This is a genomic window from Paenibacillus puldeungensis, assembly GCF_042678945.1.
Lineage (GTDB): Bacteria > Bacillota > Bacilli > Paenibacillales > Paenibacillaceae > Fontibacillus > Fontibacillus puldeungensis.
Map to the genome: position 1 here is coordinate 1 of NZ_JBHTLM010000017.1, position 110,663 is coordinate 110,663.

Genomic DNA, 110,663 nt, shown 5'->3' on the forward strand with positions numbered 1-110,663 from the left:
GCGCCGGAGCCCCGCGCCTGCCGCCTTCTCAGCGGCGCGGAGCTCCGGCGCCGATAAAGCCCGCCGCAGGCGCACCAGCAGCTCCGGCGCGGCGCGCAGCCAAGCCAACTTGGACGGCAGCGCAAACGTCCCCTCGAAAGAACCAATGGCAATCACTTTGCTGTTCTTAACCTCTTCGCTCCGGCATAATTGATACAACGATTTGTCAGGGGTCACCGAACCCACCGACACAGGCACAGATGCGGACTCCGCTTCCGCGTTATCCTCCTCCGATGCGCCAAACGACGTCGCTTCGGCGAAAAGCCACCCTCCTGTTGTCTCATCTTCTACCACAGTCAAGTGCAGCTCTGCGCAAACCTTCAGCAGTTCAATCCTCCGCTCCCGGCTCCATACCCTGCCGGACGGGTTAGAATACTGCGGTGTTACATACACCATGACCGGTCTGTATTGACCGCCAGACGATTTCCGCCGCAGATCATCAGGCAGCATGCCATCCATGTCGCATGCCACGGGAACAGCATGCACGCCGCGGTGCCTCATCAACTCAAGCGCCTCCGCGGAGGTAGGTGTCTCGACCAGCACCGCTCCGCCCTCCCCTACTAAACTCCGCAGCAGTAGATCAAGTGCCTGCTCAGTGCACTCCGTGAACATTAGGTTCTGCGAATCCGTCCCTGCCCCTTCTTTGCGCTCATAGATTGCAGCAAGCTGATTCAACAGAGCACCTTCGGCACTTTCTTCCACTTCTACGTCTCTGGATCCCCCATCTTCCGTAGCTGTATCGCTTTTCGAACTAAACACATCGACCCTCTTTTTCTTTTCCCGTTCCTTGCAAAGCTCAACACTAAATTCTCCGAATCCAGCTGCGGAATCTAACAAATCACCCACACAAATAGGCAGCCATCCACCCTTATCTCCATCCTCTGCCCAGTCTCGCATACCGATCAGCGAAAGGAGTTCCCCGGTATTCCAAGATGCTTCCAGCTCCCGGGCATAGGACAGAGGCAAGCGTCGTTTAAGCATTTCCATCCATAACTCCAATGCTCATCCCTCCGCTCTGTTCTCACATCCATAATTTGAATGCATTTACGGCGATTGTACATCAGGACAAATTTCCTATACAACAACAGGTTTGAAACAAGGATTGCCGAAATCCTCTCACGTAAATCTTCTTATTATATCTATCATTTTTGCCAACAAAATGCTGCCGTGATAGAATGAGTACTGCATAATAATTGACCCGAGGTGATTTCATGTCTTACTCTACGGAGCCTGTAAGCGCAACTAATCCGACGCGCAACAGGAAAAAGAAAGGGCCTTCCGTAGCCATGATACTGCTAACCTGGGTACTCCTAATCGGTATTGGCACTGTCTCCGCTCTCATTTACAGCAATCATTTAAAGAATTCGATGATGGACCAGCTGGATGCCAAATGGCAAAGCCAGACAGCAGTCATGAAAGCCGATTACTCCAAGCAGTTGACTGCACTTTCCAAAGAAGTCAAAGGGCTACAGAGCAAGGTCGATACTTTCAACGAGCTGCTCACATTTACGAAAGACAATACCAGCAAAAAAACGGACAATAGCAATAAATTGTATTCCCAGCTTAAAGAGGTTAAGCAGCAGCTAGCCACGCTGCAAAAGAAGATGGATTTGTTGAAATGATTACCACGATCAAGCGAATTAACCGTTTTTTCTTGCTGGCAACCGGTCCTATGCTGGGCCTTTTAATCGCCTTATCACTTAGTGGAACCAATATTGATTGGTCTAATGAGGCAAATGTCATCACACCAAAGGCTGATATTATCCAGACGACGGCAGCGGTATCAAAAGGGCTGGATCAAGCAAAAAGCAATGCCAAGACGACGATGACTTCCATTCGAAAAACGGCGGAGCTATACCATAAAACGACGACTACGATGAGCTCTATCGTCACAAAGTCCCAAACCGCTGCGGGACGGCCCGAGTATATTTACAATCGGAGAATTTCGTCCAAACTCGGAACCCCGTATGAATCGATTCATAGCGATCGAATTCGGATTGAATTGTATAAGCTTAATCCTGGGACTTACCACGGCTATGCGATGAAGGTGAAGCTGAAGGAACCAAACGCCATGAAAATGGCTTTAGGCAAAGATTCGGTAGGCGGTGCTGAGACGACCAAGCGGGTAGTAGATCGTTATGGCGCTGTGGCAGGCATCAACGCCGGCGGTTTTGCTGACTCCAGAGGCAAACGGTATCCTCTCAGTACCACCGTAGTTAACGGTAAATACGTAAACGGTTTTCAACCGTCTTTTAAAGATTTGTTTTTCGTAGGCATCAGTAAAACCGGAAAGCTGATCGGAGGACAGTTTGACCGCAAGGAGGATTTGGATAGACTGCAGCCTTTATACGGTGCTTCCTTTGTTCCTATCCTTCTTCATAACGGACAAAAAGCTCCCATCCCGCTGAAATGGCAGGTTTCTCCGCTCCGGGCGCCGCGTACGGTGATTGGCAACTACCGTGATGATCAACTGCTCATCCTTGTTGTGGACGGTCGTGATGAAAATGGAAGTTCCGGAGCAACACTGACGGAGCTCCAGAACAAATTGTTTGCGATGGGCGTTCAGAATGCCTACAATCTAGACGGCGGCGGTTCATCCTCACTCATTGTAGGCGATACAGTCGTAAATAATCCGTCCGATGGAGCTTTACGGCCAGTGCCCACGCACTTTTTGTTTTTTAAATAATTTACCGTTTTCCAATGTCTATGAAATATATCATATTTAGGATTTATTTTTAGCCTCTGGGCGGGTATAATAGGGGCAAGAGTTCAAGCGTGGAGGTGTCCGTTTTGTCCTTTTCGATGACGTTCTGGATTATCGCTCTCGTGCTGGCCATGTTCCTGTGCGGTATTTTAACCGCTGCATACAACGACGATAAAACGAAGGGCCTGTAAATAAATAAGCTTCCCTAAAGGGAAGCTTATTTATTTCTGTTTGCTTTATTTTTGAGCATTAGGACAGTTGATTCATTTCGATCAAGCATTGATTACAGATGGAACGCTCTTTGAAGTCACTTACGCCTTCCATAGAGCCACAGAATACGCATTTCGGACGATATCTTTCTAAAATGATATGGTCGCCCTGCACCAAAATTTCGACGGGGTCCCCCTCGTTCATTTGATATCTCTTGCGCAACGACTTAGGTAGAACGATTCTCCCGAGTTGGTCCACTTTTCGGACCACACCAGCTGGTTTCATAATGATTGTACACCTCTCCTGAAAATTAATAGTTATGTAAAAATAGAACCAAATACCTAATCTATTATAGTTCGCTATGATTTTCAGGATTCCTGCTAAATTTCTACTTTTTTAATTATTTTCGCCGGATTTCCTCCTACCACCGTACCACTAGGCACATCCTTCGTGACTACTGCCCCGGCGGCAATGACCGCATTATCTCCGATTGTAACTCCCGGAACTATGACCGCACGCCCTCCGACCCACACGTTGTTGCCAATTGTGACCGGTTTACCGAATTCTGCGCCCGAATTTCGGTCGTTGGGATGAAGTGGATGCGTCGCCGTATAAATGTGCACGCCCGGAGCCATAAAGCAGTGATCCCCGATATGCACCTCACATACGTCCAGGATCACGCAATCAAAATTGGCATAGAAATAATCGCCGACATAAATATTCGTCCCATAGTCGCACTTGAACGTTGGCTCTATATAAATATGCTCTCCGGAAGCCCCAAACAATTTCTTCAAAATCCGTTCCCTTTTTTCTTCTTCTCCTTCTTCGGTCTCATTGTACTCTCGGGTTAGCTTCCGAGCCCGAAGTCGTTCAGACACCAGAATCGGGTCAGCCGCATTATACCATTCCCCGCCAAGCATTTTCTCTTTTTCTGTTTTCGTATGCACCATTCTCTGCTCCTCTACCTTCTATTACTCCATCCCGGGAAAATCGAGCTGCCGCAGTGCCTCGTAAACGATAATGGCCGCTGAATTGGACAAATTCAAGGAGCGTACCTTATCGGTCATAGGCATCCGCATGATCGTCTCCGGATGCGCCGCTAAAATTTCCGGCGGAAGTCCTTTTGTTTCTTTACCGAAGACGAAGAAATCCCCGTCCTGGAACGTAAAGTCCGTATAACGATTTTTGGCTTTTGTTGTAGCGAAGAAAAACCGGCTTCCGGCGTATTTTTCCTCAACCTCTTGGAATGAGTCATGATATTCGATGTGAACGGCATACCAATAATCCAATCCAGCCCTCTTTAACGTCGCATCATCTGTACGAAAGCCCAGCGGCCGAACCAAATGCAAGTGAATGCCTGTTGCAGCGCATGTTCTAGCGATATTTCCCGTATTAGCCGGAATTTCCGGCTCCACCAGTACGATATGTAATGCCATGATGATCAACACCTTCATCCCATAAAATTAGCTTGTCCCTTCCGGACAGCACTTGCTTCATTATATCAAATCGTCTAATGCCAAAAAACCTCCATCACCACATACAATGCGATGATGAAGGCTGAAGTTTAATCTTTAACATCAGGTAACCGGAGCAAGCCCCTTTTTCCCGAGTCAGGCTAGGGTTGTCCTACGTTATTAGCCATGCGACTTCTGGAATTGATTCATAAAGTCAACAAGGGCTTTGATACTGCCGTAAGGAACAGCGTTGTAAATCGAAGCACGAAGGCCGCCAACGCTGCGATGCCCTTTCAGACCCACAAAGCCTTCTTTTTCCGATTCCTTCACGAACAATTTCTCGAGTTCTTCCGATGCCATGCGGAACGTTACGTTCATGATCGAGCGGTCCTCAGGATGGACGCACCCCCGGTAGAATCCGCCGCTGTTATCAATCGTTTGATACAGCAAGTCTGCTTTCTCCCGGTTTTTCTCCTCTATTCCTTCCAGGGATCCTTGCTCTTCGATCCATTTCAGGACTTCATTCATCATATATACGGAGAAGGAAGGCGGAGTGTTGTACAGTGAGTTGCTTTCGGCGTGCGTATCGTAACGGAACATCGTCGGCAAATGCTTCGGCGAATTCTTCAGAAGCTCCTCGCGAGCGATCACAACCGTTAGTCCGGACGGGCCCAAATTTTTCTGAGCGCCTGCGTAGACGAGCCCGAATTGATTCAGGTCAAACGGACGGCACAAAATATCGCTCGACATATCTGCAATGAGCGGAACGCTACCAGTATCCGGGAACTCACGGAACTGCGTTCCTTCGATCGTTTCGTTGGAAGTCAGATGCACATAAGCCGTATTTTCCGGAAGCTGCAAACGACTTACATCAGGAGTCGACATATATTTATCTTCTTCCGATGACGACGCGATAAACGTGTCTCCGATGAGCTTAGCTTCCTTAAGCGCCTTGTTTGCCCAGCTTCCCGACTTCACGTAACCGGCCGTTTTTCCTTCAGTCAACAGGTTCATCGGCAGCATCGCAAATTGCGTAGACGCTCCCCCTTGCAGGAACAGAACCTGGTAGCCGGATGGATTACCGAGCAGTTTCAGCAAACGGCTGGCTGTGTCATTATGAACACCCTCATAAACCGCACCGCGGTGTGACATCTCCATAATTGACATGCCTGTACCTTGAAAATCAACAAATTCTGCTTGCGCGCGTTCCAGCACTTCAAGCGGCAGCGCTGCTGGTCCAGCATTAAAGTTAAATGCTCTGTTACTCATGAATCCCCATCCTTCCCTTCCATTATATCTATGGTTCGAAGTAATATAAGGACTATCATAGCAACTATTCGGTGACCCAGCAAGCCGATATTTCGTAAAAATAACACAATTTACAGAATTGACACATTAACGCTTCATCTCATCAAAGACAAAGCCGCTATTCCGCGAAAAATTCATAAACTCGGGACCACGTTTTCGTTAAACCTGGCTCCACGTTTACTTCTATGAACATCTCCGGCGAGATAACATGACCTATTCCCCATACCGCTGCAGACGCAACGGAAAACTTACTCAGTTCTCGTATTCCTACCCCGCTGGGGCGATGAAGCAGCTCCCATAACCATGGATTTTCACTTCCGTCGAAACCCGGTAAACGGAAGTAAAAGGGCTGAGCCGGCTGACGTTTCCAGGTTACATCTGAGCCCGTAAACACTAGGTCTTCCACCGTCTCGGCCTCATCGCTCCATGGTTTAAACTGGAGAGGAAATTTCAATGTATAATCGGGGCCGACCGGATGATTATCAATACCAAGGAAATTATGGCAATATTCCTCAGTGCGAATCGGTTTTTGACCTATATTATGAAGGGTATACTCGATCTTCAGCCGACTATCCTCAATGGAAATCGTCTTGATGATCTTTGCCGCATAACCAAGACACTCCCGAGGCAAAGCGACAAATTCGATGGCTTTGTCCGTTACCTGACGCACCTCGACCTCAAATGGATCTATCTGATATTCCCGAAAAAATTGGTACTCCGCTTCGTCCGGACGGGTCAAAAGACCAATTCCCAGCTTCGGAAACAAGTCGCCCGTCTTTGCTTCATCGTACCCGACAGGTTTTGTAATGCCAAATTCGCTACACAGCCCCTGTCCCCCAGTTCCTTCCCCCGGAGTCAGGCTTTCCTCCACACAAAACGTATGATTGCCCCCAATTAGCTTAACACCGGTTATAAATCCGGCCCATTCAAAGCGGGAGCCCCGGTAGGGCTCCCCTATTTCTGCAATATCAATCACCAGTTGTTTATTTTTCAATTGATAAGCCATACACTATACTTCCCCTTCTATCCTCTACATGGCGAGCGTGATGTCAATCCGATGGACACCTTGTTTAGGCAGGGCTTCCAGAATCGAGCGGCTAATCAAGCATTCTTTGTCCTTGCTCGTCAAAGGCAACGGCTGTCCGTCTAACTGAACGGAAGCGACCCGGTATTGCCCATAGTCGGCATGCTGCGGATTGGAATATACGATCTTGAACATCCGATCGGCAAACAGCGTTTCCACTGAAGCCTCGCCCGCCTCGTTAAACTCAGATTTTACAAGCTTTGGCTCTAGCTGAAGATCGCCATAATAGCCCTTAACACCGTACACCTCCGTCAGCTGCGTAAGCAGCAGCCAGCTCGCCGAGCCGGTCAAATACGGATACATGCCCCGCCCCCGCTCATTGATGTATTCCGGTATGCCCGGATACATCCGGCTTCTCTCAAAATTCGTGGAAAGCCGGTATACCGAATCGAGAACTTGCTTTCCTTGGGCTACAAAGCCGCGTTTATACAGCGCGTTGGCGTACATCACCGTCATATGGCTGAACATGGCGCCGTTCTCTTTATGGCCAAAGGCAAATCCGAACGCCCGACCCAGGTTTTGTTGAATACCACCAAAACGGGAATTCAACCGATAGCCAATGTTCTCGTCCTTTAAATACCGATCGACAGCAGCCGTAATTTGGGCGACCTGCTCATGGGTAGCCACTCCGCCCATAATGCTGAACACCTGACCCGTCAGTGTCATGCGCACACCTTCTGGATAATCTCCTTCAACACGCTTCGCATCATTGTTGTAATATCCGTTATACCACGCATAGCCTTCTTTGTTCACGATCCATTCATTTCGGCGTAGATGCTCTATGCACCACTCCGCTTTCCTTCTTAAATCAGCGGCAACTTTCTCGATGTCGAGCTGCTGCTTCTTGCCACTAACCACAGGAATAATCGAATCATAATAACGATTTAATAGAGCGTGCTTATCTGAAATACTATCATAGTTCAACGGCTCCGATAAAGTATCGAGCAGCACGGCGATTTCTTCGGCAATCTCTACAGCGTCGCAGCCGCGACCTTCACGTAAATGCAGCAGCAGTTCGGACAGCTCCATCAGATTGCTTGCATAAAATGCGGTAAATGCAACACTTTCACCACGAGCCGGTGCCAGATCCAGCCCATCGTTCCAGTCCGCTCCTTCGAGCTTGATGTTTCCGTTCTCCCCTACATTAAAGAAAGGCACCACATTTTGCAGCAAAATATGCTCCAGAATTGTCCCCTGATACTCGCGGCCATCCTTCGTGAGCAGCCGGTTTCCTTGCTCCGGTGACCAGCTCAAATCGCGCTCGTGGCAGCGTTTGACGAAGCTGTCACGGAAATACACCTGTGGCTGCAGCACGAAGTCCAAATCGCCGCTTTGGTGAACATACAGCAGAGTGGTGAGCAGCGGCCAAGCCCCATGATCCATCCACACCCTAGGAATGTTGTTTCGATCGGCGACAAATTCCCCGGGCTTGTTGCCGATGATCGTGGCGTTACTGCCGTCCATCCGCACACCGGCATAATTGTTGAGCAGCAGATATCTTACCTCTGCCGGTTCCATCACCATAAGCGCCAAACAATCCTGCCACAGGTCGCGCCAGCCCCGGCCGCCACGCCCATAGTCGTGGTACGGCAGGAAAGAATTGCCGTACAAGCGGCGTAAAATCGGTTGAAGTGTTACCCATTTCATCCACAAATCCTGCTTCGTATCCGCAGAATGGAACGAAATGGTATCCAGCTTTTGGCGCCAGTAAGCCTGGTTTTGGTTTAATAGCTCCTCAAAGCGCTGAGCCGACAAATATGTGGTAGCATAACGTTCAGAGTCCAAGCGGTCGTCAGAAATAATCATGGCGACAACATAGGACGCCGATTCCCCTGGCTGCAATTCCGTACTAGCAAAACGTAGCGCTCCAACCGCTTCATATCCTTCCAAGGCCGCGCCTGATTTCTCTGAGATTGGCAGGTTTTTGGCGACCGCCTTCGGCCAGTCATACGCTCCCCCTTCCCCGATAAAATCCTCGGTGATTGGGAAAAAGCCGAGTGGCGCATGTCCTGCCGCATCAGCTCCAAGCACGCCGTAGGTGACTTTATTGACCCGATGGCCGCGCTCGTCGAACGATAACGCCGGTTGTACCTCAATTCCATAAGCGGATGTGAAGATCCGGTGGAGCAGCGATGTGACGTGCCGATGGTCCCTGAGATCGTCAGCCGACCGGCCATAGAGCGGAATAGCTGCAGTAGGCGTAAACTTAAGCGTCTTGGTCCCTGTATTCGTAAGCCGAACCTGCATCAGCTCGATTTTTTCGTCCGTTACGGGTACAAAGCTAATCGTTTCAGCCTTTAATCCAAGCTTCTCGTTCTCACGGGTTAATGAATGCCATAAAAAACCCGCATCGATGTATGTCCGCTCCTTGGAGTCTGAGAACAACTCCGCATTTTGTCTAGCCGAATTTCCTGTCACAGACCATGCGCCATACTCTTCAATATGGAGCCAGAAATTGCGAGCCGCTTTGGAGTTATGCAGGCTCTCCACCGAAATTGGCTCCAGCAAAAACGTGTTGTGTCCTGAAGTCAGTTCCCCGTGCAAGTTCGGAGAAATCGCCGACATCATTCCCGCTTCGTTGACCAAAGGAAAGTACAGGTAGCTGTTCAGCTCCGGCTGTTCCAGTCTGAACTCTCCCTCGTTTCCAATATATTTCCAGCCTTTGTCTTTCATATGGTTCTTCCTCTCACTCTAGTTTCACTTGGTTATGATTTCACAGCCCCTGCCAGTGCGCCGTCTACCAAATATTTCTGGATAAAGGTGTACAGTAAAATAAGCGGAGCCGCAACAATCGTAATCCCGCAAGCCAGCAGCGGCCAGTTGTTGCCGTATTGGCCCTTGAATTCCTTCAGACCGAACGTGATTGGGTAATTCGCTTTGCTTGGCAAATACATGATCGGACCGACGAAATCGTTCCAGATGCCGATAGCTGTTAGAATTACACCTGTCGCAATGACCGGCTTCATTAAAGGAAGAATCATTTGAAACAAATATCGGAAGTAACCGGAGCCGTCGATCCCGGCCGCTTCGTCCAGCTCACGGCTGATCGATTTGATGTATCCGACGAACATCATGAACACCACGCCCGTACCGCTCGTTTTCAGAATAATATAGCCCAGCTTCGTATCATAGCCGAAGAAATCGAGGCTCTCTTTAAACGAAAGCATCAACTTATACTGTGCGACCATCGGATTCGGAAGAAATTGAGAAAGCAGAAAGAACAGGTAGATGAACCCGCTCCATTTAACATAACCCCGAGCCACCGGAAAAGCCCCCAGTACCGATACGATGATCGTGAGCACAGTAGCCGCCACAGTGTAGATCACGCTGTTGACGAAATAATTAGCAAAATTGCCTTCAGTCCAGGCGGTTACATAGTTGCTCCACTGTACCTCTTTAACGAACCCGATCGGATTGAGCAAATACTCCGGATACGATTTCAATGAAACGTTAAGCACCAGAATCAATGGTACAACATAAAGAACAAGCAAGACGGCGATGACGACATAAGAAAGAACTAGAAAGGATTTGGAGTTCTTCATTTTAGTATTCCACCTCTCTCTTACGCGTCTGTTTCACAGCAACGACGACAAATACGAGAATGATCAGGAACTGTACAACGGATAGCGCCGAAGGAAGCCCCATCTCCAGGCTGCCGCGGAATGTCTCCTTGTACACGTCGTAAGCCATCGTTCTCGTATTGAAGCGTCCGTCCGTCGTAGCCAAAATAATGTCAAAGGTCGACATAGCGCCGATGATCGAAAGCAGCATGTTTACCGTAAACGACGGAGCAATCAGTGGAAAAGTAATGTGGCGGAAGGACTGCCATTTGTTCGTTCCATCGATATAGCCGGCTTCATACAGATCCTTAGGCACGGTTTGCAATCCAGCCAGGAAGATCAGCATGGAGTAACCCATGTACATCCAGATTTGCACGAAAATAATATAACCGAACGCATGCGTAAAGCTGGCGAAAAACATATCTTTATAACCGAACAGCCAGTTGTACAGCATGTTGACCGGACCACTCATCGGGTCAAACATCATTCCCCAGATTAACGCCACGACGGCTACGCCAAGTACGACCGGCAGGAAAAATACGGCGCGGTAGAAGTAGTCCCCACGCAGCCGCTGGTTAATCAATACAGCCACAAACAGGGCAACGCCGTTCTGCACGATCGTTACGACAAACATAAAAATCAATGTATTGATAATGGAGATCCATCGCTCTCCAGAGTTTCCGGAAAAGAACAGGTCATGATAATTGTCAAGGCCGACAAAATGAACCGGACTGCCGGGAATGTTCTTGACGTCTGTAAAAGAATAAATGACGGTTAACATGGATGGGCCAAAATAAAAAACTACGTACAGTACGAGAGGAATCATCAGGAGAAAATACGGTACGTAGCGGGAAATGCCTTTGCCAAAAGGATACATCTCTCTCACCTCACAGATCCAAATCAATAAATGATCGGGGTCTGATGCATTCAGACCCCGAGACAGTATGATCACTTATTTGAAGCATTCTAACGTTTAATACTCATTATTTAGGAGCAGCAGCTTCCCATTCTTTTTGTTGTACATCGGCCAGCTCTTTTGCAGTTTTAAATTGTCCGCCCGGAGCCAAGTATTCGGTGTGAACACCTTCTGCAGCGAGGTGTTCGCCGACATTATCACGGTTGATCATCATAATTTCATAAGCAAGCTCGAAATCGCCAAGGTATGGAGTCAGCTCTTTATCAATAAATTCGCTGTCTGTAGAGATGTTGTCCTGTGTAGGAATAAATCCGGCAGCTTTAACAAATTTCGTATAGTTCTCAGGCTGCGAGAAGAATTCCAGCCATTTGAGGCCGCCCTCTTTGTTCGGGCCTTTTTCGGCAACATACCAAGTCACATCGTATTTACCGACGAAGGAAGCATTTTTTGTCGCATCTTCCGTAGCCGGTACCGGGAAGTAACCGAATTTCAGATCTGGGTTTGCTGTTGCAATTGTCGGTGCATCCCATGAGCCGTCAGCCAGCATAGCCACTTTACCGGTAGCGAAAATTGCTGGTGCGGATGCATAATCGATACCCATAAATCCATCGATCATATATTTGTCTTGAAGAGTCTTCATCTTATCAAGTACTTCTACCGCTTCAGCATCGTTGTAAGCAGTTGTACCTTTCCATACGCCTTCGATCCATTTTTGTTGATCGCCGCCGCCCAAGATTTTTGCTTGGAGCGCAAACACCGGCAGCTTCAAAGGCCATACGTCTTTACCGGCAACACCGATCGGCGTAATGCCTTTCGCTTTCAAAGCGTCGCAAAGCTTGATGAATTCGGACCAGGTTTTCGGAACGGTAAGTCCGTTCTCTTCGAAGATTTGCTTATTGTAGAACAGGCCGGACATCGCCACTTTCCCGGTTGGGATCGCATATACCTTATCTTTGTAGGTACCCGCTTTAGCAATATCGTTCGCGTTCCAGTTCTTTACGAAGGCTTGATTGGACAAGTCGGCGATCAGACCGGAATCAATCCACTGCTGCCAATCCGGCACCTTCGCTCCCGGAGTCCAATCCTGTGGAGACAATCTCATACCTGACAAGTCCGCCATAACATCGACGTCATTTGCGGTAATTCTCGCTCTTTGCGCCTGTTTAAACTCGTCATCCGGACCGGTTGTCGTATATTCCACCTTATATTCCGGATATTTCTCTTCGAAAGCTTTGTTGATCTCTTCCATCGCTTTGTTGATATTGTCTTGCTTCCAATGGAGAATCTTGACCACTTTCTTGTCGCCACTAGATTTGGACCCAGAATTTCCTCCGTTTGCCGGAGCTGCGTTCCCGCCCGAATTGCCGCCATTGCCGCAAGCTGCCAGACCGAGCGTTAGTGCACCGGCCAGTACCAAGGCAGTAATTTTTTTGACAACCATGCTGTAACCCCCTAAATTTGGTAATGAAATGCGAACTCACGTTTCGATTCCCTCTGGCTGTAATGATGCCTCATGGAAAGGACCGTTCCCGAAAATTTTCGCTGTAATAATCCATCTTAAGCTGTCTATCGGGATATTTTACCGAAAGCGGTTTCGACAAACACATTATTACACCAATATTTTGGTTTGTAAAGACATTTTTTCTGAATCTTTTTTTGTCTTTTACGAGAATGTACTGTATCCGCTTAAGGAATAAAAGCCCTTTATTATCAAGCATTTTAAACATTATCTTATCTTGATGTTAGCGTTGACGAAGGTCCGAAAACCAAGTAGACTATTTACGAAATTATTTTCGTAAAACGTAAAAATTTTTGGTTTCTATTCTCCAAATTAGAGCTATAATAGGAGGAGGAATCGTTCGTTAATAAGGGGGCAATACCTTTGTCGATCAATATTAAAAAAATAGCGGAAATGGCCGGTGTATCGGTATCTACCGTTTCAAAGATCATTAATAACTACAGTGATATATCCGAGGAAACGAAAGCGAAAGTTCTCGAAATCATGAAGCAGACCGGCTATGTCCCCTCTAATTCAGCGAAAACGCTGGCTACGAAAAAATCGAATTTAATCGGAGTTATTTTCGCGGGGAAACTGAATGTGGATTTTACTCATCCTTTCTTTATTGAGGTGCTTAATGCCTTCAAGAAGCAGATGGGATTTTTAGGCTACGATTTACTCTTTTTCTCCAATGAAAAGTTCTACTCGGTTGATGGCGACTATCTGGCCCGTTGCCTGCACTATCAAGTAGACGGATGCATCATCGTTACCGGGCAAGAGGTTGAACCTTCGATCAGCGAGCTGGATCATAGCGAAATTCCCTGCATCGGTGTAGATATTCAGTTAACCGGCAAAAGCTCGGGGTATATCATGTCCGATAACTATAAAATGTCATACAAAGTGGTCGAGCACTTCTATTTACTGGGCTATCGTGAGCTTGGCTATATCGGTAGCACCCTTGAATCGGACATTTCGAATATGCGTGAGAATGGTTATAAGGATGCGATTGAAAGCTTTGGCCTTCCTGTTACAGATTCCTGGTTCGTCAATGGGGACAACTTCTTTGAATCGAGTGGTTACGAGGCGATGAACAAAATGATTGAGAACGGCAGATTGCCTCAGGCGATCTTCGCCGCCTCGGACCTGATCGCCATCGGCGCCATGCGTGCGCTCAAAGAGCACCAACTTCGCGTTCCTGAGGATATCGCCATCGTCGGCTGCGATGATATAGACGCATGTAAATATACGAGCCCGGCGCTGACTACGATCCGTCAGAACAAGGACAAGATCGGCAGACTCGCGGCCTCCTTGCTTTACGACTTGATTAATAACCAGTCGGAAACGAGCAATGTCGTCGTAGAACCCGAGCTGGTTGTCCGCGAATCTTGCGGCAGCAAGCTAAGACAAGCCGGAATTCCTGCAATGGAGCCTTAAACGGCTTAGAATTTGACTAGAAAAGCGTGAGCGTAGGACTCTTTTCCCTACCAGCTCGCGCTTTTGTTTAGAAACAATAATAAACTGATTTCCCCTCTAAAAAGTCCATACATAGAGTATCACAAATTTCTGCCGCATTCTTTTTAATCCAACTGTTTCTGTTAGAATCCCGAATAAAAAAAACGTAGCTGATAAAAATGTCCATAAAAATTAAGCCTTCAACGTACCGCAAATCATTAAGCGTAAATGCTCTTTTAGCCGAATAGCCGTTTAGAAATGCTCCTCTTAGATCGCTTGGGAGCATAGAAGATGCGCTGCCTACATCGAACAAATCATAACCATATCCAGATAAACTAAAATCGATGAGGCAAGGCCTACTTTCATGCATAATAATATTTCCTAATTGTAAGTCTGCATGGATAAGACCCCAAGAGTTTTCCTGCTTATCCAACTCCCTAAGCTGCCCCTTTACTAGTTCAAGAACTTCTTGAATCGTTTGATACTGTCCTCGACTGTACAAATTTAATTCCACACCGACTTGAAGTTCACTTATGGCAACATCAATTCGTTCCGCATCGTACATAGGCCTAATTAAATTTTGAATTGGCATGCGACGGCGTGATGTCTCGTGGAAAGTTGCCAATGTTTCTCCTATTGCGAAGGCTATTTCACTACCGTTTTCTTCCTTGAGGGTTAGCGTTGCCCCTTCGATCCACGATAATAACGTCGCAAAGTATGGAGTGTCACATTCATGAGTGTAGTATATGGTAACATACTCGCCACAACTATTCGCAATCGGTTTTTGGACACATAACGATTTATTGTTATTTAGCTCCCTCAGAAGAATCATTTCGGACTGAATGCCTTGTAAAGTATTCTGTACGCCCGCAAAGCCTTCGGAAGCTGGTGTATGGATACGCAGCAAATAACTTTTCTGATCTGTTCCGTCCGTGACTTTATAGGTGATATTCTCATTATGTCGAAGGAATTTGAGTTGGGGATCCGTCAAAAAATAGGATTTTATAACTTGCTTCGCTAATACAGCATGCTCCATACATACACCTCTCTCTCCTACTGAATGGCCTTAGAACATCAGGCCCTTCTTCTCTTAAAAACGATAATGACGTCTCTCGATTGCCCTTGAGATAGATTTGTATCGAAGCAGGAAACGAGCTCCCAGCCCTCAAAACCATATTGGTTCAATTCATGCTCAAATTGTTCGGCGTCTACTTTCCCCCCTAAAAATCCTCCGGTCTTGTATTTGATTGTTTTGTACTCCCATTGCTCCATTTTGTCTCTTCTCCTTAACTGGATTAGCTTTAATTGCTTAAGAAAAGTCTACTAAACCAAAGAAAGAAGAACAGTAACAAATATAATACAAAAAAAGCCGCCCTCGAGGCATGGTGCCTTCTGAGGACGGCTTCTTGACGTTAGCGCTAATATTACAGATCGTAATAAAGTCCGAATTCGTAAGGATGTACTCTAACCGCTACGGATCTCGCTTCAGCACGTTTCAGTTCAACGAAGTTGCTGATGAACGCTTGTGTGAATACGCCACCTTGAGTCAAGAACTCGGAATCGGCTTCCAGAGCGCTCAGAGCTTCTTCAAGCGAACCTGGAACGCTGCGGATTTGAGCTTTTTCAGCGGCGGACAATTCATAAATGTTTTTATCGAAAGGTCCGTATCCGAGTTTAACCGGGTCGATTTTGTTCTTGATTCCGTCAAGGCCAGCCATCAGCATTGCGGAGAAGGCCAGATAAGGGTTCGCTGTGGAGTCCGGAGTACGGAACTCGATCCGGCAGCCTTTAGGCGTTACAGCAGCGACTGGAATACGGACAGCTGCCGAGCGGTTACCTTTGGAGTAAACAAGGTTAACCGGTGCTTCAAAGCCTGGAACCAGACGTTTAAACGAGTTGGTGCTTGGATTCGTGAAAGCGATCAGAGCAGGTGCATGGTACAGAATACCGCCGATGTAATGCAGCGCTGTTTCGCTCAGGTTGGCATAAGCGCCTTTTTCATAGAACATCGGAGTATCGCCGTTAAAGATCGATTGGTGAACGTGCATCCCGCTACCATTATCACCGAACAACGGTTTTGGCATAAAGGTTGCCGTCTTTCCGAATTGAGCCGCCGTATTGTGAACAATATATTTGTACACCATCAGGTTATCGGCTGTTTTCAGCAGCGTATCAAAACGGAAGTTGATTTCCGCTTGACCAGAAGTTGCCACTTCGTGGTGGTGACGTTCTACGCGAATACCAGTTTCTTCAAGCAACCGGCACATTTCACTACGGATGTCTTGCTGTTTGTCCGTTGGTGCAACCGGAACATAACCGCCTTTAACCGGAACTTTATAACCCAGGTTTCCGCCTTCTTCAACACGGCCGGTGTTCCACATAGCTTCTTCGGAATCTACCGAGTAGAAGGTTTTGTTCATGCCGCTTTCAAACCGTACATCGTCAAAAATAAAGAACTCAGATTCTGGAGCAAAGAAAGCTGCCGTACCAATTCCGGTCTCTTTCAAATATTCTTCCGCACGTACTGCGATACTGCGTGGGTCACGCTCGTAACGCTCGCCGTCCGGCGTATAGATATCGCAAAATACATTCAACGTTGGATGAGCTGTAAACGGATCTACGAAAACTGCGCCTTCATCCGGCATCATAACCATGTCCGATTCCTCAATACCGCGGAAACCCGGAATTGACGATCCGTCGAAAGCTACGCCATTAACGAATGTATTCTCGTCCACTTCTTTCGCTGGAAGAGTAATATGGTGCGCCCGTCCCGACAAGTCAACAAATCGAAAATCCACCCATTCAATTTGTTTTTCTTTGATAGTTTTTAAAACGAACTCTGCTGACATACACTTTCCTCCCCAAATCACGAACATTAAATCTCGTTATTGCGAGTAACGTTCATCCTTTTGTTTTAGTCTGTCGTCATTATAGAGCCAGCAAGTTATCTCGTCAATACTTATGTCAGGTATTTTTATGTCTCATGTTAGGTATCGTGACACTGAGTACAAATTTATCGACAAAAAGTATAAGTAAACCGCCTATCGGTGTCTATAATCTAAAAAAAGCCCCTCCGCCACCATGACGAAGGAGCCAAAGGAATAAAGATATTTTCGAGTGGAAAAATTGCAACCAAATGTGATCAAAAATCGACTTTTACTTAAACTTGTACTGGCGCCTTTGGCGTATCAAAGCGTTTTCCCACAAGTGGAGCCAGCTTTTCCAAATCTTCCAGCAATGCTGCAAATTGATCAGGGAATAGCGATTGAACTCCATCGCCGGTCATCGAGTTGTCCGGGTCGGTATGCATCTCGATAATAAGTCCGTTGGCACCTGCTGCCACCGAAGCTTTCGCCATCGGCTCAACCAACTCGCGCCGTCCTGTACCGTGGCTCGGGTCGGAAATGACCGGCAGATGGCTGAGGCTTTGAAGAACTGGAATCGCCGCCAGGTCCAGCGTATTTCTCGTATAGGTTTCAAACGTGCGGATGCCGCGTTCGCATAACATAACATTCGGGTTGCCGCCGGCCAAGATGTATTCCGCTGCGTTGAGAAATTCGTCGTAAGTGGCGCTGAAGCCGCGTTTCAGCAGGACAGGCTTATTACATGTACCCAGCTTCCGCAGCAGGTCGAAGTTTTGCATATTACGTGTACCAACCTGCAGTATATCGGCATACTCGGCGCATACGTCAACGTATTCGGGAGTCATTACCTCAGTAATGGTTAACAGGCCATGCTTTTTCCCAGCCTCGGCCATCATAATGAGACCTTCTACACCGATCCCCTGGAAGCTGTATGGACCCGTACGCGGTTTGAACGCACCGCCACGGAGCACCTGACCTCCAGCTGCCTTAACCAATCTAGCGATATCGTCAATTTGCTGTGGCGATTCTACTGCACATGGGCCGCCCATTACTACCAGGTCACTGCCACCTATTTTTACATCGCCTATAGTAATTACTGTATCCTCAGGGTGAAAATCCCTGCTTGCCAGTTTATATGATTTTGAAATTTTAATGACATTTTCAACATCCTTCATTTGGCGAAGATGCTCAGCCAGTTTCGGTTCGATGGATCCGATCAAACCGATGACGGTACGATCTTTGCCGCGGGATACATGCGTCTGCAAGCCTTCCTTTTCGATCACTGCAATAATTTCCTGTACGCGCTCCTCAGGCGTATGGTTAGAAGTAATTACGATCATCTTCACTCATCCTCTCATCCTATAGGCCAACTATAATTAAATTCAGAATCAGCCATCCATTAAGTTAAATGCTATTTCACTTGAACGCTTGTTCGCTTTTAAGCTTTTATCCATTAAAGTAACTATATAGGATTACATCCTTTCCGTCAAGCCCAACCTTCAAGATTGCTTTCCTAGCAACCGCACGAAAAGGAAAGACACACAAAGGAAGGGCAAGTGAGTTAAAACAGTGAATCCTCTCTGCAATTGGAAGTCATCATACAAGCCCTTGAATATAAGAAAAACGCCTGACGGCGTCCTTTGAGTTAGCTTAGACTTCTACATTGGGGTGATGGGAGGGATGGGTATGGGGTTTCACCCGCTGTTAAAGTCGTGTTCTTAAGGAACGAATCATAGGGTCAGAACACGACTTTAAAGGCGGGCCGTAAACTTTCCACCCCATACCCATTCCCTCTTCTGTTCTATTCCTTGCTCCCTGCAGCTTTTTTCAAAATCTCACCGATCTATTAGGCGTCTATCAGGGGAGTTCGACCGCGGGCTAAGGGTAGTGTTTTACTCTTGGTCACATCCTTTTGCTTCTTGTCTCTCACCCTTCGACAGTAGATGTATTATATACAGCTATTTCCGCACAAACTGAAGCTTTTGGAATTTTAGTTGCATTTCGTACATCTAAAATGAGGCAATTTGCCTTGGCAGGTTCGTTTTGCCGATTTTAGCTGCACTTTCTGCATTTAAATGCTCAAAGGTTCCAAATAAGCGGCATTTAACTGCAGGAAATGCATTTAGTCGTAAGTCCGACGCCGATTTTCCACTCACATATTACTCTTTTGCTGATCGTCTACAAGGTTTGAAAGTGCGGTGCTTGTCCCCCGCTTCATCTTCATTCTGGCTAAACTATACGCTTTTTTCGTCCCACATACATAGCTAACAAAATTCTTTCCCCAGAAATTATAAATTCTATACTGTTAAGAAAACCGTCCGAAAATATCTTCGGACGGTCCTATATGGTGACCTGCCTCTAAATGTATTTAGTAAGGCCAAAATCGATTAACGACCAACAAACTCCTGAGCCCAGTAGCCGTTATAATAGCCGACGCCGATTAGATTGAAATTAGCACTAAGAATGTTAGCACGGTGCCCGGCGCTGTTCATCCAAGCGTTTACAACATCAGCAGGCGTTTTTTGACCCATGGCGATATTTTCGCCAGCGTAGCTGTACAATATACCATACGATTTCATCATATCAAATGGTGATCCCTGAGTTGGTGAATTGTGATCAAAATACTTATTTTGACTCATATCCTGCGCTTTTGCGAGAGCCATTTTGTTCAGCGCATAATCGCCGGTGAGTGGCTTCAGGCCTTGTTTTGCACGCTCCTGATTAACCAGAGTAATCACTTGGGTAGCAAACTGGGACTTATCTGCCGTTGTTCCGGTCGCTACTTGGTTTCCAGTTTGAACCGGTTGCTTCGCAGGCTGTTGTACCGGTTTTTGCTGCACCGGCTGCTGCTGTACTGGTTTTTGCTGCACCGGCTGTGGCGTATATACAGTATTCCAAGGGATGGAGTTGAAATATGTTGTCCAGTTAACCGTTTTATATGTTGTATTAGTTGTTTGATAAGTCATATATGATCCTGCAGAAGCCGAAGCCGGAAGGATCAAGCCTGCAGTCAGCAATGCGGTTAGCCCGCCAGTCACCAAGCGTTTCATATAAGGTTTTCTCATGTTGTCATCTCCTTAGCTGCTATTGTTAATCTTTGGTTACATTTTTGTAACCTTTACAATTAGGAGTATAACATGAAACTAGAGAAGAAGGATCCCCGCAAATGTTGGAAGAGCATACAAAAAACCGTCCTTTCTTGAGAGGATTTACCTCATCATAGAAGGGACGGCAATCGTCGCAACGCCTAATCACGTAGATTTACTTCGATATTATTCCTTATTGTCGCTTGCTAAAGCCTTCACAGGCGGTAGAAGCTTCTTCATGTTAACTGTCCGGTGAATTTCCCATGTAGCCGGATTTGCCGAATCATACTGCTCCAAATAATTGATGACTTCCTTCGTGATCGGGGTCGGTGTAGATGCGCCGGAGGTGACCGCCACTTTACTGATCCCCTGAAGCCATTCCTGCTTCAGCTCCGTCACGTCAGCGATCCGGTACGCCCTTACACCAGCGATCTCCTCGGCCACCTGGGCCAGCCGATTGGAATTGTTGCTGCGAGGATCACCGACCACGATGACCAGATCCGCCTGCCCTGCTTGCTCTGCAACCGCCTCCTGCCGCATCTGCGTTGCGAGGCAAATCTCATTGTGTACTTCTGCACCCGGATACTTTTCCAGCAGTTTTTTCATAATATGCTTGATGTCCCACTGACTCATCGTTGTCTGATTCGTGATCACGATTTTGTCTGCGGTCAAGTTCAGATCAGCGATTTCCTCTTCCTTCTCAATTAGATGAACGCGCCCTGGCGAGACACCGACGGCACCTTCCGGCTCCGGATGCCCCTTCTTTCCGATATAAATCACTTCATAGCCTTCTGCTACTTTCTCAGAAATCAGTGTATGGGTTTTCGTAACATCGGGACAAGTGGCATCAACGGTGGTGAGTCCTCTCTCCCGCGCCAGCTTACGAACCTCCGGCGACACTCCGTGCGCGGTAAAAATAACGGTCCCCCGGTCCACCTGATTTAAAATGTCCAGTCGGTTAGGCCCATCCAGTGTAATGATCCCTTCATCCTCAAAGGAATTCGTGACATGACTGTTATGGACAATCATGCCTAATATATAAATCGGCCGCGGCAAGTCGAGGTTTTTCGCTGCCTGTCTGGCCAGTACCATCGCATCTACAACGCCGTAGCAGTAGCCGCGCGGCGATATTTTAATGACTTCCATAGCTTCGATCCCTTCTTTCTTGTTTCCCAAATTTCCTGACGGAGGGAAGCTATTCTATTATATCTTATTCCGGAAAGGCGTTAAAGATGGCCGGGAGCCAGATGATAAAGGTCGTTCCTTCCCCAAGCTTTGTCATAACCTCTACAGATCCATCATGCTCATCAATGATCCACTTGGCGATCGATAAACCTAGTCCAGTGCCTTGAATGACTCCCCGAGAAGGATCCGCCCGGTAGAACCGTTCGAAGATATGCGGAACCTCGCCGCGGTCCATTCCGATCCCGGTATCGGCAATTCGAATCCCAATTTGCTTACCTGAGCGAATGGCGTCGATCGTCACGCTGCCCTCCTGGGTATACTTAAACGCATTTTCAATGAAGATGAACAGCATTTGCTGTAAATAATCTTTGCTCCCGTTAACACAGGTATCCTCCAACGCATCCAGATTCCCCTGAATCCACTCTGCCTTGCGGGGAAGAAATTGAGCACGGCGGATAACCTCCTCGACCACCGGCTGAAGTAAGATCGGCTCCTTCGTGACTGTTTGACCTGCATCAGCGCGAGCCAGCGACAGCATATCATTGACAAGACGGCTCATCCGCTCCGATTCGGCCGCGATGTCACTTACCGCCTCCAGCGAATAATCTCTTACCTCATCCTCTTCAAGCGTATCTCTCTTCTTGGCGTCCGGGCTCCACATTTTCTTTAAAAGATCCACGTTGCCGCGAATCGTTGTAAGCGGAGTTCTAAGCTCATGCGATGCATCGGATACAAAGCGGCGCTGTGCCGAATATGCTTCATCCAGCTCCTTGTAAAATCCCTCAGTCCTCTCCAGCATTCCGTTTACGGTCCCGATCAGGCGGCCGATCTCGTCATTGGGACCGTTGTAGTCGATACGCACGCTTAGATCATTCCCGGTCTGAATGCCGTTCGCTGCCTCAATTACCTTGCCGATCGGTGCCATCGATTTGCGGGCAAGGAACATTCCTAACGAGCTGGCAATAATGATAAGGAATACGGATCCAAACAGCAAAACGGTGCGCATTTGATGCATCAGCCGATTTTCGGCGTTGGTGTCTGCGGCCAGCTGCAGTAATCCGACAATCGTATTCTCATTAAGAACAAGAGCTCTTTCATACAAAATATAGGAATTTCCGTTTATTGTGATGTTTTGAAACTTGCCTTTTTTTCCGATGTCTTCAATGTCAGGCACGGGAAAAGCGATATTACGCTCGCGCAACCCGCTTGACCTACGGGCGATGCCGGTAACATAGTTGTTTAGCTGCCAGGATATTCGCGCATCCTCCAACCGCATTCTCTGTTCAGGCTCGAAATCCATGTTCCAGCCTTGTGAAAGTGTAACATTGGTGGTACTCAAAATTTGATCGGCTTGCTCGCTCAATTTTTTCTTTACTTCCTCAAACGTGTTATATCTGACTAGCCCAAAAATCGATACGCTAAAAAGAATGAGCATAATCGCCAACATGCCGGTATACCAAGCGGTCAGGCGTAACCGGATCGACATGTTAGGCGTCCCCTCTCAGAATGTAACCGGCGCCTCGGATCGTTTGAATGACACGCTTCCCACCGTGCTCCTCCGTTTTTTGTCTCAGCATGGCAATATAGACTTCCAACACATTGGACTCCCCGCTGTAGTCGTAACCCCATATTTTATCCATAATCAAATCGCGGGTCAGCAGGCGCTTAGGATTCTGCATGAACAGGTGCAGCAGTTCAAATTCCTTGGCCGTCAGCTCAAGCCGGTCCCCGGCGCGCACCACCTCACGCGACTCCAGATCCATCACAATATCCTCAAAGATCAGACGTTGGCCGCCTCCCTCTCCGGAGGTATCCTTGCGGCGAAGCAAAGCTCTCACCCGAGCTAGCAGTTCCTCCAATGCAAACGGTTTGACCAGGTAATCATCGGCACCGATATCTAGCCCCTTCACCCGGTTCTCAACCTCATCCTTGGCGGTCAACATCAGCACCGGCACGGTACTGCCCCCTTCACGCAAGCGCCGGCACACTTCAAAGCCGTCGATCTTCGGCATCATCACATCCAGAATAATCAAATCCGGATCAGCGCTCAGGATCATGGACAGCCCTTCCGCTCCATTATTCGCCGTATATACGTCATATCCCTCAAATGCCAGGCCGCGACGCAGCATGGATGTGATTTTCTCATCGTCATCAATGACTAATATTCCCGATCTCACCGGAACCTCTCCTTGTCGTATCGTGTATTTCTTCTCTTCTCATATTAGCAAATGTAGAACGCGGAGCGCATCTATACCAAAGAGGCGGCAGGCTAATCCCTGCCGCCTCTCCTCATTCGGCTCGACGATCCATATACGGTTATTCCAAATTGGTGAATTGATTTTTGTCGCCGATCGTGATGTCCAAATCAACGGATTTGCCATCACGAATCACATTGAAGGTAACTTTTGCGCCGACCTTTTGCTTTTGAATGTATTCAATGAGTTTTTCTTTCGTTGCATATTTCGTACCGTTTGCTCCTACGATAATGTCATATGGACGAAGGTCTGCAGTGTAAGCCGGCGACTTGAAGATGACATTAGTGACAACCGATCCTTCTTTTACATTGGTGCCCATTTGTTTAGCTACTTCATCCGTCATGGTCATCAGCGTAGCACCGATAAATGGAACTGGTTTTTGCGGAATTTTCTCATTATTCTTCAGTTTATCAAGCACTTCATTAATCGTGCTGGTCGGGATGGCAAACCCAATCCCTTGGGAATCCGAGCTGACGGCCACATTAATGCCGATGACTTCACCGTTCAGATTCAAGAGCGGACCACCGGAGTTACCAGGATTAATTGAAGCGTCAGTTTGCAGCAAGTGTTCATACTGCCGATCTTTTTCGCCGTTTTCACCAGCGATAGTGATACCGCGTTCCTTCGCGCTAAGCACACCAGCTGTTACCGTATGGTCAAACCCTTGAGGGTTACCGATAGCAACCATCCATTCGCCGACTTGTGCGGTATCAGAATTCCCTAGCGGGATCGAAGGAAAATTGTTTTTGCCTTCGATTTTCAGGACAGCCAGGTCGAGCTCATAGCTCTTGCCGAGTACTTTGGCCTCATACGGCTTCTCTGTGTCCTGTACGGTTACTTGCACAACATCTGCGTTGTGCACCACGTGTTCGTTCGTCAAAATGTAGCCGGTTTTATCGAAAATGAAGCCGGAACCGATGCCTGTCGGTACGAGCTGATTGGAGCCGGAAGAAGAACCGCCGTTATTGCCGCTATTACCTCCAGAGTTTCCGCTGAACGGATCGTTTCCAAAGAAGTAACGGTAAAACGGATCGCTGCTGTAAGGGTTCGAACTGTTTCCTTGCTTACTGGACTTCACCAAGGTTTCGATTTTTACGACTGCCGGACCGGCCTGCTGTACAACTCTCGTGACGTCTCCTTGATTAGTAATTGGATATAATGCGGTAGATGCTTTCGATGACGAATTAGAGTTTGTCGTTGTTGACGTTGTACCGGAAGTCGTTCCATTAGATGTCGAGGCCGATGTGGCCACTGCAGCTTGATCTGAAGAGAATAGATTCGCCCGGTCAGCAAAGACCATCGCACCGGTTAATATGAGCATTCCGGCCAAAGCACCGGCGATAGCGGAGCGGAAGGAAAACTTCTTCGGCGGTTTGCTGTATTGCCAGTTTGCCCCATTCTTTGGAGTAGAACTGCTATTTCCATCCCCATTCCAACCTCCTGATGCGCCAGCGGAAGGCCGGATATCGTAAGCTGATGGAATCGGCTTCACCGGCTGCGGCTTCGTAATTTCCACTTCATCCAATTGCCGATGCTCGGTTACAGGTTCGCGATTCGATTCCTCCGTATTTTTGTTGTCGTTGCCATAGGATTGGAAAGGTCCATAAGAATAATAATATGATGAGCCTTTTTCCGGAGATTCCTGCGGCTTATCGCTCACGTTATCCTCCAAATTTTGGCTTTGTTTATCTTTTTGATCGTCCATTTTGTATGCCTCCTTCCCTGTATTAGCAGGGGTACTTGTTTGCTTGTTTTTATTGTGTACTAAAAACCTTAAGGGTACCTTAAAAACAATTAAAAAGGAGATAAAAGCTAGAAACGGTCATAGAATAACTCCGCCATAAAGGCTAAGCCAAACCAACTCTACTTTTCAAAACGCGTGTTAGGAATGGGAGACCCAGCCTTGTCGATGCGCGTAAATTGCCAGCTGTGTACGGTCATCTAGCTCGCACTTCATAAGTAAATTGCTGACATGCGTTTTAACCGTTTTGATACTGATATGCAGTTCCTCGGCGATATCCTTGTTCGTTTTACCCTCCGCAATCAGAAGCAGCACTTCCTTCTCACGTTCTGTGAGTCCGTTATCTTCGCCTTGCACAGTTTTTTGCCGTAATCCTCGAGTTAATGCTTGGGCTACATCGCCTGTCATAACCGGCATGCCACGGTACGCTCCTTGCAGTGCGTATATCAGCTCCTCCGCTGAAACGGTTTTGAGCACATAACTGACAGCTCCCGCCTCAATCGCCTGAACGACCAGCTCATCCTCGAGAAAACTTGTTAATATGACGATTTTCATATTAGGATACTGGCTCAGAACGGCTTTTGTCGCTTCTGCTCCATTCATAATAGGCATCATCAAATCCATTAAAATGATGTCAGGCAGCCCCCCGGAAATTCCTTGCTCCAAGGTGCTGATTGCCTCCTGACCGTCACCCGCCTCGGCGATGACCTCAAAGGCCGGATCCAGCATCAGATATGTTTTTAGCCCCATCCGTACCATGTCGTGGTCATCCACGATCATGACTTTGATTTTGCTGCTCATCCACGGCTTCCTCCTTGCTCTCCTCAAATTTCGGAATATGTACGCGAATCGTTGTGCCCGCTCCCGGCTTACTGATAATCTCGACATGGCCCCCCAGCTTCTCGGCTCTTTCTCTCATCGTCGTGAGCCCATAGGAGCCTTGCTTCTGATAGGTGCTGCTGAAGCCCTTCCCGTCATCACTGATGCTAAGCATAACCTGACGGGGTCCCTCGCGCAGTGACAAACTGACCATCGTTGCGCAGGCATGCTTGACGATATTGGCGATCGCCTCTTGAATGATCAGAAACAGCTGATGTTCCTTTGCTTCAGACAAGTCGCCCTGGATATCTACATCTTTTATCCCTTTTAGGCCGTTCTGTCTGCAGTAATCCGGAAACCACTGGTCAAGCCCTTGAGCCAAAGATTTACCGACGAGCTCCATCGGGCGAAGCTGGGCAATAAGCGCGCGCATTTGTTTCTGAGCCATGTTAGACATATGAATAAGCTGATCGAGTACCGTTTTAGCTTGTTCTTCGTTTGTTTCCAGTACTTTCGGCAGCGCTGATGCCGACATATGTATAGCGAACAGCTGCTGGCTTACCGTATCATGCAAATCGCGAGCAAGGCGTCTTCGTTCCTCCAATACAGCCTTTTCCGAAGCCTGCTCCTTCTCTATAACTTCCTGTTCACCTAGCTGTTGCAGCAACTGCATCTTTTTCTCTACGGCATCCGTCATATTGTTGAATTCCCGGAAGACGTTGTTAAATGTCTGATCAGCCGTTTCCGGCATCCTTACGGATAAATTCCCTTTCGCCACCTGCAGCATGTTTAGATGCAAAAGATCGATTTTCCCTTGAATTCGCCGACTGGCGATATAGCCAATAATGAGCGTCAAAACGACGGTCCCCGTTATATCGTAAATCCACACCCGGGGATCACATACCTTGATCACCCCGGTGATGGAGCCGACATATAAGGCAACCGCCGATAAGCTTCCGGTGAGCAGAAAGTAAAACAATAGCTCCCACTTCGTATTTTTCAGAATTCGTTGCACGATCATCGATTTAACCTACCATATTCACTTTGACGTCACCGATGAATACGCTGACGACCAGCTTAATTTTCTTATTAGCTTCACCATAGTAAGGGGACTGGACCGATACGCTGCTCATAAATCCGCCTTCCTTCTGCTTCAACACCTTCAAATCCCCGATAAAAGAGCTTGACGTTGCTACAATCCCTACATCCATATCTTCCGGAATGAATACTTTAACATCACCGATGAAGGAAGATACATTGATCTTCGTTTCACCGTAAGGAATTTGCGCCTTAGTTAAATCAATGACCGTATCCCCGATAAAATGTGAAATATTCATTGGTTTTAGCTGAAAATAGTCTTGTCCGATATGAACATCGCCGATAAAACCCGATTTATTGATAACTTCACTCGAAGCTGCAAAATTGCCTTCCATGTGTTTATAATTCGTACCAGTGAAATGAGGACGTTCCTGGTTAGCTTTTTTTTCGAAGTCCGAGTCCCCTTTTTGCTTAAATTTATCATTAAAAATATCATCGAGATTCGACTTCATTTCCGGGTGAAAGGTCGGTGGTACCGGCGGCTCCATAGGAGGAGTAGGCGGTGTTAAATCATTTTCCGAATGCCACGAATGTGGTCTGTGCCCATGCGGCTTGAACAAAACATAGAGACCGCAGCTAATTAGAATGATTGGAATAAAGAACTTGAAGAAATCCCCTGGTTCCAGGTAAATGATATCTAGATTACGGGCAAGAAAATAACCGCCGATCAAGAACAAAATCAGGCTTCCGATAAAGCTTCCGCCACGCCAGTTCCCATTTGCCAAGTTCGCCAGCCCCGCTAAAATCAGAAACACGGGCCAATACGTTGAAAAAAGATAGCCGATGCTGATGTCAGTAATTCCTAGCTGATTCAGCAGGAACACCCCGCCGATCCCAATCAGCACCATTCCGCCGATAAGTCTTCCGAATACGCCGTTTCTCATTATGTTTACCTCCACTTGGTTTAGCACTAGCTTTATTAATGTCAGTTTACAACATCAGCTTCACATTAAACAGCGGCGCAGGATGGAACCGTGTATCGGTCTCGAGACTGAGTAAGATCCATTATTTTGCAGAAAAAAGAGCGCCCTTGTGGACGCCCTCTAACTTCGCTTTACTATGGTTGGTTGGTTTGGCTTGCATTGCTCACAGGAGTAGTAGCGTTACGGGAAGCTTTTGCTTTTTGTGCAACCGTTGCAGTGCTATCTTCAGCAAACTCTTCATTGAACTTCTCATTAGGTGTTTTATAACCTGGAGAAGCTGCTCTTTTTTGACCTGCCATGGATGATTTCACCTCCCTTTTGCATAACTCAGCAATCAATATCGCTGAAGCTATGAGGTCGTTTGTCGTACGACCACATCGCTTATTATGCGAAACAGAGAAGCAAAATATGCGAACCAAATACCGATAACTATATCGCTGTATCCCATAGGTTTTCCGGGATTTCCTTGCTCACTTCCATCGCTTTGCCTAATTCACGAAGCATGGCTTCAGTCAGCTTGCCCTCGCCTTTACGGACGATTTGCACCTCAACTTCCTTTTTACCCCATTCCCTAAATACCTGTCTTGTGGTATCAAAATACAAGTCGATTTTCTTCCCTTTGATAGCCGATCCTTTGTCAGCCACCACACCATATCCGTATCCCGGAATGTACAAAATCGTACCGATCGGAAATACTTTCAGGTCGGCAGCAATCGTAGATACTGTATTTTTATCCCGGCGGACCTTTACTCCCGAGTAAGTGATGCCATATTGCGGGTGACTCGGCTTTTTACCTGTCGATTCGTAGCCTGCTGTATATCCGGTTGCAAGAACCTTGACTGTTTTTACAGATTTCTTCTTCCGTTCGCTTTCCGTTTTTATTGTAGCCGGTGCTATGTTCGTTTGTCTATTATGCCACAGCATAAGCCCCATTCGATCATGGGTCCATTTGAGTCCCAGCCAATTGAAGGATTTACGGATTTGCTGGAACGTCGATGGAACCGACCCCGATTTTGCTTGAGTCGGCGCTTCCGAGGCTAACGTAAGTGTGAGCAAGGCGGTGAGCACACAGCTGATCAGGATTCTTTGCCAGATAACAATTTGGCGCATGAGAAAACCTCCCCCTTATCCCGAAGGTTTTCCACATGCGCCTTAGTTTATACGTGTCTGATTTTAAATGATATGGTTACGAATGTCGGATTGCAGCTGTTCAGTGATATCGCTAAGCGGTTTCGCGCCAAGATCGCCCTCGCCCCGTTTACGGACAGATACCGTACCACTGCTTTGTTCATTTTCACCTACAACAAACATATACGGCACTTTTTCCAACTGGGCTTCACGGATTTTGTACCCCAGCTTCTCGTTTCGAAGATCGCTTTCGACACGAATTCCGGCGGCACGTAGTTTGTCCTCAACCTCTCGTGCATAATCGTCGAAGTTACCCGATACTGGAATGACTTTAACTTGAACCGGTGCAAGCCAAAGCGGCAGATTACCGGCAAAGTTCTCCAGCAAGAAGGCAGTGAAGCGTTCCATTGTGCCCAAAATCCCACGATGCAGAACGACTGGGCGGTGTTTAGCTCCGTCATCACCGACATACTCAAGCTCAAACCGTTCCGGCAGCAGGAAGTCAATTTGAATCGTGGAGAGGGTTTCTTCTTTGCCTAAAGCTGTCTTAATTTGTACATCCAGCTTCGGACCATAGAAGGCTGCTTCACCTTCTGCTTCGTAGAACGGAAGACCAGCTTCCTCTACAACTTCACGAAGCATGCTCTGAGCGGTATTCCACATATCATCGTTCTGGAAGTATTTCTCCGTATCTTCCGGATCGCGGTAGGACAAACGGAAACGGTATTCATCGATGCCAAAATCTTTATATACCTGCTTAATGAGATCAAGCACTCGCGTAAATTCGCTTTTAATTTGATCCAGACGGCAGAAAATATGCGCATCATTAAGCGTCATGGAACGAACGCGGTGCAAACCGGTCAATGCCCCGGACATTTCGTAACGGTGCTGCATTCCGAGCTCAGCGATCCGAATCGGCAGATCCCGATAGCTTCTCATTTCGCTCTTGTACACCATCATATGGTGTGGGCAGTTCATCGGACGGAGTACGAATTCTTCTGTATCGATCGTCATTTTCGGGAACATATCTTCCTGATAGTGCTCCCAGTGACCCGACGTTTTGTACAGGTCCACGTTACCGAGCACCGGAGTATATACGTGTTGGTACCCTAAACGTTCTTCAATATCAACGATATACCGCTCAAGCGTACGGCGAACTGTTGCACCTTGTGGCAGCCAGATCGGCAGCCCTTGGCCAACCAGATTGTTAAAGGTAAAGATCTTAAGCTCTTTCCCCAGTTTACGGTGATCCCGCTTCTTCGCTTCTTCCAGGAAATGTAAGTGTTCATCCAACTCGGCCTTTTTCATAAATGCTGTTCCATAAATGCGCTGCAGCATTTTGTTATTGCTGTTGCCGCGCCAGTAAGCTCCGGCTACGCTAAGCAGCTTGAACACCTTGATTTTACCGGTCGAAGGAACATGCGGCCCACGGCAAAGATCGAAAAATTCGCCTTGATCATAGATGGAGATGACACTGTCCTCTGGAAGATCACGGATCAATTCAAGCTTATATGGATCGCCCAGTTCGGTAAAAATTGCCACCGCTTCATCACGGCTCACTTCACGCCGGGTAATCGGTAAATTTTCACCAATAATGCGTTCCATCTCTTTTTCAATTTTTTGCAGATCCTCTGGATTAAGCGGTTGCTCAAGATCCATGTCATAGTAGAAGCCGTCTTCGATAACCGGTCCAATCCCGAGTTTAACTTCTTTGTTTCCAAAAAGGCGTTTAACCGCCTGAGCCATAAGGTGGGCGCTGCTGTGACGCATGATTTCGAGCCCGTCCTTAGAGTCTGCCGTAATAATTTCTACTGCAGCCCCATCTACCAACTTGGAATTCAGGTCTACTGCTGCACCATTGATTTTTCCGGCAAGTGCATTTTTACGAAGACCGCTGCTAATTGAACCAGCTACGTCCTCTAAAGTACTTCCTTCCACATACTCCCGAACCGAACCGTCCGGCAAAGAAATTGATACTGCCACCGTTTTTTCCTCCCTGATTTGGAATGTTTGGTCACCGGAGGCGGACAACAAAAAAACGCCCGTCCCGGAAAGGGACGAGCGTAATATACCCGTGGTTCCACCCTCATTCGGCTGCTTCGCTTAACAAACAAGCGAGGTGCAACCCTTATTCGGCATTGTGTAACGGCAATGAACCGGCATTCCTTAATGCCGCCTTGGCTAACGAAAGCCTTCCTCGGGTTAGGGAATGCAGCTACAAAGGGGTAAACCAAAACCGGAAACGAAGGGAATTTCAGCCGCTGTTCCCTCTCTCTGGACGATCCGACATTTTCGATTCATGTCTTTGTCGATGCTTTTTACTCGAAAATTATTATAATGCTATTGCCAGAGATCGTCAAGAAAGTGCTCAGCTTGAGTATCTTCGTCACCGCTGCTCCAAATGCCGAACCTGCCTGTGAAAAGATTTGCAGTGCGGACAAAGCAGGCATATTTCAACCCGCTCACCGAAAATACGGCGGATGGTCTCGATCACCTGCGCTCTTGGATCAAGGGTGTGAATCAAAATACGGTCCGGTGAAAGGGAAATCAGCGTACTGACGATGACATCCTCCATTTCCATTTCTTGATCGGCAATCCGGGCTACCACTCCGCTGGACGAGGTGTTAACCGGCGTATATTGCTCGTTCAAAATAGCAAATTCATGGCCTTGCTTATGCATTAAATGGACAAGTGGGGTAAGCGGTTCTTGAAAATACACAAAATACTGAAGCAAACTAATAAATTCTTCATACTGCTTGTCAAGCAAATACTCGTCCACGGCGAAATCAATCGTCTCCCGCAGTAGCGCCTCATACCCTTTTACTCGAAAAGCAAGAAATCCATCCAGATGAATAGAGCGAGAATTTTGCAAGTATTCCCTTAGTGCTTCATATATCAGCGAAATTCGTTCTTTTCTGACTGAGGAGGTATCGTAATTGTCTGAGCCAGAGAGCATGTTACGGCAAATCCCGGCAACCTGCTCCTGCTCTTCAGCCGAAGACCAGCGGTATTCCCGGCTCATGATGCGCTGAATCAGCTTCTCCTCCTTAACATCTACAACAAATCTAGCTAGCCCAAACGACAAAAGATCAATTTGTTGTTTACGTGTATCCAGACCAACTATATCCGATAAACCGATCACACCATCCACCATCCCGTCCGGCGCCCCGCTGGTCTGGATGTGTGGCTGCTCGATATGTAAGCTGCTAATAGCTTCATGCAAATATTTGACAAATTGGTTCTCCGACTCGGCATCATCCGTTTTGAAACGAATTGTAAAAAAATCCATGAACCTAGCCCCCTTCCGCTTCCTTCTCCAAGTATATGGTGGGAGGGATGCGGATATACGGGAACGGTCCATGGAATGAAAGCCAGCTTTTCCAGCAGGCTTCAGTCTTTAATTTTGCATGATAAAGTCGCGCTCAATGGTGCTTCTCTCGTCAAACATGCGCAAAATTTCATATTTGGTATTACGTTGAGCCGGAATTTTTCCCGCCTCACGAATAATTTTCAATATTGACTCAATATTGACCTTGTATGTTGCACCCGCTGAGGACACGACATTCTCCTCAATCATCGTGCTGCCGAAATCGTTGCAGCCATATTGCAGTGATAGCTTGCCAACCTCAGGCCCCATCGTAACCCATGAGGATTGCAGGTTCTTGATGTTGTCGAGCACGATCCGGCTGATCGCCACCGTTTTCAGGTAAGATTCCGGAGTTTGTCTCTCCTGCTTCAGGTTCGTATTGTCCGGTTGGAACGTCCAAGGGATAAAGGCAAGGAAGCCTTCCGAAGGATAGCCATTTTGAATGCATTCATCCTGGGCCTCCCGAACGCGCAGCAAATGGAGTGCCCGCTCCTCGAGCGATTCGCCGAACCCGATGACCATCGTTGCAGTTGTGTTCATACCGATTTTATGGGCTGTCTGCATGACGTCCATCCAGTCTCTCCAGGAGCCTTTAAGTCGGCTGATTTTCTGGCGAGTACGATCATCCAAAATTTCAGCTCCGCCACCTGGCAGCGAATCAAGACCGGCTTCGTGGATTTGGCGAAGCACTTCCTCTAAGCTTAGGCCGTCCGATACTTCTTTCATTTTCATAATTTCTGCCGGTGAGAAGGAGTGCATCGTAATATTAGGGAAACGCTGCTTAATCGCCTTGAGCAGATTGATGTAGTAGCTAAAAGGTAAATTCGGGTTCGTCCCGCCTTGCATCAAAATTTCCGTTCCGCCTACATCGATCGTTTCCTGAATTTTTTGGAAAATAGCTTCATCCGGCAGAACATAACCTTCCTCAGAGCCGGGTCGTCTGTAAAACGCACAAAACCGGCAATAGACATCACAGATGTTCGTATAATTCACGTTGCGCCCAATCACGAAGGTCGTAATCGGTTCCGGGTGCTTCCGCTCCATCAAAATGTTGGCGACATGCCCCATTTTCTCCACTTCATCAGACTCGTAAAGCTTGATGGTATCATTCAAGTCCAGGCGTTCGCCACGGAGCGCCTTATCTAATATATCGTTGATCGCAGCCATTTCACTGCCTCCTTGAAACTAAGAAATGATAGAAATAATGTTGAAAATTTTAGAGTTCTAGCCCCATCGTAACATAATCATGGGCAGAAAAACAGCACCCGATCACAGGATCGGATGCTTGAGCTGGTATTGCAAGTACTGCCTCTGCCTAGTCGCTAAAACTCATCTGGAACTATCGCAGGTACTCGGGCAGGCTTCATAAAAACTGACTCGAACCTGTTCCTGATATGCTCCTGCTAACGGCTGCCTAACGAACTGAATAAGCGCTATTTGGGCAAAAACGTAACTTTTGAAAACCTAACGAATCTATTAGCGCTTATTTGGCCGATTTGGCCGCTAGACCGGTGCAAAATGAGCAAATAAGCTCGCCTGGGTTCGTTAGATTTCAAAATGGACCCTCTTGTCCCAAATAGCGTCTATTGGATTCGTTAGAGCGAAGATCGTGGGATATACAGAGCACCACACGGCCTCATTCAGCTGCAGCTTATTCAGCTCCGCTTCAGGGCTTGGTCCAAATCGGCGATCAGGTCGCCGATATCTTCAAGGCCGACAGAGAAGCGCAGCAGACCGCCCGTTATCCCCCGCTCAGCGCGAACCTCCTTCGGCATTGAGGCGTGCGACATCATCGCCGGATAAGAGAGGATGCTTTCGACTGCGCCAAGGCTGACGGCGACAAGTGGAAGCTTAACCTCGCTGAGCAACCGCTTCGCCCGGTCCTCGGAGCCGACGTCGAATGATACGACCGCCCCGTATCCGGTTGACTGCTTCTCCTGCACCTCCCTACCGGGATGATCCGGCAGGCCGGGATAATAGACAGCATCAATATCGCTGCGCTCATCCAGCCAATCCGCAAGCTTGCGCGCGCTGATCTCGCTGTGCGCCATACGGGCACCCAGCGTCTTCATACCACGCATGAGCAGCCAGGATTCCTGCGCACCAAGCACGGTACCAAGTCCGTTTTGCAAATATTTCAGTTGCCGACCAACTTCATCATTGCCAGCAACCGCAAGGCCGGCAAGCACGTCGCTATGGCCGCTAAGGAACTTGGTAGCGCTATGCAGTACAATGTCTGCTCCAAGCTCGATCGGGCGCTGGTAGTAAGGAGTCATAAACGTATTATCTACGATGCTAAGTAGTCCGTGTTCATGCGCCCAGGCAGATATGTCCGCAATATCAGTAATTTTTAGTGTCGGGTTGGATGGTGTTTCCATATAAACCGCTCTGGTGTTAGGCTTAAGCGCGGCCTTTACCTGCTCCGGTTTCGTCATATCAACGAATGTTGTTTCGATGTTCATCCGGCTCATAATCGTGGTCAGCAGCCGGTATGTACCGCCGTATACATCCTCCGTCACGATAATGTGATCGCCAGCCGACAGCAGCATGAACGTAGTCGAAATAGCCGACATCCCGCTGGAAAACGCAAAGCCCTGTGTACCACCCTCAAGAACAGCAATGTACTCCTCGAGCGCCTCCCGTGTCGGATTGCCCGAGCGGCTGTAGTCATGCTTCGGTGGGTTAAAAATATCGTAATGATGGAATGTCGATGCTTGGTAAATCGGCACACTGGACGCTCCCGTGGCACGATCTACCTCACCGCCAAAATGAATCAGCTTTGTCTCAAACTTCTTCTCGCTGCGTCCATGATCTTTATTCGGCATGTCCTTCTCCTCCTTCAACTTCCTGACGTGCTGCTTCCAGCGCCCAGCTCAAATCAGCAATCAAATCGTCCACATGCTCAATGCCTACCGAGAACCGAAGCAAACGATCATCGACGCCCACCGCCTCACGAATTTCCGCAGGAATATCGGCGTGCGTTTGTACGGCTGGGTAAGTCATCAGAGATTCTACTCCGCCCAAGCTTTCGGCAAATGCGATCAGCCGTAGATTGCGAAGTACCGGCTCAACGTAGCGGGCATCCGTCACCTTGAAGGAGAATATGCCTGTATTTCCGCTCGATTGTTTGTTTTGTGTAGCGTACCCCGGATGATCCTCCAGCCCCGGATAAAACACCTCAGCCACCTGCGGATGCTGCTGCAAATATTTAGCGATGGCAAGCGCATTGCTCTGATGGCGCTCCATGCGGAGAGCCAACGTCTTCATCCCGCGCATCAGCTGATACGAGTCGCTCGGACTAAGCACGGCCCCGATGGAATTATGCAGAATGCCGACCTCTTTAGATAACACTTCACCTTTCGTGACGATTAACCCGGCCAGCACATCGTTATGTCCGCCCAAATATTTGGTGGCGCTATGTACCACAATGTCAGCTCCGAGCTCAAGCGGTCGCTGGAAATACGGTGTAAGCAGTGTATTGTCCACAATGGTCAGCAAGCCATGTCTGCGCGCCCACCCGGATACGGCCTCAATGTCGGTAACCATCATTAGCGGATTGGTCGGCGTTTCGATAAACAACGCTTTCGTGTTCGGCTTGCGCACGCTCTCCAGCGCATCTAAATCATTTGTATCCACGTACGAAGCGGTTACCCCGAATTTCGACATAATACGCTCCAGCAAACGGTACGTTCCCCCATACAAATCCAGCGATACGATCAAATGGTCACCTTGCCCAAATAAAGTAAATACGGTTTGCAGCGCGGCCATCCCGGAGCTGCAGGCAAACCCTGCATCCCCTGATTCTAAGGTAGCTGCCGCGTCTTCAAGTACTTTACGGGTCGGGCTTTTCGTTCTGGCATAATCGAATCCGGTACTTTGCCCAAGCCGAGGATGCCGAAACGCGGTCGCTTGATAGATTGGATAATTCACGGCCCCAGTGACCGGATCCTCTACCGAACCGATTTGCGCCAAAACGGATTCGATACGCCAATGGTTTTCTTTACAGTTGTCCTTACAGTTACAGTTACCGTTGTTCTTGCTTTGCTCCTTCTGTTCCCCCATCTGTCGTCCCTCCAATATTAGATCTCGTAAACAAATTCAGCTAATTGGTCGATGTCGTACGGAGTTTCTTGATACACATAGTAGTTTAGCCAATTGGAAAATAATAAGTTTGCATGGCCTCGCCAAGTCGATCGTGGAGCTCGCATAGGGTCATTATTCGGAAAATAGTTTTGTGGCAGAGCCATCTCAAGTCCTTTAGCCACATCGCGTTCATACTCCCATTTCAGGGAATCCGGATCGTATTCGGAATGTCCGGTAACAAAAATCTGCTTCCCGTTTTTGCTTGCCACGAGGTATACACCGGCATCTTCGGATTCCGCCAAAATTTCCAGTTCAGGCATCCGCTCGATATCGTCCCGCCGCACATCGGTATGCCGGGAATGCGGCACCTGAAACACTTCGTCAAAGCCGCGGACTAATTTAACACGCGGGTTGTTGACGACGTGCGAGAACACCCCGAAGCATTTTTTCGGAAGATGCACTTTACGAACGCCATAGTGGTAATAGAGGCCTGCCTGGGAAGCCCAGCAAATATGCATCGTCGATGTGACGTGGGTTTTGCTCCATTCAAAAATTTCTTTAAGCTCTTCCCAGTAATTCACTTCTTCAAATTCAAGCTGCTCCACCGGGGCTCCCGTAACGATCATGCCGTCAAACCAGAGATTTTTGATCTCGCCAAACGTTTTATAGAACATTTCCAAATGCTCCGCGGACGTATTTTTCGAGGTATGGGAGATCGGATGCAGCAGCACGATTTCGATTTGCAGGGGAGTATTCCCAAGTAAACGCAATATTTGCGATTCCGTCGTTTCTTTTGTCGGCATCAGGTTCAGGATTGCAATTCGCAAAGGTCGGATATCCTGATGATAAGCCCGACTTTCGTCCATTACGAAAATGTTCTCGTTCGTGAGCACTTCTTTGGCTGGTAGGTGATCTGGTACTTTAATCGGCATAATCGGTTTCACTCCTTCGTCAAAATGAGGTGAAATCATATCGGTTGAAAGCTGGCGATAACAAGAAAGACCTCTCTCACGTGGAGAAAGGTCGTCAATTATTCCTGAATGCGCCTCTCTCATCTCTCAGAACCCGTTTAAGCATGAGTCTTATACGGATCTGCAAGAATTAGCACCGCTGCGATATAAAATCGCCGGTTGCCGGGTATCATCGGGCTAGTCCCTCCACCTGCTCTTGATAAGATTTCGCTTTATTTAATTGTTTGGGAGTCATTTAACAACTCAAAAACTCCTTGAAATCACTTTAATGGATCGGAATGCTTACGTCAAGAACCGATCTGCAAAATCATTATTTTCAGGTACCTGTTTCTCGGTTGCACCATACTATACTTTTGGGTTGAAACATTTCATGCGGTGGCGTTATACTAGACAAGTGCTGAAAGGCCTTTAGGTCAAAGACGCCATCAATTGTTCCATAATTAACCCTTTTACAGTGAGGTGAAACCGAGAAATGGAAGGCGACCCGAGTCCGCAGAGGACAACCGAAGATTTACAATCGCATAGGAAAACGATCAGCCACGGCACTTGCGGATCGAAGCAGGGCCCTTCGTTTCGCGGTGTTTTCATAAAACGCCTTGTTCAGGTGTGCTAAAAACAGCTGGTCTCTTTCCTGTGCTCATAACAAGAGCATAACCCTGGCAAAAGCCAGGGGAAAGGGAGTGAAAGAGATGAAGATCCGTCACGTTAAAGCCGGCGTATTTACAGCTATTGAGGATTTGGAACTGACTACCACCGCGCCGGAGGAAGGCTTCTACTGGATCGACGCGGACGTGGAAGATCTTGCCGAGCTGCAGCCGCTTTTTTCGCTGCATGATTTGGCCGTTGAGGATTGCTTAACCGAGGAGGAGCAACGTCCTAAGATCGAAACGTACGATAACCATTATTTTATCGTGGTCAATAGCATTCGATATGACGATGAGGAAATTTTTCTGCGGTCATTGAACATTTTTTTAGGACGGCATTATATGATTACCGTTACCAAGCAGAAAATCAACGAACTGCGCGCCGTGAAGCCCATTTTGTGGGAACAGGAGGTCAATGAACCCGACCGGTTCCTCTATCTGCTGATCGACCTTGTCGTCGACAATTACTTTACGGTTGGCGACCGAATCGAAGTCAAAATCGAAAAGCTTGAAGAAGACATCCTGATGCATACGAAACGCTCGCATTTGAATGAAATCATCGGTCTGCGAAGCGAAATTTTGTGGCTCAAGAAGGTTTTGGGTCCGCAAAAGGAAGTTATAAATATTTTGAATAAAAAAGACTTACGCCTGATCGACGATCAGCTGCAAAAATACTTCAGCGATATTTATGAAAATGCAGTTAAAATTTCGGAAAACTTTGATACTTTCCGCGAGTTGATGGGCAACTTACGAGAAGCTTATCAATCGGCGATCGCCAACCGGGCGAACGAGATCATGCGCGTATTTACGGCTATCACAACTATTTTTATACCGCTAACCTTAATCACAGGGATCTACGGCATGAACTTCGACAATATGCCTGAACTGCATTCAAAATATGGGTATTTTATTGTTCTCGGCATTATGGGTGTACTAGGTGCCGGCATGTATTATTTGTTCCGCAAGCGGGACTGGATATGAAACTTTTGCTGTAAACACAAGACGCCAACCGGGCTGTGAACTTTCGAGAACACGGGAGTTCGCAGCCAGGCTGGCGTTTTTTTCTTAGCTAAACTAGTTTAGCTAGCACTCTGAGCCACATCCTGATGTCTGCGGTAGCGAATGCGTATTAGCCGAAGCCGTTCGTACAGCACGTCCAAATTTCCGGCTTCCGCCACCTCAATCCCGTATACCTTTTGCAGCACCGGCTTTAAAAGATGATCTCCAAGCTCCTCATAAGCCTGCCAAACGGCGGTTTGCTCTGCTTCCGGCATCTCCTGCAGCTCCGAGCTTACCAAAGGATCGGTATCGTATCCTTCCCTCTCAAGCGTTTCAAGAAACTCTACCGCCTCCCTGCGCTCAATTCCTGCCCGGGTACATATGTCCGATACATTTAAGCCCTCAGCTAACGACTCGAGCACCGAACGGCGAATGCTGAATTTCTCCATTTCGGCACGAAACTTCGCTTCTTTTTGTTTGTAAAGCCATGAACGGAACGTCTCGTTGTCGATTTCACGGTTAACCCAATCCAGAGGAAACTCTCTGAGCCGCTCTGCCGGCTGGGTTATTTCCAGCAGCTCCGCGCCATACTCAGACGCCTTATTCTCGCCTACGCCGGGAAGCTGCATCAGCTCCTCTACCGTTTTAGGCAGAAAAACACTGATCATCCGCAGCAGTCGGTTGCTGGCGATCATATACGGGGCTTTTCGATCAGCCGCTGCTTTACGTCTGCGCCAAGCGCATAGTTCGCCGTATAAAGGTTCGTTCCCGTTCATTTCACTGTAACAGATGAGCTTCTGCCCAGCCATGCCGCGACCGGTCAGATCCTCCTTCTCATCCCAAATGCCTTCCATCACAGGCCTAAACCCTTCCCCTAACTTAATCGCCAGACGATGTCTATATACGTGAAGCATCTCCGACCAGGAACCTCCTTCGTACCACAACTCCTCCTGCTGTCCCTCCGCAATCAACTCATTCCAGCCCATACGCCACTGTCCTTCTTCTTCCCCGATCCAGATTTGCGCCCCTTTCATCATGGACTCTGGTCCTTTCTTCTCCAAGCTGTTCAAAAACACGATTCGCATTTTTCTTTCGCCTCCTTTGATCTCCAGCCTACGCAGGGAGATGTTTCCTCTGAAACGCAAAAAAGCACCCCTCTTACGATGTTCGCAAGAGAGGTGCTTCCTCCAAACGTATACTGTTATTCCTAATCATACCATGTTTTCCCACACTGTCAATGCAGATTTTCATTTACCCATCATCTCCGCTTTTCCGGTATAATGACTAAAGATATCCAATAACAAGGAGGCCATCATAATGGTTGACCATCATAAAGAATTAGATTTCTTGTCTGATAGCACGGAAAGTACCTCTACCCGATTTGTGACATTTATCGGCGGCTCGCTAAAGCGATTTGATCTAGCCGTTACAACCACGGACCGCTTCTATGGAAAAAAGCTAGTAACCGATTTGCAAAACGGAAAAACCGCCATTTTGGGCACCGATGATTTGGAAGAGGAGGGGTATCTAGAGCAGATCTACAGCCTAAATGAAGAAGAAGGCGAAGAGCTCAGAACCTTTTTGAACCAGGTTGTCGGTGAAGCTTATTTTACAGATTGATCCTCTCAGATAACCAAAAACAAAAGCTTATACTACGCCCAACCAGGAGCTGACGCTTGCCATTTCCAATTCTTCGAATTTTGAAACGACGAGCGCTGGGTTCAGCTCAAAGCGGCAGGAATTCTCAGTGCAGTCTAGTTCCACATCGCAGCGGATTTCTGCCAGCTGGCGGGATAAATGCAGCATGTCCAAATCGGCTTCAATTTTTGCGCGTACCGATTTGGACAACTGGTCCAGATTGGCTAAAATCCCTTCGACGGAGCCATATTCCTGCACCAGCTTCAGTGCCGTTTTCTCTCCAATCCCCCGAACCCCTGGATAATTGTCGCTCGTATCGCCCATCAGCCCCTTGAGGTCAACAATTTGTCCTGGTGTTAGACACTTCTCCTCCAGCAATGAATCTGGAGTATAAACCATGTAATTACCATGCCCCTTTTTCATAATGATGACGCTCGTCCGCTCGGTAACCAGCTGAAGCATATCGTGATCCCCTGTTAGGATCAGGACATCCATCTCTTTCCCAAAGCGCGCAGCAAGCGAACCGATGCAATCATCCGCCTCATATCCTGGGGAACTGACATTCGGAATACTCAAGCTGTCCATCACGTCACGAATAAGGGAAAACTGCGGAATAAGATCATCCGGTGCATCCGAACGGTTCCCCTTATAAGCCGCAAACTGCTCGGTCCGAAACGTCTTGCTGCCCAAATCCCAGCAGCAAGCGATATGCGTAGGGCCGAACTTTTGCACGGCATCCCAGAAATACCGCATAAAGCCGTACACGGCATTCGTAGGAACACCCGCTTTTGTACGACGAATGTAGCCCGTAACAGCGGAGGCATAGTAAGCTCTAAACATCAAGGCCATGCCGTCTACCAACAAAATGCTGGGTTTACTATTTTGTACGAAATTCACAGCGCCTTACACACCTTTCTACAAAAAAATACGATTATTTACCCCAGGCTTGCTCAAATTGATCCTCTTTATACCCTACGGTAACAGACTCTCCGTTCGTCACGATCGGGCGTTTGATGAGCATTCCATTTGAAGCCAAGAGTTTAATTTGCTCCTCCCGCGACATATCGGGCAGCTTGTCCTTTAAGCCCATTCCTTTATAAACCTCGCCACTTGTGTTAAAAAATTTCTTCAGTTCCAGCCCGCTTCGATCGATGAACTGAGATAATTCCCCCGCTGTAGGCGGCGTCTCCTTAATATTTCGCAAATCAAGCTCATGCCCTGCAGCCTGCAAAGCCTTAATCGCCTTGCGGCAGGTGCCGCATTGCGGGTAGTGATATACGGTAAGCTCACTCATATTATGTGAAACCTCCTTGGTATGGCTAATCTACTGACATTTTTTCAACTTATCATGCAGCGTTTGCATGTCTTCGGGCATTGGGGCCGTAAACGTGAGCCGTTCCCCGGAAAGCGGATGGGTGAATCCCAGCTCGGACGCATGAAGCGCTTGTCTGCTAATGGCTTCATCCCAAGCCATTACCGCCGTACGTTTATCCTCTTCCATCGTCTCCAGCCCCGGCATTCGGTACATTTTATCGCCAATGAGCGGATGGCCGATCGAGGTCATGTGGACGCGAATCTGATGCGTTCGCCCCGTACCAAGCTGCAGCTCAACCCTGGAACCTGCCTTCATGCAATCTACCACCTTGTAAAAGGTGTGAGACGGATACCCCGTATCCGTAACGATCCGTCGATGCGGCTCTGCCGGGTCACGGTCGATGGGACCGTCTATTCTGCCTTCGGCCGGCTCGGGGCAGCCGTGGACCAGAGCGGTGTATTTTTTTGTCACCTGCCCGGCGATAAGCTGCTCGGAGATATGCTGGTGTACATACGCGTTTTTAGCGATCGCGATCAAGCCGCTCGTTTCCTGATCCAGCCGATGCACCGGCCGAAAGCGAAATTGCTCTCCCTTCTCCTGCCAGTAATGTACAACACCGTTGGCTAATGTCCCGGTGTAATGGCCGTGGGTCGGATGGACGATCACTCCGGCGGCTTTATTGACAATCAAAAGCGCCTCATCTTCGTATACAATGTCAAACGGTAACGGCTGCGGCAAAATATCGGTTGAGGTTTCTTTCTCTAAAGATATGGAAACCGTATCTCCTGCTCGGACAGGTACACTGATGAATACCCTCTCCCCATTTAGATGAACCCCCCGCTCCGTCAGCTTAATTCTCGACATCAGCTTGCGAGACACACCCAGACGACGCTGCAGCACATTTTTTACCGGCCAGCCTTCTTCTCGCTCGGTGACTATATATTCAATCGGATCATAATAATCAGTCATGACTTTTCGCCAAACACCTTCCCGCTGCGCACGTATTCAACGTCCGGTACCTGCAGGCGTTTATTTGCTGTACGTGCAACCGCAAAGAAATAGTCAGATAGGCGGTTTAAATATTTAACAACATCCTGATTGACTTCTGTTTTGCGGCTTAATGTGATCGCACGGCGCTCCGCGCGGCGGCAAACGGTTCGGCAAATATGCAGTGCCGAGGCAAGCGGGGTGCCACCAGGCAGTATAAATCTTTCCAAAGGTGGGTTTTCCGACTCATACCGGTCAATCCAAGCTTCCAAACGCTCACCTAGCTCAGGTGTTACTTTGTACTTGCTTTCGGACAGCTTGACATAAGCCAAATCAGAACCACAGTCAAACAGCTCCTGCATAATTTGCAGCAATTGCTCCCGCAAATCATCGAATATGGCCGTACTCGCTAGACTCGTTGCCTGCCCGACGAAGCTGTTTAGTTCATCTATGGTACCGTAAGCCTCCACCCGTTCATCGTCTTTATATACTCTGCCTCCAATAACCGAGGTTTGTCCCTGATCACCAGTACGCGTATAAATAGGCACACCTATTCCTCCTATCTCTTGAACTGCTCAAAAAGCGTCTAAGTACCATATTACCATAAAGTTTGACGTATCTGGGCATGCTCCCGCCGGATAACGCCCTACAAAATACGGCAAAAAAGGAGATCCCGGAGGATCCCCTTCCATTATCACGTTATGGCTCGTTATCTGTTCTTCTGGTGAGTTTTCATAAATTCATTAATTTTCAGATCCAGCAAACTGCTGATCTCGATGACGATATCTGAAGTAAAGGATTTCTCCTGCAAAAAAATCTTCTCCATCTTGCTGCGAAGCTGATGGATCTCGTCCTCCAATGTTGCTGATTGTGGTGAACTCGCCCGATTCTCTCCGCCCAACCATTGATTTGATTTATTGCCTTCAGCGATCATCATGCCTGTCATTTCGAATGGCAGGTTGTATTCACCACAGCCCAAATGAAATCCCTCCCTGAGAAACTAAAACCTTCCTTCCAAAATCAAATTATACCATGTCAGGTGGACAATGATCAATTAAAAAATGAAAGAATTGTTAATTAGCCCCATTTCTTCTCAGGGACACAATTATTCTTGTTTTAATTTATGAATAAACTGCCCCATTCGGTGCAGCGCTTCATTCAGTTGGTTGACCCCCGTAGCATACGAGCAGCGAAGAAAGCCCTCACCGCCAGCCCCGAATACGTTGCCGGGAACAGCCGCCACTTTTGCCTCAAGGAGTAAACGCTGAGCAAATTCATCAGAGGATAGTCCGGTCGATTCGATGCTTGGAAAAGCATAAAAAGCGCCCTGTGGTTCATGGCAGGACAGACCGATGTCCCTCAATCCTTGAACGACCAATCTACGCCGCTGGTTATAAGATTCCACCATGTGGTTCTTTTCCTCCAGGCCATTCTTCAAGGCTTCCAGAGCAGCCACTTGTCCCATTACCGGAGCGCACATGACCGTATATTGGTGAATTTTCAGCATGGCGTAAATTAAATCCGGATGTCCGCAAGCATATCCCATCCGCCATCCTGTCATTGCAAATGCTTTGGAAAACCCATTGACAAGGATGGTCCGGTCCTTCATGCCTGGAATCGATGCAAAGCTGACATGCTTTTGATCATAAGTCAGCTCGGAGTAAATTTCGTCAGAAATGACGATCAGATCGTTCTCTTCGACCACTTTTGCGATCGGAAGCCAATCCTCATAACTCATAATTCCCCCGGTAGGGTTGCTGGGGTAATTGAGAATGAGCACCTTTGATTTCGGTGTGATCTTACTTATTAGATGCTCCGCCTTCAGCTTGAAATTATCTCGCGCATAGGTCTCTACTTCGACTGGGACGCCTCCACCGATAGCAGTGATCGGGGAATAGGAAATATAGCAAGGTACAGGAAGAAGAATTTCGTCGCCCGGTTCGATAAGTGCTCGCAAAGCGAGGTCAATGGCTTCGCTTCCGCCTACCGTCACGATAATTTCGTCCTTCGGATTATATTTCACATCGCAGCTGTTGTATAAATACTCGGCTATGGCTTCCCTCAGCTCGGGCGTTCCCGCATTGGACGTATAGCTTGTATACCCTCGTTCGAGGGAATATACACAGGCCTCGCGAACATGCCATGGCGTTATAAAATCCGGTTCGCCTACACCTAGGGTAATAATATCCTTGCTCCCGTTAGCCAGATCAAAAAAACGGCGTATCCCCGAGGGCTGTATTTCTCTGACCCTTGGAGCCAAATACGAATTCATCGTTTTTCCTGACTGTTCAGCCTGCTCAGAATGAATGCTCATACCATTACTTCCTTTACGGAGATATCATCAGGCGACGGTCCTCTTCGGGATCTTCGAAAATGACGCCGTCCTGCTTGTATTTTTTGAGAATGAAATGCGTCTTGGTCGACAAAACCGATTCAAGCGTGGACAATTTGTCGGATACAAAACTTGCCACTTCTTTCAAGTTGCGCCCTTCTACCTCGACCAGCAAATCATATGCGCCGGACATTAGATAAACGGACTTCACCTGAGGAAACAGATATACGCGCTCTGCAATCGCTTCAAAGCCACGTCCCCGCTCAGGAGTAATTTGCACTTCGATTAATGCTGTTACTTTCTCGTCATCCAACTTACTGGAATTGATAACGGTAGCATATTTCACGATCACATGATCCTGCTCCAATTCAGCAATTGCTTCCGCCACTTCCTCAGGAGTTACACCCAGCAGTGTCGCCAGCAAGTTCGCATCCCGGCGGGCATCCTCTTTTAGAAGGTCCAGCACTTTCAGCTTCAATTCGCTTAATTGTTTCATCCCTCATCCTCCAGCGATGGCTTCCGATGCACCGTCCGACAATCGGTGACCTTCGGAATTTAAATTTAATACCTATAATACATGAAATTGAGGCATCTGCATAGAAAAACCGTCCATTCCAGGTAAGCTTCTTGAAGTGGACGGTCGTTGATTTTGCAGCTAGAATATGTAATTGCCAACTGATAGCTACGCTGCCTTCACGCCTCTTTTCAGCCATTTTCGAAGCGCAAACCAGCTAAGCACCGGGGCAGCTCCAACCCCCAGCATAAGCCAGGTGATCGTGCGCATATGTGGATACATCGAATATACAACTATAAATAAAAGTGTCCCCGCAAGACGACCGACGGTAATACTTAGCTCCCGAAGAACAATCAGCTCGACTCGTTTCTCGACGCTTTCTTTGCTATTACCGATTAAATCAAATACCGATGATGTCACAGGAATCAAATACAGCGGCAAAAATAATGATGTCCCGATTCCAAAAACCATCAATGTCATGTAGTTCACCTTCCACAACACGAGCGGTCCGATAACTATCGTGATCAGAATCGCACCGATCAGCATGCCGTAGTACCGAAAGTTTAGCCGCAGCCATTTGCCGACCGCCCAGAAGCTTACGAGCGAAACGAGTGAAGTGATCAGCGAGAATTGACCTATTCGCCACTCCGCCTGTGTACTGATGTAAATGAGTAAATTGATGAGAAAAGAAAACACGCCTTCGCGCAACCCATGAGCAGCCGAAGATGGTGCGACTTGACGCCACGGGCTACCTTTGTGCAGTTTTTTTACCGGTTCAAGCCACGAATATGGGCCACCATGCTCTCGTTTCTTTAGCCAAAAGCTAAGCAGAACGGCTATCCCGTATACAATCAAGGCAAGGATAAAAATAAGGCGATACCCTGTATCGCCATGTTTCACAGAGATCAACCACCCGGAAATCCAAGGACCAAATATGCCGATGATTGACCCTAATATGCCGACCCAGCCATTGAAACGATCCCGATTATCCATATCCGTAACTTCAAAGTAAACCACGTTAAAGGCGAGCCAAAAAAGCCCGGAACCAGCGCCGAACAGCAATCCCAGCGGCCAAATATAATCGACGGTATGCTTGCCTGCCCATAGCACAAACAAATAAAACAGACTGGAGACGACGATGCCGAGACGTAAAAATATCATCTTGTCCCGTTCCTTTACCCACTTGCCCGTAATCCAAAATGTTAAGCCAAGCGCGAGCTGCTGACAAAATGTAAACCATCCAATCAGCGTAAAATTTTGACTCACCTTCCAGATGTACACGTTCAGAAATGTTCCCGACAAAGCCCCGGCGAGCACGAACAGCCCATTAACGGCCAGTAACAATATGGATTGAGATTTTAAGTGTCTGCTCATAATTTCGTTCCTCCAGGCATCTTTCGCTACTCCTGTAAGATACCCAAAAATGAAGGAAGCATGACAAGCATAAATCATTAACATAAAGCTTAATAAAAAAAGCGCCTAACGGCGCCTTTTAGTTAGCTTAGACTTCTACATTGGGGGGGATGGGTATGGGGTTACCCGCCGTTAAACTTTCCACCCCATACCCATTCCCTCTTCTGTTCTACTCCTTGCTCCCTGCAGTTTTTTTAAAATCTCACCGATCTATTAGGCGTACTTTCAGGGGAGATCGACCGCGGGCTAGTTGCAGTTTTACTCTTGGTCGCATCCTTTTCCTTCTCGCCTCTCACCATCCGCCAGTAGATGTATTTTATGCATCTATTTCCATATAAACTGGAGTTTTTGGAATTTTAGTTGCATTTCGTACATCTAAAATGATGCAATTTGCCTTGGCAAGTTCGTTTTGCTGATTTTAGCTGCACTTTCTGCATTTAAATGCTCAAAGGTTCCAAATAGGCGGGATTTAACTGTAGAAAATACATTTAGTTTGTAAGTCCCAACGGTAAGGGTAAGTTTTATCGTAAGAGTAAGCCCTATTGGTAAAAATTTCAGGGTTGGCATTATTTATTCGATTCTTCTTTATCATCGCCGCTGACTGTTCGGATTAGAGAAATACGGTCTTCCTCCGACAGGAAGCGGCTAACATGGAAACAAGCTGAGCATACGTACACGTTAAGCTGAGCAGATTCCTTAAGCAGCGGCTGAGTTTGCCCCTCTGGAATGTTAGCCTCGAAGCTATCGAGATTAAGCGACTGCTTTCCGGCATAAATCATGTATTCACGGCAGTGAGGACACTCAGGAACCTCTTCCTGAACATCCAGCAGTTTTTCGATCCCAGTCTCATATTTTAGGAGATCGCCACCTCCTGATGTAAATGCTTCTACGCGTCGAATGGCATCCATATGCTGCTGCCCATCGTCTTCTTCATCCCAGTACAGGTTATGGTAGTCTTCACCATCTTCATGATCGTGATGATGATGAGCGTGGTCATCCTCTTCATCCTCCAGCTCTTCTTCGCCGCCGAGCGAAATGCTGAGTGTCCGATATCCCTTCAATTCATTATGGCAGTAAGGGCACTCTTCCTCAGGGCCCAGCTCTTCATCCCATACAATTTCGGTTTGGCACCATGGGCAAATTGTCGTTTCCATCCCACTTCGTCCTTTCATTGCCTCAATTTAAACATTCCATAAATAAATAATTCCAGCCGCAAAGAACAGCATGGCTGCAACAAACAAAACTCTGACTAAGTTTTTCACCTTTGCGATCCCCCCTAACCTACACAAGCTCCGATTAAAAAGGACACCGATACGGAAACCGCCATAGAAATAAAGCCAACACTCGTATTGCCGGAGGCGATTTCCTGATCAAGATGAAAAACCGGTGTTAGGAACTGAAATAGCAGATACGCCGCAAAGAGAAGTACGGCTCCAACTGCGGACCAAATCATAAAGTCATATATGGAAGGCTGCTTGGCCGCGAAACGGATAATATTACACAGCCCGAAAATTTTCCCTCCGGTTGCAAGCGAAGCAGCCATATTCCCACGTTTGATCTCGTGCCAGCAGCGATATTTTGCCAGTCTTTCAAAAAAGGAAAGAAACACGATCAACTCCAATACGGCTACGGAAAAGTAACCGATCATTAATCCAAACGGCTGCTGAAGCAGCGGATCAATGTTCTCTTTCAAAAGCGTCCTCTCCTCCCCGTTATTTCAGTTCAGCCACCGTAACCCCATTTCCGCCTTCCCCATAATTGCCTAGACGGTAACTTTTAATATGCTTGTGTCTTCGTAAATAATCAGATATCCCCGAGCGCAAAATGCCTGTTCCCTTGCCGTGGATAATGTAAATCTGGCCAAGATTGGCAAGGTAAGCCTCGTCGATAAAGCGATCCACTTCGATTAACGCTTCCTCCAAATTCGAGCCACGTAAATCAAGTTCGGTCCGAACATTTTCGTCCCGCGTCCGCTTGACATTGGCTGCCGTTCGCTGAACCGGTTTGTTGACCGGCGCCGATGCTATCAATTCCATATCGTCCAGACTTACCTTCATTTTCATGATGCCAAGCTGTACGAGCGCTTCCTTGCTGCCGGCAAGCTCTACGACATGGCCTTTTTGGTTAAGGCTGTAGACCATGACCTCGTCACCCGGCTCAATTCGGCGTGGTTGGTTCGCCGCTTTACGCGTCGCTCCGGTCTTCTTGCGGCGTTCCGGCTCCGCTTCATCCAGCTGCTTGCGAACGGCTATCAGCTTATGTTGCTTAACAGCCGCCCCTTCCTCTTGGGCCAGCTTGCGCAAATCCTCAATAATCTTCTCGGCTTCCTGGCGGGCCTTGGCGACGATGGCGGAAGCTTCCTCCTCCGCCTTCTCGAGCCGCTTATCCTTCTGCTGCTCCAGTTTCTCGAGCTCAGCAGAATGTCTGCTGCGCAAAACCTCAAGCTCACGCCGCAGCTTTTCGGCCGTTTCCCGTTCCTGTTCTGCTCCAAGTCGGTTTTGTTCCAGAGATGCGATCATATTTTCGACTCTCAGGTCCTCTTCCTTCACTTCGCCGCGGGCAAACTCCAGAATCCGTTCCGGCAGTCCAAGGCGCTCGGCAATGGCAAAAGCGTTGCTTCGTCCCGGAACTCCGACTAGAAGTCGATAGGTTGGACTAAGCGTGTTGACATCAAACTCCATGCTGGCGTTAATCACGGCCTTCCGTTCATAAGCATAGGCCTTGAGTTCACTGTAGTGTGTCGTCGCAACCATCCGACAGCCCAGCGCATGAATATGCTCCAAAATGGCAATCGCCAGCGCGGAGCCTTCGGCCGGGTCGGTTCCCGCCCCTACCTCGTCAAGCAGCACCAGGCTTTTTGGCGTCATATTTTTCAGAATCGAGATAATGTTCGTCATATGGCTAGAAAAGGTACTGAGACTTTGTTCAATGCTTTGTTCATCACCGATATCGGCATAGATCGCGTCAAATACACAGAGCTGGCTTCCGTCCTCGGTTGGCACGAACAGTCCTGACATGGCCATTAAACTGAGCAAACCGATCGTTTTAAGCGTCACCGTTTTCCCGCCGGTGTTCGGACCTGTTACGATGATCGTCGTATATTGATTGCCCAATTCTACGTCGATCGGAACAACCTGTTCCAGCGGTATGAGCGGATGCCGTCCCTTTCTCAGCTTGAGGTATCCACGGTCATTCATACGCGGCAGCGTGGCTTTCATTTCCCGAGCCAATCTTGCTTTGGCGAAAATAAAATCAAGCTGTCCAAGCACATCGCTGTCATATAGCAGCAGTTCAGCTTGCTCTCCAACAAGTGCCGTCAGTTTTTGCAGGATAACCTCGATTTCCCGTTCTTCCTTAAGCCGAGTTTCCCGCAGCTTATTGTTCATCGCAACAATCGACTCAGGCTCGATAAACAGCGTTGCCCCGGAGCCAGACTGATCGTGTACAATTCCACCAAAATGGGCGCGATATTCCGCCTTTACAGGGATCACAAACCGGTCACCCCGAATCGTGATAAGCTGGTCCTGCAGCATTTTAGAGACCGTAGATGAGCGGATCATGTTTTCGAGCTTTTCACGAATTCGCCCTTCTCCTCCACGGAGCTCCCGGCGGATTTGGGCCAGCTCAGGGCTAGCAGAATCCAGCACCTCGCTGCTGTCGTCGATACAGCGTTTGATCGCGTCCTCCAGCGGCTTCTGTTCGCTCAACGAATCAGCCAGAGTAAACAAAAGCCTAACTTCGTGCTCCTCTTCCATCGAAGCGATATATCTTTTGATCCGGCGAGAACCCTCCAGTGTAGTTGCCACCCCGAGCAATTCGTGTGGATTCAGCGTTCCGCCGATCCGTGCCCGCTTCACCGCAGGAGTAATATCGACGATTCCTCCAAAGCCGGGGGCTCCTTTGAGCCGATCAACTTTAAACGCTTCATCCGTAGCCTGAAGAAGTGTCTTTACCTCCTCCAAGTCGGTAACAGGCCGAAGTGATTCAGCAGCTTGTTTTCCCATCATCGTTTGGGAGTAGCCCACCAACTGATCTATAATTTTCTGATACTCCATGGTTTTAAAAATTTTATCGTCCAAGAACGCTCACAACTCCCCTCGGGCTATGATCTCATTATAGCGAAAGGATGCAAATTTCGCCATTTTGCTTATAAGGACACATAAGAAGTCTTCTCGCTGAACATCATAATTACGGATAGCCAAACGTACTTACTTCTAAAAGGAGGCTATGTGCCATGCATTTTCTGGGACATGTCGTACGATTTATCGTTTCTGCCCTGGTTCTGCTCGTTGTAGGCTGGCTTGTACCTCAGTTCAGTATCGGTGGTTTCGGCAGTGCACTGCTGCTGGCTCTTGTTATTGCCCTGATCGGTTGGGCCATTGAAGGCATCTTTGGACGCAGGGTGACCCCTTTCGGGCGCGGAATCGTCGGCTTTCTCACAAGCGCGCTTGTGATCTGGCTCGCCCAGTTCATCGTTGCCGGTGTCTCTGTTTCCATTATCGGGGCTTTGCTGGCTGCTTTGGTCATTGGGATCATCGACCTATTCATCCCTGTAGCAACGCCATTTGATGCAGGTAAGGATAAGGCTACCCGTTAATCACAGAAACAAAAAGCAAAGGGGTTGTTATGAGTAGCTTAGCTACAATAAACAACCTCTTTCTTTTTACATAATGGAAAAATGTTCAATAATTTTTCAAAACTGGAACCGTCGTTCTTCACGAAATCACGGTATGATATTCTTGATTTTGTCACAAATATACGTGATTGCGAGGGCTGTAATGTGAAAAAACATATTGCAATTATTGTGTGTTCTGTTTTTATGTTAACTTTAGCTGCCTGCAACGGAGAAGATTCCGCCAAAACGACTTCAGCTGGTGAAAGTAACGTCAAGCCGGAAGCCGAATTGGTGATCGAAGCTTCGAACTACAAGTTCGATCAAACGGAATACCACTTGAAGAAGGATGTTCCCGTTAAAATTGTATTTAAAAACGCCTCCGGCAATCATGGCATACTTGTTCCGGGACTCAAACTAGAACTCGACCAGAAGGATGATTCCGCTGTCATCGTTCCGAAGGAAGCCGGAGAATACGAAATGGCTTGTTCGGTCATGTGCGGGGCAGGCCACAGCGGTATGATCGCCAAGATCATTGTAGAATAGACTTGTTAAGTCAGAAAAAAACAGCGCGGACTACCGGGACGTAATGCCCAGAAGCTTCGCGCTGTTATCTTTTACAAGATAAGCATGTCAAGTCTGATCCTGTTCAATCAGTTCGATCCATTCATTGTATTCCGTCTGAAGCTTCGCATAATCCTCTTTCAAACGGCGATACTCCTCTTCCTGCTTCTGGAGATTCTCCAGTTCAGCCTCACGCTGAAGTTGAAGCAGCCTATATTCATGGGACACGATCTCATAGCTTTCAGAAATTTGCTGCAACTGTTCATCGATCCGGTTCTTTTCATTCTCCAGCGTCTTATAATCGCTAGACAAGGTCACCACCCGTTCTCCACCGGCTGCGCATTCCTGCTGCCACTGCGCAAGCTGCTGCTGGAGATCGGCCTCCTTCTCGTGCCAAGAGCTAAGCTCCTGCTCCGCTGAAGCCAATTGCTGCTTCCATTCCTGCTCATTGCTTTCGGCGGATTGCCGATATTGTTCGAGCTCGTCCGCAAGCGCTGCATACTCCTGAACCTCTTGGTCCAGCTTCTGTAAACGGCTGCTGAGGCTAGAAATTTCATCTTCCAGTCTTTGCTTCTCTTCTCCAACTGAGTCGGCCTTTTGAAGCGCTGCTTCCCGCTCACGTGCCGCCTGTTCCAGCTGTAAACGAAGAGCCTCAAGCTGTGTTGTCATATCGTTTGACTTCTCTTGCTCGGACTTCAGCGCGTCCTGAACATTTGTCAAATTGGAAGCCGATGATTTAAGCTGCTTTTCAAGCTGCTCTCTGCGATCCGTAGCCTCAAGCAGGCTAATCTCCAGTTTACTGATCTCTTCGTTACGTTTTTCAGCAAGCTTTTGCCAAGATTTTTCGTTCTGCAGAGCATCAGTTACATCGGAATGTAATTTGTTTTCCATCTCCTTGGCTTCTTGAAGCTGCTTCCGCAGCTTGGCCGTCTCGGATTCGGCCTTCTGCAATGATTCCTGCAGCACCTTGCTCTGGCGCTCCAACTTTCCGCTGCTCTCAAGCGCACGCTGTTCGGCAGCCTTGGCATTTTGCTCTCTATGCTGAAGCTGGCTTACCTGCTCCTGCAGCTTGGCTGCCCCGGATTCGGCCTTCTGCAGCGATTCCTGCAGCTCTTTGCTTTGACGCTCCAGCTTGCTGTTGCTTTCAAGTGCACGCTGCTCGGCAGCTTTGGCATTTTGCTCCCTGTGCTGAAGCTGACTTACCTGCTCCTGTAGTTTTTCGCGTTCTCCTTTTTCCTTTACCGTAAGCTGTTCCGCATTACGCAGCTTGACCTGAAGCTGTGAGTTGCTGCCGCGCAGCTCGCTTAATTGACGTTCCAGGTCTTGGACGCGCCCTTTCAGCTTTTGAGCTTCACCATCCCGCTGTCCAATAGAAGCCTCCAGCTTGCCAATTTGCTCGGAAAGTCCTTTCTTCTCATCCTTCAAGCGCTGATTCTCTTCCTGAAGCGCCTTATACATGCTCTCCTGCTTCACATGAAGCCCTTGTAGAGCCGAATTCTCCTGTACAAGAACAGTATTTTCCTGTTTAGCACTTTGCAACTCGCTTTGCAGCTGCTCTCCCTTGATTGCCTCTTCGGACATTCGGACGGCTGCCAGCACCGCCAGACGAGGAGTATCCAAATGGGAGTACATCTGGGAAATGCTGCGCATCAGTTCATCCACACGGCGAGCAACTTGCTTCATATATTCCGCACTGCTGCCGACGATTTTATAAGAAGTCCCGTAAATTTCTACATTTACACTAATCCGGCCTTGGGTATTCAAAGCTTTGTGCCTCCTTCGGTCCTCGCTAGATCTGAGATGTCTGGTAACTACACGAAAGTCACATCGAATCTTTTGTCATACACTGATTCGATGTGACTTCGGCCAATTCCTGCTATTTTCTAAGCTCTGCAGCAAAAGTTTCCGCGAGCTGGGCAACGACCTGTTCGTGAACCGCAGCCACCTCATCATCCGTCAGCGTCCGTTCTTTATGACGGTATACTAGAGACAAGGCAACGCTCTTCTTCCCTTCACCCAGCTTGGAGCCGGTGAAGATATCAAAAACTTGTACATTCTCCAGAAGTTCGCCAGCCGTTTGCCGAATGGAAGAGATCATCGCCCCAGTCTCAACCTCCGCATCAACAACAACGGCGATATCTCTTTGCATGGCCGGGAACCGCGGCAGTTCCCGATAAACCACTACGTCACCAGCATATTCATAGATCGGACTCAGCAGCAACTCAGCAACATACGTATCGTCAAGGTCCACTTCATGTTGCAGCTCCGGATGAAGCTGTCCAACCGAACCAATCCATAGGTTGCCTTCGGGAACAGTCAAGTAGATGGAAGCCGAACGTCCTGGATGGAAGCCCTTTGGCTGATCCGCCACATAGGTAATACGCTCGCCGAGTCCAATGTACTCAAACAGACTTTCCAGTGCACCCTTGATGTCGAAAAAATCCACCTTTTCGGCCGGAGCATTCCAGCGTTTCTCCTGGCGTTCTCCCGTCAAAAGCAAGCCGAGGGCAGGCACCTCACGAGGCTGCTTCGTCAGTACTGCCTCATCCGATTCAAATACATTACCAATTTCAAACAATGCGATATTGTCCAGCTTCCGATTGCGATTATACACCGCAATGTCGATCATTCCCGGAAGCAAGCTGCTCCGCAATATGCTGCGGTCCTCGCTCATCGGCATCGCCAGCTTGATCTCACGGTTTCCTTCGCTAAACAGCGGGAACTTCGGGCTCATCCCTTCACGAATAAAGGAATAACCGAGGACCTCCTGCCAGCCACCGTGCACGAGCATGTTCCGCATACTGCGGCGCAAAGCTTGTGACTCAGTATATCCGCCTGCGGTGGTCGGCCCTTCAATGGCTGTTGATTCGAGGTTATCGTATCCGTACAATCTTGCGACTTCTTCGATCAGGTCTACGTCCCGGGTAATATCTCCCCGGCGCGTAGGCACCTGCACTTCAATGGCATCTCCAGAAAGATCTCCGTTCTTGAACTTCAGTCGATTCAGAATCGTTTTTGTTTCGAGCGATGAAATGTCCGTCCCTAAATAATCGTTAAGCTTACGAAGCGACAGGGCAATGCTCAGCTCTTCCGGCTCCTGATTAACGATTTCGACGATGCCTTGGGAGACGCATCCACCTGCATATGCTGACATCAAAGCCGCTGCACGGTTCAGTGCCGGTATGACTGCGGCCGGGTCAACTTCCTTCTCAAAACGCTGGGACGCTTCTGAGCGGAGGCCTAGCTGACGGGATGTTTTGCGAACCGTGCCGCCATCAAATTTGGCCGATTCGAGCACGATATTCGTCGTTTGCTCCGTCACTTCAGAGTTCAGCCCGCCCATGACGCCAGCTAAACCGACAGGCTGATCATTGCCGTCGACGATAAGCAGAGCACCTGCTTCTATGCGTCTTTCCTGGCCATCGAGCGTAACTAGCATTTCGCCTTCTTTCGCGGTACGAACGCCGATAACGCCTCCAGTGATCCTTTCAGCATCAAAAGCATGAAGCGGTTGTCCATATTCCAGCATCACGTAGTTGGTAATGTCGACGATGTTGCTGATCGGACGGATGCCTGCAGCCATCAACCGGTTTTGCATCCACAGCGGTGACGGGCCTATTTTCACATCAGATATATAGCGTACAGCATAGCGGCTGCACAGCTCAGGGGCATCGATTTTCACCTTAATCATATCGTGGGCCGATGGGGAAGTTTCAATCAGTTCCTTCTCCGGATCGGGCAGCTTGATGTCTCGACCCAATATAGCTCCGACCTCGTAAGCAGCGCCAATCATGCTTAAGCAATCGGACCGGTTCGGCGTCAGATCGAAGTCCAGCACCTGATCATCGAGCCCAAGCAATTTTGCAATAGGCGTACCGATTTCCGTATCCTCCGGCAGTACAAGAATGCCCTCCTGCTGCTCTTTCGGGAGCAGCTTGTCATTCATGCCAAGCTCTTTGGCCGAGCAGATCATCCCTTGTGATGGAACGCCGCGCAGCTTAGCTTTTTTGATTTCTACTCCGCCAGGCAGCTTCGCGCCGACCAGAGCAACCGGCACTTTTTGCCCTGCCGCTACGTTTTTCGCACCGCAAACGATTTGCAGTTCCTCCGGTTCTCCGGCATCAACGATACAAATGTTCAGCTTGTCGGCATCCGGATGTTTTTCTTTACTTTTCACATAACCGACAATAACCTTGGTAACGCCTTTGTTGCGATGTTCCACGGAGTCGATCTCGATTCCGGAGCGTGTAATTTGCTCGGCAAGCTCTTTCACGTTTACTTGATCCAGCGAAATATAATCGGACAACCATTCGGTTGATACTTTCATTGTAAGTCCCTTCCCTCTTCCAAAAATTAAACTCTGGCGAACTGCTGCAGGAAACGCAGGTCATTGTTATAGAAGTAACGGATGTCGTCAACGCCATACTTCAGCATCGCAATACGCTCTACGCCCATCCCGAAAGCAAAACCGCTATATTCTTCCGGATCGTAGCCGCTCATCTCCAGAACGCGCGGATGAACCATGCCGCTGCCCAAAATTTCCAGCCACCCGGATTGTTTGCACACCCGGCAGCCGTGTCCGCCACATTTCATGCAGGTTACATCTACTTCTACGCTAGGCTCCGTGAATGGGAAGAAACTCGGACGCAAGCGAATTTGAGTTTGCGGTCCGAACATTTTGCGGGTGAATTCCAGCAATGTGCCTTTCAAGTCGCTCATGCGGATTCTTTTGCCGACGACAAGTCCTTCGATTTGGTGGAACTGGAAGGAGTGCGTAGCGTCGTCGTCATCACGCCGGAACACCCGCCCCGGGCAAATGATTTTGACCGGTACTTCACCTTTCATCGCTTCCATCGTACGAACCTGTACCGGCGAAGTTTGGGTCCGCATCAGAAGGTCTTCTGTCAAATAGAAGGAATCCTGCATATCGCGGGCCGGATGGTTCTTCGGCAAATTCAATGCTTCGAAGTTGTAATAATCGGTCTCGACCTCCGGACCTTCGGCAATGCGATAACCCATTCCGATAAAAATATCCTCGATATCTTGAATGACCTGATTCAGCGGATGAATCCCGCCTTGCTTCATCGGGCGTCCCGGAAGGGTCACATCCACTTTCTCGGCAGCCAATCTCGCCTCGGTCTCCTTCCGTTGGAAGAAAGCTTGCTTCTCCTCAAGAAGTGCTTCGATCGCGCCACGAACTTCATTGCCCACCTGGCCAATCAGAGGGCGCTCCTCAGCGCTTAACGATCCCATTCCGCGCAAAATTTCGGTCAGCGCGCCTTTTTTACCCAAATACTTAACCCGCAGGTCGTTCAAATGCACGGCGTCCGCCGCTTTAGAAAGCTGCTCCAACGCTTCGTGCTTGACTGCTTCCAGACGTTCTTTCATCATTTTTCCTCCTAAAGGCAAAATAAAAAGGCCTTCTCTCCCTAAGGGACGAAAAGACCGTGGTACCACCCTTGTTAGAGCATTAGCCAATCCGAGTCAAGTTGACGTGACGGATCATTCTCCATACTCTCACTTTAACGATATAACGGATCGAGGACCGGTATCCCCTACTACCCCGGCATACACACCCAGAGGCGGTAGTACGGCGGTTCAAGGAACTGCTTCGGAGCGAACTTCGGCAGTCTAATTCCATAGAGACGCTCTCAATCTCCGGCATCTCTTCCCTGTAAGGAGGCTTCTGCTTACTCTTCTCCATCATCGCATTTGCTCTTGTTAAGAAGAATCCTGGCGCTATTCCCACGATTCTTTGACTATTTTGTATTATATGCAATGTTGGCGCCATTAGCAAGCTGTTGATCAAATATGATATCCTTACTCATATAGTAAACCATCAAGGAGGACAACATGAACGGAAACGAACGCAAGAACATTATCCCTGGACTCACTGTCGACATCGTATTGAAAAAAGACCAACCAACCGGCCGTCTAACCCGCGGCATCGTGAAGGATATATTAACGAATTCGGTGAGCCACCCTCACGGCATCAAAGTCCGACTGCAGGACGGTCAGGTCGGCCGGGTTAAGGTCATTCATCCGGATCAACATTAGTAGCTACATGACATTTCCGTATTATAGTTTTTTGCTTACCGGGTGCCGCAGAACGGTTTTCAGCTTCTCCGGAGCCGTTTTCCGCGGATCCTTCAAGTAGACTTCATGGTGCTTACGGTCCGTACCACAGCAATCGATTAAGCCGTTTTCCGCTATAAATTGTTGCATTCGGTCGATCGAGCCGAGCTCCCTGCTGTACGGCCCCGTGTGCATCATCTGCACGCACAGCCCCTCATCGTAAGTCGTTAGCCGGGCACGGTTAAAATCCAGCTCTGGTTTCTTTTTAGCCGCCTGCTTACAGGCCCACTCGAACACGCTCTGCGTCACAAAATCGGGCTGGCGAATCATCGAAGTCCAACGCCACTGGTCACGGTTTGGGTCATAACCTACTCCGGCGGCTGAATCCCACAGCCCCTCAAGTGGCGGAACAACATACTCAATATAGCCTTCGGGCTGACTTCCGCTCATTTTGCTCATTTTTATCGTATATGTCAGGGAGTACAAAATTTGTACTGCGTTTTGGTAGCTTTCACTTTCCGGAGCGCCCTCACCCGCCACCACAATAAAGTTCATTTTCGGCACCTGAATCAGCTCAGGCTCTCCCTTCGGCAAATACAAATCCTTGTATTTCTTTTTAAAATCCAGCTTATCGGCAGGCACTGACTCTCCTCCTCCTACCCTAATTCCCGTTCTTCCAGCGCTTCAGCGTTGGAAACCACCCTAGCATCGCCTTTCTGGCTTCTTCTTTGTCCTCAAACATGCCCGAATCTCCACCGTACTGCAAGCAAAGCTCTACCATTTCCTCCATGGTTTGATTGCCGGTAAAGCTTCCGTTTTGGTAGCAATACTGGCAGTAGTCGTAGTTTACATCCCCATCCTCTTCGGTACCAAGATGCTCATTCTCCGTTAACGGCATTCCACAGCTTTGGCAAAATACGTAATTCTCGGCAATCGGAAAATATAGCTCCACGCGCTGTGGATTTCCTGGCTCCGGATAATGCTCGTGGGCGGCGCCCACCATATGCAGGCCATGCTTAGGCATATACTGCTCGATAACTTCGCCAAACACCTCACCGTAAGCGGTTTGTGTGACGTCTGCGACCAGATAGGTTTGGGCTGGAACCGTCCACTTCGTCCACCCTTCAGGGGCTTCGCCATCCGCCTCAATCTCACATCCTGCCAAATACAGTCCCTCATTATCCCATCTGCCCAGGAACTTGTCCGGGTGTCCCATGATTCCCCACATGCCTTTTGGAGCTCCGCTCTCACCCTTGATTACGATATCTTCGACCATGCCATACTGTGCATTTGCCTGATCCCAGAGCGGCAAGATCCACTGCGGCCCTTCCTCCGACTTTCCTTGTCCCAACCTCCCAACAACCGTAAATTCCGGCACATACTTGATCGTTGTTTTCACCACAATCGACACATCCCTTCTTATGATAGTGCCATTGTACCAAGGTTAATTTGACAACAGTATGTCATATTAAACAGAGTCATTGTACAAGTTAGCTATTTTTTTTGCTTTTTCCCCTAGAATACGTCTTACATGGGCTGGAGAAATAACATGCACGTCTTCGCCGAAAGAAAGCAGATAACCGTAAACCCATTCATCCTCCGGATACCAGACGGATACCTTTAGGGAACCGTCCTCAACACGAACTACCTGTGATCGGTCAAATTCATCAAAGATACGAAAGGCGATACGCGGAGAAAACTCCAGCTCTAGACGGACGACCTGCTCCGGACGCATCACGCTTGATTCGAAGTCGGGGGCCTGCTTTTGTCTCCGTTCAAAATGTGCCCCGGTGATATGTACATTTTCGATCCGGCTCATTTTGAAACTGCGAAAATCCTGCTTCTGCAGGCAATAGCCTTGCAGATACCATGCTCGATTTTTAAACTGCAGCTTCATCGGTTCGACCTGCCGCTCACTCTTCTCGCATTTCGAACTGTAGTATGTAAAGGTAATGACTTCGGATTGCAAAATGGCCATTTTCAGTCTGCTGAACATTTCTTTCTCTAAATCGCCGCTGCCCCAATGAGAAAAATCGACGCCGATCCAATTAATCTCTTCCTTTTGAAACAGACTACTCAATTTAGACAGGACCAGACCGGAATCTGCCGCATGAGTTGCGGTAAGGCTTTGCAGGCCGAACAAGATTTCATTCTGCTCCTCTTCGGTGAGCAGCGATTTGTTCAGCACAAAATCCGGCAGCAGTCCGATTCCGCCACCTTTACCCTTTGTGCAATAGACCGGAATGCCCGCCCCACTGAGTGTGTCCATATCACGGTATATCGTCCGCGTAGACACTTCAAAACGTTCAGCCAGCTCTGCCGCCGTCACCGTTTTGCGTTCCATCAGTATGTATACAATTTCAAACAACCGATTCATCTGCAAGGTTCGATCACTCCTTGAATACAGTATACAGCAGTCTTGTTGCGGAGGGATGTCTTAAAAGTGAGCTCGAACAACTTTAAGAGCGGGGTAAAAAAGCGCTAAATGCTGGTGTCCATGAACGACTATGAGAAGGGAAAACGTAAGGTCGATTACCATAAAAGAACACAAAAAAATCCTTAATGGTTTAAGGATTCGTGAATTACTGTATGGAGCGGGTGATGGGAATCGAACCCACGCTACCAGCTTGGAAGGCTGGAGTTCTACCATTGAACTACACCCGCAAATATATGGTCGGGACGACACGATTCGAACATGCGACCCCCTGGTCCCAAACCAGGTGCTCTACCAAGCTGAGCTACGTCCCGTTAGTTATATCGGCCGCAGCCGTTCTTGTGAGAACAAGATATAATATAACATTTTTCTAACATCAATGCAACATAATAAATTGGAACTTATTTTGCCTGGCTGCTCTAGAGAGAGGATATATCCACATGCTCGTCACAGATGAAGCAATCGCCGCTAGCATCATTACATCTACTTTCTCTCAACTAGAGGAGGACGATAAAATAACTGTATGAAATACAGCTATTCATCTAGCGCCTCTCCCCCTGTACGGTAGTGACGTAATGACTACCTTAACCGGCTTTCCGGCTAAGAAATTTACTTTCAAATTCTGATGCAGGTACCGGTTTACTAAATAAATAACCTTGTCCTTCATGGCAATTTTGCAGCTTGAGAAACTCCAGCTGCTCTTGATTTTCTACGCCTTCTGCAGTTACCTTCAGCTTGAGGTGGTGAGCCATCGTCGTGATGGTCGATACGATCGCCGCATCATTGCCGTCACACATAACCTCTTTGACGAAGGAGCGGTCTATCTTCAGCCGGTCGATCGGCAAACTCTTCAAATAATACAGCGAGCTGTACCCTGTACCGAAATCATCGATGCTAATATGTATGCCTAATTTTTTCAAACGGTACAATTGCTCCAAAGCCGTATCGATATCATACGTCATGCTTTCCGTAACTTCCAGCTCCAGATAGCGCGGATCTAAGCCAACCTCTTGAAGAATAGAATCGATCCGTTCCGTAAGATTGTACTGCCGGAATTGGCGCATGGACAAATTAACTGAAACGCAAACCGGGTCATAGCCTTCATCCTGCCACTTTTTATTGTATTGACACGCCGTCTTCAGCACCCATTCGCCGAGCGGCACAATAAGACCGCTGTCCTCAGCTAGTGGAATGAATTCACTCGGCGGGAGCAGTCCCCGTTTCGGGTGATTCCACCGAACAAGAGCCTCCATACCTAGCATCTTTCCGGTATCCAAACCAATTTGCGGTTGAAACTCAAGGAAAAACTCCTCTCGCTCCAAGCCTTTACGCATATCGTTCTCCAGCTCAACTCTCGATTGCGTTCTCATCTTCATCGCAGCAGTATAACGGGAAAATTCAACACCATGTTCCTTAGCGTGATGTACCGCCATATCTGCATACTGAATCATTTGATCCACCGAATCACCATCATCCGGAAATATCGATAATCCCATACTCAGTGAAATATGATACTCTGTATCATCGATCATAATCGTAGGGTTTATAGAGCTTAGCAGTTGCTTCGCTTTTGCTTCCGCCGAGGCGTTATCGTTCATCTCCGCCAGAATGATGGCAAATTCGTCTTCACCCATCCGGTAAACGCTGTCTTTGCCAACACACAGTTTGGATAAGCGGTCCCCTAATTCCGTTAACAGCTTGTCCCCTGCACTGTAGCCGAGCGAGTCGTTAATCGCTTTGAATCGGTCGATATTGATCACGGCCACACCTGTGCAGACTTCGGAAAAAGCTAGACTTTCAGCAAGCTGCTCCTTCATTCGCCGTAAATTCGGCAGACCCGTCAAATCATCATAATAGGCCATATGCTTCATCTGTGCCTCAGCAAGCTGCTGCCCTTTGAATGGCTCTTCAATCGTCAATCGATAAACGCCCTTCAACACAAAATAATACGAAACCGCCATAAACCATTGCCCGGCCACTAGTTTAATCCCATTGGAATCAGCCAGCGGTATAGTCAGCAATATGTGCCCAATCATCATATACACCAAAGCTCGGGTAACGGTCATTACCGCCGGTGGACGTAAGACGCGATGACGATATAAGGTGGCTATGATAGCGAAAAAATATAGCAGCGGAATGCCTAGCAGTACCGCCAAATCTCCTAAATCAAGCTTGGATGTTCCGTACCATGCCTGTAACTGATCCTGATAAAAATTCATTAGTATTAAACCGGAGACAGTCAGAACCGCCGCTGCAGTAAACACGGTTATCCGGTGATTTCCAGATACCTGCTTTTCCTTCGAAGTGAAAATAGCCAACATCCCGAAGGCACCTAAAATATGTGATACGGTCAAAAACCATGTCGACAAGGCAAAACTAGGTCTAAAGCCCAAAAGAGTAATTCCGCTGTATGATGCGGCATAGTGTACGTCCAAAATACCGATGACAGAGAACAAAACGGCGGAATAAAGCCGCTGCCTGGACAACTTCTCGACAAACACAATCCAACCCTGGGTAAAGATCGCAAACGATACACCCAAACATAGAAGCCCTGCAGTAAGATGAAGTGCCTGCATCGCTTTCCCCGTCATTTGGGGTAACCCGGACATGGTTGATAACCGAAGAACAACAATGAACAAGGCGAGCCCGATGATCCCGTGTATGATTGTTGTTTTTTCCTCTTTCCTGATCCTCAATGTTCATCAACCTCCGGACGCAAATATCTGTCTTCTGTCATGCAAATAATTATTCAACATATTCCGCACTTTTCCTGCCTTTTCTCCAAATTTCTCGCTGTCATGGCAAACCTTTAGTCGCCCCTAATCAGATAGGCATATAGAATGATAATTTAGGTCTAAAGTCTCTGATTTGCCTTTCTTTATAATCTCTTATTTCCCCCTTGTTTGGCAATAAGAAAAACGTCAAAAAAAGGTTCGACCAGTTGGCCGAACCTTTTTAGCTTATTTTTTTCTATTGTCAAAGTTGATTTCCGGAGTCGTTAATTTATCGTAAAAATCTACGACTCTATCCTTATCCTCGGAAGCCCGCAGCGCCATTGCCGAACGAGGATGCTCGTCCAGCGTACCCGTAATCATGTATGGAATAAGGTATCCCCACTCTTCCTTCTCACGCAGCGGTACAAGCAATTGCTCCAGAACATCCAACACCGGACGCAAGCGATATTTTGTATTTTTCAAATGCGTAACGAGCAGCTCAGTCGGACAATTACCTGCCGCGCGTCCCATACCATATACGGAAGCATCCAGTAGCTCGACACCGTTCTCGGCGGCAACAAGCGTATTGGAGAAAGCAAGCTGCATATTGTTATGCGTATGTACACCGAGCCGTTTATTGGGCAGATGTGTTTTGAATTTGTTCACCAAGTACTCCATGTCTTTATAATCGAGACTGCCGTAGGAATCCACGATATAAACGACATCAACGACACTTTCCTTAATCATTTCAAAAGCTTCCAGCAGCTCGTTATCCATTACATTAGACAATGCCATAATGTTCAGCGTAGTTTCATAACCCCGATCATGAAAAAGCTGCACAAGCTGTAGCGCTTTGTCTACATCTTTCACATAGCAGGCTACACGAATCAAATCAAGCAAACTTTCGCTGCGTGGCAAAATGTCATTCTCATCGACACGCCCAATATCAACCAATGCGGATAGCTTGGTGTTGCCCTTCTCAGGGATTACTTTCCGCAGGAAATCATCATCCAGAAAACGCCATGGTCCCGCCTGGTCAGCACCCTTTAGAAGCTTGGGCGAATTTTTATAGCCGATTTCCATGTAATCTACACCCGCATTGTTTAAGCCAGCGTACAGCTTTTGCACAAATTCCACACTAAAATCCCAGTTGTTGACTAAACCTCCGTCACGTATCGTGCAATCGACAATTTTGCATTGATTTGCTTTCATCTAATATATTCCTCTTTCATATTTAGGTTTTACTAATCATCATACTTGATGCGAAAACAAAAAGTAAAGGAAACAAAATTAGGAACCCCGGCATATGACAATATTCACAGTATGGTTTAAATGATCATGATATATTACTTGTACACGCAATTGATATTCATTCTCAGTAAGAGTACAATAGAGATATCCTAAAACAAGATTGATAGGCTACAAAGCATGAGAGGCATCTTAAGGGGTGGAAAGTTATGGAATTATGTCAATGCTGCTTGATTGCACTAAAACCGGGAACAAAAGGCTCAATCACTCAAATTGGGGACATGGATCCTATTTTGAAGCGGAGACTCGCGGATTTGGGGATTCAAGAGGGATCCTCCGTGACCGTAAAAAGATATTGTCCTGGCGGCGGTCCCGTGACACTGGAGTGCTGCGGTCAACTGCTGGGTATTCGGCAGAAGGAAGCAGCCTATATTGAGGTGTCGGTTTCATGAGCAGCGCAGCACTTATCGGAAATCCTAATACAGGAAAAACCTCCTTATTTAATACGCTAACGACGTCATATGAATATGTCGGCAATTGGTCTGGGGTAACCGTTGAGAAAAAGGTTGGCCAGTTGCGAGATAAATCCGGTAATCTTACGGACCTTCCTGGAATTTACACTCTGCATCCTTTATCCCGCGACGAAGGTGTTGCCGCCGAATATTTAGCTACGGAAGCACCGTCACTTTTGATCAATATCGTTGATGCTTCTAAGCTGGAGCGTAATCTATACTTGACCTTGCAAGTACTGGAATACGGTAAGCCTATGATCATCGGTTTAAATATGATGGACGTGGCCATGTCAAACGGGCTAGTCGTTAAGCCCGATTTGCTCGAAGCTGAGCTGGGGGTTCCTGTTGTACCGCTCGTTGCTCGAACTGGTAAAGGAACTAAAGAAATTCTTCAGGCAATGGGACAAGTACAGGATACTCCTACAGCAGCACCAAACTTCTCCATTAACTATGGAGAAATCGTTGAGCAGGTGATCGAGAAAATTTCCCGGGAATTAAATGAAGTCCTATCTGCAAACCACCCATCCAGCCGGTGGATGACTCTTCAGTTTCTAGAGGGAAATCCTGCCGTAATCGGTTCGTTACCGCCGCAAGCCGATCTGAAAAAACTAAGGCTAATGCGCTCGGAAGCCGAAAAGCAACTTAAAACTCAAGGAATCGCTGACTCCTTAGAAGAGCATATTCGTGCAGTAAGAATGAAGCGCATTAAAGAAATATGCAATGTTGCGGTTGATGCTTCTCATGTCAAGCCGAATACATTAACCGAAAAAATCGATAAAATTGTTACTCATCCTTTATGGGGTGTACCACTCTTTATCGCCTTCATGTTTATTACCTTTAAACTAACGTTTGATTGGGCTGGAACTCCGTTATCGGACGCCCTCGATGCCCTCATATCCGGGCCGATTAGCGACGGAGCCGAGAAACTGCTAAATGCCGCCGGGGCCTCAAGCTTTACCCACGCCCTCATCCAAGAAGGGATCATTGGTGGGGTTGGAGGGGTACTGGTTTTTGTCCCGCAAATATTTATCATGTTTCTGATCATTTCATTTATTGAAGACTCCGGTTACATGGCACGGATTACAGTGATGATGGACAGAGTTATGGAGTTCGTCGGACTTAACGGAAAAGCACTCATTCCTTTCATTCTCGGATTTGGTTGCAACGTTCCGGCCGTAATGGCTTCCCGAAGTATCGAGCAGCCAAAGGAACGGATGTTAACGATGCTGTTGATCCCACTTATGTCATGCTCGGCGCGACTCCCCGTTTACCTGCTGTTTGGCGGTGTCTTTTTCGCTCGTGCTCAGGCTCTAGTCGTACTGTCACTTTATTTACTGGGCATAGTCATGGCGCTTGTGCTCGCCAAGGTCTTTTCTATTTTCTTTTTTAAGAAACAGCATTCCTTCTTTATGGTGGAATTGCCTCCATACCGGATGCCTCAAGGCGTTACTTTGTTCCGTAGTACATGGGAAAAAGGAAAGGGCTTCCTGCGTAAAGCCGGAACATTCATCCTCGGTGGGTCAGTGCTCATTTGGGTGCTCACCTATCTTGGTCCAGGCGGCGTTGCCCAAGACATGGATCACAGCTACCTCGCATCCGTCGGCGGCTTGTTCGCCACCGTGCTTCAGCCGATCGGGTTTGGAACTTGGCAGTCAGGGGCTTCACTCGTCACCGGCTTTATGGCTAAAGAAGTCGTCGTATCCACGATGAACATCATCTACCACGTTCCTGATATGGCCGGCCTTCAAGGCCAAATTGCCACTGCGTTCACGCCATTGCAGGCCTACAGCTTCATGGCATTCGTTCTTCTATACACACCGTGTCTGGCAACGGTTGGCGTTCTTCGCAAGGAAACGGCATCTTGGAAATGGACCCTGTTCTCCATCGCATACTGCCTATCTCTTGCCTATGTCGTTTCATTAATCATTTATCAAGGCGGTCGAATGATCGGGTTATCCTAACCTGACCTTTGGGCTTCTTGTTCCGGGCTATTTAGCTTGAAAGGAGTTTATCCTATGATCATTGATATTCTTATTGTAACGATCGTGTTTGGTTATGCCGGTTTTGCGCTATATCGCGGATTCAAAAAAAGCAAAAAAGGCGCCTGCGCCTCCTGCTCGCAACAAAAATCATGTTCTGCGGCATGCAGCAGCGCTTCAGCGGCCTCCCTGGCTACCCCTTCTAAAGGGGATAAATAATATTTGATTATGACACTATCGGCAGCGTGATAACGAAGATGGTTCCAGCTCCCTTCAGGCTGTCCACAGAAATATTTCCTCTATGGTTCTTAATGATACGATAGCTGACGGACAGGCCCAGGCCTGTCCCTTTCTCTTTCGTTGTAAAGAAAGGATCAAACAGGCGTCCAAGCTGTCCCTTGTCCATTCCATTCCCGTTGTCCTGTATAGAGATATTGATATGTTTGGCATCGACTTCGGCCTTGATATTGATAACTCCCTTATGGTCACCCTCGACTTCCGAAATGGCGTCCATAGCATTTTTTATAATATTCAGCAGAACCTGTTTGATTTGCTTCACATCAATGGAAACGTAACCATCCTCCGGCACCTCCAACACCATCTGACAGTTTTTTAATAGCGCCTCGCTTTCGGTTAGGAGCACAACCTCCTTCAGCAAGGAAGCTACACTGACTTTCGATTTCTGTGGTGCCGATGGCTTTGAGGAATTTAAAAATTCATGGATAATGTCGTTCGCTCGGTCAATTTCCGCTAAAATGATTCGGGCATATTCATCTTTCCCAAGATGAACCAGATGCGGACGAAGCAGTTGGATGAACCCGCGGATAGCAGTCAGAGGATTTCGGATTTCATGGGCGATCGCCGCCGATATTTTCCCAAGCATGGCCATTTTGTCGTTCTGGTAAGCCGCTTGCTCAACCCGCTTGAAATCGGTTACGTCTTTGACACTGAGCAAAAAGTCACCGTCCATTTGGTCGCCATAGGTCACGGTAATAAGCCAATGCCTTCCGTATTCGTCGATCAGTTCATGATACTTTTTGCGATGAAAAATCGTTTCCCGGTAAATTCGCAATACATTTCTTTTCTTAAATTGACTTAGGTGAGGGTGGCGCAGCATTTGCAGTAAATTGCAACCTATGAGTGATTGGCGCGGCATTTCGAGAAGTCTCGCCATTTGCACATTGATAAAGGTTAAAACCCCTTCATTGTCAAACAGCATTATTCCGCTGTCCAGGTGCTGGAGTACATTTTCATACTTGTTTTTTACGAGCTGGGTGGATTGAAATGCTTTGACGGACTGGAGCAGTGTCTCCTGATATTCACTCAACAAGTTGGTTTCCCCCTTTTCCCACAAATGATGTACTTGCCTAACGACAACATACGATCACTACCTGAGAAGAATGACCCTAACCTCGCATCATAACACGAATGCCGAGTCAAACTGCCACTTGCTGTACAATTTTGTTCAGGCAAGGCCTGTCCATTGGCTTAAACGGTAGTCATGATCAGCTTCATCCATCTCCCCTAAACCTATAATTTAAGTAGAAGTTTCTTATTATAATCATAGTAAAGTTTTCCAGATATCGTCAACCAGAGATACTGTCGAAAAAAGTGGGATCAGCGCTAAATTGTTGCAATCTTCCAAAAAAATAGTCCTCCCTCAGGAAGACTATTTGAATCTTAGCGATTGTTGTGCTGTAGTCTGGCTCTTCGCCGGCTCATCACAGCTAATCTTTTCTTAAGTTCTTTTTCCCATTTCTCATCGCCGATTTGTTTGGCGACACACAGAAGATCAAGCGACATATCTATTTGACTCTGAACGATGACCATCGGATCTTCATCCTCACGATTCACGCAATTTGCGAAAATGGACTCATCGTCCTCCATCACAAAATCTTGAAAATCAATTTCCGACACACCGTCGCCATGAGCATATTCGGCTAGAATCTCATATTCGTTCTCGACCTTGTAATGTACCTCCACACGGTGGCAAACCGGACAAAACAGCAGGGGAACATTATGTACCTGTGTCTGAAAATGCGTTAAGGTTCCCTTGGTGCCCAGCATACTGGCTCCGCAGCAAAAACTCATCCCCATCCCCCTTTCCCGTGATCGGTTCATCAGTCATTTAACTCTTTACTAAGCGGGGATTTCATATAATTTATTCGCGAATGGCGCTTCAAATTCCTGCGTTCCATTTGAAAAATTAACCAATAACTTAGACCAAAATAATTTAGGATGGCTAAAAGACCCCCTGAATGGAAACTAACCAAAACAGGGGGCCTTCATATCCAATTTTCTATACATCCAAGTTCTTATCTCCAGGTTTCCAGTTCATTGGGCAAAGTCCGCCGGATTGCAAAGCTTGCAATACCCGGAGCGTTTCATCCACACTACGGCCAACATCGTTGTGATTAACGACTTGATATTTCAGTTCGCCTTCCGGGTCGATGATGAACAGTCCGCGAAGCGCTACGCCTTCTTCCTCGATCAGAACACCGTAGTCACGAGCCACGCTCTTCGTAATATCGGAAGCTAAAGGAAAGTTTAATTGTCCAAGACCGTTGCTATCCCTCGGAGTATTGATCCAGGCCTTATGGCTGTGTTCCGAATCGACGCTTACACCGAGAACCTCCGTATCCAGTTCCTTAAATTGATCATAGGCTTGGCTAAGCGCAGTGATTTCCGTTGGGCATACAAAGGTAAAATCAAGCGGGTAAAAGAAAAACACCAACCAATTACCGCGATAATCAGACAGCTTTCTACGTCCAAATTCCTTGCCATCACCAGAAACGATCGCCATATCAAAATCAGGAGCTGGTCTTCCTACCAAACGTTCTGTCATTGCCAAAATCCTCCTTTAAAATATGTAAGAAACAACGTTTCGTTTTCCTTATTTTTGAACCATTTTCATGAAAATTGTCACATTAAAAATGGTATCATTGGCATATTTCAAAGTCAAGATTATAGCATTTATCTTATTATAATTATTTTAATTAAGTATTTTTTTTGAACTTTTTCACGCCTTTTTCATCGCTGCGATGATGAGGTCGCCCATCGCTTCTGTTCCAACGGCGGTACTCTTGTTGGTTGCGATATCACTTGTCCGGTGCCCAGCGTTTAGCACATCAGCGACTGCTGCTTCAATTGCATCCGCAGCATCGGCATAGCCGAATGTCATACGGAACATAAGCGCCACAGACAAAATCGTTGCGATCGGATTGGCCAAGTTTTGACCGGCGATATCAGGAGCAGACCCGTGTACTGGCTCATAAAGGCCAAAGCTTCCTTCTCCTAGCGAAGCGGAGGCCAGCATACCGATTGAGCCTGTCAGCATTGCAGCTTCGTCGCTCAGGATGTCGCCGAACATATTTTCCGTGACGATCACGTCGAAGCTGGATGGACGGCGAAGCAACTGCATTGCGCAGTTATCGACAAGCACATGCTCAAGCTCCACATCGGGATATTCCGGAGCAACCCGGTTGACAACTTCACGCCACAAACGCGATGTCTCGAGTACATTCGCCTTATCGACGGAGGCTAATTTTTTACGCCGCTTCCCGGCAATTTCAAAAGCTTGGCGTACGATCCGCTCTACTTCTTTCACATTGTAAGAGCTTGTATCGACGGCTTCCTGCCCATATTCCGTATCACGACGGTATTTCTCTCCGAAGTAAATCCCGCCTGTCAGTTCGCGTACAACGATTAAATCCGTACCTTCCAGAACTTCCGGCTTCAAAGTAGAGGCATCCTTCAAGCAATCGAATACGACAGCCGGGCGCAAATTGGAAAACAAGCCTAGTGCTTTACGAATACCGAGCAAACCGGTTTCCGGCCGCAGCTCCTTCGGATTGTTGTCCCATTTCGGGCCACCCACAGCACCGAGCAAAACAGCATCAGCACGCTGACAAACCTCCAGTGTTTCCTGCGGGAGCGGGGTCCCTTTTTCATCTATAGCAATGCCACCGAATAGTGCATGCTCGGTTTCAAAACGGTAGCCAAACAGCTCCTCCGTACGTTTCAACACTTTTTCCGCTTCAGCTACAACTTCCGGGCCAATACCGTCACCAGCGATGACTGCGATTTTCTTCACTTCTGCTGCCATGAATTCCAACTCCCTCTTCTTTGCTACTGACTTTGTTTTCACTTAATTCTGTTGTATCATAACGGGTTTATTTACACAAAGATATAGAATCTATTAGAGTAATAGGTATTGGCTATAAGAGAATAGGCTTTACAGAATTTATGAAATTTTGGGATAATTATCTTATGATATCACAAACCTGAAAGGAATTTTTATTATGGATATGATCCTATTTATCGTGGTTGCGGCTATTGTTGCTTTAGTTATTTTTCTTTTCTCTCGTCAGAAAAAAAGGCCTACGGCAATAAACAAACCTTTAAGCTTCAGTCATGCACCTGCTCCACCTGCTGTTTCGGAGGCGAAAAGCCCGGCATATGGGCTAGCCGAGAAATTGAAGCAATCACTCCCCAGCCAATATGCGGAGCTAGTGAAAAAGCGTGTGCTATCTGCCCATCCTGGGATGACAGAGCGGGAATTCGAATGGCGGTGGCTCGAGCTTCAGCGTTTTTTTATCCTGTGTGCCGTACTGGATCGCGTTCCGATGTTCAGCAAGAGAATAGATGATGTCTGGCATGAAATGCTGATGTTTACCAGGGAGTATCAGGCCTTTTCGGAAAAATATCTCGGGCGGATGCTGCATCATGCGCCAAACGTTTCGGATGATGTCCCGATGCCGGGTGAGCGAGCCTGGTTTGATCTCGTCTATATCGAATTGTTCGGCCGAAATCCATACAGTGAACTGCTATGGGGACCTTTTCTCCGTTACCCTGTACCTCGGCAGGAACTGGAACTATTTCAAGCTCCTTTGCTGGCAACCAGCCAAGATGGCCGATTTAACGCTTGGGCTTACGAACATATACCAGAGGCCAAATACGCCATTCAAGTCATGAAGGAAAAGCTTCAGGACAGAATTGAACGGGCCAAACATAAAATCCATGAAAAACCGGCTAATTTCAGCAATACTGACTTACTAATGACCTCAGCTATATTTTTCGCATGGAACGAGCCAGAGCATTTCGACGAACACATGGCAACGCTGGATGAAATCAAAAAGGACCGCTCGGGATCAGATTGCAGCGGGGGGTTCGGCTGTACTTCGAATTACGATGATAGCAGAAGCTCAAACAATGACTCCCATCATCATTGCAGCTCTGGGTCCGACGGTGGTTCAGGCTCTTCCTGCAACAGCGGATCTTCATGCAGTGGCGGTTCCTCGTGCAGCAGCTACGAGGGCGGCGGATGCAGCAGTTAAATCCGATATATGGCAAAAAGAAAAGGGGCTGCTTAGCACAGTCCCTTTGTCCTTCTATCAAACTCAAAATACGCCGCCTATTAGCGTTAGATTAAGCTTCATTGGAGGAGTTCATATTCTTTTTTTCAACCAAACGATTGAGTGCATCCACGTAAGCACGAGCACTTGCCTCTAAAATATCAGTGCTAACCCCGCGTCCTTGCACGGAATGACCATGCTGCGACAGGACGACATGTACTTCCCCTTGGGCATCCTTACCGTGGCTGACAGGTTTAATCGAATAATCGGCAAGCTTCACTTCTTCGCCGGACGCGAGGTCAATGGCGTTATAGATCGCGTCAACGGATCCGTTGCCCTCGGCCTCCGTTTCGATAAATTGCCCGTCTGCAGTCGCGATGCCTACCTTCGCTTTCGGTGTAGCCTCATTGCCGTAGGAGACAAAGATCTTCTCAAGGCGGAATACTTCAGGCGTATCCACTAGCTTCTCTTCCAGAATCGCTAGTATGTCTTGATCCGTGATCTCCTTCTTCTTGTCGGCAAGCGTCTTGAACTTGGCGAAGGCTTCATTAAGACGTTCCTCATCAAGCGAATATCCCATATCAACCAGTTTTTCACGGAACGCATGACGGCCGGAATGTTTGCCGAGCACCAGCTTGCTTTCCTTCAGTCCAATCGTTTCCGGGGACATAATTTCGTAGGTTGTTTTTTCCTTCAGCATACCGTCTTGATGAATACCGGATTCATGAGCAAAGGCATTGGCTCCGACAATCGCTTTATTTCCCGGTACAACCATGCCGGTCAAACGGCTAACCATACGGCTTGTGCGGGAAATCTCAGTCAGTTCAAGCGATGTTTTCGCTGCGAAAAAATCAAAGCGTGTCTCAAGCGCCAAAGCGACTTCTTCAATTGCCGTATTGCCGGCCCGCTCTCCAATTCCGTTAATCGTACCTTCGATTTGATCGGCCCCGCCAATAATGGCCGCCAGCGAGTTCGCTGTAGCTAAACCTAAGTCATCATGGCAGTGAGCGCTTAACTGAATTTTTTCAATACCGGGTACTTTTTCTTTCAGCGTCTTGAAGATGTTTCCGTATTCTTCAGGATACAAATAACCGACCGTATCCGGAATATTTACGACCGAAGCGCCTTCGCGAATGGCCATGGCCGTCATTTCACACAGAAAATCGATTTCAGTTCTCCCGGCGTCCTCGCAGGAAAATTCGATTTTCGAAAAATATTTTCGCGCATACCGGATCGCTGCCTGTGCGGTTTCCAGCACCTGCTCTTTTTCCATCTTCAGCTTGTATTTTCGATGAATAGGGCTCGTAGCCAAGAATAGGTGGATACACGGGTCCTCCGCACCGATCAGGGCTTCCCGTACCGCATCGATATCCTGGGTGCGTGAACGCGACAAGCCGATAATTGTAGATTTTTTCACCGCTCGTGCAACGGCATTCACCGCGGCCAAGTCTCCGGGTGAAGCTGCAGGAAAACCCGCTTCAATCCGGTCGACCCCGAGTTTTTCCAGCTGGTACGCAATCTCCAGCTTTTCACGGGTATTCAGGTTTACTCCCGGGGACTGCTCCCCATCCCGCAGCGTCGTATCGAAAATGTAAATTTTTCGCATTCTCTGCACCTCCTCCTAACCTAAGACTGCCTCGGAAAAGCTTCAATGCGGCCTTACACGAAGGCGCGGCCGCATTGAATTGTCATGTTAATACATATGAAGCAGCGTTAAATTTATACAATCGCGCTCTTTTTACTTGATCCAGCTCATCAGACCGCGAAGTTCTTTGCCTACCACTTCAATCTGATGGTTAGCTTCGTTACGGCGAGTTGCCGTCAAGAAGGCACGGTTGGATTGGTTTTCAAGAATAAAGTCGCGCGCAAATTTACCGGTTTGGATGTCGGAAAGTACGGCTTTCATCGCTTTTTTGGTTTCTTCCGTTACAACCCGTGGGCCTGTTACATAGTCGCCGTATTCAGCCGTATTGGAAATCGAATCACGCATCTTAGCCATGCCACCTTCATAAATCAGGTCGACGATCAGCTTCATTTCGTGCAAGCACTCGAAGTAAGCCATTTCAGGAGCGTAACCTGCTTCCGTCAGCGTTTCAAAACCGGCTTTGATCAGAGCGGTTACGCCGCCGCAAAGCACAGCTTGTTCACCGAACAAGTCGGTTTCCGTTTCTTCACGGAACGAGGTTTCGATAACCCCAGCACGGGTACAGCCAATCCCTTTTGCATAAGCCAAGCCAATTTCTTTTGCTTTTCCGGTTGCATCTTGGTGGATAGCGATCAAGCCTGGAACACCGAAGCCTTCAACATAAGTGCGGCGTACCATGTGACCTGGAGATTTTGGAGCCACAAGCAGCACATCGTTATCTTGGGAAGGTACGATTTGACCGAAATGTACGTTGAACCCGTGGGCAAACATCAATGCAGCGCCTTTTTTGAGGTTTGGCGCGATTTCGCTATGATAAACCGCAGCTTGCGTTTCATCCGGCATAAGAATTTGTACCACATCGGCACGTTTTGTTGCTTCTGCAACGGACAAAACCTCGAAGCCATCTTCCTTCGCTTTATCAAACGACTTACCTGGACGTAGACCAACGATAACGTCAAGTCCGCTCTCACGTAAATTTTGTGCGTGGGCATGTCCTTGGCTGCCGTAACCGATAATTGCGATCGTTTTTCCTTTCAATACGCTAAGCTCTGCATCCTTTTCATAGTACAAAGTAACTGCCATCTGTAATGCCCTCCTAAAATTTGCGGGTCAGTATGAGCTGTACCCTTAATATTTGGCACCCTCCGCCTGATGACGGGTGTTTCAATGGACCGACGCCGTGAAGCAGTAAAGTGCACCGTTCGATCCCCTCAAACACCCGCCATCAGGGCGGCTGGTGAACGTACGAATATGGTAATCTAGTGCTATTAAGCGTTCCCCCGGATCATTGCGGTTACGCCGGTACGGGACAACTCTTTGATGCCGTAAGGTCTGAGAAGCTCGATCATGGCATCGATTTTTTCGGTATCTCCAACAACTTGGACCATCATGCTATTTGGACCAATATCGACAACAGCAGCTCGGAATGTATCAACGAGGCCCATAATTTCCGGCCGCTCGGTTGGCTCGGATTTTACTTTAATCAAAGCGAGCTCGCGGCTAACCATCGGTCTTAAGCTCAAATTCACGACTTTGATCACATCGATCAGTTTGTAAAGCTGTTTTTCGATCTGTTCCAGCGTCTTATCGTCACCTTGAGTGACAATGACCATTCGGGATAAACCTTGTTCCTCCGACTGGCCTACGGTAATGCTTTCGATATTAAAACCGCGGCGACCAAACAACCCGGCCACCCGCTGCAAAACACCCGGCTGGTCATTAACTAAAACGGAAATGGCATGGTTCATCATCATCATTCACTGTCCCCCATCAACATTTGATCAATGGTAGAACCCTGGGTAACCATCGGATAGACGTTTTCCTCTCTGCTGACCACGAATTCCACCAGAACCGGTCCCGGCGTATCGAGCGCTTCCTGCCATGCGCGCTTAGCTTCTTCTTTGTTTTCCGCTCGCAGTCCCTTAACACCGTAAGCTTCTGCAAGCTTCACAAAATCAGGACTGCCTTCAAGATTGATGTGACTGTAGCGATGCTCATAGATCAACTCTTGCCACTGACGAACCATTCCAAGCACCTGATTGTTGATGACAACCACTTTAACCGGAATGTTATTGATTGCGCAGATCGCGAGCTCTTGAGCACACATTTGCATTCCGCCGTCACCGTTAATGGAGATAACCAATCTTTCAGGATGACCCATTTGCGCACCAATGGCTGAAGGGAATCCAAATCCCATCGTTCCTAGCCCGCCGGAAGTAATAAAGGAGCGAGGCTGACTAAACTTGTAGTACTGCGCTACCCACATTTGATGTTGTCCTACGTCAGTCGTGACAATTGCTTCTCCGCCTGTCGTTTCATTCAGCATCTCGATGACCCATTGCGGTTTAAGCACCGAATCGGAGTCCTTGTAACGAAGCGGCTTTTCGGTTTTAAGTTGTTGAATTTTCGTTCTCCAGGCATCCGCTTTATCCGTTCTGCTGACGAGCGGGTTCAACATTTCCAAAACCGTTTTGACATCGCCTACGATCGGAATATCGGCTTTGACGTTTTTACCAATCTCCGCCGGGTCGATATCGATATGAACAATTTTGGCATATGGGGCAAAACCGTCCAGCTTACCAGTTACCCGGTCATCGAACCGTGAACCGATATTGATCAGCAAATCCGCATTCTGAATTGACTGATTAGCCGTGTAAGTCCCATGCATCCCCGGCATTCCCATCCACAGTTCATGTCCGCTTGGGAAAGCACCCAATCCGAGCAGCGTCGTCGTGATCGGAATTTCCGTCTTGTTCACAAATTCGAACAATTGCTCGTGTCCACCGGAGTATACAACCCCGCCGCCGGCGATAATAACCGGACGCTCTGCATCCTTAATCGCTGCCGCCAGCTTATCAAGCTGCAGTCGATTCGGTACAACGGTCGGGTTGTACCCGCGAAGCTGAAGCGATTGAACCGGTTCGAACAACGTTTTGTTCGCCGAAACGTCTTTCGGAATATCGATCAGCACAGGTCCTTTACGTCCTGTATTCGCGATATGAAACGCTTCGTGGATAATCCGCGGTAGGTCTTCAACATGTCTTACGAGGTAACTGTGCTTCGTAATCGGCATCGTGATCCCAGTAATGTCCGCCTCTTGAAATGCATCCGTCCCGATCAGACTGGAAACGACGTTCCCCGTAATAACCACTAGCGGAACTGAATCCATAAAAGCTGTAGCGATTCCCGTTACGGTATTGGTTGCTCCCGGACCTGAGGTGGCGATGCACACGCCAACTTTGCCGGTGGCACGGGCATAACCATCTGCTGCGTGGATTGCGCCCTGCTCATGTCTTGTCAGCAGGTGTTTGAAATCGGTAAAGCCGTACAGCGCATCGTAAATGTACAACACGGCGCCCCCCGGATAACCGAAGACACATTCGACACCTTCCAAAAGCAAGCTGCGAAGTAATATTTCCGAGCCCGAAACGACTTCCGGTTTCATCCATTTCTCACGTAATTGTTCTGTAGACCGCACTTCTGGAATTTGCGCGCTCATCAGTCATCCTCCTTCCAAAATTAGGTGAAGCTTATTAATTTGTAATAAAAAAACCTTCCGCCCTCCAGAACAGTCTCCTGTTCTGAGGGACGAAAGGTTTGATCCTCCGTGGTACCACCCATTTTCACTAGGCACCTCGCGGTGCCAAGCCTTGACGAGTACAAGCATAGTAAACCGCCTCTACCCGTAGCCCCTAACGCGGACCTTACGATTCTCCCTAATACGCTGTAACGCAAGCTCCACCGCGGAATGGCCTGCAGCTTTTCAGGAAAATAGCTCCGAGGTGAGCTCGTATTTAAGGGATAATGGTGGTGGTCTCAGCAAATCCATCCACTCTCTGAGCAAAGAGCCCTTAAAACTTCGTCCTCTTCATCGCCAATTGATGATATGTCGTAAAAATTGTTAGGAACATTATATGATTAGTTCACACGTGGAGTCAATACCTGTTCACTGAAAACTTTCAAACAGGAACGCTTTCCCCTTCTTACCCATATGATAAATTGAAATGCCTATTTTTATCCATGGTAAGGAGGTTTTGTAGCGTATGATACGATATAGAAGGCCCAAACAGGACGATCCGGTCATCTATGACCTTATTTATAAAGAGCTTGTCCCTTATTCCCATCTATCTTCTCATGAGATCGAAACCGTGCTGAAGGAGCTGCCTCAAAGGCTGTCGCGTGGCGTCACGCTCGTAGCCTCAACTCATTACGAAACTGATCCGGTAGCCTTCATTCACTTTCTCGTCCATGGTGACTTGCTCTATATTGACATGATGGCTGTCGCACCGCCCCATCAGCGCAAAAGACATGGCAAAACATTGATGGCCCATGCGGAGAAATTTGCTATTTCTAGACATTGCAGACGGGCAAAAGTGTTGGTGGACCGGGACAATACCCGAGCCCACCTGTTTTACCTCAAGCAAGGGTATCAAACCCAGCGATTCATTCAAGTTTCCAAGTGCTATGAACTTGAAAAGAGGTTGTTTTCTCGGCGTTAATTACTTAATTTTACCAGAAATATGGATAGGGGGAAGGATACTTGTTGTACCCACCATAAGGATAGGCTCCGTACGGTGAATATCCGCCTCCGTAACCGTAAGGCGATGCACCGATAGCCAGAAGGTCAAACAAAACAAGCGGTATGATCGCTTTAGTTTTTACCTTTTTCCCTGACTCCTGGCGAACAACCAGACGATTCCCGCTAATTTTCACCAATTTTCCAGTAACGACAGTCCCGTCTTTTTTATAAGCGGCAATTGACTTGCCCAGCCATTTTTCGGCCTCTTTTCTCGTAACCGTTCTGCCCATATAAACTCCTCCTATCAAACTATTCAACAGCATTTTTGTATTCAAGTTCAGCTTATGCACCCATCCAAACAACGGCTTGCACCATCGCCTTGACATGAAAAAAACGGGCTCAGTACTAAAAAACAAACAAGCACATCGTCCAAAAGTATGAATTGTTCAGCCCCACTGAAAACTTATAAATTCTTTAATAAAAAGAAAAACCTAGCCTACGGCTAGGTCGTTGTCTCGATCCATATACTTGAGCATGAGAAAAACTGGGTACAGATTTCACCCCATACCCATTCCCACTTTTTTTCTACTCCCTGCTTTCTGCAGCTTCTGAACCTCAACTTAGTTTCGTACTGGTATGCATTTTCACAAATCCCACTCACCATCCGGCACTAAATGTATTTAGTACAGCTAATTCTAGGTATAATGTGGATTTTTTAAATTTTAACTGTAAAATATGCATTTATTTCGGAATATTTCATATCAGATGGGTCATTTTATTATTTTTAGATGCACTTTTTGCATTTGAATAATAAAACTTCCTCTTTAGGCAATATTTAACTGCACTAAATGCATTTAATGAACTTTACGGCAGCAGTGGTTTCTACTTCAGTTGCTGCTTAATCAATGCTCGAAACAAAAAAAAGGGCGGGAGATATCTCCCGCCTCGCATAAAAAACTCATTTATCGCTTTCCAGGATCATAAGGCGTCCCCAGAGCAGTTGGAGCCGAAGAACGTCCCACGGCACCTACAAGTACAATGATCGTCAGCACATAAGGAATCATGAAAATAAATTCTTGCGGAATGCTGCTCGACCAGTCAAATAGCTGTACATAGTTACGAATTGCCTGCGAGAAGCCGAAGAACATCGCTGCGCCAAAGGCACCGAGCGGATTCCATTTACCAAAAATCATCGCCGCAATGGCGATAAAGCCTTGACCAGAAATGGTATTATGGGCAAAGGTCCCCGTGGTAGTAAGCGTAATCGTTGCCCCGCCAATGCCTGCCAGCATACCGCTCAGAAGCACCCCGATGTAACGCATACGCGTGACATTCACACCCAGCGTATCGGCCGCACTCGGATGCTCGCCAACGGATCTCAAACGTAAGCCAAATGGTGTTTTAAAGAGAACATAATAAATCACACCTACAAGAATCAGCGCCAGATAAGACGTTGGATAAGCGTTAAAAAAGCCTTCCCCGATTACCGGAATGTCCCGAAGCCCTGGAATGGCGATTTTCTGAAACGTTTCTACCAACGGACTTTCAGCAGCACCATTAAACAACAGCTTTACGATGTAAACGGTTAAACCAGCTGCCAAGAAGTTAATAACGATACCACTAATCGTCTGATCCGCCTTGAAGGTTATCGAGGCCACAGCATGAATGAGAGCCCCTAAAGCGCCGACAACCAGCGCGGCCAGCACGCCAACCCAAGGCGCCCAGCCTCCCATTCCAGCCTCCTGTGCATAATGTGTACTTACTCCGGCAGCAAACGCTCCGAAGATCATTAGTCCCTCCAGACCAATATTCACCACACCGGAACGCTCCGAAAAAATCCCTCCTAGCGCGGTGAAAATTAACGCAGTCGAAAATACAAGGGTCGAATTGAGTAATTGACCAAGCAGCGTAAGTACGTCCATATCACAACACCTTCTCTTTCTTGCGCTTCAGGTAAAATGGCTTCAATACGAGTTTGACGATGCCCTGAGCGGCAATGAAGAATATGATCGAACCGATCACGATTTTGATCAGCTCTGGCGGAACTCCAGCTCCAAAGCTCATTCCGGCCGAACCATAGGTTAATACACCGTATAGAATCGCACCAAGCACTACACCGAACGGATGATTCATCCCCAGAAGAGCTACCGCGATACCATCAAAGCCATAACCTGGTGATGCTGCAAAAACCGATTGATAATGGAATACACCAAGAACTTCGAAGGTACCGGCCAAGCCAGCAAACACCCCGCTTATAAACATGGCCTTTACCACATTTTTACCAACACTGATCCCTGCATATTCCGAAGCGTCAGGATTCAGACCTACTGATCGCATCTCATAGCCCTGTTTTGTTTTCCAAAGGTACACATAGAAAAAGATAGCTACCAGAATAGCGATCACGGTTCCCCAGTGAACACGCGCGTTATTGAACAGGCCAGACAAGAACGTCATCGCCGCGGATGCATCAATATCCTCCGACCGGTTTTGACCCTTCAACAAGAAAAAATTACGAATCACATAGTTGGACAAATACAAAGCAATCCAGTTTAACATGATCGTCGTAATAACTTCGTTAATGCCTCGTTTTGCCTTGAGATAACCGGCGATCGAAGCCCACAATCCTCCAGCAAGTCCTCCGGCAATCACCGAGATCGGTATAAGAACCGCAGATGGAAGCGTAGATAAGGACAAGGACACTGCGGTGGCCGTTGTCATGCCAATAAGCACTTGACCGTCCGCACCAATGTTAAACATCCCGGACCGAAAAGCAAAGGCTACAGCAAGACCGGTAAAAATGAGCGGCGTAATCTGCCGGATCGTTTCACCAAAGTCATAAGGATTGCCAATAACCCGTTTAATCAGAGCACTGTATGCATCCAGCGGATTGTAACCACCGATAAGCATAACAACTGCACCAACTAAAAGGCCGAGCAGGATAGCAACCACTGGTACAACCAGGCTCTCCATGGTGATTATTTTGCGCAACTTATCCAATCGATTGACCTCCCCGCTCCAGGCTTCCCGCCATCATTAGGCCAAGCTCCTGATCATTTGTTTCCTTAGGAAGCACTTCTCCGACGATTCTTCCCTCGTAAATAACAGCAATTCGGTCGGAAACATTCAATATTTCATCCAGTTCAAAAGAGATCAGCAAAACCGCTTTTCCCTGGTCACGCTGCTCAATAAGTTGCTTATGAACAAATTCAATCGCCCCGACATCAAGTCCGCGGGTTGGCTGAGCGGCGATAAGCAGATCCGGATTTTTATCTATTTCCCGCGCAATAATCGCTTTTTGCTGGTTTCCTCCGGACAAGGAACGGGCTTTCGTCTCTACACTTGGCGTACGAACGTCAAACTGCTCCACAAGCGATTTGGCATGCTTCTCGATCTCGGCATTTTGAAGAAATCCGCCTTTATTAAACGGTGCCTTGTAGTACGTCTCCAATATCATGTTTTCACTGATCGTGAAATCTAGCACCAATCCACGTTTATGACGGTCCTCTGGAATATGAGACAATCCGTTCTCAATAATATTTCGAGCTGGTAAATTGGCAATTTCTTTACCACTCAGCTTGATGGATCCGGAATCGATTTTACGCAGACCAGTGATCGCTTCGATCAATTCACTTTGACCGTTGCCATCTACCCCGGCAATCCCCACGATCTCGCCGGCCTTCACCTCGAGGTTTAGCCCGTTCAAGATTGAAATCCCATGCTTATCTTTTACCCTTACGTCATTTAGCTGAAGGACAGGTTGTCCGATTTGAGGATCATTTTTATCAATTTTGAAGGATACGCCCCGGCCCACCATTTTCTCGGCCAGTTCGCTCGGATTGGTCTTGTCCGTTTCTACGGTGTCAATCACCTTGCCACGCCGAATAATCGTCACTGTGTCGGAAATCTCCATGATCTCCTTCAGTTTATGGGTAATCAGGATTATCGATTTGCCTTCCGCAACAAGTCTTCTCATGATCACCATCAGCTCTTCGATTTCCTGCGGTGTCAGTACGGCAGTAGGTTCGTCAAATATAAGAATATCTGCGCCGCGGAACAAGATCTTCATAATTTCAACCCGCTGCTGCATTCCAACAGAAATATCTTGAATTTTGGAATTGGGATTTACGCGAAGACCATACTGCTCTGACAATTTAGTTACCTGAGCGGACGCTGATTTATAGTCGATATTTAGTCCCTTTTTTGGCTCCATTCCCAAAATGATGTTCTCAGTAACCGTGAAGGGCTGAACAAGCTTAAAGTGCTGGTGAACCATCCCAATTCCCAATTTGATTGCCTTATTGGGATTATCGATCGTCACCGTCTCTCCGTTAACCTTTATCGAACCTTCGTCAGGCTGATAAAGTCCAAATAAAATGTTCATCAACGTCGATTTACCGGCCCCATTCTCACCGAGCAAAGCGTGAATTTCGCCTTTACGCAGGGTCAGGCTAATGGAATCGTTGGCAACTATGCCTGGAAATCGTTTTGTGATTTGCTTCAACTCAACAACAGGAGGTGCAGCACTCATGAAATCACCCTCACTATTTTGTGATTAACGCAAGCAACAAGGCCAGTTAATCCACTGGCCTTGCCTACTTGAATGCTCTATTTCTCTTTCATGACAGACTCCGAGCCTCATTAATTATTCAGCTGGAACCGTAACTTCTCCGCTAACGATTTTTTGCTTGAATTCTTCTACTTTGTCCAGAACCTCTTGGCTCAGGTTAGGATTTTTTTCAGGCAAACCAACTCCATCATCTTTCAGCGTCAAATTAGTAACTTGACCACCTTTAAACGTACCGTCGATGATTTGTTGAGTTACATTTTTAACGGCAACATCAACACGCTTCATCATCGAGGTCAACGTTACGTCATTACCAAATTCCAGCGATTGGTCTTTGTCTACACCAATAACCCACAATTTGTTCGCTCCGCCTGCCTTGTTACGGGAGATTGCTTCGTTAAATACGCCATTACCAGTTTGTCCTGCGGCAGGGAAGATAATGTCCGCGCCATCATCGTACAATTGGCTCGCCAGTGACTTACCAACATCAGGCTTGTCATATCCACCCGCATAAGTAATTTTCACGGTAGCTTTTGGATTAGCCGCAGCAACGCCTGCTTTGAAGCCAACTTCAAAGCGTTTGATGACCGGACTGTCCGCACCACCGATAAACGCAACTTTATTGGTTTTGGTTGTCAGACCTGCAACAACACCAACGAGGAATGAACCTTCGTTTTCAGCAAAAGTTACTGATTCTACGTTTGGAGCTTCAACCACGTTGTCGATAATCGCCAGCTTGGCGTTTGGATTCGCTGCAGCCACCTGTTTCGTTGCGTCGCCAAGGTCAAAACCGATGGACCAAGTCAAATCATAGCCGCCTTGAACAAATTGGTTCAGGTTTGGAATATAATCCGAGTTGCTCGTACTTTGCAAATATTTGTCGTCAACTTTATTTTCTGCCTTCAGAGCTTCCAGTGCTTCCCATGCAGATTGGTTGAAGGATTTGTCATTTACACCGCCAACGTCCGTAACAAGACCGATTTTCGGTTTGGCTGCATTTTCACCTTTACTTGCTTCCGTCTGAGTGCCAGCGTTCCCCTTATTGGACGAAGCTTCATTTTTCGCCGCATTGTTTTTGTTGTTGCCGCATCCCGTCAAAATCATAACCAATGCGAGCACCATCACTAAAGATACTTTGAAAGCTTTGTTCATGTAAGTTTAATCCCCCTTAAAATTTTGTGTGCTGTTTTGAGTACCACACAGACAGATTATACCTGCAATTTTTGCTAAAATCCATACTTTTACTGACCAAAGGCCAAATAATTTTCGTGTTTGTTTTCATAAAAACGCTTTCTTTCGGCAAAATTCCCATACAATGTTCGCTTTATGTTAACTAATTCGATTTTTGTCACTCTTTTTCCGAACATTCATTTGGATGCACAGTCGAAATGTAAGTATCTAGGATAACCTTCTATTTCAAATAGTGCCAACCACTCTAACAATATTTTACCTTGTTTTCAAATTTCCATGCGCCTCTTGCAAGGAAAGGAACGGATTACTCTTCATTACCAATGTCGAGCCCCAAAAAAAGCGCTGGCTCCGGGTGAAATAAATCCGGAGACAGCGCCTGGTTCCAACGTTATTAAGCGTTGATTTTCTCTTTAGCTACAGCAGCCAGAGAATTAAAAGCGTTCAGGTCGTTTACAGCGAGGTCCGCCAGCATTTTGCGGTTAATATTCACATCAGCCAATTTAAGGCCGTGCATCAATTTGCTGTAAGACAAGCCGTTCATACGAGCAGCAGCGTTAATACGTACGATCCACAGTTTGCGGAAATCACGTTTTTTCGCACGACGGTCACGATATGCATAAAGCAAGGATTTCATTACTTGCTCATTAGCAGTTTTGAAAATGCGGTGTTTCGAACCAAAATAACCTTTAGCCAGCTTCAATACTTTTTTATGACGACGACGAACAACGAATCCGCCTTTTACTCTTGCCATATTTAAAACCTCCCAAAAAGTTGTGTGAAATTACTTCAAGTTTGCTAATTGTTGTTTCATGCGGCTAACGTCACCTGCGTAAGCAACAGGGCTGTTCGCCAATACACGTTTAGCACGTTTGGACTTATGGGACAGCAAGTGATTGCGTTTCGCTTTATAACGTCTTACTTTACCGGTTCCAGTAATTTTGAAGCGGCCTTTCAGGCTGCTGTGGGTTTTCATTTTAGGCATTATACTTCCCCCTCAAAGTTTGTGAGCTTAGCTTCCGCTTAGTTTTTCGGTGCCAGAATCATGATCATGCTGCGTCCTTCCAGCTTAGGAAGGCGCTCAACGGTAGAGATTTCCGCAACCTCTTCTTTGACGCGGTCGAGAATTTTTTTCCCGATGTCGGCATGAGTAATTTCCCGTCCGCGAAAGCGAACCGAGCATTTCACCTTGTCGCCATCTTTCAAAAATTTGATCACATTGCGAAGTTTCGTCTGGAAATCATGTTCCTCAATATTAGCCCGGAACCATACTTCCTTGATGTCCACGATCTTCTGATTTTTGCGAGCTTCCTTCTCTTTCTTCTGCTGTTCGTAGCGGAACTTGCCATAGTCCATAATCCGGCAAACCGGCGGCTTGGCAGTCGGCGCAACGTTCACCAGATCCAGATTCAGGTCGATCGCCATTTGCAGTGCTTCACGGATCGGTTTAATACCGATTTGTTCACCCTCAGCACCAACCAGACGGACCTCTTTCGCACGAATCTCATCATTGATCAAATGTTCCTTACTGATAATTCTCCACCTCCAAATGGTCTAATGTTACGGTTGACCGATACTGCGCAAATAAAAAGGATGCAGGTTCTCACCCGCATCCCTATTGATCGTCAATTCTTCATGAACATCTCATTCATAAATCATTGGATCAAAACCAGCCAACACATAGTCGGTCAGGTGAGAAGCCGGGGCCTCTGCTTGCAATCCATAACAACTCATTGCAACACTCAAATAATATATCATGTAGCTTGATGCCAAGTCAAGCATTAATTCAAAAAAAGGAAAAGCCTACATGAGCACACGGAGGGCCCGGCTGAATCCAAGATTCGATGCCGAGCCCTCTTCTTTGCAGGCAGCTTCGTGATCAAAAGCCGTTTTTTGAGTTACCTTGCATCAGCCTTGTTTGCTTTGTACTTCTTCCAGACGTACCACCCGCGTATGCTGCGTATGACTCCATTGTTTGTTGTTTTGAGTGAAGAAAGCGTAGAAAGTAATTGGCCACCAGGAAATCAAATAAATTGGGAACAGAATCAAGTAGGCGTACACTTTCTTAAACGTAACCTTCTCCAGAATCATAGCGGCCAAGAAAGTAAACACATTCGCTGCAATGGCGATATAGGAAACCCACATCGGCATGTATCCGTACAACGTTGCAAAGTGCGGTCCAGTAAGCAAAGATTGGTCTACCCAAATTAGTGCCGAAAGCAAGAACGTGAGCAGCACGATATACACATTGACACCGTAAAGAGCCATATCCAGCTTAACCAAGCTGCGCTCCTTAATACTCTTCCAAAGAAGCGGGAAGAAGTATCGGCGAGCAACGGTAAAGTGACCCTGCATCCAGCGCAAGCGCTGACGTGCCGAAGCCTTAAATGTCAGCGGCTTCTCGTCAAACAGCTTCGCATCATAGTTAAATACCGGATACACACCACGTTCGACGCAGCGCATCGTAAACTCCAAGTCTTCAACTAAGCTGGTTGCTCCCCAGCCCATCTCCTTCAGCAGCTCAGTTTCAAAGCACATGCCTGTGCCCCCGAGGAAGTTTGCCATATTCAAATTGTGGCGAGGCAGCTGCCACAGCCGGTTACAGTACCAGTAAGAAATACCGTAAGAAGCAGTGATCCAGGAATCTTCCGGATTCTTGGTATCGATATATCCTTGAATAACGCGTGCGCCGGAGCACAAATCGTTGTTCACTTCTCTCAGAAAGTCAGGATGAGCCAGGTTGTCGGCGTCAAACATCACGACAGCATCATACTGACGTGGCATTTTCCATAGTTCCTTAAGCATCCACTCGATCGCATATCCTTTACCCCTTAAGTTAGGGTTGCTGCGGACGCAAGCGTTCATTCCGTGGCTTCGCACGATATTTGCCGTTCCATCGGTGCAGTTATCACAGATAACAAATACGTCATATAACTCTTTCGGATAGTTGAGGTGCTTCAGGTTCTCCATCAAAGCCCCTACTACCTTTTCTTCGTTATGCGCCGCTACGAGTACAGCAAATGACTTCTGCGGAGCGAACTGAACTTTTTTCTTTTTCTTATACATACCGAACAAAGACAATCCAAATTGATACACCCCAACCACTGCTAGAATGACCTGCAGCGATATTAAGATGATATCCAACATGATTTCTTGCCCCCTTTAACCCCTTTTGATTTGTGTTATCTTTTCTCTAGATTTGCGGAGTTTCTCTTTTTTTCATGACCCTTCTTTGTTTCCAGCCCTCTTTTACTTAATGCGTTAATAAAGAAATAACTTACGCATTACGTAACGCACTACGATTTTCCATGACTTTGACGGTTTTGTCAAAACCACTATAACCTCACCGTAGCGCAAATACATCCGAAGTCGGTCTATTTTTGCATACTGGACCGCCGCATCCTGCAATCGGTGCGGTTAGTTCTTATTTTCATCACTTTTGGCGCTTTTTATTTCTAAATCCCCTCTTTTTTCACCGCGATTCAAGATATTTGAAACATTCCAATTACATAAACGCAAAAAAACAGCAAAAAGTTTACGTAGTCACACAATTTTTTTTAAACTCTTTTGCTATCATTTGAATCATTGTAAATGGTAAGTGGGTAGGAAGTCAAAGTCATATAGCCCTGTTTGGAAAAACATTCTTGAAAAGAACACCGATTAAAAATATGATAAGTCTAATCTGAAAATGCCATGCTACAGAATACGAAGCTGATTTGAAGGGCTGTTTTGGACTGCCTAACATACGGCAAACCAAAAGCGGAGGGATTTCATGACTCGATTGCTGATGAAATTAAAGAAACTGGACCAGCAGCTTTTTGTAGGAATCAACGGCCGCTTGCACCGCAGCTTTCTTAATTTTTGGGTATACCACATAACGCATTTAGGAGGAGCCTGGTTTACCATCATCGCTTCATTGCTGATTTGGTATGCAGCCCCGCAGCCATGGAGTAAAGTTGGTCTGCAATCCTGTGTAGCTCTCGCCGTTAGCCATCTTCCGGTTGCAATAGCAAAGAAAACATATCCTAGAGTGCGTCCATATTTGACGCTGCCTGGCACGAAGACGTTCCGAAACCCGCTGAAGGATCACTCTTTTCCGTCGGGACACTCGACCGCAATTTTTTCCGTAACTATGCCGTTCGTCGCAGCAGCTCCGGGGCTTGCCATTGTTCTTCTCCCACTCGCGCTGATCGTCGCTTTATCTCGAATTTATTTAGGCCTCCACTATCCTTCAGATTGCCTGGCAGGTGCCGTAATCGGGTCTTCCGTAGCCTTTGGTACGGTTGCATTATGGTCATAAAGGGGCTATTGTAGTGATTAGGAAAACCTTGCAGGAAAAGGTGAAACTAAAGTGCATAAACAAAGAGTCTTGCTTTTATCTGAGGGGTTTGGAGCTGGTCATACGCAGGCGGCCCATGCGCTCTCCAGCAGTTTACGAAAGATAGCGCCAAACGTCCAGACTAAGGTCATGGAGCTTGGCAGTTTTTTAAATCCGAGAGTGGCGCCGATTATAATAACCGCCTATAAAAAGACGGTTTCCTCGCAACCTCGTCTAGTTCGTATGATGTACCGCAGCAATTATAACAAATCTTTGAACCGATTGACGACGCTGGCTCTTCATCGGATTTTTTATACGCGTACGATTCAACTTATCCGTCAGCTTCATCCCGATGTTATTGTATGTACTCACCCCATTCCAAGCGCCGTTATATCACGTTTAAAGCGAATTGGCATGCTCGATGTTCCCCTGAGTACCGTAATTACGGACTATGATGTTCATGGTGCTTGGGTAAGCCGAGAGGTTAACTGTTTTCTGGTCTCTACCGACCGGGTGAAGAAACAGCTGCTTGAACGCGGTGTGGAGAACAGCAAAATTAGAATAACCGGAATCCCCGTGCATCCCAACTTCTGGGAGCGTCATCGCAAGGAGGACATCCGTCTTCAGTTCGGCTTGAATGAACTGCCTACCATCTTGGTGATGGGGGGCGGCTGGGGCTTTATGAAGGACGAGGCAGTCAATTCACTGCTGGCCTTGTACCGGGAAAGTATTCAGATCATTTTCTGCTTTGGCAGCAACACGAAATCGCTGGAGAAGATGAAAAAGGACGAACGCTTCATTCATCCAAACATCCATCTACTCGGCTTCACCAAAGAAATCGACAAACTGATGGAGGTCTCCGATCTGCTGATCACTAAGCCCGGTGGAATGACCTGTTCAGAGGGGCTGGCTAAGGGAATACCGATGCTTTTCCATAAGCCGCTGCCTGGACAGGAGGAAGAAAACTCCTCCTACTTCACTAGACAGGGCTGGGGAACACCTATAAATTCGCTGGATGATATCACGAACTGGATTCATCGATTGACGAATCACTATGAAGAAGTTGTCCAATCAAGGGAAGAGGTATTGAACCATATCGCTCGTTTTAGACCGATGCAAAGCGCCCAAGCCATCATCGATCTTCTTGGAAATGCAACTTTAATCAGATAATAGGAAAATAGGCCGCCGGAGAACCGGCGGCCTTGTTCATCCCCTATTAAAACTGGTCCATTTTATCCTCGTGGTATCTTCTCAGCGCAGCGTCTCCAACGATAACCTCACACCGGTAAATCGGCATGCCTCGTCCAACAAATTTACTCTCGTATTCCGTCATCACATTGAATTCAGGATTGCCCTCTTCATGAAGGCTTAGTGAAATGTTATTCATCTGCAGACCCGATGCTGCAAAAGCGTTCAAGGAGAATTGGAACAATTCCCTGGAATCGGTCTTGAAATGAATTTCGCCTTCCTCGTTCAGCAAAGTGCGATACTTCTGCAAAAAGCGTGGATGCGTAAGTCTCCGGCGCCAGTGCTTCTTCTTAGGCCATGGGTCACTGAAATTTAAATAGATGCGTTCAAGTTCCCCAGGCGCGAAAAACTCTTCGATTAACTCGATATTTCCAAGTGCGAGACGAACGGTTTCCGGCTCCTCCTGCCCCTGCGCATTCCAGATCGCTCGAACTTTCTCGCTCGCCCGGCGGATCAATTCATCGTACATATCCATTCCTATAAAATTAACATTCGGATGCTTCGCGCTCATTCCGCTGATAAACTGCCCTTTGCCCATGCCTAATTCAATATGAATCGGCCGCTCGTTACCGAACACCTCGGACCAACGTCCTTTGTATTCCCGGGGATCCAGTACAACGAGCTCCTGCTGCTGCTCCAAATTCTCCCGAATTCCTTTTCTACCGCGTAAACGCATGTCATTCCTCCGCTTTCTTGTTATCCATTACTGCAATATTGTGCCGAAGTTCGCTGCAAATGTAAAGGGCACAATGAAAAAGGAATCTATACGGCCGCCGGGGAGACGGATCATATGATTCCTTTTTCGAATATATTTTGGAATTGGGGTCCAACAAATTTAATACTATCAAAATAACATAATCTGTCATTCATCGCAAGGAAGCTGCCCGCCCTTATTCCCTTTTTCACACAAAATTTGATACAATAAATCAGGTGGAAGTCGCGTCCTGCGTGGCTTTTGCTGATGAATAATTATGCACTAAATATTTTGTGACAAAATAAAGGAGTTATCATGAACACATCTGCAAAAGATTCTCCTACCTTATGGGGAGACAAACGATTTCATACATGGAATACCGAAATGCGACACCAATTTGGCGACAAAGTATTTAAAGTCATGCTCGATGCGGGATTTACCTGCCCCAACCGGGACGGCTCTATTGCCAAAGGCGGCTGCACCTTCTGTAGCGCACGCGGGTCTGGAGACTTTGCCGGAAGCCGGAGAGACGATTTGGTAACCCAGTTCAACACGATTCGCGACCGGCAGCATCTCAAATGGCCCCATGCTAAATATATCGGATATTTTCAGGCTTATACTAATACTTATGCTCCAGTTGAAGAACTGCGCGAATACTATGAAGCTATTTTGGAGCAGCCCGGTGTCGTTGGACTATCCATTGCAACCCGTCCCGACTGTCTGCCTGACGATGTTGTTGACTATTTGGCCGAGCTCAATGAACGAACTTATTTGTGGGTAGAGATGGGACTGCAGACGATTCACGAATCAACCTCCCAGCTCATTAATCGAGCCCATGATACACAAACCTACCTGGATGCTGTGGAAAAGCTGCGCAAACGAAATATTCGGGTGTGCACGCATATCATTTACGGGCTTCCGCAGGAAAGCCACGAAATGATGCTGGAAACGGGACGAGCCGTTGCTGACATGGATGTGCAGGGCATCAAAATTCATCTGCTTCACTTAATGCGAAAGACGCCGATGGTCAAGCAATATGAAGCAGGTTTGCTGCGCTTCTTAGAGAAGGATGAATATGTGAAGCTCATCGTGGATACTTTAGAGTTTCTCCCGCCGGAGATGATCGTTCATCGCTTGACTGGAGATGCACCTCGCGACTTGCTAATCGGGCCAATGTGGAGCCTAAAGAAATGGGAAGTGCTAAACGCAATCGATGATGAGTTAAAACGGCGCGACACCTGGCAGGGCAAATATTGGAGGGGGCGTTAACGATGGGCTTCCTCTCGGTACTTAGCTTTGCCCACAAGCTGACGAGCGAGCGGCTTGCCTCCGGCGATATCGCAGTTGATGCAACGGCCGGCACAGGGTCGGACACGCTGTTCTTGGCAAAAACCTGCGGTCCCGGAGGCCAGGTATACGCCTTCGACATTCAGGAGCAAGCGCTCATATTGACCAAGGCTAGACTGGAAAAGGAGGATCCATCGCTTCTAGCTGATATAGCCTTGATCCAGAAAAGCCACGCGGAAATGGAGCTTGCTATCCCGCCAGAGGTTCACGGTCGCCTTGGAGCCGTCATGTTTAACCTAGGATATTTGCCGGCGGATGATGCCGATCATTCCGTCATCACCCAGCCGGACAGTACGATTCGCGCACTTGATGCGGCCACTAGGCTGCTTCGACCACGCGGGATATTGACCGCCGTCTTGTACCCCGGACATCCGGGGGGCGAGAGCGAAGCGGCGGCGGTGGAGGCTTGGGCGGCGGCGCTACCTGCTTCAGTGGGCCAAACGGTAATATACCGTCAGCTTCAAAGGCAGGCTGCGCCTTACTTAATCGCTTTGGATAAAAAATAACAAACTAAAATCATGGGGGTCATATAAAATGGGGATTCGAAAAATTGAACACGTAGGAATTCGCGTATCTGCAATGGAGGACTCCATTGAATTTTACGAACGGATTATCGGACTTAAGCTGCTGCATACGATAGGAGAAGTAGGAGAATCGCTCCGTCTGGCCTTCCTTACGTTCCCGGGTCAGGAATCAGTTGAAGTAGAGCTGGTATACGTTAAAGATGGCGAGGATTTGCCAGGGGAAGGAAGAGTTCACCATATCGCATTTACCGCCAGCAGTATTGAAGAGGAATATGCCCGGATTTCAGGGCTCGGTCTTTCGGGACTGGATAAGGAAATCCGCTCACTGCCAAACGGCAGCCGCTTTTTCTTCTTTAACGGGCCGGATGGTGAGCGGATTGAGTTTTTTCAGCCCCCGTTTTTAGCCTAGAGCTCATACCAATATTAAAAAGAAAGCGAGTGCTGCGTATGGAGGAGCTTACGTTTACTTTCGGCAATGGCACCGAACACGACGTTTTTGTTTATCGCTGGAGCAATACAGACGCAGCTTCGCAGCTTCGGGGCGCCCTACAAATTGCGCATGGCATGGCGGAAACGGCCAGACGCTATAAGCGTTTGGCCGAGGTGTTAACCGCACATGGCTTTGTGGTGTACGCCAATGACCACCGCGGTCATGGCAAGACAGCCGGAAGCCAGGAAGAGCTTGGTTGGCCGGGAAAGAACGGCTTTTACGGCATGGCTGAGGATATGGCTACACTTGGCGGCATCATTCGCAAAGAGCATCCAGAGCTGCCTATTTTTCTGCTCGGCCACAGTATGGGCTCTTTTTTAACGCAAAAGATCATGTACTCCTCCCACGAGCCATACCGTGGATTCGTCCTATCTGGCACCAACGGGCCACGTTCCATGCTGGCCTTTGGCAAAAACCTGGCTCGCCTTCAAGGGCTGCTCCAAGGTGAAAGCCATCGCAGCCTGCTGATGAACGCCCTCTCCTTCGGCAGCTTCAACAAAAATTTTCAGCCCGCCAGAACTCCTTTTGACTGGATATCCCGTGACGAACAAGAAGTCGACAATTACATCAACGACCCTTACTGCGGTTTCTTAAGCAGCGCTGGCTTTTTCCAAGGGATGTTCAGTATGCTGCAAGAGATTCATCAGCCGGAGCGAATGCAGCAAATCCCGAAACACAAGCCCGTGTACATATTCGGCGGCGAATTAGATCCCGTTGGCTTAAGCGGCGTCGGCGTGCGCAGATTGATTGATCTTTACGCTCGTATAGGCCTACAGGATGTAGAAGTGAAGCTATATCCCGAAGGCCGCCACGAGATGCTGAATGAAATTAACCGTGACGAAGTTATGAGAGATTTAAAGGACTGGCTGGAGCGGCACAGCAAAGTATAACGGACGCTCATCCTCCGTCTGCTGATACAAAACAGCCAGCAATGTAGCTGAGTCCTCTACAAGCGATGTTTCTTCTACTAACCCGCAGTCGGAGCCTGTCTCCGCCACTGCGGGATTTTTTTGTCCCTTAAGTATTTCATAAAGCGAGAACGGAAGCTCCTCGAGGCTTGCAAATTTTTGCAACTCCCGCTCATCCAGCCCCAAAGCCGCAAATTCATCGGAGATACGCGAAGGTTCCTCGGCCATCATTTTAAAATATTTGGCACGCCGATCTTTTCCGAGCCGGTCATCCCACCAGATTTTCCGCGGCTTATATTTATGGCCAAGCAAGTAGTCCAGCTTCATTAGCCCCAGCACGATCTCAGGCTTCTTCAAACCCCTATGAGTCAAAAACTCGTATAGACGTGTGAACAGGTCCTCCAACTGGTGACCGATGCGCTGCCAGCCCTGTTCCTCCCAATAATCCCCGAATTCCTGGAAAAAGTCGAACGGAGAATCGAACTCATGGGAAACCAGATACTCCATTGTATGGTCCATCCGGTGCGCGTTCCAATATTTCTCCAGCACGTCCTCAAGCCGTTTTAGCCGGATGACATCCGAGAAAGGGAGCACATTATTGCTGAGTATTTCGTAAGGAGCATGGTCCATATACGTATAATTGTATATAGCCGCATCGTTCCGAAGGCCCGTTCCGCGCAGCATTTTCAGGAAACCGAGCTGCAGTTCCTCCGGACGCATCACAAACACATCGTTAAACGTTTTGCGGAACGTAGCGTAGTCCTCTTCAGGCAGTCCAGCGATAAGATCCAGATGCTGGTCGATTTTGCCGCTTTCTTTGATTTTCGTCACCGTACGGGTCAGCTTCGTAAAATTTTGACGCCGCTTGACGAGCTCATTCGTCGGGTCATTCGTCGACTGAACGCCGATCTCAAACCGGAAGATGCCGGGGGGCGCGTTCTCCGCCAAATAATCAAGCACCTCAGGACGCATAATGTCCGCCGTAATTTCAAATTGGAATACGCAGCCCTGGTGGTTGTTAATTAGAAATTCAAACATTTCCATCGCATAATTACGGTTAATGTTGAACGTCCGATCCAGAAACTTGATGATTTTTGCACCGTGCTCAATTAGATACAGAATGTCCGATTTGACGCGTTCGATATCGTAATAGCGAACCCCCACCTCTACGCTCGAAAGGCAAAATTGGCAGTTGAACGGACAACCCCGGCTCGTTTCAAAATAAACAATGCGTTTGCTCAAATCCGGGATATCCTCCGGAAAACGATGCGGCGACGGCAGCAAGTTCAAATCGCATTTCGTCCGGGGCGGGTTGATGACCACTTCCCCATCCTTTCGGTAAGCAGCGCCAAAAACATAGTGGAATTTCTTCTCGCCCGACAGCTCCTGCAGCAAATGATGGAACGTCTCCTCCCCTTCCCCCATCACGATAAAATCGATATCCTGGGAGCGTTCCATCCAGTATTTCGAATCATAGGATACCTCAGGCCCGCCCAGCACGATCACCGTATCGGGAAGCACCTTTTTGAGCAAGGCGATAAGCTTAAGCGTCTCCTCGATATTCCAGATATAACAGGAGAAGCCGAGGACATCGGGACGGCGCTGGTACAGGCTCGAAACGATGTTCATGAGCGGGTCCTTGATCGTATATTCCGCCAGCTCAATGTCGAAGTCGTTACCGCTATATGCTTTCAGCAGGCGAATCGCCATCGAGGTATGGATAAATTTCGCGTTTAATGTAGCTAAAATAACCTTCATAGTTCACAACCCTATTCCATAGTTTGAAAAAATTCCAGAAACGGCTTACCGTATTTCCGGTACTTGACTTCCCCGACCCCTTTTATTCTCAGCATATCCGATTCTGTAGTCGGACAGACCACACTCATCTCACGCAAGGTGGCATCGTTGAAAATGATGTAAGAAGGAACATGGTCCCGTTCGGCCAAATCCCGCCGGATCAACCGCAGCTGCTCAAATACCGTTTCATTAACGGCGGACGGGCCGTCATCGAAGGCTGAACCGCGACGGCGCGAGCCGCTTGAGGAAGCCCCTCCTTTGGCAGAGGCAGCCGGCTCCGGTGCCCGAAGCATAACTTGATGGCGGCTCTTGAGCACCTCAACAGCCAGCGGCTGCAGTCGCACCACTGGATACTGCCCCTCGGTCAAGGCTAAATAACCTTCGGCAACAAAAACGTTGATCATCTCGGAGATTTCCTTTTCCGTGCGGCGGCGCATCATTCCGTAGGTTGGCAGCTGCTCGAACCCGTATTGAAGCACCTTTTTGTTCTGGGAGCCCTTGAGCACCGAAGCAACAAGCGAGACGCCGAAGCGTTCCCGCATCCGGTGAATGCACGAAAACACGATCTGCGCATCCACGGTCATATCGACGAGCTCTCGCTCGTCCCGACAGGAGCTGCAAATGCCGCACGGCTTATGGTCATGGGCTTCGCCGAAGTAATCCAGCATCGCCCATCTGAGGCAGCGGGTCGAATAGCAGTATTCGATCATCTGCTGCAGCTTGCGGTAATCGTTGCGCTTGCGGTCCGTATCTTGCGGATTTTGTTCGATCAAAAACTTCTGTGTCATAATATCCTGCGGACTGAACAGCAAGATGCACTCGCTCGGCTCCCCGTCCCGCCCGGCCCGGCCAGCCTCCTGGACATAAGCTTCCATATTTTTCGGCATATTATAATGAATCACATAACGTACGTTCGATTTGTCGATACCCATGCCGAACGCATTCGTAGCGACCATGACCCGGATGTCGTCATAGAGGAAAGCCTCCTGGCTCTCCTCCCGCTCTTTATCGGACAAGCCCGCATGGTATCGTCCTGCAAGGATACCGCTGCTGCCGAGCCGCTCGTACAAATCGTCGACCTCCTTGCGAGTCGCAGCATAAATGATGCCCGGCTGATGAGCATGCGTCTTCGTATAGTTCATGACGAATTCACGCTTGTTCTCACCGCGCAGCACCGACATGGCCAGGTTATCCCGGCCAAGTCCCGTAACAAAGACAGCCGGCTCCGTAAGCCGCAGCAGCCGGATCATGTCGTCCATGACCTCCGGTGTGGCGGTTGCCGTAAACGCCGCCATAATCGGGCGTTCAGGCAGCCCGTTAACGAACGGTGCCACGGCAAGGTAGCTCGTCCGGAAGTCGTGCCCCCACTGCGATACGCAGTGCGCTTCGTCCACAGCGACGCAGGAGATGACGAGTCCGCTCATTTCCTCGCGGAACCAGTCGAGCTCAAGCCGCTCCGGCGCCACGTAGAGCAGCTTCAGCTCGCCCCGCCGCGCCGCGCGGATGCGCTCGTTGACCTCTTTTCCGGTCAGTGTGCTGTTAATGTAAGCGGCGGCGATCCCCATCGTCGTGAGCGCATCCACCTGATCCTTCATCAGCGAGATGAGTGGAGACACGACTAGCGTCAAACCAGGTAACATCAACGCCGGAATTTGGTAACAAATCGATTTCCCGCCTCCGGTCGGCATGATGCCAAGCGTGTCCTCTCCCGACAGCACGCTTTTGACGATATTGCGCTGCCCCTCCCGAAAGTCGGGGTAACCGTAATATTTTTGCAGCAGCTGCTGCGCTTGCTCTATCGTTAATAATCCAGTACTCATGACGATTCTCCTTACTTCCCGTCGAAACTCCTGCCTCAGATGGACAGGCTTTCTATGCACTCTTAAGTTTACCGGGGTTTCGGAAAATGGGCAACCAAGGGCCAGACTACGCCGGTTGGTCAATTGACCCAGGATGGCTTAGGCGGTATCATGTGCAGTAAATACACTTGATCAAAGATGGAGAATAATTCTATGACACCAAACGGAAAGTCTCGCAAGGAACCGAACCGGAATTCGGAACAAAAACGAGTTCGTCCTACGGGCCAAGCATCGACTCATTCTAATAAATCAAAACAGGCCTCTTTAAAGGGCGGAACCCCGGGGAATGGATCGCAAGGCAAACCCCGTTCAGGGTCGGCTTATGCCGGTAAACAAGAGGGGCTTAATCGTCCCAACAAGGGATACAAAGGAAAACCTAAGCATCCCGGCGGAGCAGCACATGCGCCTGCGCAGCGTATTGCCAGCAAAGAATTCGCTGATGATCTGCGGATCGGAGACCAAATCGTTGTCACGATCAAACGGCTCGGTATCAATGGTGAAGGGGTCGGTTACTACCGCCGCAAAGCGGTATTTATTGAGAATGCGATCCCAAACGAAGTCATTAAAGCCGAGGTCACTAAAGTCGAGAATAAATTTATTACCGCCTCAATGAAGCAAATCGAGAAGCGCTCCCCGTTCCGGGTAGACGCCCCTTGTCCGGTATTCGGCATCTGCGGCGGCTGTCAAATTCAGCACTTATCGTATGAAGGGCAGCTTGCGGGAAAAGAAGATATCGTTCGCGAAGCCTTTTCACGTTACGCCGGCCTACCGGATGTGCGAATGAAGCCGATTCTTGGCATGGAGCATCCTTGGGGTTATCGCAACAAAGCTCAGCTCCAGCTCAGGATGGAACAGGAAGGCATGATCGCCGGTCTGTATGCCGCCGACTCGCATAAGCTGATCGACATAACAGGCTGCCCGATCCAGCATCCCAAGCTAAATGAAGCGGTCGATCGAGTACGCAACGTCCTGCAGCGTCTGCAAATTCCCGTTTATAAGGAAAAAAGCAACCAGGGCCTCGTCCGTACGATCGTCGTCCGCTTAGGCTTTCAGTCTGAGCAGTTGCAAGTCACGCTGGTGACATCAAGTGACAAGCTGCCTAGACGTGAAGAACTGGTGAAGGAGCTGCGGCTCGCTTTACCGGAACTTGCAAGCCTGGCGATGAACATTAATCCGAAGAATACTTCGCTTGTGTTTGGCAACCGAACCATCACCCTCTGGGGGGAGGACAGCATCCAGGAATCGCTTGGCGATCTGGATTTCACGCTCTCCCCTCGCGCCTTCTTCCAGCTTAACCCGATCCAAACGGTCAAGCTGTATGAGACGGTGCGAACCGCCGCCGGGTTGACCGGACGGGAAACGGTTGTCGACGCCTACTGCGGCACCGGCACGATCGGCCTGTGGCTGGCGCCTTACGCCCACGAGGTTCGCGGGATCGAATCGATCCCCGAAGCGGTCGAAGATGCGAAGGTGAATGCGGCCCGCAACGGGCGCGATAATGCCTCGTTCTACGAGGGCTACGCAGAGGAACTGCTCCCTCGATGGGTGAAGTCCGGCTTTTCCCCGGACGTTATCATCGCCGACCCGCCGCGGACCGGCCTCGATGCCCGCTTCCTCGAAGCCGTACTGCGCACGAAGCCGAAGCGCTTCGTGTATGTCTCCTGCAACCCGTCCACGCTGGCCAAGGATTGCAAAGTGCTGATGGATGGCGGCTACGCCCTGGAATGGGTGCAGCCGGTCGATATGTTTCCGCAGACAAGTCATGTGGAGTGTACAGTGAGTCTTGCAAAAAAAGATACAGTCTAATGAACTGTACCTTTAATGCGAAGGGAGAGGGTTGGAAAGATTGTAGTAAATCTTAATCTTTCCGCCCTCAAATACTTCGATTGTTTGGATAAGCCTTTGGAGGATATGCTTCAGAACCTGCTCATCATCAATGTTAAGGTCTGTAAAGCGCTCAACTTCCTTCCGAAAGGCTTCTTTTCGTTCTGCGAGGTTCTTTCCTTCTTCTAAGACTACAATGAGTTCAGGCACCCCATGGGTGTGTATATGATAAAGTATTAGAGTGATATACTCAGCCGCCACATACGTGTGGTATCATTCTTTAGCGAAATCAGTTTATATAGAAATGGAAAATTTTTATAAGGTTAAGCTATATTTGTAGTATAGTAGTCGAAATCATAATGGGGGTGCTAGTGTGTCAAATATAAAAGCACTTGTTGTCGGTGTTAGTAATTATTATATGTCAGGGGCACCAAACCTTCCCTTTTGCAAGAATGATGTAATTGAGATGACGGAAGCCCTTCATACTGGATTAAAGTTAGAGTATGATGACATTTTCACTCTTGGAAAATCAGGTGATGTAACAAAGGGTGACTTCATAAAGGCAATTTCAGAAATAACAGCCATAATAGGTAAAGATGATTATTTGATGTTTTACTTTTCAGGACATGGTACATCTGTTCATGATCAGCACTACCTTGTATTTAGTGATGGATTATTAAGCACACAGGAAATTATAGAATTCTTCGAGCAGGCTTCTGCTAAAGGCAAGGTTGTTTTTTTGGATTGTTGCTATTCGGGTCAATTTTCGATAAGTGGAATATCGATACTTAGCGTTGAAGAAACGGTTAATGAGTTTGCAGGAAGAGGACACGCAGTATTTACTTCAAGTAATGCAACCCAAGTGTCTTATGGACACCCTGATAAACCAATTAGTGTGTTCACTAGTTTTTTATGTGATGCACTTAAAGATAAGAACATAATAAAAAAAGGCAAAGTTTCTTTATATGATATACAAAAACTTGTAAGACTCTTCTTAGAGGTTTGGAATCTAAAGAATCCAGATAAACAGCAACAACCTATTTATAGAGCAAATATGGGCGGCACTATTTATTTCGAGGTGCAAGAATATGTTCCATTCTATACCTCAAAAGTTTATTGCGAGTATGATAAGTACATAATTTTCAATGTTAAACCCCTCCACGTTGGTTTAACAAAAAGATATGCAGTTGAAACTATTATGAAAGAGCCATTATCTATTGAAGAAATAGGGGATATTTCATTAGAAATATCCGAAATGGTAAAAACAATAGAGGTTTATGAAAATTCAATAGCCCAAGAGCGTTTCTCAGGTAAATTGGCCAATATTATTTGGATTTATTTCGGACGAGATGAAAGTGATATGGTAAAACATAATTATGTTTGTACCACAACGTGGGTTGATGATACTCAAGATAAAAATTGGTGGTATAGAGTAGACAATAAAGACACTTTTATCTTAAATAGTGTTCACTATAAATTCTTTTCATATTATGAGTCGTTAAAAAGTATGAATCAAGAAAATACAGGAAGTAAGGATAATGTCATATCAAAAACAAAAGATATATTATCATCTATGTTAACTCTTGCGGAAAAGGCAATTCATTATTTCAATGAATTTAAGAACGGGGTTTTTGCAGAAGAAGACCTTATACAAGAAATGGAGAATTTAATTCCCGATATAAATAAGTATTATTTTAAGAGTCATAATTGGGATATCCCACCAGATGAGATTCATGATTGGAGTCAAGCGTGTGCAGTGTTGATCGGTACTGTTTACGATTTCTCTTTGTTTTATAATAATAAGTATCTTTCACAGCGAACACCCGAAAATCGAAGGGCTTGTATGGAAAATACAATTAAGCAATATTACTCGGATTTAGAAAAAGTTCGCAAACTGGAAGAGAAACTGTAGGGTACACTTATACCGGAACATTTTTAATCTAATGAGCAATATCGAGTAATATCATTCTTGTGGTTAGTTGTGTACTTACGGTCCTCTCCTCACGCGTAGAATCAGTAGCTCTTTTTGTAAGGTTGCACAGGATCAGATGGTTAGAGATAAACAAAAGTCGATTTAATTGAGGACATTCACAATTTGCAATGGATTATATCAACATGTCTGTTAATAATTGATTATTTTCGTGAAAAAGTAAGTTTATTATCGTATAGGTGGTGACTATTTCTGAAACCGAAGAAATATTTAGAACAATTAAAGCAAATTAATACAATCCCGAACTTAGTCAAAGCTATTAAATCAATTTTTGAAAGCTTTGAAGATAACAACTATATACCTGCAATTATAGAAGAAGGGAGTTTCACTCTAGAACAGGGGGAAGATCTGTATCTAAAACTAGTCCTAAAACACCAGTCACTAAAACTAGAAAAAACTTGGTTAAAGGATAACATGTCTTTTGGATTAGAAGAGCTGACAGATTATCGTGATAACGTTAACGATAGTGCGTTTGCTCACAATATTATTACCTACAGAAAATACAAAACGCGTAATTTGTATCAGTTGAATCCATTATTGGTTTCGGATGGGATCAATGAGTATGAATATTCTAATTCAAATTATGTAAATGCATATTTGAACGATGAATATTCAAATTTAAAGGGATTACCAGTATTGAAGTCCACAAATGAACTTAAATTAATGGTATTGAAAAAGGTATTTAATAACTTTATTAATGATCCCCAAAGTAACATTTACCCAAAGTTCGAATTAGTAGCGGAATTTGAATATCGTACACATAATAACGGTATTAAAAATATTAAATCAAACGTTTATAAATCAAAGGATTCGTTTGTGAGAGTTGATAGGAATGAAAATGCAGTATTAATTCTTGGAAGTGTTATACTCCCACCATTTAAAAGTAAAAAGAAAGAATCCAAAAGAAATATTCAGGTACTTGATTTAAACGATCTAAAGCCGCGGCCGCATAACTCCAGTCATCACAACGGGGATACTATTGAAGGTTTCATTTGTTTTAAATCTGAAGTAATAACCGTTCTTAATGGGTATTACTATTTTTACGATTTGCAAATGATCGATAAAAATAATATTGAGAATACTTATTTAGTTGATGTGCTAAGTGACAAAGTTGTCTTTTGGGAAGCCGAATATAATAAGTTACCTGATTTCATAAAGGAGCAAATAGATCCTTATAATTTTGTGCCTGTGGATAAAAGTGGAATTATTAGTCAGGCTATGTCCGCAATGCAACTTGAGGTCGATTGGAACTGGGATAAGAAACTATCTCCCGAATACATGCTAGCTAACTTAATTAGAGAGAGAGTATTCAATAGAGCGATAGATATGGGCTTGACATTTATTGAGCCTAAAAATGAAGCTGAGTTCAAGGGGTTTATCTTAAAAGTTGAATCTCTAACTAATGTTAAATTGGAGAAATTTAATTCAGCATCTGTTGATGTAAAACAATTAATTAATATTCGCAATGGTGCTAATATGGACAAATCGGTAAACGATTTAAAGCTTCTTTATCAAAAGTATTGTTACGCTATACAAATGGAGTATAAAAAATGACTTTTATTAATGATTTTTCAAAACCTATAAAGTTTCTTGTTGGTATGAATGGTTCCGGTAAAAGTTATGCTTTAAACGAAGCTTTAAAAGAACAAGAACAATGGGCATTTTTAATAACAGAGGACGGAATGCCTATAATACCAAGACATATGAATCAAGTATCAATAAATTTAGATAGCATGTCATATAATTATCTAGATGAGGGTTCACGTGGTCAGTTAGGGAGAGAAACTGAGGAAGAAGATATATCCGAGAAAGCACAACGGGTCATATCATTTTGTAACGAAATTATAAGAAAATTAAACTTATTTATAACAAAGTCTAAAGGACAAGAGAAGCTTTATAATATGATGTCAATCTTCACCAGTTACAATTTGAATCATGTTAGAGTAATTTACTTTGATGAACCGGAGAACTTTTTAGATGAAGAGTTTTTAAAAGTTATTGCCGACTTCTTTGATGTATTAATTAATAGTGATTATATAGTAAGAGTTGCTACCCATAATTCTCGATTATTAAATATTTTAAAGGTCAATTTAGAGGATGTAATTTTCTTTCATACCCACTCCCAGTTTCTTGTAGCGGAAGATGAAATAAAGGAGATATTTCAAAGCTCATCCAATCAAATAGAGCGCATTAGAGAACAGCAGAGAATTCAAACTGATGCCTCTATACAATACAAACTAGATTTATTGAATCATGAACAAGCTTTTAATAGCTTTATTGAGCAAAATTTAAAAAGTGAGGAATTTTATAGGTCCTTATTTTATAAAAAGATAATCATTGTTGAGGGAATTTCAGATATTGTTGCTTTGGCCTCAATGAAAAATGATTTTGATAGCTCGATTGAAATATATAATCCGAATGGCAAGGCATTCATTCCCTTTTTTGTTCAATTATTTTTAAAGCTTAGAAAAGAAGTTATTGTTATTATTGATGGTGATATTCCTATACAAGAAGAGGATACTCTTCTAAAGCATCCAGTAGCCATTACACATTTTCTGAAGGAATTTGAGGCTAGAAATGAAATAAAGCTTGTAATACATACTCCTGATTTGGAAGGGTTTTATAATATAGATCTTGAACAAATCGGTGGTTCTTTAGGGATGTCAAATACAGTGAGAAGAACTAATAAAGGTTGGCTTAAATTCTTAGCCGCATTTATTTTTTTTAGTGAAGAAGTAAATAAAGAACGTTTGAGAGGTCATGTATTAGGGACGGCAGATGAAAATCAATTCCAATTTCAGTAAAGACCTTAATATAGTGAAGAAGAAGGATATAGGTTGATTTAGTTATTTATAAAGTATGTTGGCTAAAATATGGAGAAGAGACTTTATCAAGTCGCTCTCTCCAAATTGAGAGCAAATGTCATTCCTTGAAAAAAGTTTGTACTCCCTATCGCCTCGTCACACGTTGAGAGTATAGCTCTCATGACGAATAGTGGTTTAAAGGGTAAATAAGGCAGAGCAACCACTTTATGTAGTGATTTTGGAGAATAAAATGGAAAAAGGCACAATAACAAGGGGCGTGAGTGAAATGTGGAAATGTCCGAAGTGCGGTCGTGAGTTCAAAACACGGAACAAGACCACTTTTGCGTGAAACCGAACAGCATCGACGAATACATTGCCACACAGCCGGAAGATGTGCGACCTCTGTTGCAAAGTATCCGCGAAACCATCCGAGCAGCCGCACCGGAGGCTACAGAGAAAATCTCGTGGCAGATGCCGACGTTCTGGCAAGGTGAGAACCTCATCCACTTCGCGGTGTTCAAAAAACACATCGGACTGTTCCCCGGCGGCGAAGCTACGTCTGAGTTCGCGGAGCGGCTCGCAGGATATAAGACTTCCAAGGGAGCGATTCAGCTACCGCTTGGTAAGCCGATAGATTATAAACTCATCACCGACATCGTGCGGTGGAGGGTAAAGCGGAAAGCGAAAGAGAGTGACACTTTATGACAAACGAGCGCGTGTACAAGATGGCGTTTTCGAGAGTCTACCCACTACTCGTTCAAAAGGCAGAGCGTAAAGGGCGCACCAAATTAGAGGTTGATGCTGTGATTTGTTGGCTGACAGGGTATGACGATTCTGGCTTGCAAGCTCAAATTGTGAAGAATATCGATTACGAAACCTTCTTTAGCGAAGCCCCGCAGATAAACCCGAACGCCGCCAAAATTTCAGGCGTGATTTGTGGGCATCGCGTCGAGGAAATCGAAGACCCGCTCATGCAGAAAATCAGGTGGCTGGACAAGTTGGTTGATGAACTGGCAAAAGGCAAGCCGATGGAGAAGATATTGAGGAGTTGAAGTAAGTGGGGATGATTATGGCAGACTTTACATCGGAAGAGTTGGGCGAAGCACACCGCGCGATATTATCGCTAAGAAACAAATCTGAAAAGGCATCCGGCAAGCTGTTGCTTACAATTTACTTAGATCGTAAAGTAAAAAGCATGCACCGAACACAAAAAAATTGGCTGCTAGACAAAATGCTTCTGAAATATACCCCGCCGCTAAGGCTCCACCCTGCCCAAATAGCATCTTTTTTATCTCCTCAAGTCATGTGGAGTGCTGTTCACTGTTAGTGCGGAAGGACAATTAAAACGGAGATGTATTGGCGGAAATAGCAAAAGAGGGGTGCAGAACCCCTCTTTTTGTTTAACTAATTCAGTTTAATAAAATACCTAATTTCTTCCTTGTCCGCGTGGAATCCAACCGATTCGTATAGAGACAAAGCAGATTTATTTGTAGTTAATACCATGAGGTTCGCACATGGTAGCTGATTAGCTTTGAGATATCTCAAAGCTTGTGTAAGCAAATACTTGGCAAAGCCGCGTTTTCTCCAAGGTTCACGGACAAAAACGTCCTCGATTACACCGTGGTCATCTTCTTGCCATGCCATCAGTCCGCCGATTATAGTGTCTGTTTGGCGTATGACCATGGAGGTCCATAGTTTGTTATTCTTGTAATCAGATAACCTATTTAGGCCAAGTGGAGCGTCAGGCCAAATTTCGGCTTCTACATCAAGATAATCTCTTTCTTCATCAGGGCTTTCCATCTTCCAGTATGAAAATTGAAACTCCTCATGCAGCTTTAACTCAGGAATCGGTTCATTTAAATCTCGATTCATGCGATACACACTTTTCAAATGAAGGTATCCCTTTCCGATAAAAAACTGGTTATTTACTGTTTCTGACGAATCATTACCAACACACAGTACGGTTCCATATTCTATAGGCAAAGTTTCCTTTAATTGAATTGCTCTTATGTAAAGTTGCTGATAGACGCTGTTGAGCAGAGCAATGTCATTTTCTTTTTCGGGAATGGTTTTAAGGTTGACGTAGATAGAGTGATTGTTCTCTTTTGAACGACCGGGAGGTATAACATTAATGATGCTAACTTGGCCCTTAGCAACCATTTTCCCATCTTCAAATGCACAAAAAACGTTACTCCAATTGTCCTCGTCCCCAATCCACCAAAATGTTGCATTTTCTTTTGCTGTTACGGATTGGTACAATTCGCCAAGTAATGGCATATCTCCATGTTGAAAATTACGTATGACTATTTTTGTTGATGATTGGCTCAAAATAATTCTCCCCTCAAAAGTAGAGGATTTCGCAGTTTAGAGGGCTAGCTATGCGAGTTCCCCTTCATAAATTCCCCTTCTCCAACATTTGTTTACTCATAACAAACGCCTCCTTATAACTGTTATTACTATTGACACTAACATTCCTTAAGCATTGTATTAAAATAAATTACAACTATAGTTATTTTCTCTCACGCGTATGAAAACTGTTGTTCTTGATAACTTCCATAACTTGACGTTAAAAAAAGAGCCGTATGAAGCGAGGTTAGTACAGGTGAAAATAGGATTAGTCTCTGGCTTAATGAAAGATAATGATATAGAGCATCAGTTGGCACAAATCGAATATTATGTTTCTACCAACCATACATGTGATTTAATCTGCTTTGGAGAAAGCTTTCTTCAAGGTTTTGAAGGTTTGACATGGAACTATGATGAGGATCTAAAAAGAGCCTTAGAACAGGATGATCCCATTATTCTTCATATTAGGGATTTGGCTAAGAGCTATCATTGTGGTATCTCCTTTGGCTTTTTTGAAAAGGAGAATAGTACACTATACAGCAGTAATATGGTTATTAATTCAGAGGGTAATATTATCGATGTATTTCGAAGAGTTTCTCCTGGGTGGAAGGAACCCATTGCAGGTTCGATGTATAAGGAAGGCAAAGGATTTCACACTTTTACTTATATGGATAAAGTATTAGGGGTCGCCATATGTGGGGATGTCTGGCACGACTCTTTTCTAAAAGAATTAGAACTAATGGACATGGATGCGCTTCTTTGGCCACTGTACGTGGATTATTCTCCTGAAGAGTGGAATGCATCATTCCAATATGAGTATGCGGAGAGGACACAGAAATTAACTTATCCGGCTTTGATGATAAATAGTTTCGTTGAAGATTCTCGGCGTGCAAAAGGCGGGTGTTATGTATTTTATCAAAACAGAATACAATCATCTCTGCCTATGGGTAATATTGGAGTTTTAGAGTTTGAACTAAAATAGATTTCGTCATTGGTGATAGGAGTCTTTTGGCGTTAGCTGCCCTATTGAATAAAAGAAGTTGCCTTTCACCAGGCGCTGGAGTATACCTAACTTAGATGAACAAGCGCATGTAGATTTGGAAGGAGACGCATATGAGAACTGAAAAAGACATGTTTGATTTAATCCTAGGAGTTGCTCAAAAAGATGAACGAATCCGTGCGGTTTACATGAACGGTTCACGTACTAATTCTAATGCTCCCAAGGATATTTTTCAGGATTATGATATTGTTTACGTAGTAACTGAAACCTCCTCTTTTATAAAAGATGAGACATTGATGAACGTATTTGGTGATTTACTTATGATTCAAGAGCCTGATAAAAATAACCAGTCTATGGGCATAGAAATGGATTTTATTCGGTCTTACGGATATTTAATGCTATTTACAGATGGCAATCGTATAGACCTTCACATAGAAACTAAAGCATCTATGCTTGAAGGATATGTTAGTGATAAATTGACAGTTCCACTACTAGATAAAGATAACTGCCTGCCAAGCATTCCTGCCCCCACAGATATCGACTATCATGTAAAAAAACCTACGGAGCCATGTTATTTGAGTTGTTGTAATGACTTTTGGTGGTGCCTGCAAAATGTGGCTAAAGGAATTTGGCGTGATGAATTACCGTATGCGAAACAAATGTTTGAGCACGTCATCAGACCTCACTTGGATGAGATGATTTCATGGTGGGTCGGCACCAAAAATGATTTTCAAGTTTCGATAGGGAAAATGGGAAAATATATGAAGAAATATCTTCCCGAATCATATTGGGAAATGTATAAGGAAACTTATTCCGATAGCCATTACGAAAATATGTGGAACTCGATATTCACAGCTTGCGAATTGTTTAGGGTTCTAGCCAAAGATGTCGCGAAGTATTTTCAATATACTTACAATGCCAAAGATGATGCCAATATGACCAAATATCTTAAGCATGTTAGGGAATTGCCTGTTGATGCAAAAGGGATTTATTGATGGTTGACAGCAAAAAATACACCAGTCTGAAGAGGAAAGCCACTCCAATCAATGGAGTGGGCTTGTATTTTATTTGAAACTCAATTGACCATCGGCTTTTTTCTATGTTTTGTTCGCTGTTCATATGCAAACGCAATACGAATTAATATAGGTTCGCTAAACGCCTTCCCAGCGAAGGTAATTCCAAATGGCCTGCCATTGTCCTTGTACCCTGCAGGAACAGCTATAGATGGATACCCTGCTCTGGCGCAAATATCTGCTCCCACATAAGATGGAAAAAGAATAGCGTCCAATCCATATTTTTGAATGGCAAAGTCTATACCTTCTTTTTGAGAATAATATAAGTCGGTTAAAGACTCTAAAATATACTTTGGATTTTTTAGAGGATTGTCCAGTTGTTCTCGATACTTCAACATATCTTGTCCATATTTCAAAGCCTTCTCGGCATTTTTTTCGTTCCACTCAACCAATTCGCTAAGTGTATGTGCGGGTATATGGGATGGAAGCCTTTGAAGAAAATGATCCAGACCATGCTTAAACTCGTTGTTCAACTTGTTCCACTCCCATTTTCTATGGAAGGATGGGATTTCAATTTCTTCGATAACATTTGCTTTAGCATTGATCAGTTCGTCAACCGCATTATTAAACAAGGTTTCGTCATAATCGTCAGCATCGTGAAATTGTTCTAGAGATACATTTCGAAAAACCCCAATTCTTGCTCCTTCTAATCCGTTCATATCTAAGTAAGCTGTATAGTCAATCCTATCATACTCATTTTTTAATGTAGCTGGGTCATTCTCATCTTTACCTGCAAGTTCACTAAGCAAAATAGACGCATCCGCTACCGTCCTCGCCATTGCCCCGGCAGTATCTTGGGAATAGGAATAGGGTATCACTCCTGTGCGGCTTACAAGCCCAACTGTAGGTTTAATACCAACAATCGAATTCTGTATAGCTGGACTTAAAATGGATGCTGAAGTTTCTGTTCCAACTGCACAGCTTGTAAAATTCGACGCTACCGCAACCGCAGAACCAGAGCTGGACCCACCCACAAAAAAATCACCGTACGGATTTAATACTTGTCCACCTTTAGAACTGTAACCAGCCCACATTTTCGAGGATACGCCGTTTGCCCATTCCGTCATGTTTGTTTTTCCAAGGATAATAGCGCCTGCATCTTTTAGCTTTTGAACAAGAAAAGCATCCCTTTGGCTGATGTTGTTTTCCAGTGCCAACGCTCCTGCACTCGTTCTCATTTTATCATTTGTTTCAATATTTTCGGCCGGGCCCCCGAATATTGGACACTTTAGGATCAAACCTAAGTTAGACTCAGTTATACGGCAATTTTAAATGCGTTTACTTCGTTTCTCTCCAACTTTGCTGCAAACTCGGCAGGGGAGTAGCCATATAAACTCATGTGAATTCGGCGGTTATTGTAGAAGTCCATGAATCGGTCAAGTACATCGAATGCTTCTTCAAAACTCATAAAGATATGGCGCCCGAAACACTCTCGTTCCAAGATAC

Annotated in this window: 101 protein-coding genes, 2 tRNA genes, 1 pseudogene and 1 riboswitch; of the genes and pseudogenes, 28 read left to right on the forward strand and 76 right to left on the reverse strand. The window is 46.9% G+C overall.

Annotated elements, in window-relative coordinates:
* On the reverse strand, positions 1-1,038 hold a 1,038-nt coding region (locus tag ACFQ3W_RS19400), incomplete at its 3' end, for an aminotransferase class I/II-fold pyridoxal phosphate-dependent enzyme (protein WP_379320891.1).
* A gap of 212 nt (positions 1,039-1,250) precedes the next feature.
* Between ACFQ3W_RS19400 and ACFQ3W_RS19405 the strand changes: the two genes are divergently transcribed.
* Together ACFQ3W_RS19405 and ACFQ3W_RS19410 are read left to right on the forward strand one after the other, a co-directional pair.
* Complete coding sequence (locus tag ACFQ3W_RS19405) at positions 1,251-1,661, forward strand: hypothetical protein (RefSeq protein ID WP_379320892.1); 411 nt, start codon at positions 1,251-1,253, stop codon at positions 1,659-1,661.
* Positions 1,658-2,725 (forward strand): phosphodiester glycosidase family protein, encoded by a 1,068-nt coding sequence (locus ACFQ3W_RS19410; RefSeq protein WP_379320893.1) that lies wholly within the window; start codon positions 1,658-1,660, stop codon positions 2,723-2,725. The genes ACFQ3W_RS19405 and ACFQ3W_RS19410 overlap by 4 nt, the downstream gene beginning before the upstream one ends.
* A 267-nt stretch (positions 2,726-2,992) precedes the next feature.
* Here the strand turns inward: ACFQ3W_RS19410 and ACFQ3W_RS19415 are convergent, their stop codons facing one another.
* The 9 genes from ACFQ3W_RS19415 to ACFQ3W_RS19455 all read right to left on the reverse strand — a co-directional run bounded on the left by ACFQ3W_RS19415 (position 2,993) and on the right by ACFQ3W_RS19455 (position 12,716).
* The gene (locus tag ACFQ3W_RS19415) at positions 2,993-3,238 is read right to left on the reverse strand and encodes an AbrB/MazE/SpoVT family DNA-binding domain-containing protein (RefSeq protein WP_379320894.1); all 246 of its coding nucleotides are present in this window, start codon (positions 3,236-3,238) and stop codon (positions 2,993-2,995) included.
* 95 nt (positions 3,239-3,333) lie between these two features.
* A complete protein-coding gene (locus ACFQ3W_RS19420) occupies positions 3,334-3,903 on the reverse strand; it encodes a maltose acetyltransferase domain-containing protein (protein ID WP_379320895.1) in 570 nt (189 codons plus the stop codon).
* 21 nt (positions 3,904-3,924) lie between these two features.
* Positions 3,925-4,389: a tRNA (uridine(34)/cytosine(34)/5-carboxymethylaminomethyluridine(34)-2'-O)-methyltransferase TrmL gene (gene trmL, locus ACFQ3W_RS19425; protein ID WP_379320982.1), complete on the reverse strand. Its 465-nt coding sequence runs from the start codon at positions 4,387-4,389 to the stop codon at positions 3,925-3,927.
* A 198-nt stretch (positions 4,390-4,587) separates the two neighbouring features.
* The gene (gene serC / locus ACFQ3W_RS19430; RefSeq protein WP_379320896.1) at positions 4,588-5,676 is read right to left on the reverse strand and encodes a 3-phosphoserine/phosphohydroxythreonine transaminase; all 1,089 of its coding nucleotides are present in this window, start codon (positions 5,674-5,676) and stop codon (positions 4,588-4,590) included.
* 157 nt (positions 5,677-5,833) lie between these two features.
* Positions 5,834-6,721: a hypothetical protein gene (locus ACFQ3W_RS19435; RefSeq protein ID WP_379320897.1), complete on the reverse strand. Its 888-nt coding sequence runs from the start codon at positions 6,719-6,721 to the stop codon at positions 5,834-5,836.
* A 24-nt stretch (positions 6,722-6,745) separates the two neighbouring features.
* On the reverse strand, positions 6,746-9,472 hold the full coding sequence (locus ACFQ3W_RS19440; protein ID WP_379320898.1) for a GH36-type glycosyl hydrolase domain-containing protein: 2,727 nt from the start codon (positions 9,470-9,472) through the stop codon (positions 6,746-6,748).
* 32 nt (positions 9,473-9,504) lie between these two features.
* Entirely contained in the window at positions 9,505-10,341 is an 837-nt protein-coding gene (locus ACFQ3W_RS19445) for a carbohydrate ABC transporter permease (protein WP_379320899.1), read from the reverse strand.
* A 1-nt stretch (position 10,342) separates the two neighbouring features.
* A complete protein-coding gene (locus ACFQ3W_RS19450) occupies positions 10,343-11,236 on the reverse strand; it encodes a carbohydrate ABC transporter permease (RefSeq protein WP_379320983.1) in 894 nt (297 codons plus the stop codon).
* 106 nt (positions 11,237-11,342) lie between these two features.
* Entirely contained in the window at positions 11,343-12,716 is a 1,374-nt protein-coding gene (locus ACFQ3W_RS19455) for an ABC transporter substrate-binding protein (protein WP_379320900.1), read from the reverse strand.
* A 447-nt stretch (positions 12,717-13,163) separates the two neighbouring features.
* Between ACFQ3W_RS19455 and ACFQ3W_RS19460 the strand changes: the two genes are divergently transcribed.
* Entirely contained in the window at positions 13,164-14,207 is a 1,044-nt protein-coding gene (locus ACFQ3W_RS19460) for a LacI family DNA-binding transcriptional regulator (RefSeq protein ID WP_379320984.1), read from the forward strand.
* A gap of 67 nt (positions 14,208-14,274) precedes the next feature.
* Here ACFQ3W_RS19460 and ACFQ3W_RS19465 read toward each other — a convergent pair whose 3' ends face one another.
* The 20 genes from ACFQ3W_RS19465 to metA form a co-directional block, all read right to left on the reverse strand.
* Complete coding sequence (locus ACFQ3W_RS19465; RefSeq protein ID WP_379320901.1) at positions 14,275-15,261, reverse strand: phosphotransferase enzyme family protein; 987 nt, start codon at positions 15,259-15,261, stop codon at positions 14,275-14,277.
* Positions 15,262-15,299: 38 nt separating this feature from the next.
* On the reverse strand, positions 15,300-15,497 hold the full coding sequence (locus ACFQ3W_RS19470) for a DUF4177 domain-containing protein (protein WP_379320902.1): 198 nt from the start codon (positions 15,495-15,497) through the stop codon (positions 15,300-15,302).
* A 152-nt stretch (positions 15,498-15,649) separates the two neighbouring features.
* Positions 15,650-17,074 carry a type I glutamate--ammonia ligase gene (gene glnA, locus ACFQ3W_RS19475; protein WP_379320903.1) on the reverse strand — a complete coding sequence of 475 codons (1,425 nt, stop codon included), beginning with the start codon at positions 17,072-17,074 and terminating at the stop codon, positions 15,650-15,652.
* Between the two features lie 311 nt (positions 17,075-17,385).
* Positions 17,386-18,429, reverse strand: a complete 1,044-nt coding sequence (aroF, locus tag ACFQ3W_RS19480) for a 3-deoxy-7-phosphoheptulonate synthase (protein WP_379320985.1) — start codon at positions 18,427-18,429, stop codon at positions 17,386-17,388.
* A gap of 1,047 nt (positions 18,430-19,476) precedes the next feature.
* Positions 19,477-20,154, reverse strand: coding sequence for a CAP domain-containing protein (locus ACFQ3W_RS19485; RefSeq protein WP_379320904.1), 678 nt, complete (start codon positions 20,152-20,154; stop codon positions 19,477-19,479).
* 207 nt (positions 20,155-20,361) lie between these two features.
* A complete protein-coding gene (locus ACFQ3W_RS19490) occupies positions 20,362-21,321 on the reverse strand; it encodes a 4-hydroxy-3-methylbut-2-enyl diphosphate reductase (protein WP_379320986.1) in 960 nt (319 codons plus the stop codon).
* 64 nt (positions 21,322-21,385) lie between these two features.
* Positions 21,386-22,846, reverse strand: coding sequence for a sensor histidine kinase (locus tag ACFQ3W_RS19495; protein ID WP_379320905.1), 1,461 nt, complete (start codon positions 22,844-22,846; stop codon positions 21,386-21,388).
* A 1-nt stretch (position 22,847) separates the two neighbouring features.
* Positions 22,848-23,537: a response regulator transcription factor gene (locus tag ACFQ3W_RS19500; protein WP_379320906.1), complete on the reverse strand. Its 690-nt coding sequence runs from the start codon at positions 23,535-23,537 to the stop codon at positions 22,848-22,850.
* A 139-nt stretch (positions 23,538-23,676) separates the two neighbouring features.
* Positions 23,677-25,320 carry a S1C family serine protease gene (locus tag ACFQ3W_RS19505; protein WP_379320907.1) on the reverse strand — a complete coding sequence of 548 codons (1,644 nt, stop codon included), beginning with the start codon at positions 25,318-25,320 and terminating at the stop codon, positions 23,677-23,679.
* A 177-nt stretch (positions 25,321-25,497) separates the two neighbouring features.
* Positions 25,498-26,157: a response regulator gene (locus ACFQ3W_RS19510; protein WP_379320908.1), complete on the reverse strand. Its 660-nt coding sequence runs from the start codon at positions 26,155-26,157 to the stop codon at positions 25,498-25,500.
* Entirely contained in the window at positions 26,123-27,196 is a 1,074-nt protein-coding gene (locus tag ACFQ3W_RS19515; RefSeq protein WP_379320909.1) for a histidine kinase, read from the reverse strand. The genes ACFQ3W_RS19510 and ACFQ3W_RS19515 overlap by 35 nt, the downstream gene beginning before the upstream one ends.
* A gap of 4 nt (positions 27,197-27,200) precedes the next feature.
* Entirely contained in the window at positions 27,201-28,157 is a 957-nt protein-coding gene (gene liaF / locus ACFQ3W_RS19520) for a cell wall-active antibiotics response protein LiaF (RefSeq protein WP_379320910.1), read from the reverse strand.
* A gap of 173 nt (positions 28,158-28,330) precedes the next feature.
* Entirely contained in the window at positions 28,331-28,495 is a 165-nt protein-coding gene (locus tag ACFQ3W_RS19525; protein ID WP_379320911.1) for a hypothetical protein, read from the reverse strand.
* 130 nt (positions 28,496-28,625) lie between these two features.
* The gene (locus tag ACFQ3W_RS19530) at positions 28,626-29,306 is read right to left on the reverse strand and encodes a 3D domain-containing protein (RefSeq protein ID WP_379320912.1); all 681 of its coding nucleotides are present in this window, start codon (positions 29,304-29,306) and stop codon (positions 28,626-28,628) included.
* Between the two features lie 63 nt (positions 29,307-29,369).
* Positions 29,370-31,307: a threonine--tRNA ligase gene (thrS, locus tag ACFQ3W_RS19535; RefSeq protein ID WP_379320913.1), complete on the reverse strand. Its 1,938-nt coding sequence runs from the start codon at positions 31,305-31,307 to the stop codon at positions 29,370-29,372.
* A 403-nt stretch (positions 31,308-31,710) separates the two neighbouring features.
* Positions 31,711-32,613, reverse strand: a complete 903-nt coding sequence (locus ACFQ3W_RS19540) for a putative sporulation protein YtxC (RefSeq protein WP_379320914.1) — start codon at positions 32,611-32,613, stop codon at positions 31,711-31,713.
* A gap of 108 nt (positions 32,614-32,721) precedes the next feature.
* A complete protein-coding gene (gene mqnC, locus ACFQ3W_RS19545; RefSeq protein WP_379320915.1) occupies positions 32,722-33,858 on the reverse strand; it encodes a cyclic dehypoxanthinyl futalosine synthase in 1,137 nt (378 codons plus the stop codon).
* Positions 33,859-34,346: 488 nt separating this feature from the next.
* On the reverse strand, positions 34,347-35,516 hold the full coding sequence (locus tag ACFQ3W_RS19550) for a trans-sulfuration enzyme family protein (RefSeq protein WP_379320916.1): 1,170 nt from the start codon (positions 35,514-35,516) through the stop codon (positions 34,347-34,349).
* Complete coding sequence (locus tag ACFQ3W_RS19555; protein WP_379320917.1) at positions 35,506-36,753, reverse strand: PLP-dependent transferase; 1,248 nt, start codon at positions 36,751-36,753, stop codon at positions 35,506-35,508. The genes ACFQ3W_RS19550 and ACFQ3W_RS19555 overlap by 11 nt, the downstream gene beginning before the upstream one ends.
* Positions 36,754-36,770: 17 nt before the next feature.
* Positions 36,771-37,706, reverse strand: a complete 936-nt coding sequence (metA, locus tag ACFQ3W_RS19560; RefSeq protein ID WP_379320918.1) for a homoserine O-acetyltransferase MetA — start codon at positions 37,704-37,706, stop codon at positions 36,771-36,773.
* 116 nt (positions 37,707-37,822) lie between these two features.
* Positions 37,823-37,951: riboswitch (SAM riboswitch) on the reverse strand.
* 483 nt (positions 37,952-38,434) lie between these two features.
* Here metA and corA point away from each other — a divergent pair.
* Positions 38,435-39,370 (forward strand): magnesium/cobalt transporter CorA, encoded by a 936-nt coding sequence (gene corA, locus ACFQ3W_RS19565; protein ID WP_379320987.1) that lies wholly within the window; start codon positions 38,435-38,437, stop codon positions 39,368-39,370.
* Between the two features lie 98 nt (positions 39,371-39,468).
* On the opposite strand, the gene ACFQ3W_RS19570 is transcribed toward corA, so the two are convergent.
* A complete protein-coding gene (locus tag ACFQ3W_RS19570; RefSeq protein WP_379320919.1) occupies positions 39,469-40,473 on the reverse strand; it encodes an HRDC domain-containing protein in 1,005 nt (334 codons plus the stop codon).
* Positions 40,474-40,705: 232 nt separating this feature from the next.
* Here ACFQ3W_RS19570 and ACFQ3W_RS19575 point away from each other — a divergent pair, with 232 nt between their 5' ends.
* Entirely contained in the window at positions 40,706-41,008 is a 303-nt protein-coding gene (locus ACFQ3W_RS19575) for a DUF3055 domain-containing protein (protein WP_379320920.1), read from the forward strand.
* 27 nt (positions 41,009-41,035) lie between these two features.
* On the opposite strand, the gene ACFQ3W_RS19580 is transcribed toward ACFQ3W_RS19575, so the two are convergent.
* The 11 genes from ACFQ3W_RS19580 to ACFQ3W_RS19630 all read right to left on the reverse strand — a co-directional run bounded on the left by ACFQ3W_RS19580 (position 41,036) and on the right by ACFQ3W_RS19630 (position 51,666).
* Positions 41,036-41,923 (reverse strand): 5'-3' exonuclease, encoded by an 888-nt coding sequence (locus ACFQ3W_RS19580; RefSeq protein WP_379320921.1) that lies wholly within the window; start codon positions 41,921-41,923, stop codon positions 41,036-41,038.
* A 34-nt stretch (positions 41,924-41,957) separates the two neighbouring features.
* The gene (locus ACFQ3W_RS19585; protein ID WP_379320922.1) at positions 41,958-42,320 is read right to left on the reverse strand and encodes an arsenate reductase family protein; all 363 of its coding nucleotides are present in this window, start codon (positions 42,318-42,320) and stop codon (positions 41,958-41,960) included.
* Positions 42,321-42,350: 30 nt separating this feature from the next.
* Positions 42,351-43,310, reverse strand: coding sequence for an RluA family pseudouridine synthase (locus ACFQ3W_RS19590; protein ID WP_379320923.1), 960 nt, complete (start codon positions 43,308-43,310; stop codon positions 42,351-42,353).
* Complete coding sequence (locus tag ACFQ3W_RS19595) at positions 43,307-43,876, reverse strand: cob(I)yrinic acid a,c-diamide adenosyltransferase (RefSeq protein WP_379320924.1); 570 nt, start codon at positions 43,874-43,876, stop codon at positions 43,307-43,309. The genes ACFQ3W_RS19590 and ACFQ3W_RS19595 overlap by 4 nt, the downstream gene beginning before the upstream one ends.
* Before the next feature lie 161 nt (positions 43,877-44,037).
* Positions 44,038-44,307, reverse strand: coding sequence for an aspartyl-phosphate phosphatase Spo0E family protein (locus ACFQ3W_RS19600; protein ID WP_379320925.1), 270 nt, complete (start codon positions 44,305-44,307; stop codon positions 44,038-44,040).
* A gap of 126 nt (positions 44,308-44,433) precedes the next feature.
* Positions 44,434-45,642 carry an aminotransferase class I/II-fold pyridoxal phosphate-dependent enzyme gene (locus tag ACFQ3W_RS19605; protein ID WP_379320926.1) on the reverse strand — a complete coding sequence of 403 codons (1,209 nt, stop codon included), beginning with the start codon at positions 45,640-45,642 and terminating at the stop codon, positions 44,434-44,436.
* A 13-nt stretch (positions 45,643-45,655) separates the two neighbouring features.
* Positions 45,656-46,156, reverse strand: coding sequence for an Lrp/AsnC family transcriptional regulator (locus tag ACFQ3W_RS19610; RefSeq protein ID WP_379320927.1), 501 nt, complete (start codon positions 46,154-46,156; stop codon positions 45,656-45,658).
* 186 nt (positions 46,157-46,342) lie between these two features.
* Complete coding sequence (locus tag ACFQ3W_RS19615) at positions 46,343-47,548, reverse strand: MFS transporter (protein ID WP_379320928.1); 1,206 nt, start codon at positions 47,546-47,548, stop codon at positions 46,343-46,345.
* A 605-nt stretch (positions 47,549-48,153) separates the two neighbouring features.
* Entirely contained in the window at positions 48,154-48,741 is a 588-nt protein-coding gene (locus ACFQ3W_RS19620; RefSeq protein ID WP_379320929.1) for a hypothetical protein, read from the reverse strand.
* A gap of 122 nt (positions 48,742-48,863) precedes the next feature.
* The gene (locus ACFQ3W_RS19625; protein WP_379320930.1) at positions 48,864-49,280 is read right to left on the reverse strand and encodes a DUF350 domain-containing protein; all 417 of its coding nucleotides are present in this window, start codon (positions 49,278-49,280) and stop codon (positions 48,864-48,866) included.
* 19 nt (positions 49,281-49,299) lie between these two features.
* Complete coding sequence (locus ACFQ3W_RS19630; protein WP_379320931.1) at positions 49,300-51,666, reverse strand: endonuclease MutS2; 2,367 nt, start codon at positions 51,664-51,666, stop codon at positions 49,300-49,302.
* A 155-nt stretch (positions 51,667-51,821) separates the two neighbouring features.
* On the opposite strand from ACFQ3W_RS19630, the gene ACFQ3W_RS19635 reads away from it, so the two are divergent.
* Both ACFQ3W_RS19635 and ACFQ3W_RS19640 read left to right on the forward strand, forming a co-directional pair.
* On the forward strand, positions 51,822-52,184 hold the full coding sequence (locus tag ACFQ3W_RS19635; protein ID WP_379320932.1) for a phage holin family protein: 363 nt from the start codon (positions 51,822-51,824) through the stop codon (positions 52,182-52,184).
* Between the two features lie 222 nt (positions 52,185-52,406).
* Positions 52,407-52,745, forward strand: a complete 339-nt coding sequence (locus ACFQ3W_RS19640) for a cytochrome C oxidase subunit II (protein WP_379320933.1) — start codon at positions 52,407-52,409, stop codon at positions 52,743-52,745.
* A gap of 87 nt (positions 52,746-52,832) precedes the next feature.
* Here ACFQ3W_RS19640 and zapA read toward each other — a convergent pair whose 3' ends face one another.
* The 4 genes from zapA to ACFQ3W_RS19660 form a co-directional block, all read right to left on the reverse strand.
* Complete coding sequence (gene zapA / locus ACFQ3W_RS19645) at positions 52,833-54,527, reverse strand: cell division protein ZapA (RefSeq protein WP_379320934.1); 1,695 nt, start codon at positions 54,525-54,527, stop codon at positions 52,833-52,835.
* Between the two features lie 112 nt (positions 54,528-54,639).
* Positions 54,640-57,090: a phenylalanine--tRNA ligase subunit beta gene (gene pheT / locus ACFQ3W_RS19650; protein ID WP_379320935.1), complete on the reverse strand. Its 2,451-nt coding sequence runs from the start codon at positions 57,088-57,090 to the stop codon at positions 54,640-54,642.
* Between the two features lie 26 nt (positions 57,091-57,116).
* Positions 57,117-58,151, reverse strand: a complete 1,035-nt coding sequence (gene pheS, locus ACFQ3W_RS19655) for a phenylalanine--tRNA ligase subunit alpha (protein WP_379320988.1) — start codon at positions 58,149-58,151, stop codon at positions 57,117-57,119.
* Positions 58,152-58,233: 82 nt separating this feature from the next.
* On the reverse strand, positions 58,234-58,470 hold the full coding sequence (locus tag ACFQ3W_RS19660) for a hypothetical protein (RefSeq protein ID WP_379320936.1): 237 nt from the start codon (positions 58,468-58,470) through the stop codon (positions 58,234-58,236).
* 146 nt (positions 58,471-58,616) lie between these two features.
* Between ACFQ3W_RS19660 and ACFQ3W_RS19665 the strand changes: the two genes are divergently transcribed.
* Positions 58,617-58,820, forward strand: coding sequence for a YwbE family protein (locus tag ACFQ3W_RS19665; RefSeq protein ID WP_379320937.1), 204 nt, complete (start codon positions 58,617-58,619; stop codon positions 58,818-58,820).
* Positions 58,821-58,841: 21 nt separating this feature from the next.
* Here ACFQ3W_RS19665 and ACFQ3W_RS19670 read toward each other — a convergent pair whose 3' ends face one another.
* The 7 genes from ACFQ3W_RS19670 to ACFQ3W_RS19700 all read right to left on the reverse strand — a co-directional run bounded on the left by ACFQ3W_RS19670 (position 58,842) and on the right by ACFQ3W_RS19700 (position 65,198).
* Positions 58,842-59,480, reverse strand: coding sequence for a GyrI-like domain-containing protein (locus ACFQ3W_RS19670; RefSeq protein WP_379320938.1), 639 nt, complete (start codon positions 59,478-59,480; stop codon positions 58,842-58,844).
* 19 nt (positions 59,481-59,499) lie between these two features.
* The gene (locus tag ACFQ3W_RS19675) at positions 59,500-60,240 is read right to left on the reverse strand and encodes a zinc ribbon domain-containing protein (protein WP_379320939.1); all 741 of its coding nucleotides are present in this window, start codon (positions 60,238-60,240) and stop codon (positions 59,500-59,502) included.
* A gap of 66 nt (positions 60,241-60,306) precedes the next feature.
* A complete protein-coding gene (locus ACFQ3W_RS19680) occupies positions 60,307-61,215 on the reverse strand; it encodes a helix-turn-helix transcriptional regulator (protein ID WP_379320989.1) in 909 nt (302 codons plus the stop codon).
* Between the two features lie 213 nt (positions 61,216-61,428).
* A tRNA-Gly gene (locus ACFQ3W_RS19685) sits at positions 61,429-61,502 on the reverse strand.
* 7 nt (positions 61,503-61,509) lie between these two features.
* Positions 61,510-61,586 (reverse strand) — tRNA-Pro (locus ACFQ3W_RS19690).
* A gap of 270 nt (positions 61,587-61,856) precedes the next feature.
* Positions 61,857-63,968 carry a putative bifunctional diguanylate cyclase/phosphodiesterase gene (locus ACFQ3W_RS19695; RefSeq protein WP_379320940.1) on the reverse strand — a complete coding sequence of 704 codons (2,112 nt, stop codon included), beginning with the start codon at positions 63,966-63,968 and terminating at the stop codon, positions 61,857-61,859.
* Positions 63,969-64,232: 264 nt separating this feature from the next.
* Entirely contained in the window at positions 64,233-65,198 is a 966-nt protein-coding gene (locus ACFQ3W_RS19700) for an aldolase catalytic domain-containing protein (protein ID WP_379320941.1), read from the reverse strand.
* A 245-nt stretch (positions 65,199-65,443) separates the two neighbouring features.
* Here ACFQ3W_RS19700 and ACFQ3W_RS19705 point away from each other — a divergent pair, with 245 nt between their 5' ends.
* From ACFQ3W_RS19705 to ACFQ3W_RS19715, 3 genes are read left to right on the forward strand one after another with little or no spacing between them, the layout of a single operon-like run.
* Entirely contained in the window at positions 65,444-65,686 is a 243-nt protein-coding gene (locus ACFQ3W_RS19705) for a FeoA family protein (RefSeq protein WP_379320942.1), read from the forward strand.
* Entirely contained in the window at positions 65,683-67,707 is a 2,025-nt protein-coding gene (gene feoB / locus ACFQ3W_RS19710; protein ID WP_379320943.1) for a ferrous iron transport protein B, read from the forward strand. Before ACFQ3W_RS19705 ends, feoB begins: the two co-directional genes overlap by 4 nt.
* Positions 67,708-67,761: 54 nt before the next feature.
* Entirely contained in the window at positions 67,762-67,944 is a 183-nt protein-coding gene (locus ACFQ3W_RS19715) for a FeoB-associated Cys-rich membrane protein (protein ID WP_379320944.1), read from the forward strand.
* 7 nt (positions 67,945-67,951) lie between these two features.
* On the opposite strand, the gene ACFQ3W_RS19720 is transcribed toward ACFQ3W_RS19715, so the two are convergent.
* The 4 genes from ACFQ3W_RS19720 to leuB all read right to left on the reverse strand — a co-directional run bounded on the left by ACFQ3W_RS19720 (position 67,952) and on the right by leuB (position 71,830).
* Positions 67,952-69,055 (reverse strand): ATP-binding protein, encoded by a 1,104-nt coding sequence (locus ACFQ3W_RS19720; RefSeq protein ID WP_379320945.1) that lies wholly within the window; start codon positions 69,053-69,055, stop codon positions 67,952-67,954.
* Positions 69,056-69,405: 350 nt separating this feature from the next.
* A complete protein-coding gene (locus ACFQ3W_RS19725) occupies positions 69,406-69,816 on the reverse strand; it encodes a hypothetical protein (RefSeq protein WP_379320946.1) in 411 nt (136 codons plus the stop codon).
* Positions 69,817-70,024: 208 nt separating this feature from the next.
* On the reverse strand, positions 70,025-70,570 hold the full coding sequence (locus ACFQ3W_RS19730) for a peroxiredoxin (protein ID WP_379320947.1): 546 nt from the start codon (positions 70,568-70,570) through the stop codon (positions 70,025-70,027).
* 174 nt (positions 70,571-70,744) lie between these two features.
* Positions 70,745-71,830: a 3-isopropylmalate dehydrogenase gene (gene leuB / locus ACFQ3W_RS19735; RefSeq protein WP_379320948.1), complete on the reverse strand. Its 1,086-nt coding sequence runs from the start codon at positions 71,828-71,830 to the stop codon at positions 70,745-70,747.
* 196 nt (positions 71,831-72,026) lie between these two features.
* On the opposite strand from leuB, the gene ACFQ3W_RS19740 reads away from it, so the two are divergent.
* On the forward strand, positions 72,027-73,061 hold the full coding sequence (locus tag ACFQ3W_RS19740; RefSeq protein WP_379320949.1) for a hypothetical protein: 1,035 nt from the start codon (positions 72,027-72,029) through the stop codon (positions 73,059-73,061).
* 91 nt (positions 73,062-73,152) lie between these two features.
* Here the strand turns inward: ACFQ3W_RS19740 and ACFQ3W_RS19745 are convergent, their stop codons facing one another.
* The 4 genes from ACFQ3W_RS19745 to ilvB all read right to left on the reverse strand — a co-directional run bounded on the left by ACFQ3W_RS19745 (position 73,153) and on the right by ilvB (position 78,223).
* Positions 73,153-74,685, reverse strand: coding sequence for a 2-isopropylmalate synthase (locus tag ACFQ3W_RS19745; RefSeq protein ID WP_379320950.1), 1,533 nt, complete (start codon positions 74,683-74,685; stop codon positions 73,153-73,155).
* A 132-nt stretch (positions 74,686-74,817) separates the two neighbouring features.
* Positions 74,818-75,807, reverse strand: coding sequence for a ketol-acid reductoisomerase (gene ilvC, locus ACFQ3W_RS19750; protein ID WP_379320951.1), 990 nt, complete (start codon positions 75,805-75,807; stop codon positions 74,818-74,820).
* A gap of 185 nt (positions 75,808-75,992) precedes the next feature.
* Complete coding sequence (ilvN, locus tag ACFQ3W_RS19755) at positions 75,993-76,481, reverse strand: acetolactate synthase small subunit (RefSeq protein ID WP_379320952.1); 489 nt, start codon at positions 76,479-76,481, stop codon at positions 75,993-75,995.
* Positions 76,478-78,223, reverse strand: coding sequence for a biosynthetic-type acetolactate synthase large subunit (gene ilvB, locus ACFQ3W_RS19760; RefSeq protein ID WP_379320953.1), 1,746 nt, complete (start codon positions 78,221-78,223; stop codon positions 76,478-76,480). Before ilvB ends, ilvN begins: the two co-directional genes overlap by 4 nt.
* Before the next feature lie 544 nt (positions 78,224-78,767).
* Between ilvB and ACFQ3W_RS19765 the strand changes: the two genes are divergently transcribed.
* Positions 78,768-79,223, forward strand: coding sequence for a GNAT family N-acetyltransferase (locus tag ACFQ3W_RS19765; RefSeq protein WP_379320954.1), 456 nt, complete (start codon positions 78,768-78,770; stop codon positions 79,221-79,223).
* 10 nt (positions 79,224-79,233) lie between these two features.
* Here the strand turns inward: ACFQ3W_RS19765 and ACFQ3W_RS19770 are convergent, their stop codons facing one another.
* The 9 genes from ACFQ3W_RS19770 to ACFQ3W_RS19810 all read right to left on the reverse strand — a co-directional run bounded on the left by ACFQ3W_RS19770 (position 79,234) and on the right by ACFQ3W_RS19810 (position 88,142).
* Positions 79,234-79,533: a hypothetical protein gene (locus ACFQ3W_RS19770; protein WP_379320955.1), complete on the reverse strand. Its 300-nt coding sequence runs from the start codon at positions 79,531-79,533 to the stop codon at positions 79,234-79,236.
* A 672-nt stretch (positions 79,534-80,205) separates the two neighbouring features.
* Complete coding sequence (locus ACFQ3W_RS19775; protein WP_379320956.1) at positions 80,206-81,165, reverse strand: ABC transporter permease; 960 nt, start codon at positions 81,163-81,165, stop codon at positions 80,206-80,208.
* A 1-nt stretch (position 81,166) separates the two neighbouring features.
* Positions 81,167-82,240 (reverse strand): ABC transporter permease, encoded by a 1,074-nt coding sequence (locus tag ACFQ3W_RS19780; RefSeq protein ID WP_379320957.1) that lies wholly within the window; start codon positions 82,238-82,240, stop codon positions 81,167-81,169.
* Positions 82,233-83,771: an ABC transporter ATP-binding protein gene (locus ACFQ3W_RS19785; RefSeq protein WP_379320958.1), complete on the reverse strand. Its 1,539-nt coding sequence runs from the start codon at positions 83,769-83,771 to the stop codon at positions 82,233-82,235. Before ACFQ3W_RS19785 ends, ACFQ3W_RS19780 begins: the two co-directional genes overlap by 8 nt.
* 114 nt (positions 83,772-83,885) lie before the next feature.
* Entirely contained in the window at positions 83,886-84,959 is a 1,074-nt protein-coding gene (locus tag ACFQ3W_RS19790; RefSeq protein WP_379320959.1) for a BMP family lipoprotein, read from the reverse strand.
* 430 nt (positions 84,960-85,389) lie between these two features.
* Positions 85,390-85,749, reverse strand: coding sequence for a 50S ribosomal protein L20 (gene rplT / locus ACFQ3W_RS19795; RefSeq protein WP_009226727.1), 360 nt, complete (start codon positions 85,747-85,749; stop codon positions 85,390-85,392).
* Positions 85,750-85,779: 30 nt separating this feature from the next.
* A complete protein-coding gene (gene rpmI / locus ACFQ3W_RS19800) occupies positions 85,780-85,980 on the reverse strand; it encodes a 50S ribosomal protein L35 (protein WP_379320960.1) in 201 nt (66 codons plus the stop codon).
* 38 nt (positions 85,981-86,018) lie between these two features.
* Entirely contained in the window at positions 86,019-86,513 is a 495-nt protein-coding gene (gene infC, locus ACFQ3W_RS19805; RefSeq protein WP_379320961.1) for a translation initiation factor IF-3, read from the reverse strand.
* Between the two features lie 390 nt (positions 86,514-86,903).
* Complete coding sequence (locus ACFQ3W_RS19810; RefSeq protein ID WP_379320962.1) at positions 86,904-88,142, reverse strand: glycosyltransferase family 2 protein; 1,239 nt, start codon at positions 88,140-88,142, stop codon at positions 86,904-86,906.
* 625 nt (positions 88,143-88,767) lie between these two features.
* Here ACFQ3W_RS19810 and ACFQ3W_RS19815 point away from each other — a divergent pair.
* Both ACFQ3W_RS19815 and ACFQ3W_RS19820 read left to right on the forward strand, forming a co-directional pair.
* Positions 88,768-89,295, forward strand: coding sequence for a phosphatase PAP2 family protein (locus tag ACFQ3W_RS19815; protein ID WP_379320963.1), 528 nt, complete (start codon positions 88,768-88,770; stop codon positions 89,293-89,295).
* 51 nt (positions 89,296-89,346) lie between these two features.
* Complete coding sequence (locus tag ACFQ3W_RS19820; protein ID WP_379320964.1) at positions 89,347-90,483, forward strand: MGDG synthase family glycosyltransferase; 1,137 nt, start codon at positions 89,347-89,349, stop codon at positions 90,481-90,483.
* A gap of 46 nt (positions 90,484-90,529) precedes the next feature.
* On the opposite strand, the gene trmB is transcribed toward ACFQ3W_RS19820, so the two are convergent.
* Complete coding sequence (trmB, locus tag ACFQ3W_RS19825; protein WP_379320965.1) at positions 90,530-91,237, reverse strand: tRNA (guanosine(46)-N7)-methyltransferase TrmB; 708 nt, start codon at positions 91,235-91,237, stop codon at positions 90,530-90,532.
* 333 nt (positions 91,238-91,570) lie between these two features.
* Here trmB and ACFQ3W_RS19830 point away from each other — a divergent pair, with 333 nt between their 5' ends.
* From ACFQ3W_RS19830 to ACFQ3W_RS19845, 4 genes are read left to right on the forward strand one after another with little or no spacing between them, the layout of a single operon-like run.
* Positions 91,571-92,524: a TIGR01212 family radical SAM protein gene (locus ACFQ3W_RS19830; protein WP_379320966.1), complete on the forward strand. Its 954-nt coding sequence runs from the start codon at positions 91,571-91,573 to the stop codon at positions 92,522-92,524.
* A 2-nt stretch (positions 92,525-92,526) separates the two neighbouring features.
* Positions 92,527-93,108 carry a class I SAM-dependent methyltransferase gene (locus ACFQ3W_RS19835; RefSeq protein WP_379320967.1) on the forward strand — a complete coding sequence of 194 codons (582 nt, stop codon included), beginning with the start codon at positions 92,527-92,529 and terminating at the stop codon, positions 93,106-93,108.
* A gap of 28 nt (positions 93,109-93,136) precedes the next feature.
* Positions 93,137-93,535 (forward strand): VOC family protein, encoded by a 399-nt coding sequence (locus tag ACFQ3W_RS19840; RefSeq protein WP_379320968.1) that lies wholly within the window; start codon positions 93,137-93,139, stop codon positions 93,533-93,535.
* Positions 93,536-93,573: 38 nt separating this feature from the next.
* The gene (locus ACFQ3W_RS19845) at positions 93,574-94,506 is read left to right on the forward strand and encodes an alpha/beta hydrolase (protein WP_379320969.1); all 933 of its coding nucleotides are present in this window, start codon (positions 93,574-93,576) and stop codon (positions 94,504-94,506) included.
* Here ACFQ3W_RS19845 and ACFQ3W_RS19850 read toward each other — a convergent pair.
* A complete protein-coding gene (locus ACFQ3W_RS19850; protein WP_379320970.1) occupies positions 94,471-96,282 on the reverse strand; it encodes a B12-binding domain-containing radical SAM protein in 1,812 nt (603 codons plus the stop codon). The two genes, ACFQ3W_RS19845 and ACFQ3W_RS19850, sit on opposite strands and share 36 nt — an antisense overlap.
* Positions 96,283-96,293: 11 nt before the next feature.
* Entirely contained in the window at positions 96,294-98,141 is a 1,848-nt protein-coding gene (gene recQ / locus ACFQ3W_RS19855; RefSeq protein ID WP_379320971.1) for a DNA helicase RecQ, read from the reverse strand.
* A 192-nt stretch (positions 98,142-98,333) separates the two neighbouring features.
* Here recQ and rlmD point away from each other — a divergent pair, with 192 nt between their 5' ends.
* From rlmD to ACFQ3W_RS19890, 7 genes are all read left to right on the forward strand, one after another.
* Positions 98,334-99,986 (forward strand): 23S rRNA (uracil(1939)-C(5))-methyltransferase RlmD, encoded by a 1,653-nt coding sequence (gene rlmD, locus ACFQ3W_RS19860; RefSeq protein WP_379320972.1) that lies wholly within the window; start codon positions 98,334-98,336, stop codon positions 99,984-99,986.
* 391 nt (positions 99,987-100,377) lie between these two features.
* A complete protein-coding gene (locus ACFQ3W_RS19865; protein WP_379320973.1) occupies positions 100,378-101,916 on the forward strand; it encodes a caspase family protein in 1,539 nt (512 codons plus the stop codon).
* Positions 101,917-102,408: 492 nt separating this feature from the next.
* Positions 102,409-103,548 (forward strand): hypothetical protein, encoded by a 1,140-nt coding sequence (locus ACFQ3W_RS19870; protein WP_379320974.1) that lies wholly within the window; start codon positions 102,409-102,411, stop codon positions 103,546-103,548.
* The gene (locus ACFQ3W_RS19875) at positions 103,545-104,798 is read left to right on the forward strand and encodes a TOPRIM nucleotidyl transferase/hydrolase domain-containing protein (RefSeq protein ID WP_379320975.1); all 1,254 of its coding nucleotides are present in this window, start codon (positions 103,545-103,547) and stop codon (positions 104,796-104,798) included. Before ACFQ3W_RS19870 ends, ACFQ3W_RS19875 begins: the two co-directional genes overlap by 4 nt.
* A gap of 345 nt (positions 104,799-105,143) precedes the next feature.
* Positions 105,144-105,503 carry an iron chaperone gene (locus ACFQ3W_RS19880; protein ID WP_379320976.1) on the forward strand — a complete coding sequence of 120 codons (360 nt, stop codon included), beginning with the start codon at positions 105,144-105,146 and terminating at the stop codon, positions 105,501-105,503.
* The gene (locus ACFQ3W_RS19885) at positions 105,500-105,850 is read left to right on the forward strand and encodes a DUF2200 domain-containing protein (RefSeq protein WP_379320977.1); all 351 of its coding nucleotides are present in this window, start codon (positions 105,500-105,502) and stop codon (positions 105,848-105,850) included. Before ACFQ3W_RS19880 ends, ACFQ3W_RS19885 begins: the two co-directional genes overlap by 4 nt.
* 17 nt (positions 105,851-105,867) lie before the next feature.
* Positions 105,868-106,125, forward strand: coding sequence for a hypothetical protein (locus ACFQ3W_RS19890; protein WP_379320978.1), 258 nt, complete (start codon positions 105,868-105,870; stop codon positions 106,123-106,125).
* A 77-nt stretch (positions 106,126-106,202) separates the two neighbouring features.
* Here ACFQ3W_RS19890 and ACFQ3W_RS19895 read toward each other — a convergent pair whose 3' ends face one another.
* Entirely contained in the window at positions 106,203-107,126 is a 924-nt protein-coding gene (locus tag ACFQ3W_RS19895) for a GNAT family N-acetyltransferase (RefSeq protein ID WP_379320979.1), read from the reverse strand.
* 199 nt (positions 107,127-107,325) lie between these two features.
* Here ACFQ3W_RS19895 and ACFQ3W_RS19900 point away from each other — a divergent pair, with 199 nt between their 5' ends.
* On the forward strand, positions 107,326-108,126 hold the full coding sequence (locus ACFQ3W_RS19900; RefSeq protein ID WP_379320980.1) for a carbon-nitrogen hydrolase family protein: 801 nt from the start codon (positions 107,326-107,328) through the stop codon (positions 108,124-108,126).
* A gap of 131 nt (positions 108,127-108,257) precedes the next feature.
* Positions 108,258-109,139: an aminoglycoside 6-adenylyltransferase gene (locus ACFQ3W_RS19905; RefSeq protein ID WP_379320981.1), complete on the forward strand. Its 882-nt coding sequence runs from the start codon at positions 108,258-108,260 to the stop codon at positions 109,137-109,139.
* A gap of 80 nt (positions 109,140-109,219) precedes the next feature.
* Here the strand turns inward: ACFQ3W_RS19905 and ACFQ3W_RS19910 are convergent.
* Positions 109,220-110,440, reverse strand: a pseudogene (locus ACFQ3W_RS19910) (amidase family protein); the annotation flags it as partial.
* Between the two features lie 32 nt (positions 110,441-110,472).
* A partial coding sequence (locus ACFQ3W_RS19915) for an IS3 family transposase (protein ID WP_379319338.1) occupies positions 110,473-110,663 on the reverse strand: 191 nt, incomplete at its 5' end.

Bases quoted from the DNA above. Each gene is read 5' to 3' on its own strand.
- ACFQ3W_RS19405 (WP_379320892.1), top strand. From the start codon at position 1,251: ATGTCTTACTCTACGGAGCCTGTAAGCGCAACTAATCCGACGCGCAAC.
- ACFQ3W_RS19410 (WP_379320893.1), top strand. From the start codon at position 1,658: ATGATTACCACGATCAAGCGAATTAACCGTTTTTTCTTGCTGGCAACC.
- ACFQ3W_RS19415 (WP_379320894.1), bottom strand. From the start codon at position 3,238: ATGAAACCAGCTGGTGTGGTCCGAAAAGTGGACCAACTCGGGAGAATC.
- ACFQ3W_RS19420 (WP_379320895.1), bottom strand. From the start codon at position 3,903: ATGGTGCATACGAAAACAGAAAAAGAGAAAATGCTTGGCGGGGAATGG.
- trmL (WP_379320982.1), bottom strand. From the start codon at position 4,389: ATGGCATTACATATCGTACTGGTGGAGCCGGAAATTCCGGCTAATACG.
- serC (WP_379320896.1), bottom strand. From the start codon at position 5,676: ATGAGTAACAGAGCATTTAACTTTAATGCTGGACCAGCAGCGCTGCCG.
- ACFQ3W_RS19435 (WP_379320897.1), bottom strand. From the start codon at position 6,721: ATGGCTTATCAATTGAAAAATAAACAACTGGTGATTGATATTGCAGAA.
- ACFQ3W_RS19440 (WP_379320898.1), bottom strand. From the start codon at position 9,472: ATGAAAGACAAAGGCTGGAAATATATTGGAAACGAGGGAGAGTTCAGA.
- ACFQ3W_RS19445 (WP_379320899.1), bottom strand. From the start codon at position 10,341: ATGAAGAACTCCAAATCCTTTCTAGTTCTTTCTTATGTCGTCATCGCC.
- ACFQ3W_RS19450 (WP_379320983.1), bottom strand. From the start codon at position 11,236: ATGTATCCTTTTGGCAAAGGCATTTCCCGCTACGTACCGTATTTTCTC.
- ACFQ3W_RS19455 (WP_379320900.1), bottom strand. From the start codon at position 12,716: ATGGTTGTCAAAAAAATTACTGCCTTGGTACTGGCCGGTGCACTAACG.
- ACFQ3W_RS19465 (WP_379320901.1), bottom strand. From the start codon at position 15,261: ATGGAGCATGCTGTATTAGCGAAGCAAGTTATAAAATCCTATTTTTTG.
- ACFQ3W_RS19470 (WP_379320902.1), bottom strand. From the start codon at position 15,497: ATGGAGCAATGGGAGTACAAAACAATCAAATACAAGACCGGAGGATTT.
- glnA (WP_379320903.1), bottom strand. From the start codon at position 17,074: ATGTCAGCAGAGTTCGTTTTAAAAACTATCAAAGAAAAACAAATTGAA.
- aroF (WP_379320985.1), bottom strand. From the start codon at position 18,429: ATGATCGTAATTACTTCTAACCATACGCCTGAGGAGCGCGTACAGGAA.
- ACFQ3W_RS19485 (WP_379320904.1), bottom strand. From the start codon at position 20,154: ATGAGAAAACCTTATATGAAACGCTTGGTGACTGGCGGGCTAACCGCA.
- ACFQ3W_RS19490 (WP_379320986.1), bottom strand. From the start codon at position 21,321: ATGGAAGTCATTAAAATATCGCCGCGCGGCTACTGCTACGGCGTTGTA.
- ACFQ3W_RS19495 (WP_379320905.1), bottom strand. From the start codon at position 22,846: ATGTCGATCCGGTTACGCCTGACCGCTTGGTATACCGGCATGTTGGCG.
- ACFQ3W_RS19505 (WP_379320907.1), bottom strand. From the start codon at position 25,320: ATGGACGATCAAAAAGATAAACAAAGCCAAAATTTGGAGGATAACGTG.
- ACFQ3W_RS19510 (WP_379320908.1), bottom strand. From the start codon at position 26,157: ATGAGCAGCAAAATCAAAGTCATGATCGTGGATGACCACGACATGGTA.
- ACFQ3W_RS19515 (WP_379320909.1), bottom strand. From the start codon at position 27,196: ATGATCGTGCAACGAATTCTGAAAAATACGAAGTGGGAGCTATTGTTT.
- liaF (WP_379320910.1), bottom strand. From the start codon at position 28,157: ATGAGAAACGGCGTATTCGGAAGACTTATCGGCGGAATGGTGCTGATT.
- ACFQ3W_RS19525 (WP_379320911.1), bottom strand. From the start codon at position 28,495: ATGGCAGGTCAAAAAAGAGCAGCTTCTCCAGGTTATAAAACACCTAAT.
- ACFQ3W_RS19530 (WP_379320912.1), bottom strand. From the start codon at position 29,306: ATGCGCCAAATTGTTATCTGGCAAAGAATCCTGATCAGCTGTGTGCTC.
- ACFQ3W_RS19540 (WP_379320914.1), bottom strand. From the start codon at position 32,613: ATGGATTTTTTTACAATTCGTTTCAAAACGGATGATGCCGAGTCGGAG.
- mqnC (WP_379320915.1), bottom strand. From the start codon at position 33,858: ATGGCTGCGATCAACGATATATTAGATAAGGCGCTCCGTGGCGAACGC.
- ACFQ3W_RS19550 (WP_379320916.1), bottom strand. From the start codon at position 35,516: ATGCCGAATAAAGATCATGGACGCAGCGAGAAGAAGTTTGAGACAAAG.
- ACFQ3W_RS19555 (WP_379320917.1), bottom strand. From the start codon at position 36,753: ATGGGGGAACAGAAGGAGCAAAGCAAGAACAACGGTAACTGTAACTGT.
- metA (WP_379320918.1), bottom strand. From the start codon at position 37,706: ATGCCGATTAAAGTACCAGATCACCTACCAGCCAAAGAAGTGCTCACG.
- corA (WP_379320987.1), top strand. From the start codon at position 38,435: ATGAAGATCCGTCACGTTAAAGCCGGCGTATTTACAGCTATTGAGGAT.
- ACFQ3W_RS19570 (WP_379320919.1), bottom strand. From the start codon at position 40,473: ATGCGAATCGTGTTTTTGAACAGCTTGGAGAAGAAAGGACCAGAGTCC.
- ACFQ3W_RS19575 (WP_379320920.1), top strand. From the start codon at position 40,706: ATGGTTGACCATCATAAAGAATTAGATTTCTTGTCTGATAGCACGGAA.
- ACFQ3W_RS19585 (WP_379320922.1), bottom strand. From the start codon at position 42,320: ATGAGTGAGCTTACCGTATATCACTACCCGCAATGCGGCACCTGCCGC.
- ACFQ3W_RS19590 (WP_379320923.1), bottom strand. From the start codon at position 43,310: ATGACTGATTATTATGATCCGATTGAATATATAGTCACCGAGCGAGAA.
- ACFQ3W_RS19605 (WP_379320926.1), bottom strand. From the start codon at position 45,642: ATGAGCATTCATTCTGAGCAGGCTGAACAGTCAGGAAAAACGATGAAT.
- ACFQ3W_RS19610 (WP_379320927.1), bottom strand. From the start codon at position 46,156: ATGAAACAATTAAGCGAATTGAAGCTGAAAGTGCTGGACCTTCTAAAA.
- ACFQ3W_RS19615 (WP_379320928.1), bottom strand. From the start codon at position 47,548: ATGAGCAGACACTTAAAATCTCAATCCATATTGTTACTGGCCGTTAAT.
- ACFQ3W_RS19620 (WP_379320929.1), bottom strand. From the start codon at position 48,741: ATGGAAACGACAATTTGCCCATGGTGCCAAACCGAAATTGTATGGGAT.
- ACFQ3W_RS19635 (WP_379320932.1), top strand. From the start codon at position 51,822: ATGCATTTTCTGGGACATGTCGTACGATTTATCGTTTCTGCCCTGGTT.
- ACFQ3W_RS19640 (WP_379320933.1), top strand. From the start codon at position 52,407: ATGTTAACTTTAGCTGCCTGCAACGGAGAAGATTCCGCCAAAACGACT.
- pheT (WP_379320935.1), bottom strand. From the start codon at position 57,090: ATGAAAGTATCAACCGAATGGTTGTCCGATTATATTTCGCTGGATCAA.
- pheS (WP_379320988.1), bottom strand. From the start codon at position 58,151: ATGAAAGAACGTCTGGAAGCAGTCAAGCACGAAGCGTTGGAGCAGCTT.
- ACFQ3W_RS19660 (WP_379320936.1), bottom strand. From the start codon at position 58,470: ATGATGGAGAAGAGTAAGCAGAAGCCTCCTTACAGGGAAGAGATGCCG.
- ACFQ3W_RS19665 (WP_379320937.1), top strand. From the start codon at position 58,617: ATGAACGGAAACGAACGCAAGAACATTATCCCTGGACTCACTGTCGAC.
- ACFQ3W_RS19680 (WP_379320989.1), bottom strand. From the start codon at position 61,215: ATGAATCGGTTGTTTGAAATTGTATACATACTGATGGAACGCAAAACG.
- ACFQ3W_RS19700 (WP_379320941.1), bottom strand. From the start codon at position 65,198: ATGAAAGCAAATCAATGCAAAATTGTCGATTGCACGATACGTGACGGA.
- ACFQ3W_RS19705 (WP_379320942.1), top strand. From the start codon at position 65,444: ATGGAATTATGTCAATGCTGCTTGATTGCACTAAAACCGGGAACAAAA.
- feoB (WP_379320943.1), top strand. From the start codon at position 65,683: ATGAGCAGCGCAGCACTTATCGGAAATCCTAATACAGGAAAAACCTCC.
- ACFQ3W_RS19715 (WP_379320944.1), top strand. From the start codon at position 67,762: ATGATCATTGATATTCTTATTGTAACGATCGTGTTTGGTTATGCCGGT.
- ACFQ3W_RS19725 (WP_379320946.1), bottom strand. From the start codon at position 69,816: ATGAGTTTTTGCTGCGGAGCCAGTATGCTGGGCACCAAGGGAACCTTA.
- ACFQ3W_RS19730 (WP_379320947.1), bottom strand. From the start codon at position 70,570: ATGACAGAACGTTTGGTAGGAAGACCAGCTCCTGATTTTGATATGGCG.
- leuB (WP_379320948.1), bottom strand. From the start codon at position 71,830: ATGGCAGCAGAAGTGAAGAAAATCGCAGTCATCGCTGGTGACGGTATT.
- ACFQ3W_RS19740 (WP_379320949.1), top strand. From the start codon at position 72,027: ATGGATATGATCCTATTTATCGTGGTTGCGGCTATTGTTGCTTTAGTT.
- ACFQ3W_RS19745 (WP_379320950.1), bottom strand. From the start codon at position 74,685: ATGCGAAAAATTTACATTTTCGATACGACGCTGCGGGATGGGGAGCAG.
- ilvC (WP_379320951.1), bottom strand. From the start codon at position 75,807: ATGGCAGTTACTTTGTACTATGAAAAGGATGCAGAGCTTAGCGTATTG.
- ilvN (WP_379320952.1), bottom strand. From the start codon at position 76,481: ATGATGATGATGAACCATGCCATTTCCGTTTTAGTTAATGACCAGCCG.
- ilvB (WP_379320953.1), bottom strand. From the start codon at position 78,223: ATGAGCGCGCAAATTCCAGAAGTGCGGTCTACAGAACAATTACGTGAG.
- ACFQ3W_RS19765 (WP_379320954.1), top strand. From the start codon at position 78,768: ATGATACGATATAGAAGGCCCAAACAGGACGATCCGGTCATCTATGAC.
- ACFQ3W_RS19770 (WP_379320955.1), bottom strand. From the start codon at position 79,533: ATGGGCAGAACGGTTACGAGAAAAGAGGCCGAAAAATGGCTGGGCAAG.
- ACFQ3W_RS19775 (WP_379320956.1), bottom strand. From the start codon at position 81,165: ATGGACGTACTTACGCTGCTTGGTCAATTACTCAATTCGACCCTTGTA.
- ACFQ3W_RS19785 (WP_379320958.1), bottom strand. From the start codon at position 83,771: ATGAGTGCTGCACCTCCTGTTGTTGAGTTGAAGCAAATCACAAAACGA.
- ACFQ3W_RS19790 (WP_379320959.1), bottom strand. From the start codon at position 84,959: ATGAACAAAGCTTTCAAAGTATCTTTAGTGATGGTGCTCGCATTGGTT.
- rplT (WP_009226727.1), bottom strand. From the start codon at position 85,749: ATGGCAAGAGTAAAAGGCGGATTCGTTGTTCGTCGTCGTCATAAAAAA.
- rpmI (WP_379320960.1), bottom strand. From the start codon at position 85,980: ATGCCTAAAATGAAAACCCACAGCAGCCTGAAAGGCCGCTTCAAAATT.
- ACFQ3W_RS19810 (WP_379320962.1), bottom strand. From the start codon at position 88,142: ATGTTGGATATCATCTTAATATCGCTGCAGGTCATTCTAGCAGTGGTT.
- ACFQ3W_RS19815 (WP_379320963.1), top strand. From the start codon at position 88,768: ATGACTCGATTGCTGATGAAATTAAAGAAACTGGACCAGCAGCTTTTT.
- trmB (WP_379320965.1), bottom strand. From the start codon at position 91,237: ATGCGTTTACGCGGTAGAAAAGGAATTCGGGAGAATTTGGAGCAGCAG.
- ACFQ3W_RS19830 (WP_379320966.1), top strand. From the start codon at position 91,571: ATGAACACATCTGCAAAAGATTCTCCTACCTTATGGGGAGACAAACGA.
- ACFQ3W_RS19835 (WP_379320967.1), top strand. From the start codon at position 92,527: ATGGGCTTCCTCTCGGTACTTAGCTTTGCCCACAAGCTGACGAGCGAG.
- ACFQ3W_RS19840 (WP_379320968.1), top strand. From the start codon at position 93,137: ATGGGGATTCGAAAAATTGAACACGTAGGAATTCGCGTATCTGCAATG.
- ACFQ3W_RS19845 (WP_379320969.1), top strand. From the start codon at position 93,574: ATGGAGGAGCTTACGTTTACTTTCGGCAATGGCACCGAACACGACGTT.
- ACFQ3W_RS19850 (WP_379320970.1), bottom strand. From the start codon at position 96,282: ATGAAGGTTATTTTAGCTACATTAAACGCGAAATTTATCCATACCTCG.
- recQ (WP_379320971.1), bottom strand. From the start codon at position 98,141: ATGAGTACTGGATTATTAACGATAGAGCAAGCGCAGCAGCTGCTGCAA.
- rlmD (WP_379320972.1), top strand. From the start codon at position 98,334: ATGACACCAAACGGAAAGTCTCGCAAGGAACCGAACCGGAATTCGGAA.
- ACFQ3W_RS19870 (WP_379320974.1), top strand. From the start codon at position 102,409: ATGTCTTTTGGATTAGAAGAGCTGACAGATTATCGTGATAACGTTAAC.
- ACFQ3W_RS19875 (WP_379320975.1), top strand. From the start codon at position 103,545: ATGACTTTTATTAATGATTTTTCAAAACCTATAAAGTTTCTTGTTGGT.
- ACFQ3W_RS19885 (WP_379320977.1), top strand. From the start codon at position 105,500: ATGACAAACGAGCGCGTGTACAAGATGGCGTTTTCGAGAGTCTACCCA.
- ACFQ3W_RS19890 (WP_379320978.1), top strand. From the start codon at position 105,868: ATGGCAGACTTTACATCGGAAGAGTTGGGCGAAGCACACCGCGCGATA.
- ACFQ3W_RS19900 (WP_379320980.1), top strand. From the start codon at position 107,326: ATGAAAACTGTTGTTCTTGATAACTTCCATAACTTGACGTTAAAAAAA.
- ACFQ3W_RS19905 (WP_379320981.1), top strand. From the start codon at position 108,258: ATGAGAACTGAAAAAGACATGTTTGATTTAATCCTAGGAGTTGCTCAA.